The organism is Flavobacterium sufflavum, from assembly GCF_004016525.1.
Taxonomy (GTDB): domain Bacteria; phylum Bacteroidota; class Bacteroidia; order Flavobacteriales; family Flavobacteriaceae; genus Flavobacterium; species Flavobacterium sufflavum.
Genome location: NZ_SACJ01000005.1, coordinates 114,257 through 229,599, shown reverse-complemented (window position 1 = coordinate 229,599; position 115,343 = coordinate 114,257). Strand labels below are relative to the sequence as shown.

Annotated in this window: 111 protein-coding genes and 1 tRNA gene (2 of these 112 running past the window's edge); 14 read left to right on the top strand and 98 right to left on the bottom strand. The window is 33.7% G+C overall.

Annotation, left to right across the window (positions count from 1 at the left end):
* Positions 1 to 684: the 5' portion of an aspartyl protease family protein gene (locus EOD40_RS10755; protein WP_128195385.1), read on the bottom strand. The gene continues 648 nt to the left of window position 1, outside the view; 684 of the gene's 1,332 nt are visible here — the first part of the coding sequence; its start codon is at positions 682 to 684; the stop codon falls past the left edge of the window.
* 124 nt (positions 685 to 808) lie between these two features.
* Here EOD40_RS10755 and EOD40_RS10750 point away from each other — a divergent pair, with 124 nt between their 5' ends.
* The 5 genes from EOD40_RS10750 to lgt all read left to right on the top strand — a co-directional run bounded on the left by EOD40_RS10750 (position 809) and on the right by lgt (position 5,751).
* The gene (locus EOD40_RS10750) at positions 809 to 2,005 is read left to right on the top strand and encodes a pyridoxal phosphate-dependent aminotransferase (protein WP_128195383.1); all 1,197 of its coding nucleotides are present in this window, start codon (positions 809 to 811) and stop codon (positions 2,003 to 2,005) included.
* Positions 2,006 to 2,211: 206 nt separating this feature from the next.
* Complete coding sequence (gene folE, locus EOD40_RS10745) at positions 2,212 to 2,883, top strand: GTP cyclohydrolase I FolE (RefSeq protein WP_128195381.1); 672 nt, start codon at positions 2,212 to 2,214, stop codon at positions 2,881 to 2,883.
* An 89-nt stretch (positions 2,884 to 2,972) separates the two neighbouring features.
* Complete coding sequence (gene cysS / locus EOD40_RS10740) at positions 2,973 to 4,451, top strand: cysteine--tRNA ligase (RefSeq protein WP_128195380.1); 1,479 nt, start codon at positions 2,973 to 2,975, stop codon at positions 4,449 to 4,451.
* 64 nt (positions 4,452 to 4,515) lie between these two features.
* Positions 4,516 to 4,764, top strand: a complete 249-nt coding sequence (yidD, locus tag EOD40_RS10735) for a membrane protein insertion efficiency factor YidD (protein ID WP_128195378.1) — start codon at positions 4,516 to 4,518, stop codon at positions 4,762 to 4,764.
* Between the two features lie 60 nt (positions 4,765 to 4,824).
* Positions 4,825 to 5,751 carry a prolipoprotein diacylglyceryl transferase gene (gene lgt, locus EOD40_RS10730; protein WP_128195376.1) on the top strand — a complete coding sequence of 309 codons (927 nt, stop codon included), beginning with the start codon at positions 4,825 to 4,827 and terminating at the stop codon, positions 5,749 to 5,751.
* Positions 5,752 to 6,048: 297 nt separating this feature from the next.
* Here the strand turns inward: lgt and EOD40_RS10725 are convergent.
* From EOD40_RS10725 to idi, 6 genes are all read right to left on the bottom strand, one after another.
* A tRNA-Thr gene (locus EOD40_RS10725) sits at positions 6,049 to 6,122 on the bottom strand.
* Between the two features lie 79 nt (positions 6,123 to 6,201).
* Positions 6,202 to 6,468, bottom strand: a complete 267-nt coding sequence (locus EOD40_RS10720) for a hypothetical protein (RefSeq protein WP_128195374.1) — start codon at positions 6,466 to 6,468, stop codon at positions 6,202 to 6,204.
* 56 nt (positions 6,469 to 6,524) lie between these two features.
* Positions 6,525 to 7,493: a type I phosphomannose isomerase catalytic subunit gene (locus tag EOD40_RS10715; protein ID WP_128195372.1), complete on the bottom strand. Its 969-nt coding sequence runs from the start codon at positions 7,491 to 7,493 to the stop codon at positions 6,525 to 6,527.
* A 78-nt stretch (positions 7,494 to 7,571) separates the two neighbouring features.
* Positions 7,572 to 8,021, bottom strand: coding sequence for a peroxiredoxin (locus EOD40_RS10710; RefSeq protein ID WP_164905467.1), 450 nt, complete (start codon positions 8,019 to 8,021; stop codon positions 7,572 to 7,574).
* On the bottom strand, positions 8,021 to 8,431 hold the full coding sequence (locus tag EOD40_RS10705) for a 6-pyruvoyl trahydropterin synthase family protein (protein ID WP_128195368.1): 411 nt from the start codon (positions 8,429 to 8,431) through the stop codon (positions 8,021 to 8,023). Before EOD40_RS10705 ends, EOD40_RS10710 begins: the two co-directional genes overlap by 1 nt.
* Before the next feature lie 34 nt (positions 8,432 to 8,465).
* Positions 8,466 to 8,993 carry an isopentenyl-diphosphate Delta-isomerase gene (gene idi, locus EOD40_RS10700; RefSeq protein ID WP_128195366.1) on the bottom strand — a complete coding sequence of 176 codons (528 nt, stop codon included), beginning with the start codon at positions 8,991 to 8,993 and terminating at the stop codon, positions 8,466 to 8,468.
* A 291-nt stretch (positions 8,994 to 9,284) separates the two neighbouring features.
* Between idi and msrB the strand changes: the two genes are divergently transcribed.
* Positions 9,285 to 9,863 carry a peptide-methionine (R)-S-oxide reductase MsrB gene (gene msrB, locus EOD40_RS10695; RefSeq protein ID WP_128195364.1) on the top strand — a complete coding sequence of 193 codons (579 nt, stop codon included), beginning with the start codon at positions 9,285 to 9,287 and terminating at the stop codon, positions 9,861 to 9,863.
* Between the two features lie 4 nt (positions 9,864 to 9,867).
* Positions 9,868 to 10,485, top strand: a complete 618-nt coding sequence (msrA, locus tag EOD40_RS10690; RefSeq protein WP_128195362.1) for a peptide-methionine (S)-S-oxide reductase MsrA — start codon at positions 9,868 to 9,870, stop codon at positions 10,483 to 10,485.
* A 15-nt stretch (positions 10,486 to 10,500) separates the two neighbouring features.
* Here msrA and EOD40_RS10685 read toward each other — a convergent pair whose 3' ends face one another.
* Positions 10,501 to 12,081: an NAD(P)/FAD-dependent oxidoreductase gene (locus EOD40_RS10685; protein WP_128195360.1), complete on the bottom strand. Its 1,581-nt coding sequence runs from the start codon at positions 12,079 to 12,081 to the stop codon at positions 10,501 to 10,503.
* A 358-nt stretch (positions 12,082 to 12,439) separates the two neighbouring features.
* On the opposite strand from EOD40_RS10685, the gene EOD40_RS10680 reads away from it, so the two are divergent.
* A complete protein-coding gene (locus tag EOD40_RS10680) occupies positions 12,440 to 12,673 on the top strand; it encodes a hypothetical protein (RefSeq protein ID WP_128195358.1) in 234 nt (77 codons plus the stop codon).
* Positions 12,674 to 12,780: 107 nt separating this feature from the next.
* Here EOD40_RS10680 and EOD40_RS10675 read toward each other — a convergent pair whose 3' ends face one another.
* Positions 12,781 to 14,976 (bottom strand): ATP-dependent DNA helicase RecQ, encoded by a 2,196-nt coding sequence (locus EOD40_RS10675; protein ID WP_128195356.1) that lies wholly within the window; start codon positions 14,974 to 14,976, stop codon positions 12,781 to 12,783.
* A gap of 85 nt (positions 14,977 to 15,061) precedes the next feature.
* On the opposite strand from EOD40_RS10675, the gene EOD40_RS10670 reads away from it, so the two are divergent.
* From EOD40_RS10670 to lptB, 3 genes are all read left to right on the top strand, one after another.
* Entirely contained in the window at positions 15,062 to 16,027 is a 966-nt protein-coding gene (locus EOD40_RS10670) for a KpsF/GutQ family sugar-phosphate isomerase (RefSeq protein WP_164905466.1), read from the top strand.
* A complete protein-coding gene (gene tatC / locus EOD40_RS10665; protein ID WP_128195354.1) occupies positions 16,027 to 16,833 on the top strand; it encodes a twin-arginine translocase subunit TatC in 807 nt (268 codons plus the stop codon). The genes EOD40_RS10670 and tatC overlap by 1 nt, the downstream gene beginning before the upstream one ends.
* Before the next feature lie 90 nt (positions 16,834 to 16,923).
* On the top strand, positions 16,924 to 17,664 hold the full coding sequence (lptB, locus tag EOD40_RS10660; protein ID WP_128195352.1) for an LPS export ABC transporter ATP-binding protein: 741 nt from the start codon (positions 16,924 to 16,926) through the stop codon (positions 17,662 to 17,664).
* Positions 17,665 to 17,879: 215 nt separating this feature from the next.
* On the opposite strand, the gene EOD40_RS10650 is transcribed toward lptB, so the two are convergent.
* Both EOD40_RS10650 and EOD40_RS10645 read right to left on the bottom strand, forming a co-directional pair.
* Positions 17,880 to 18,740, bottom strand: coding sequence for a glycoside hydrolase family 25 protein (locus tag EOD40_RS10650; RefSeq protein ID WP_128195348.1), 861 nt, complete (start codon positions 18,738 to 18,740; stop codon positions 17,880 to 17,882).
* Entirely contained in the window at positions 18,724 to 19,446 is a 723-nt protein-coding gene (locus EOD40_RS10645) for a CDP-alcohol phosphatidyltransferase family protein (protein ID WP_128195346.1), read from the bottom strand. The genes EOD40_RS10650 and EOD40_RS10645 overlap by 17 nt, the downstream gene beginning before the upstream one ends.
* A 148-nt stretch (positions 19,447 to 19,594) precedes the next feature.
* Between EOD40_RS10645 and EOD40_RS10640 the strand changes: the two genes are divergently transcribed.
* Positions 19,595 to 20,764 carry a lipoprotein N-acyltransferase Lnb domain-containing protein gene (locus EOD40_RS10640; protein ID WP_231129609.1) on the top strand — a complete coding sequence of 390 codons (1,170 nt, stop codon included), beginning with the start codon at positions 19,595 to 19,597 and terminating at the stop codon, positions 20,762 to 20,764.
* A 4-nt stretch (positions 20,765 to 20,768) separates the two neighbouring features.
* Here EOD40_RS10640 and EOD40_RS10635 read toward each other — a convergent pair whose 3' ends face one another.
* The 37 genes from EOD40_RS10635 to EOD40_RS10455 form a co-directional block, all read right to left on the bottom strand.
* On the bottom strand, positions 20,769 to 22,163 hold the full coding sequence (locus EOD40_RS10635; protein WP_231129608.1) for an exopolysaccharide biosynthesis polyprenyl glycosylphosphotransferase: 1,395 nt from the start codon (positions 22,161 to 22,163) through the stop codon (positions 20,769 to 20,771).
* 143 nt (positions 22,164 to 22,306) lie between these two features.
* Positions 22,307 to 23,656 (bottom strand): O-antigen ligase family protein, encoded by a 1,350-nt coding sequence (locus EOD40_RS10630; RefSeq protein WP_128195344.1) that lies wholly within the window; start codon positions 23,654 to 23,656, stop codon positions 22,307 to 22,309.
* On the bottom strand, positions 23,649 to 24,734 hold the full coding sequence (locus EOD40_RS10625; RefSeq protein WP_128195342.1) for a glycosyltransferase family 4 protein: 1,086 nt from the start codon (positions 24,732 to 24,734) through the stop codon (positions 23,649 to 23,651). The genes EOD40_RS10630 and EOD40_RS10625 overlap by 8 nt, the downstream gene beginning before the upstream one ends.
* Entirely contained in the window at positions 24,731 to 25,852 is a 1,122-nt protein-coding gene (locus EOD40_RS10620; RefSeq protein ID WP_128195340.1) for a glycosyltransferase family 4 protein, read from the bottom strand. Before EOD40_RS10620 ends, EOD40_RS10625 begins: the two co-directional genes overlap by 4 nt.
* A 144-nt stretch (positions 25,853 to 25,996) precedes the next feature.
* The gene (locus tag EOD40_RS10615) at positions 25,997 to 27,157 is read right to left on the bottom strand and encodes a glycosyltransferase family 4 protein (RefSeq protein WP_128195338.1); all 1,161 of its coding nucleotides are present in this window, start codon (positions 27,155 to 27,157) and stop codon (positions 25,997 to 25,999) included.
* 11 nt (positions 27,158 to 27,168) lie between these two features.
* Positions 27,169 to 28,542: a CDP-glycerol glycerophosphotransferase family protein gene (locus EOD40_RS10610; RefSeq protein ID WP_128195336.1), complete on the bottom strand. Its 1,374-nt coding sequence runs from the start codon at positions 28,540 to 28,542 to the stop codon at positions 27,169 to 27,171.
* A 47-nt stretch (positions 28,543 to 28,589) separates the two neighbouring features.
* Positions 28,590 to 29,465, bottom strand: a complete 876-nt coding sequence (locus EOD40_RS10605; protein WP_128195334.1) for a hypothetical protein — start codon at positions 29,463 to 29,465, stop codon at positions 28,590 to 28,592.
* A 213-nt stretch (positions 29,466 to 29,678) separates the two neighbouring features.
* A complete protein-coding gene (locus EOD40_RS10600; protein WP_128195332.1) occupies positions 29,679 to 30,011 on the bottom strand; it encodes a GIY-YIG nuclease family protein in 333 nt (110 codons plus the stop codon).
* 390 nt (positions 30,012 to 30,401) lie between these two features.
* The gene (locus EOD40_RS10595; RefSeq protein ID WP_128195330.1) at positions 30,402 to 31,835 is read right to left on the bottom strand and encodes an MBOAT family O-acyltransferase; all 1,434 of its coding nucleotides are present in this window, start codon (positions 31,833 to 31,835) and stop codon (positions 30,402 to 30,404) included.
* Between the two features lie 477 nt (positions 31,836 to 32,312).
* Positions 32,313 to 34,079 (bottom strand): asparagine synthase (glutamine-hydrolyzing), encoded by a 1,767-nt coding sequence (gene asnB, locus EOD40_RS10590; protein WP_128195328.1) that lies wholly within the window; start codon positions 34,077 to 34,079, stop codon positions 32,313 to 32,315.
* Positions 34,079 to 34,777 (bottom strand): acylneuraminate cytidylyltransferase family protein, encoded by a 699-nt coding sequence (locus EOD40_RS10585; RefSeq protein ID WP_128195326.1) that lies wholly within the window; start codon positions 34,775 to 34,777, stop codon positions 34,079 to 34,081. Before EOD40_RS10585 ends, asnB begins: the two co-directional genes overlap by 1 nt.
* A gap of 1 nt (position 34,778) precedes the next feature.
* Positions 34,779 to 35,939, bottom strand: coding sequence for a UDP-N-acetylglucosamine 2-epimerase (neuC, locus tag EOD40_RS10580; protein ID WP_128195325.1), 1,161 nt, complete (start codon positions 35,937 to 35,939; stop codon positions 34,779 to 34,781).
* On the bottom strand, positions 35,936 to 36,940 hold the full coding sequence (locus EOD40_RS10575; RefSeq protein WP_128195323.1) for an N-acetylneuraminate synthase family protein: 1,005 nt from the start codon (positions 36,938 to 36,940) through the stop codon (positions 35,936 to 35,938). Before EOD40_RS10575 ends, neuC begins: the two co-directional genes overlap by 4 nt.
* Positions 36,941 to 37,111: 171 nt before the next feature.
* Entirely contained in the window at positions 37,112 to 38,170 is a 1,059-nt protein-coding gene (locus EOD40_RS10570) for an acyltransferase family protein (protein WP_128195321.1), read from the bottom strand.
* A complete protein-coding gene (locus EOD40_RS10565) occupies positions 38,167 to 39,276 on the bottom strand; it encodes a glycosyltransferase family 4 protein (RefSeq protein ID WP_128195319.1) in 1,110 nt (369 codons plus the stop codon). The genes EOD40_RS10570 and EOD40_RS10565 overlap by 4 nt, the downstream gene beginning before the upstream one ends.
* Before the next feature lie 37 nt (positions 39,277 to 39,313).
* Positions 39,314 to 40,318, bottom strand: coding sequence for a glycosyltransferase family 2 protein (locus EOD40_RS10560; RefSeq protein WP_128195317.1), 1,005 nt, complete (start codon positions 40,316 to 40,318; stop codon positions 39,314 to 39,316).
* An 82-nt stretch (positions 40,319 to 40,400) separates the two neighbouring features.
* Positions 40,401 to 41,303, bottom strand: coding sequence for a glycosyltransferase family 2 protein (locus tag EOD40_RS10555; RefSeq protein ID WP_128195315.1), 903 nt, complete (start codon positions 41,301 to 41,303; stop codon positions 40,401 to 40,403).
* Positions 41,288 to 42,079: a glycosyltransferase family 2 protein gene (locus EOD40_RS10550; protein WP_128195313.1), complete on the bottom strand. Its 792-nt coding sequence runs from the start codon at positions 42,077 to 42,079 to the stop codon at positions 41,288 to 41,290. Before EOD40_RS10550 ends, EOD40_RS10555 begins: the two co-directional genes overlap by 16 nt.
* Before the next feature lies 1 nt (position 42,080).
* On the bottom strand, positions 42,081 to 43,202 hold the full coding sequence (locus tag EOD40_RS10545; protein ID WP_128195311.1) for a GDP-L-fucose synthase family protein: 1,122 nt from the start codon (positions 43,200 to 43,202) through the stop codon (positions 42,081 to 42,083).
* Positions 43,203 to 43,206: 4 nt separating this feature from the next.
* Positions 43,207 to 44,319, bottom strand: coding sequence for a GDP-mannose 4,6-dehydratase (gene gmd, locus EOD40_RS10540; protein ID WP_128195309.1), 1,113 nt, complete (start codon positions 44,317 to 44,319; stop codon positions 43,207 to 43,209).
* Between the two features lie 28 nt (positions 44,320 to 44,347).
* A complete protein-coding gene (locus tag EOD40_RS10535; protein ID WP_128195307.1) occupies positions 44,348 to 45,328 on the bottom strand; it encodes a hypothetical protein in 981 nt (326 codons plus the stop codon).
* A complete protein-coding gene (locus tag EOD40_RS10530) occupies positions 45,329 to 46,561 on the bottom strand; it encodes a glycosyltransferase (protein WP_128195305.1) in 1,233 nt (410 codons plus the stop codon). It lies immediately after the preceding gene.
* The gene (locus tag EOD40_RS10525) at positions 46,558 to 47,319 is read right to left on the bottom strand and encodes a glycosyltransferase (RefSeq protein WP_128195303.1); all 762 of its coding nucleotides are present in this window, start codon (positions 47,317 to 47,319) and stop codon (positions 46,558 to 46,560) included. The genes EOD40_RS10530 and EOD40_RS10525 overlap by 4 nt, the downstream gene beginning before the upstream one ends.
* Before the next feature lie 3 nt (positions 47,320 to 47,322).
* Positions 47,323 to 48,150 carry a glycosyltransferase family 2 protein gene (locus tag EOD40_RS10520; protein ID WP_128195301.1) on the bottom strand — a complete coding sequence of 276 codons (828 nt, stop codon included), beginning with the start codon at positions 48,148 to 48,150 and terminating at the stop codon, positions 47,323 to 47,325.
* Between the two features lie 111 nt (positions 48,151 to 48,261).
* A complete protein-coding gene (locus tag EOD40_RS10515) occupies positions 48,262 to 49,530 on the bottom strand; it encodes a glycosyltransferase family protein (RefSeq protein ID WP_128195299.1) in 1,269 nt (422 codons plus the stop codon).
* A 7-nt stretch (positions 49,531 to 49,537) separates the two neighbouring features.
* Complete coding sequence (locus EOD40_RS10510) at positions 49,538 to 50,632, bottom strand: DegT/DnrJ/EryC1/StrS family aminotransferase (protein ID WP_196781433.1); 1,095 nt, start codon at positions 50,630 to 50,632, stop codon at positions 49,538 to 49,540.
* Positions 50,633 to 50,636: 4 nt separating this feature from the next.
* Positions 50,637 to 51,392, bottom strand: coding sequence for a class I SAM-dependent DNA methyltransferase (locus EOD40_RS10505; RefSeq protein WP_128195295.1), 756 nt, complete (start codon positions 51,390 to 51,392; stop codon positions 50,637 to 50,639).
* A gap of 2 nt (positions 51,393 to 51,394) precedes the next feature.
* A complete protein-coding gene (locus EOD40_RS10500) occupies positions 51,395 to 51,706 on the bottom strand; it encodes a cupin domain-containing protein (protein WP_196781432.1) in 312 nt (103 codons plus the stop codon).
* Between the two features lie 113 nt (positions 51,707 to 51,819).
* Positions 51,820 to 52,788, bottom strand: coding sequence for a glycosyltransferase (locus EOD40_RS10495; RefSeq protein ID WP_128195291.1), 969 nt, complete (start codon positions 52,786 to 52,788; stop codon positions 51,820 to 51,822).
* The gene (locus tag EOD40_RS10490) at positions 52,781 to 53,881 is read right to left on the bottom strand and encodes a glycosyltransferase (RefSeq protein WP_128195289.1); all 1,101 of its coding nucleotides are present in this window, start codon (positions 53,879 to 53,881) and stop codon (positions 52,781 to 52,783) included. Before EOD40_RS10490 ends, EOD40_RS10495 begins: the two co-directional genes overlap by 8 nt.
* A 5-nt stretch (positions 53,882 to 53,886) precedes the next feature.
* The gene (locus tag EOD40_RS10485) at positions 53,887 to 54,588 is read right to left on the bottom strand and encodes a class I SAM-dependent methyltransferase (RefSeq protein WP_128195287.1); all 702 of its coding nucleotides are present in this window, start codon (positions 54,586 to 54,588) and stop codon (positions 53,887 to 53,889) included.
* Positions 54,585 to 55,430: a glycosyltransferase family 2 protein gene (locus EOD40_RS10480; RefSeq protein ID WP_128195285.1), complete on the bottom strand. Its 846-nt coding sequence runs from the start codon at positions 55,428 to 55,430 to the stop codon at positions 54,585 to 54,587. The genes EOD40_RS10485 and EOD40_RS10480 overlap by 4 nt, the downstream gene beginning before the upstream one ends.
* 1 nt (position 55,431) lies before the next feature.
* Positions 55,432 to 56,079 (bottom strand): acetyltransferase, encoded by a 648-nt coding sequence (locus tag EOD40_RS10475; protein ID WP_128195283.1) that lies wholly within the window; start codon positions 56,077 to 56,079, stop codon positions 55,432 to 55,434.
* The gene (locus EOD40_RS10470) at positions 56,073 to 57,149 is read right to left on the bottom strand and encodes a DegT/DnrJ/EryC1/StrS family aminotransferase (protein WP_128195281.1); all 1,077 of its coding nucleotides are present in this window, start codon (positions 57,147 to 57,149) and stop codon (positions 56,073 to 56,075) included. The genes EOD40_RS10475 and EOD40_RS10470 overlap by 7 nt, the downstream gene beginning before the upstream one ends.
* 2 nt (positions 57,150 to 57,151) lie before the next feature.
* Complete coding sequence (locus tag EOD40_RS10465; RefSeq protein WP_128195279.1) at positions 57,152 to 58,450, bottom strand: ABC transporter ATP-binding protein; 1,299 nt, start codon at positions 58,448 to 58,450, stop codon at positions 57,152 to 57,154.
* 64 nt (positions 58,451 to 58,514) lie between these two features.
* Positions 58,515 to 58,889 carry a four helix bundle protein gene (locus EOD40_RS10460; RefSeq protein WP_128195277.1) on the bottom strand — a complete coding sequence of 125 codons (375 nt, stop codon included), beginning with the start codon at positions 58,887 to 58,889 and terminating at the stop codon, positions 58,515 to 58,517.
* Between the two features lie 54 nt (positions 58,890 to 58,943).
* Positions 58,944 to 59,813 (bottom strand): ABC transporter permease, encoded by an 870-nt coding sequence (locus EOD40_RS10455; protein ID WP_128195275.1) that lies wholly within the window; start codon positions 59,811 to 59,813, stop codon positions 58,944 to 58,946.
* Between the two features lie 295 nt (positions 59,814 to 60,108).
* Between EOD40_RS10455 and EOD40_RS10450 the strand changes: the two genes are divergently transcribed.
* Positions 60,109 to 60,849, top strand: coding sequence for a tyrosine-protein phosphatase (locus EOD40_RS10450; protein ID WP_128195273.1), 741 nt, complete (start codon positions 60,109 to 60,111; stop codon positions 60,847 to 60,849).
* Between the two features lie 353 nt (positions 60,850 to 61,202).
* Here the strand turns inward: EOD40_RS10450 and EOD40_RS10445 are convergent, their stop codons facing one another.
* The 37 genes from EOD40_RS10445 to recR form a co-directional block, all read right to left on the bottom strand.
* On the bottom strand, positions 61,203 to 63,170 hold the full coding sequence (locus tag EOD40_RS10445) for a polysaccharide biosynthesis protein (RefSeq protein WP_128195271.1): 1,968 nt from the start codon (positions 63,168 to 63,170) through the stop codon (positions 61,203 to 61,205).
* 163 nt (positions 63,171 to 63,333) lie between these two features.
* Positions 63,334 to 64,473, bottom strand: coding sequence for a DegT/DnrJ/EryC1/StrS family aminotransferase (locus tag EOD40_RS10440; RefSeq protein ID WP_128195269.1), 1,140 nt, complete (start codon positions 64,471 to 64,473; stop codon positions 63,334 to 63,336).
* Between the two features lie 461 nt (positions 64,474 to 64,934).
* Entirely contained in the window at positions 64,935 to 65,888 is a 954-nt protein-coding gene (locus EOD40_RS10435) for an MraY family glycosyltransferase (RefSeq protein WP_128195267.1), read from the bottom strand.
* 57 nt (positions 65,889 to 65,945) lie between these two features.
* Complete coding sequence (rfbA, locus tag EOD40_RS10430; RefSeq protein ID WP_128195265.1) at positions 65,946 to 66,818, bottom strand: glucose-1-phosphate thymidylyltransferase RfbA; 873 nt, start codon at positions 66,816 to 66,818, stop codon at positions 65,946 to 65,948.
* A 21-nt stretch (positions 66,819 to 66,839) separates the two neighbouring features.
* Entirely contained in the window at positions 66,840 to 67,238 is a 399-nt protein-coding gene (locus EOD40_RS10425; RefSeq protein ID WP_128195263.1) for a GxxExxY protein, read from the bottom strand.
* A 33-nt stretch (positions 67,239 to 67,271) separates the two neighbouring features.
* A complete protein-coding gene (gene rfbB, locus EOD40_RS10420; protein ID WP_128195261.1) occupies positions 67,272 to 68,321 on the bottom strand; it encodes a dTDP-glucose 4,6-dehydratase in 1,050 nt (349 codons plus the stop codon).
* Positions 68,322 to 68,352: 31 nt separating this feature from the next.
* The gene (locus tag EOD40_RS10415; protein WP_128195259.1) at positions 68,353 to 68,748 is read right to left on the bottom strand and encodes a GxxExxY protein; all 396 of its coding nucleotides are present in this window, start codon (positions 68,746 to 68,748) and stop codon (positions 68,353 to 68,355) included.
* 44 nt (positions 68,749 to 68,792) lie between these two features.
* Complete coding sequence (gene rfbD, locus EOD40_RS10410) at positions 68,793 to 69,656, bottom strand: dTDP-4-dehydrorhamnose reductase (protein ID WP_128195257.1); 864 nt, start codon at positions 69,654 to 69,656, stop codon at positions 68,793 to 68,795.
* Between the two features lie 262 nt (positions 69,657 to 69,918).
* Positions 69,919 to 70,677, bottom strand: coding sequence for a hypothetical protein (locus tag EOD40_RS10405; protein ID WP_128195255.1), 759 nt, complete (start codon positions 70,675 to 70,677; stop codon positions 69,919 to 69,921).
* 393 nt (positions 70,678 to 71,070) lie between these two features.
* The gene (gene rfbC, locus EOD40_RS10400) at positions 71,071 to 71,619 is read right to left on the bottom strand and encodes a dTDP-4-dehydrorhamnose 3,5-epimerase (protein ID WP_128195253.1); all 549 of its coding nucleotides are present in this window, start codon (positions 71,617 to 71,619) and stop codon (positions 71,071 to 71,073) included.
* A gap of 59 nt (positions 71,620 to 71,678) precedes the next feature.
* Complete coding sequence (gene fcl, locus EOD40_RS10395) at positions 71,679 to 72,611, bottom strand: GDP-L-fucose synthase (RefSeq protein ID WP_128195251.1); 933 nt, start codon at positions 72,609 to 72,611, stop codon at positions 71,679 to 71,681.
* Positions 72,612 to 72,835: 224 nt separating this feature from the next.
* A complete protein-coding gene (gene gmd / locus EOD40_RS10390; RefSeq protein WP_128195249.1) occupies positions 72,836 to 73,954 on the bottom strand; it encodes a GDP-mannose 4,6-dehydratase in 1,119 nt (372 codons plus the stop codon).
* Between the two features lie 76 nt (positions 73,955 to 74,030).
* Positions 74,031 to 74,927 carry an NAD-dependent epimerase/dehydratase family protein gene (locus EOD40_RS10385; RefSeq protein WP_128195247.1) on the bottom strand — a complete coding sequence of 299 codons (897 nt, stop codon included), beginning with the start codon at positions 74,925 to 74,927 and terminating at the stop codon, positions 74,031 to 74,033.
* A 2-nt stretch (positions 74,928 to 74,929) separates the two neighbouring features.
* Positions 74,930 to 75,718, bottom strand: a complete 789-nt coding sequence (locus tag EOD40_RS10380; RefSeq protein ID WP_128195245.1) for a glycosyltransferase family 2 protein — start codon at positions 75,716 to 75,718, stop codon at positions 74,930 to 74,932.
* Between the two features lie 47 nt (positions 75,719 to 75,765).
* Positions 75,766 to 76,809, bottom strand: coding sequence for a glycosyltransferase family 4 protein (locus EOD40_RS10375; protein WP_128195243.1), 1,044 nt, complete (start codon positions 76,807 to 76,809; stop codon positions 75,766 to 75,768).
* 128 nt (positions 76,810 to 76,937) lie between these two features.
* Positions 76,938 to 78,161: an oligosaccharide repeat unit polymerase gene (locus EOD40_RS10370; protein ID WP_128195241.1), complete on the bottom strand. Its 1,224-nt coding sequence runs from the start codon at positions 78,159 to 78,161 to the stop codon at positions 76,938 to 76,940.
* Positions 78,161 to 78,958, bottom strand: coding sequence for a glycosyltransferase (locus tag EOD40_RS10365; protein ID WP_128195239.1), 798 nt, complete (start codon positions 78,956 to 78,958; stop codon positions 78,161 to 78,163). Before EOD40_RS10365 ends, EOD40_RS10370 begins: the two co-directional genes overlap by 1 nt.
* Positions 78,958 to 79,800: a hypothetical protein gene (locus EOD40_RS10360; RefSeq protein ID WP_128195237.1), complete on the bottom strand. Its 843-nt coding sequence runs from the start codon at positions 79,798 to 79,800 to the stop codon at positions 78,958 to 78,960. The genes EOD40_RS10365 and EOD40_RS10360 overlap by 1 nt, the downstream gene beginning before the upstream one ends.
* On the bottom strand, positions 79,797 to 81,059 hold the full coding sequence (locus EOD40_RS10355) for an oligosaccharide flippase family protein (protein WP_128195235.1): 1,263 nt from the start codon (positions 81,057 to 81,059) through the stop codon (positions 79,797 to 79,799). Before EOD40_RS10355 ends, EOD40_RS10360 begins: the two co-directional genes overlap by 4 nt.
* Before the next feature lie 49 nt (positions 81,060 to 81,108).
* On the bottom strand, positions 81,109 to 81,933 hold the full coding sequence (locus EOD40_RS10350) for a glycosyltransferase (RefSeq protein ID WP_128195233.1): 825 nt from the start codon (positions 81,931 to 81,933) through the stop codon (positions 81,109 to 81,111).
* 13 nt (positions 81,934 to 81,946) lie between these two features.
* Complete coding sequence (gene rfbH / locus EOD40_RS10345) at positions 81,947 to 83,251, bottom strand: lipopolysaccharide biosynthesis protein RfbH (protein ID WP_128195231.1); 1,305 nt, start codon at positions 83,249 to 83,251, stop codon at positions 81,947 to 81,949.
* A gap of 53 nt (positions 83,252 to 83,304) precedes the next feature.
* Positions 83,305 to 85,023 carry a thiamine pyrophosphate-binding protein gene (locus tag EOD40_RS10340; protein WP_128195229.1) on the bottom strand — a complete coding sequence of 573 codons (1,719 nt, stop codon included), beginning with the start codon at positions 85,021 to 85,023 and terminating at the stop codon, positions 83,305 to 83,307.
* A gap of 1 nt (position 85,024) precedes the next feature.
* Positions 85,025 to 85,942, bottom strand: a complete 918-nt coding sequence (locus tag EOD40_RS10335; RefSeq protein ID WP_128195228.1) for an NAD-dependent epimerase/dehydratase family protein — start codon at positions 85,940 to 85,942, stop codon at positions 85,025 to 85,027.
* Positions 85,935 to 87,026, bottom strand: a complete 1,092-nt coding sequence (gene rfbG / locus EOD40_RS10330; RefSeq protein ID WP_128195226.1) for a CDP-glucose 4,6-dehydratase — start codon at positions 87,024 to 87,026, stop codon at positions 85,935 to 85,937. Before rfbG ends, EOD40_RS10335 begins: the two co-directional genes overlap by 8 nt.
* Entirely contained in the window at positions 87,020 to 87,796 is a 777-nt protein-coding gene (gene rfbF, locus EOD40_RS10325) for a glucose-1-phosphate cytidylyltransferase (protein ID WP_128195224.1), read from the bottom strand. The genes rfbG and rfbF overlap by 7 nt, the downstream gene beginning before the upstream one ends.
* A gap of 4 nt (positions 87,797 to 87,800) precedes the next feature.
* A complete protein-coding gene (locus EOD40_RS10320) occupies positions 87,801 to 88,835 on the bottom strand; it encodes a flavin reductase family protein (RefSeq protein ID WP_128195222.1) in 1,035 nt (344 codons plus the stop codon).
* A gap of 4 nt (positions 88,836 to 88,839) precedes the next feature.
* Entirely contained in the window at positions 88,840 to 89,898 is a 1,059-nt protein-coding gene (locus EOD40_RS10315) for a Wzz/FepE/Etk N-terminal domain-containing protein (protein ID WP_128195220.1), read from the bottom strand.
* A 144-nt stretch (positions 89,899 to 90,042) separates the two neighbouring features.
* Positions 90,043 to 92,427, bottom strand: coding sequence for an SLBB domain-containing protein (locus EOD40_RS10310; protein ID WP_449404214.1), 2,385 nt, complete (start codon positions 92,425 to 92,427; stop codon positions 90,043 to 90,045).
* A gap of 56 nt (positions 92,428 to 92,483) precedes the next feature.
* Positions 92,484 to 93,491, bottom strand: a complete 1,008-nt coding sequence (locus tag EOD40_RS10305; RefSeq protein ID WP_128195216.1) for a mannose-1-phosphate guanylyltransferase — start codon at positions 93,489 to 93,491, stop codon at positions 92,484 to 92,486.
* 25 nt (positions 93,492 to 93,516) lie between these two features.
* Positions 93,517 to 94,806 (bottom strand): nucleotide sugar dehydrogenase, encoded by a 1,290-nt coding sequence (locus EOD40_RS10300; RefSeq protein WP_128195214.1) that lies wholly within the window; start codon positions 94,804 to 94,806, stop codon positions 93,517 to 93,519.
* 855 nt (positions 94,807 to 95,661) lie between these two features.
* The gene (locus EOD40_RS10295) at positions 95,662 to 96,126 is read right to left on the bottom strand and encodes a UpxY family transcription antiterminator (RefSeq protein ID WP_128195212.1); all 465 of its coding nucleotides are present in this window, start codon (positions 96,124 to 96,126) and stop codon (positions 95,662 to 95,664) included.
* Positions 96,127 to 96,545: 419 nt separating this feature from the next.
* On the bottom strand, positions 96,546 to 97,937 hold the full coding sequence (locus EOD40_RS10290) for a UDP-glucose 6-dehydrogenase (protein ID WP_128195210.1): 1,392 nt from the start codon (positions 97,935 to 97,937) through the stop codon (positions 96,546 to 96,548).
* Positions 97,938 to 98,017: 80 nt separating this feature from the next.
* The gene (locus EOD40_RS10285; RefSeq protein WP_128195208.1) at positions 98,018 to 98,347 is read right to left on the bottom strand and encodes a four helix bundle protein; all 330 of its coding nucleotides are present in this window, start codon (positions 98,345 to 98,347) and stop codon (positions 98,018 to 98,020) included.
* A 131-nt stretch (positions 98,348 to 98,478) separates the two neighbouring features.
* Positions 98,479 to 99,462, bottom strand: coding sequence for an SDR family oxidoreductase (locus EOD40_RS10280; protein ID WP_128195206.1), 984 nt, complete (start codon positions 99,460 to 99,462; stop codon positions 98,479 to 98,481).
* Between the two features lie 392 nt (positions 99,463 to 99,854).
* Positions 99,855 to 102,302, bottom strand: coding sequence for a polysaccharide biosynthesis tyrosine autokinase (locus EOD40_RS10275; protein WP_128195204.1), 2,448 nt, complete (start codon positions 102,300 to 102,302; stop codon positions 99,855 to 99,857).
* Between the two features lie 16 nt (positions 102,303 to 102,318).
* On the bottom strand, positions 102,319 to 103,107 hold the full coding sequence (locus EOD40_RS10270) for a polysaccharide biosynthesis/export family protein (RefSeq protein ID WP_128195202.1): 789 nt from the start codon (positions 103,105 to 103,107) through the stop codon (positions 102,319 to 102,321).
* 69 nt (positions 103,108 to 103,176) lie between these two features.
* Complete coding sequence (gene recR / locus EOD40_RS10265; RefSeq protein ID WP_128195200.1) at positions 103,177 to 103,797, bottom strand: recombination mediator RecR; 621 nt, start codon at positions 103,795 to 103,797, stop codon at positions 103,177 to 103,179.
* Positions 103,798 to 104,449: 652 nt separating this feature from the next.
* On the opposite strand from recR, the gene EOD40_RS10260 reads away from it, so the two are divergent.
* A complete protein-coding gene (locus tag EOD40_RS10260; protein WP_128195198.1) occupies positions 104,450 to 105,958 on the top strand; it encodes a sodium:solute symporter in 1,509 nt (502 codons plus the stop codon).
* Positions 105,959 to 106,021: 63 nt separating this feature from the next.
* Here the strand turns inward: EOD40_RS10260 and EOD40_RS10255 are convergent, their stop codons facing one another.
* The 13 genes from EOD40_RS10255 to secY form a co-directional block, all read right to left on the bottom strand.
* Positions 106,022 to 106,387, bottom strand: a complete 366-nt coding sequence (locus EOD40_RS10255) for a CoA-binding protein (protein ID WP_128195196.1) — start codon at positions 106,385 to 106,387, stop codon at positions 106,022 to 106,024.
* Positions 106,388 to 106,464: 77 nt separating this feature from the next.
* Complete coding sequence (ctlX, locus tag EOD40_RS10250; protein WP_128195194.1) at positions 106,465 to 107,400, bottom strand: citrulline utilization hydrolase CtlX; 936 nt, start codon at positions 107,398 to 107,400, stop codon at positions 106,465 to 106,467.
* 88 nt (positions 107,401 to 107,488) lie between these two features.
* The gene (locus EOD40_RS10245) at positions 107,489 to 108,766 is read right to left on the bottom strand and encodes a citrate synthase (protein WP_128195192.1); all 1,278 of its coding nucleotides are present in this window, start codon (positions 108,764 to 108,766) and stop codon (positions 107,489 to 107,491) included.
* Between the two features lie 156 nt (positions 108,767 to 108,922).
* Positions 108,923 to 110,215: a phosphopyruvate hydratase gene (gene eno / locus EOD40_RS10240; RefSeq protein WP_066329339.1), complete on the bottom strand. Its 1,293-nt coding sequence runs from the start codon at positions 110,213 to 110,215 to the stop codon at positions 108,923 to 108,925.
* 218 nt (positions 110,216 to 110,433) lie between these two features.
* Positions 110,434 to 111,534, bottom strand: a complete 1,101-nt coding sequence (carA, locus tag EOD40_RS10235) for a glutamine-hydrolyzing carbamoyl-phosphate synthase small subunit (protein WP_128195190.1) — start codon at positions 111,532 to 111,534, stop codon at positions 110,434 to 110,436.
* A gap of 191 nt (positions 111,535 to 111,725) precedes the next feature.
* Entirely contained in the window at positions 111,726 to 112,220 is a 495-nt protein-coding gene (rplQ, locus tag EOD40_RS10230; RefSeq protein WP_128195188.1) for a 50S ribosomal protein L17, read from the bottom strand.
* A 62-nt stretch (positions 112,221 to 112,282) separates the two neighbouring features.
* On the bottom strand, positions 112,283 to 113,275 hold the full coding sequence (locus EOD40_RS10225; protein WP_071183834.1) for a DNA-directed RNA polymerase subunit alpha: 993 nt from the start codon (positions 113,273 to 113,275) through the stop codon (positions 112,283 to 112,285).
* Positions 113,276 to 113,296: 21 nt separating this feature from the next.
* Positions 113,297 to 113,902 (bottom strand): 30S ribosomal protein S4, encoded by a 606-nt coding sequence (gene rpsD / locus EOD40_RS10220; protein WP_128195186.1) that lies wholly within the window; start codon positions 113,900 to 113,902, stop codon positions 113,297 to 113,299.
* An 89-nt stretch (positions 113,903 to 113,991) separates the two neighbouring features.
* Positions 113,992 to 114,375, bottom strand: a complete 384-nt coding sequence (rpsK, locus tag EOD40_RS10215) for a 30S ribosomal protein S11 (protein WP_026714629.1) — start codon at positions 114,373 to 114,375, stop codon at positions 113,992 to 113,994.
* Between the two features lie 8 nt (positions 114,376 to 114,383).
* Entirely contained in the window at positions 114,384 to 114,758 is a 375-nt protein-coding gene (gene rpsM / locus EOD40_RS10210; RefSeq protein ID WP_128195184.1) for a 30S ribosomal protein S13, read from the bottom strand.
* Between the two features lie 2 nt (positions 114,759 to 114,760).
* Positions 114,761 to 114,877, bottom strand: a complete 117-nt coding sequence (gene ykgO, locus EOD40_RS10205; protein ID WP_002987490.1) for a type B 50S ribosomal protein L36 — start codon at positions 114,875 to 114,877, stop codon at positions 114,761 to 114,763.
* A gap of 11 nt (positions 114,878 to 114,888) precedes the next feature.
* Positions 114,889 to 115,104: a translation initiation factor IF-1 gene (gene infA, locus EOD40_RS10200; RefSeq protein ID WP_007136545.1), complete on the bottom strand. Its 216-nt coding sequence runs from the start codon at positions 115,102 to 115,104 to the stop codon at positions 114,889 to 114,891.
* A 4-nt stretch (positions 115,105 to 115,108) separates the two neighbouring features.
* Positions 115,109 to 115,343: the final stretch of a preprotein translocase subunit SecY gene (gene secY / locus EOD40_RS10195; protein WP_128195182.1), read on the bottom strand. It continues 1,112 nt past the right edge of the window; 235 of the gene's 1,347 nt are visible here — the last part of the coding sequence; its start codon lies off the right edge, out of view; the stop codon is at positions 115,109 to 115,111.

The following is a 115,343-nucleotide window of genomic DNA, read 5'->3' as shown; positions in this document are numbered from 1 at the left end:
AGGAACATTAATTTTATCCGAGAGCCTGTCAAAAAGCCAAACAGCATCACTATTTCCCGTATCAACAAGAAGCTTGGCCAAAACTTCTACAGTATCAACCTTTACCAACGCATTCACATACGGTTTCTGTCTTTCTACCAAAAGGGGAACTTTAGTGTATTCTTTCTGTATTTTTTTATGAAAATTAGAATTATGTTTATAAAAAACAACCTGTTTATTCCCATAATCAATCGACACCAAATGATTTATAAAGGCCGTATAACCAATAATCCCGTTTACTGTAATCCCAACAAAACTGGACAAATCAAAAGAAGGATCAGTAATTAAATACAACGAATGATTCCTGGACTGAAGCCCGCCTATAGTCAATACATTTCCAGATGACTTATAAGCATCCACTCCATCGTCTTCTCCTAAACCTCTAATTTTTATTTTTTCTACATGTTGCAAATTTATCTTTTCAGGATCCTGAAAACCAAACACAATAGTATCCTCGACACCTGAATCTAACAAAAACAGCAAACTCACACCATTAACTTCAACAGGAATAAAAACTAAATTGTTAATTGTTTTTGCAGCTACCCTAACCCTGTCACTCTTAGTTTTTACAAATTCAAATCCTTCTTGCGAAAGGACAGGAATCGCAAAACCAAATAGAAAAAAAAATAAGATTATTTTTTTCATGGACAGCAGTTTCCATAAAGTTAATAAAAATCCTGCATTTAAAATCATATAATTTCAAATAGTAAAATATTCGGTAGGCTAGTTCAAAAAAAAAATCGCAAATTTGTAGCAAATTTTTATTAACATGCCTGAGATTTCAATAAGAGGCCGAAGAATGCCTGAATCGCCAATTCGTAAATTGGCTCCATTTGCTGATATAGCTAACAAGAAAGGCCTAAAAGTATATCACTTAAACATAGGTCAACCCGATATAAAAAGTCCAGAGATAGCCATTCAAGCCATTAAGAATATCGATATGGACATTATTGAATATGGTCCATCGGCTGGTTATGAAAGTTACCGAAAAAAATTAGCCCAATTTTACACTAATCAAAATGTAAGGGTTGATTACACTGATATTATGATTACCACTGGTGGTTCTGAGGCATTATTGTTTGCATTAGGAAGCATTATGGATCCGGGAGATGAAATCATCATTCCCGAGCCTTTTTATGCTAATTACCATGCTTTTTCTGAAGAATCAAGTGCTACCGTAATCCCTGTAAATTCAAGTTTTGAAAGCGGTTTTACCTTGCCTTCTATTGAGGCTTTCGAAAAACTAATTACACCTAAAACTAAGGCAATATTAATTTGTAATCCAAGTAATCCAACTGGAAACTTATATTCTGAATCAGAAATTCAACAACTGGGCGAATTAGTTAAAAAACACGATTTGTTTTTAATTGCCGATGAAGTTTATCGCGAATTTATATATGACGAAAAAGACATCCATTATTCAGTAATGAATCTTATTGGCCTGGAACAAAATGTAATCATGATTGATTCAGTTTCCAAACGTTACAGTATGTGCGGTGCTCGAATTGGCTGTATGGTGACTAAAAACAAACAGGTTATTGCTGCGGCAATGAAATTTGCACAAGCGCGTTTATGCCCACCTACAATTGAGCAAATTGCCTGCGAAGCAGCTATTGATACTCCGCAAAGTTATTTTGACGAAGTTATCACAGAATACAAAGAGAGAAGAAACACTTTGATTTCTGAATTACATAAAATTGAAGGTGTAAAAGTTACTCCGCCTAAAGCCGCTTTCTATTGTATTGCCGAATTACCGGTAGACAACACCGAAACCTTTGCCCAATGGCTCTTGGAAAGCTATCAGTTAAATGGAGAAACCGTTATGGTTGCTCCGGCAGCAGGATTTTATTCGACTCCGGGAATGGGACTAAATCAGGTGCGTATTGCTTATGTACTTAATAAAGAAGACCTAACAAAAGCCGTTCATATTTTAAAAGATGCAATTGCAACTTACAACGCAAGGTAAATATAGAATCATCTTTTAAATCACAACAATTAAAGACAATAACTAAATTAGTTATTGTCTTTGTTTTTTAAACAAACTCACAAAACAAGATGAATTAACAGCCTAAAAAGAGCTGATTTTTTATCAAAAGCTATAGAAATTCTTTAGTTTATATTAATTATCTTTACAGCCTTAAAAATATACACCCACTATAATAGTAGTATTTAATGATACAAAACGAAGAACTGCACGACGAAATCGGAGACAATCATATTGGTTCAAGTGCAAAAAATCCTATGCGAGCTGATGCCTTTGCAATTTCGGATGATGAAAAAATTAGTAGAATAAAAAAAGACGTCGAAAATATCCTTCTAACTCTTGGAATGGATTTAACTGACGATAGCTTAAAAGGTACACCTAACCGTGTTGCCAAGATGTTTGTAAAGGAAATTTTTGGAGGATTAAATCCAAACAAAAAGCCAAAAGCTTCTACCTTTGAAAACAACTACAAATATGGTGAAATGTTAGTCGAAAAAAACATTATTGTTTATTCTACTTGCGAACACCATTTATTACCAATTATCGGTAGAGCTCACGTAGCCTACATCTCCAATGGTACTGTAATTGGTTTATCAAAAATGAATCGAATTGTTGAGTATTATTCTAAGAGACCTCAGGTACAAGAGCGCCTTACCATGCAAATTGTACAAGACTTACAACAAGCTTTAGGAACAGAAGATGTAGCTTGCGTAATAGACGCCAAGCACCTTTGCGTAAATTCAAGAGGAGTTAGCGATATCGAAAGCAGCACCGTAACATCTGAATTTGGAGGAAAATTCAAAGAAGAACAATGCAGAAGAGAATTTTTAGACTATATCAAATTAGAAACTAAATTCTAGACTTTTTATATTCAAAACCCCGCAATTCAAATCTTCGATAAAAAAATAAGCGAAGCAAACTGCTAAAAAAGCTCCCAAAAAATTAAAACATGTCAATTTACAATACTCAAACACTAAAAATATACAATTCACTCTCTGGAGAAAAAGAAACTTTTGTACCCATAAACGAAGGTAGCATTGGAATGTATGTTTGCGGACCAACAGTTTACAGTAATGTACATCTTGGAAACCTCAGAACTTTCATGTCATTTGACGTGATTTTTAGATATTTCATTCATTTGGGCTACAAAGTAAGATATGTTAGAAACATTACCGATGTAGGACACATCGTGGATGATGTTGATGAAGGAGAAGACAAAATTGCCAAAAAAGCACGCTTAGAACAATTAGAACCAATGGAAGTGGTACAGCGTTATACTGTAGATTTCCATGAAATCCTAAAAGCATTTAATTTTTTACCTCCAAGTATTGAACCTACAGCAACAGGGCATATTATTGAACAAATTGAAATTATCAAACAAATAATTGATTCCGGAATTGGTTACGAAGCCAATGGATCGGTTTATTTCGATGTGGTAAAATTCAACCAAAGCAATCATTACGGAAAACTAAGTGGCCGTAATATTGAAGACATGCTTGCCAACACCAGAGATCTTGATGGGCAATCTGACAAAAGAAACCCTCAGGATTTTGCGCTTTGGAAAAAAGCCGAGCCACAACACATCATGCGTTGGCCTTCACCATGGAGCGATGGCTTTCCTGGTTGGCATTTAGAATGTACAGCCATGAGCACCAAATATCTTGGCAACCACTTTGACATTCACGGAGGCGGAATGGATTTAAAATTCCCTCACCACGAATGCGAAATCGCTCAAAATGAAGCCTGCACAGGACAAACTCCCGTGAATTACTGGATGCACGCCAACATGCTTACCTTAAACGGTAAAAAAATGGCTAAATCTACCGGTAACAATATCTTACCTGGAGAGATTTTATCTGGAAAAAACACTATTCTTAGCAAAGCTTTCCCTGCATCAGTAGCCAGATTTTTCATGCTGCAAGCGCATTACAGAAGCATTCTTGACTTTTCTGACGAAGCCATTGTTGCAGCCGAAAAAGGATACAAAAGATTAATCGAAGCAATTGATTCGCTAAAACAAATAAACGTTAGTCCAAACAGCAGTTTAGATATAGCTGGTTGGAAACAAATTTGTTATGACGCGATGAACGACGATTTCAACACACCAATCTTAATTGCACAATTATTTGAAGGTGTTCGTTTTATTAATTTACTAAAAGAAAACAAAGAAACCATCAGTGCTGCTGACCTTGAAATACTTTCTAAAACAATACAAGCCTTTGCTTTTGATGTTCTGGGACTCGAAAATCAAAAAACAACAGACAACAGTAACGACAAATTAGAAGGCACTATAAACATGTTGATTGGCATGCGAAACAAGGCACGTGCCGATAAAGATTTTGCCATGTCAGACCACATCAGAGACCAATTGCTTGCTTTAGGAATTCAACTAAAAGACAGCAAAGAAGGAACAACTTTCAGCATTTAGTTTTGAGATTTTTATCGAAAATATTTTTTTATGAATCTCAAAACCATTCCATAAACCAATAAAAATGTTTTCAAAGATCATCATATTTCCGTTTGTATTACTGGTGCGTTTTTACCAATTGGTAATCTCACCGTTAATGCCAGCTACTTGCAGATACACACCTACCTGTTCTGCTTATATGATTGAAGCCTTAAAAACCCACGGTTTATTTTACGGAGGCTATTTAGGCATAAAAAGAATTCTTAGCTGCCATCCTTGGGGAAAAAGCGGCTACGACCCGGTACCTAAAAAGAAATGTAATCACAAACATTAACCTTTAATTAGTACTGGTTTTACTTTAAATATTTAATTTTACAACATAAAACAAGAATACATGACACAAGCTTTAAACATTGTATGGGATCCATCCGAAGGTATAGATTTAGGTTTTTTTGTAATTAGATATTACAGCTTAATGTTTGTAGTTGCTTTTGGATTAGGCTGGTACATTATGAAAAATATTTTCGAACGCGAAAATGAATCCGTAGAAAAACTAGACTCTTTATTTGTATGGACAGTTCTTGCTACATTAATTGGCGCCAGACTGGGACATGTGTTTTTTTATGATTGGGAATATTTCAGAAACCATTTATCCGAAATCATCTTACCTTTTAGATTCACACCTAAGTTTGAATTCACCGGTTATCAGGGATTAGCCAGCCATGGCGCTGCAATATCCATAATAATTGCAATGTACTTTTACAGCAAAAACATCCTGAAAAGACCTATACTTTGGATTTTAGACCGTGTAGTTATTGCCGTTGCCAGTGGCGCTATTTTTGTCAGATTGGGTAATTTTTTCAACTCTGAAATTGTTGGAAAAGAAACCAACTCTCCTTTTGGCATAAAATTCATTCACGATTATTACAGCAAAGCCGACGCTGTTAATGCTACACAAATTCCTAATCCCAAAGAAGCTTTTAATGCCATAGCAACAAATCCAAAATTTGCGAACCTACTGGCTCAGGTTCCCGTAAAACATCCGGCACAGCTATACGAAGCATTTTGTTACGTATTTGTCTTTGCAATCTTGTTTTTCCTGTATTGGAAAACCGAGGCCAGAAAAAAAGCAGGTTACTTATTTGGACTTTTCCTAGTACTTTTATTTTCAGTTCGAATGGTTGTAGAATCAGTAAAAGAAAGCCAGGGTGGATTTGAAAACGCTTTAGGATTACTTTCTACAGGACAATGGTTAAGTATTCCATTTATCCTGATTGGCTTCTATTTTATATTTACAGCCGAGAAGCCCATTAAAATATAATCCCTCTTTAACATATTAAAAATGCCGTCTACAAAACTTAGACGGCATTTTTTATTCTGTTAAATTCTAAATTTTAAAATCCCAAATTCCAATTATGTGGGATTCAAAAAACTCCATCACAAATCAACTTTTAGGATTAATCCCAATTCAGAGATATATAAAATATATAAATTCTTTCATTTCATCCCTCCACAACTTCTGAAACTGGATCATTGGGATTTGGAATTTCAAAAAAATTGGATTTTGTTTTTTCATAAAAACAAAAAACCACCTAACAAAAGTTAGATGGTTTATTTGAGCCGATAGAGGGACTCGAACCCACGACCTGCTGATTACAAATCAGCTGCTCTAGCCAGCTGAGCTACATCGGCGTCATTATTACGAGTGCAAATATACATCTGAATTTCGTTTTTCCAAAGGAAATCTGCACTTTTTTTCGTTTTTTACAGACTACAAATCGTTGATTTTAGCAACCAATTGATTAGCAGTTTGTTCTAATTCTACATTGATTTGCTTAAAGTGAGCTTTTTTATTCTCAACATTCTTAGCATTCACTTTTGCGATTAAATTATCAAAAGCAGCAATAGCCTCATCAATTAATTTATTCGTTTCCTCAGTAGGTTTTCCTGTTGTAGTAATTTCAAACAAGTAAATTGCTTCAATAATATCTCCTAAAACGTAGTTGATGTCTTTCTTTAAATTCTTAACGTTTGCCATTTTTATTTAATTTTAATTTGCGCTTGCAAAAATACACATAAACTTTCTATTAGCTACTATGAAATGTAAATTTCTAAAATAGAAGCTTTTCCATTCAAAACAAAAGAATCAATTGCCGCCGGAATCAATACCGTATCTCCTTTTTTATAATGGTATTTTTCTCCATTATAATCCAATTCAAAACTTCCCTCAACACACATATAAACAGTAAAAGTCTCTGCTGATTTTTCAATAGACACTTCCCCATCTAAAGGAACAAAATTGGTTGTAAAATAAGGACAGTCTACAACGGCATTAGACTGGTTAACTACTTTATCATATTGCTTATAAGTATCAACCTTGTCATAATTAATAGCATCCAAAGCCTGCTCAATATGCAATTCTCTTCCGTTCCCCTGAGCATCCACTCTGTCAAAATCATAAATGCGATACGTAATATCAGAGGTTTGCTGAATTTCAGCAACTACCAAGCCTGCTCCAATTGCATGAACCGTTCCTGTTTCCAGAAAAAACACATCTCCCGATTTTACCTTCACATCATCCAATATAGAAAGCAAGGTTTTATTCTTTAGATTTTCAACATACTCATTAGCATTCGATTTTTCTTTGAAACCAACTATGATACGGGCATCAGTATCAGCCTGCATAATGTACCACATTTCTGTTTTCCCAAATGAATTATGACGTTCTTTTGCCAAAGCATCATTAGGATGCACCTGAATAGACAAATCTTCGCGGGCATCTAAATATTTAAAAAGTAATGGAAATTGCTTTCCGAATTTCTCATAAACTGCCGTTCCTAAAATTTCGTTTGGAGCCTTATCGATAATCTCCATTAAAGAGCTTCCTTTCAACGCTCCATTAGCTACAACACTCACATCTCCTTCAACTGTAGACAATTCCCAACTTTCACCCGTTGTAGGTGATTCAACCGCCTTTCCTAAAACTGTTTTTAATTTTTCTCCACCCCAGATTCGCTCTTTTAAAATAGGCTCAAATTGTAATGGATATACGTTTTTTATCATTTTTTATATTTTTTTCTCGAAACAAAAGTAGTTATAGCAGCGTTTTTCAAACAAGCACTATCCCATCATTTATATAGATTATTTAGTCAATTTTTGAATCATTTTAGAAACATGCTTCATTCCTATCATACTATCAAACACCATTTGAATTACTCCATGTTCATCTATTAAATAAGTTACTCTTCCCGGCAATAAACCCAAAAAACTGGAAGGCACACCAAAAAGTTTTCGAATAGCCTTATCAGAATCAGACAATAAAACAAAAGGTAAGTTGTGTTTTTCAGCAAATGCCTGATGCGAAACAACATCATCCGAACTAATTCCGATAACCTCAACACCTAATTTTAAAAAATCGTCGTAGTTATCACGAAAACCACAGGCTTGAGCTGTACATTGAGGCGTATTATCTTTTGGGTAAAAATAAATAATTGCGGCTTTTTTACCAATTATGGATTCACTGTCAAAAAAATTCCCAACTGCATCTTTGGCGGTAAATTTTGAAACTACATCACCTACTTTCAAAGCCATTATTCTCCTTTGTAAGTTACAAAATTACGAGGCGTTTCATAAAGTACAACTTCCAAATCAAATTTAGACGCTATTCTCTTTCTCATTTTATTCCAAATAACTACTGCAATATTTTCGGCAGTTGGATTTAGATTTTCAAATTCGGCTACATCTAAATTTAAATTTTTATGATCAAATGCATCCTCAACCTCTTCTTTGATAATATCGGCCAAAATTTTAGCATCCATCACAAAACCAGTTTCCGGATCAATAGCACCGGTAACACTTACAATTAATTCATAATTATGCCCGTGAAAATTAGGATTATTGCACTTCCCAAAAACCGTATCATTTTGTTCAAAAGTCCAATCTTTGCGATACAACCTATGGGCTGCATTAAAATGTGCTTTCCTACTTATTGTTACTCTCATAGTGCAATTTTAAATTCAAAAATTAGCTTTTTTTTTAAAGCTTATGCGCTTCTAAATAATGATAAAATTCGTCAAAAATAATCTTAAACCATACCGTATAATTATCCGGAAAAGAATCAATATCTTCTTTTACAGCATCAATCCCCATCCATTTCCAGGACTCCACTTCTTCAGTATTAATTAAAGGATTTTCGTTGTAATACCCAATCATCACATGATCTAACTCATGTTCGGTTAAACCATTATCAAAAGGCGCTTTATAAATAAAATGAAACAATTCCTTCAATTCAGTTTGAAAACCCATTTCCTCCATCAACCTTCTATTTCCTGCCTGAAGATTTGTTTCGCCTTCACGCTGATGACTGCAACAGGTATTGGTCCACAACATTGGGGAATGGTATTTATGATGTGCCCGTTGTTGCAACATCAATTCATTCTTATCATTCAAAACAAAAACCGAAAAGGCACGGTGTAATACCGCTTTTTCATGAGCTTCAAGTTTAGGCATCAACCCTATTTGCTCATCATTTTCATTAACCAGTATTACGTTTTCTTCTATCATAACTTCTTATAGCTAGACAAAAATACAAAAAAGACAAGGAAACATTCCTACTTTAACGTTCTCTTTCCAATTAATAAATTAAAAAATAAAATCCGCGGTTTTCCCCCTTTCCTTACATTACATCAGTTCAAAAAACCAAACAACACATTTATCCGTAAATAAAATCATAAAACGACTTATAAATAGCTGTTAAATTACGAACTAAACAATATTAAATCCATAATTTGACTCTTATCTTTGTATAAGATTCATTAGTAAAAGCAACATACTCAATACCTAAAAAATTCACCAATGAAAACTAATTCTTTTATTAACTTACTCTTTTTATTGCCTTTATTCATCATTACCGCTTGCGGACAAAACAAACAATATAAAGAAATAGAAAAAATAACAAGCGACAATAAAATTAACAAACCCGGAAATCCATATTATTCGAATACAGATACCACAAAGCTAAATCTTAGCGATGCCGAATGGAAAAAAGTACTTCCTGAAGACGTTTATCTGGTAATGCGAAAAGCTGAAACCGAAACCGCTTTTACAGGAAAATATTGGAATACCGATGAAAAAGGAACCTATTATTGCGCCGCCTGTGGCAATCTATTATTCCGATCTACTGCCAAATTTTCAAGCAGTTGTGGCTGGCCAAGTTTTTTTGAACAAGACAATAAAAAAAGTGTCGTTTACCGAAACGACTTCTCATACAACATGGAACGCATAGAAGCACTTTGCGGAAGATGCGGCGGACACCTAGGACATCTTTTCGATGATGGCCCTCCTCCAACCGGAAAAAGATACTGTATGAACTCTATTGCTCTTGATTTTATTCCTGATAACAAACAATCACAAAATAATAGCACTCAAAAATAGCATTATGAAAAAATCATTCCTACTTATTCTATTTCTATCATTAAACATGACAGGACAAAATCCCTCAAAAAAAAGCAATACTAACCTTGAAACTATAACTCTTGGAGGCGGTTGCTATTGGTGTATTGAAGCCATTTTCGAAAATCTTGTTGGCGTAAAAACGGTAGTTTCCGGTTTTTCAGGAGGAAAAACAGCCAATCCAAGTTACGAAGCAGTTTGCTCCGGAAAAACAGGACATGCCGAAGTAGTACAAATCACTTTTGATAAAACCATTACCAATTTAGACGAAATACTGAAAGTCTTTTTCACCGTTCATGACCCAACTACCTTAAATCGTCAAGGTGCTGATGTAGGTACACAATACCGTTCGGTTATTTTTTACAGAAACGAAGAACAAAGAAAAATAGCTCAAGATATTATCAACGATTTGAATACGAATAAAGTTTACAGCAATCCAATAGTCACTAAAATAGAGCCGTTTAAAAACTTTTATGATGCCGAAGATTATCATCAGGATTATTACGAATACAATAAAAACAAGCCTTATTGCCGAATGGTAATCCAACCTAAATTAGAAAAGTTTGAAAAGGTTTTTAAAGACCGTTTGAAAAACAAAAAATAAATCTTAAACCTCGAATTAACTTACAATTCGAGGTTTTTTATTTAAAGCTTCGCCAATCATCAAAGCGCATTTTTCACCATCAATTGCAGCCGAAATAATTCCACCCGCATAACCTGCTCCTTCTCCACAAGGATACAAGCCTTTTATTTGCAAATGCTCTAATGTAATCCCGTCTCTGGGAATTCGCACCGGCGATGATGTTCTGGATTCAGGCGCGTGAAGAACGGCTTCGTTAGTCATATAACCACGCATGGATTTTCCAAACGCAGTAAAACCTTCACGCAATATTTGCGTTAAAAAGCCAGGAAAAACCTGCCCCAATTCCACCGAAGTAGTCCCCGGAACATAAGAGGTTTTAGGTATTTCTTTCGAAACTTTCGACTGTGTAAAATCAATCATTTTCTGAGCAGGAACTTTTTGGGTTTGCCCCGCCAAATGCCAGGCTTTTTGTTCGATGCTTTTTTGGAATTCCATTCCTGCCAAAGCTCCAAATTTTGCAAAAGCTTTGAAATCTTCTAATTTCAATTCGATCACAATCCCTGAATTCGCAGTAGCCTGATCTCTTTTAGAAGGAGACCAACCGTTAGTCACCACTTCTCCCGGACTGGTAGCACAAGGAGCAATCACACCTCCCGGACACATACAAAAAGAATACATTCCTCTTCCTCCCACCTGCTTTACAATACTGTAAGGTGCCGGCGGCAATAATTCACCACGATAATCACAGCTGTACTGAATGCTGTCAATTAATGATTGTGGATGTTCAGCTCTAACGCCTAAAGCAAAAGGTTTTGCCTCTATAAATATTTTTTTTCTATCCAACAATTCAAAAATATCTCTTGCCGAATGTCCTGTCGCCAAAATTAATTTATTAGCAAGAATTCGATCTCCATTTTGAGTTACAATTCCTTCAACTTCATTATTTTTAACCAAAATATCCATCACACGAGTTTCAAATAAAACCTGACCTCCGCATTCTTTAATTTTCTCGCGAATATCTTCGATAATCTTTGGCAATTTATTAGTCCCAATATGCGGATGTGCATCAACTAAAATATCAGGAGTTGCACCAAAAGCCACCAACAATTCTAAAATCCGATTCACATCGCCTCTTTTCTTAGAACGCGTATATAATTTCCCATCCGAATAGGTTCCAGCCCCACCTTCACCAAAACAATAATTAGAATCCTCATCAACAATATGATCCCGATTGATGGCTTTCAAATCACGACGACGACCACGAACGTCTTTTCCACGTTCGACAACTATTGGTTTCAGACCCAATTCTATCAACTGCAAAGCTGCAAAAAGTCCTGCTGGACCGGCTCCTACAACAATAACTTCCTGGGCATTTGCTACATTAGGGTAATCGGGAAGCTTCAATACATTTTCCTGAATAGTCTCTCCCTCTAAATAAATAAGCACTTTCAAATTGATTTTTATTGCTTTTTGACGCGCATCAATCGAACGTTTTAAAATACTAACATGCTGAATTTCTTCTGGAGCAACTTTTATCTGTTTAGACAAATAATCTTTAAGCAACAATTCGTTTGCAGCTATTTCTGGTGTTACCTGAAGTAAAAGTTCTTTGGGCATGGTATCTTATTTATGCTATTAGCTTTTCTTTTTATGAAATAAGCATGACCGTAAATTAGTTATAATTACCAACAGTAGGATGCGAATTACATATGTCCGATAAAAACAATAGATATCTACATATGAAAAGAAGCTGCAAAAATAATACTTTGAACCGAAATTAAATCAATTAGAAACTTTATCTAGTTCTAAATCTCATTTTGCCACATCGAGTACTTCGTCTTCGCTCGGTATAAACTAAAGTCGAGATGAAGCAAGAGTTCTCGACTTCGCTCGAACTGACAATACAACAAGTTCAAAGCACAAATTTAAGTATAGACTTTGTACCTTTGCTTCTTTAAAACTTTGCACCTATAAAATGTCTAGAAAAATAAAATTGATTTGGGATTTCCGTGGACCTGCTGCTGCAAAAACAGCTGAACATCACGAAATCCACCTAAAAGAATATATTGCTATTGAAAAACTTCCTTTAAATATAACCGGATTCGAAATACAAGGCGAAATGCAAGCCATTGCCTTTATGGTCGTTACCGATGAAAATATGATTCAGGTACGTGATGCTTTGAAACCACATCGAGGAGAGCTTTATTAGAATTCAGATTTCAGAAAGCAAAAGGCAAAAAAAAAAAAAAAGATTTCAGATTAATTGTTTATAACATTAATCTGAAATCTAAATTCTAAAGTCTGCATTCTAAAAATCTAGTTCGCTACTTCACTTATAAATTTGATTCGCATTAAACGCAATTCGTCAATATCATAATCGCCTTCAAATTCCTTTAAAGCTTCTTCTATTTTATCGGTTTTAGATTCCATAAAATAATCATGAATTTCTTCCTGCTGATCTTCATCGAGCATATCGTCAATCCAATATTTAATATTCAGCTTTGTTCCGGAATAAACAATTTGCTCCATCTCCTTAATCAAAGCATCCATTGTTAATCCTTTTGCCTTAGCAATATCATCTAATGACAATTTTCTATCAATATTTTGAATGATATACAATTTATTAGCCGAATTTGTTCCTGTAGATTTCACTACCAAATCATCAGGCCTGATGATATCATTATCCTCTACATATCTGTTGATTAAAGCAATAAATTCAGCACCATATTTCTTAGCCTTACCTTCTCCTACCCCGTGAATATTAATCAATTCAGCTTGAGAAATAGGATATTTCAAAGCCATATCTTCCAAAGATGGTTCCTGAAAAACCACAAAAGGAGGCACTCCTAATTTCTTAGCTACTTTTTTACGCAAATCACGCAACATTTCCATCAAAGCTTCATCGGCAGTACCTGAAGATTTTGCAGCAGTTACAATTGCCTCGTCTTCAGCATCACTGTATTCATGATCTTCAGACATCATAAACGAACTTGGATTAGCAATAAAATCCAATCCTTTTTGAGTGATTTTTACAATCCCGTAAGTTTCAATATCTTTTGATAAAAAACCTTCTACCAAAACCTGTCTCAACAATGCCATCCAATACTTTTCGTCATGAGCTACACCACAACCAAAAAAAGATTGCGAATCGGTACGATGAGCCTTAATAACAGCATTCACGCGTCCTATCAAGGTAAATACAATTTCTTTAGACTTATATAAATGTTTAGTATCACGAACAACTTCCAACAATTTAACAACTTCATTTTTAGCCTCAACTTTCGTTTTTGGATTTCTGACATTGTCATCCATATCGGCTCCTTCGCCTGTTTCGCTGTCGAATTCCTCACCAAAATAATGCAGTAAAAATTTTCTTCTGGACATCGAAGTTTCGGCATAAGCTACCACTTCCTGTAATAAAGCGAAGCCAATTTCCTGCTCAGCTACCGGTTTTCCAGACATGAATTTTTCTAATTTCTCCACATCCTTATAAGAGTAATACGCCAAACAATGCCCTTCGCCTCCATCACGTCCCGCGCGACCTGTTTCCTGATAATAACTTTCTAAGGATTTAGGGATATCGTGATGAATTACAAAACGCACATCGGGTTTGTCGATTCCCATCCCAAAAGCAATGGTTGCTACCACCACCTCCACATCTTCCATCAAAAACATATCCTGATGTTTGGCTCTGGTTTTAGCATCTAAACCGGCGTGATAAGGAACAGCACTAATTCCGTTTACCTTTAGCACATCGGCAATTGCCTCCACTTTTTTTCGGCTCAAACAATAAATCACACCTGATTTCCCTTTATGCTGTTTGATAAATCGAATAATATCAGACTCTACATTCTTAGTTTTTGTACGTACTTCGTAATACAAATTAGGTCTGTTGAACGAAGCCTTAAAAGTAACCGCATTAGACATCTCTAAATTTTTCAGAATATCTTCCTGTACTTTTGGAGTTGCTGTAGCAGTAAGTCCTATTACCGGAACATTGCCTAATTGTTTGATTATATTTTTTAGATTTCTATATTCCGGTCTAAAATCGTGTCCCCATTCTGAGATACAATGCGCTTCATCGATAGCAACAAAAGAAATGGTTACACTTTTTAAGAAATTGACATTTTCTTCTTTGGTTAATGATTCAGGAGCCACATATAACAACTTTGTCAAACCTGAAGTGATGTCTTTTTTAACCTGAGCGGTCTCAGTTTTAGTAAGTGAAGAATTTAAAACATGGGCAATGCCGTTTTCTGAAGACAAACTCCTTATAGCATCAACCTGATTTTTCATTAAAGCGATTAATGGAGAAACTACTACTGCAGTCCCTTCTTGAATTAAAGCAGGTAGCTGGTAACACAACGATTTCCCTCCACCAGTAGGCATTATAACAAATGTATTTTGCTTATTCATTAAGCTTGTAATCACCTGCTCTTGTAATCCCTTAAATTGACTAAAGCCAAAATATTTCTTTAATTCTTTATGGATATCAATTTCGTTTGAATTCATTCTTTATTATCTGGTATTTTGTATAAATTTGCATCACATAAAGATACAAATTTCTTTTACACACACAAATTTTAAACATTCTGTTTTGATATCCAAAGAAAATATATTGGCAATTGCCAAAAAGACCATATTATCTGAAAGTGAGGCAATTGTAAAACTTATTAATTACCTGGATGACAATTTTTCAAAAGCTGTAGAAATTATCTTTCAATCAAAAGGCCGATTAGTTGTTACCGGGATTGGAAAAAGTGCAATCATTGGTCAAAAAATGGTAGCCACCTTCAATTCAACAGGCACTCCTTCTATGTTTCTTCATGCTGCCGAAGCCATTCATGGCGATTTAGGGATGATACAAAAAGACGATGTCATTATTTGCATTTCTAAAAGCGGCAATAGTCCCGAAATTAAAGCACTCATCCCTCTCTTGAAAAGAGACGGAAATCCATTAATAGGAATTAGCGGAAACAGCAGTTCTTTTTTGGCTAAAGGTTCTGATTACGTATTGAACACCACAGTAGATGCCGAAGCCTGCCCTATTAACTTAGCACCAACCAACAGCACAACTGCCCAATTGGTAATGGGAGATGCGCTTGCTATCTGCTTAATGGAAATGCGCGATTTTAAAGCCGAAGATTTTGCCAAATACCATCCTGGAGGCGCTTTAGGAAAAAAACTTTTACTCAAAGTAAAAGACATGATTGAACACAGTCAGAAACCAACTGTAAGTCCGGACACCCCGGTAAAAAAAGTTATTTTCGAGATCTCCGAAAAAAGACTTGGTGTAACCGCAGTAGTAGAAAATAACCAAGTAATCGGAATCATTACCGATGGTGATATCCGTAGAATGTTAAATGACAGGGATACTTTTACTGATTTAACTGCCAAAGATATTATGACCCAAAACCCAAAATCTACTCAATCGAATACGATGGCAATTGACGCACTGCAAATACTGGAAAACCACTCCATTACCCAACTTATCGTAATCGACAATGGCGAATACAAAGGAGTTTTACACCTGCATGACATACTAAAAGAAGGAATCCTATAATGACAAAAAAAAACGTAAACGAAATGTCGTTTCTAGATCATCTTGAAGATTTAAGATGGTTATTAGTTCGTAGTACCATTGCCATAATTATAATGGCTATAATCACTTATTTTTTTAGTGATTTTTTATTTGACACCGTAATCTTTGGCCCTACCCGAGCCAGTTTTTTCACCTATGTCTATTTTTGCGAACTCTCACACAGCCTTGGTTTTGCCGACAGCATCTGTATCACCGAAATGCCTTTTATCATCCAAAACACCGAGATGGAAGGACAGGTTAATGTGTTTATATGGATTTGTATTCTCTTCGGATTCATTTTGAGCTTCCCTTATATTTTATGGGAAATCTGGAAGTTCATAAGCCCAGCACTTTATCAAAACGAAAAGAAAAATGCTAAAGTATTCATCTTCTTTTCTTCTCTATTGTTCTTTATCGGAGTTGTTTTTGGGTATTTTGTAGTCATCCCAATGTCAGTAAACTTCGTGGCAACTTTTACCGTCAGCTCAGTTGTTGTCAATCAATTTACACTGGACTCTTACATTGGTATGGTAAAAACCTCAATATTAGCTAGTGGTTTGTTTTTCGAATTACCCATAATTATCTATTTCCTGACTAAACTAGGACTTGTAACTCCTAATTTCCTGAGAAAATACCGCAAATACGCCATTGTAATTGTATTAATTATTGCAGCTATTGTTACCCCTCCCGATGTGGTGAGCCAAACCATTGTTGCTATACCGATGCTATTAATTTACGAAGCCAGCATCTTTATTTCTGTTTTAGTAGCTAAGAAAGAAAAAGAATAATTAATTGTTAATGTAGTAAGTGATTCGTTTGCTTATTCGTTAATTTGTCGAACAATCAAATTTTACCGATAGTTAAAAAACCAGTACACAATGATTTTAAGAGCTGATAATTTAATAAAAACATACAAAGGAAGAAGTGTTGTAAAAGGTATTTCGGTCGAAGTTAACCAAGGAGAAATCGTTGGTTTATTAGGTCCTAATGGAGCCGGAAAAACCACTTCTTTTTATATGATTGTAGGATTGGTAAAACCAAATGCAGGAAACATCTACCTTGACGATATTGATATTACCCATCACCCAATGTACAAGAGAGCCCAACAAGGTATTGGCTATCTGGCACAGGAAGCTTCGGTTTTTAGAAAATTGAGTATCGAGGATAATATTTTGAGCGTTTTGCAATTGACTAATCTTTCCAAAGAAGCTCAAATAGCTAAAATGGAAAGTTTGATTGCCGAGTTCAGCTTGGAACACATCCGTACCAACCGAGGTGATTTACTTTCAGGAGGAGAGCGTCGTAGAACTGAAATTGCACGCTGCCTTGCTACTGACCCTAAATTTATTTTACTTGACGAACCTTTTGCAGGAGTTGACCCTGTGGCCGTTGAGGATATTCAAAGAATTGTTGCCCAATTAAAAAACAAAAACATCGGAATCCTAATTACCGACCACAACGTTCAGGAAACTCTGGCTATTACCGACAAAACCTATCTAATGTTTGAAGGAGGAATTCTAAAAGCCGGTATCCCTGAAGAATTGGTTGAAGACGAAATGGTACGTAGAGTGTATTTGGGACAAAATTTCGAATTGAGAAAGAAGAAATTAGAGTTTTAAATAAAGTTAGAAAACAGAAATTAGAGGTTAGAATTTAGAATACAGAAAGCAGAAAGAAAAAAAACAGATTCCAGATTAGATGTTTAACATTCTTAATCTGAAATCTGAAATCTGAAATCTGAAATCTGAAATCTGAAATCTGAAATCTGAAATCTGAAATCTGAAATCTGAAATCTGAAATCTGAAATCTGAAATCTGAAATCTGAAATCTGAAACTACTCCTTTGTAATAAACTGTAATTGCTGTAAATCGCCATTAAAGATATTCACATCCACATTTCCTTTTATTCCTGAAACAGTCGCTTTTTCAGTAAATTGCCAAAACAGCCAATCTTCTTTCATTTTTTCCCGATAAAAATTATAATTTGCAATCCAAAAAAGATAATCGGAGAATTCCTCTTTCAAGAAATCATCATAATAGCGTTCTCCAGTATAGATTATCGGTTTTACTTTATAATGCTCTTCAACTGCAATCAACCAACGTTTGAGTCCAATTTTTAATCGTTCAATAGACTGATTTTCGGGTAGTTTTTCAATATCAAGAACAGGAGGCAAATCGCCTTTTTGCAAACGAACCGTTTTTATAAAAAGTTCAGCCTGCTCCAATGAATTTTCATTCGGACGATAGTAATGGTAAGCTCCTCGAATGATCTTATTTTCTTTGGCGTTGAGCCAATTTTCCTTGAATTTTTTATCTAATCGATCCTTTCCTACCGTTGCGCGTATAAAAACAAACGACAGCTTAAAATTGTCATCCATCGTTTCCACGGAATCCCATTCAATTTCTCCCTGATATTCAGAAACATCAATCCCTATTGCTTTATCGTCATTTTTTTCTAAAACCTGATAATTCCGTACATCTGAAATTTGTTTATCTCTAGTCTCTTTATCTAAAACCTTATTGGTTTTAAAACTGAAATAATAGGCTAAGCCATTTCTATAATGATACGCAATACCTAAAAAAAGTAGTGCACAAAAAACAATAACCGCAGTTTGAATTAGCTTTTTCCGGAATACGGAAGGCTTTTTTTTCGGTTTTCGGTAAGTGGTCCTGCGTCGATTATTTTGTTTTGCCATCTAAAGAAAACCTATTATTCACAACTGACAATAACACATAGGCAATAATCACCATTGGAACTCCTGCATATTGAAAAAACACTAATAACAAAAACGAAAGTGTCAAGAAAACAATTTGCAGCAAATTATCTTTGAAAGTAAATTTCTTGATTTTCAATGAAAAAAGAGGGATTTCGGCATTTAAAATATAAGCACTAAAAGCCGTAATAAGCAACAAAACCCACTGACTAGTCAACAACTCTAAAATGAATAAAGAATCAGAATACTTGAGTACTAAAGGCAAGCTCAGCATAAACAAAGAATTAGCAGGTGTTGGTAAACCAATAAAAGAATCAGATTGGCGGGTATCAATATTAAAAAATGCCAAACGATAACAAGAACCCATTGTAATTACAAAACCTAAAAAAGGAATATACGAACAGTTCGAAATATCATGCTGACTATTCAACAACAAATAATACATCACATAACCAGGAACTACTCCGCTAGTAACCATATCCGCTAATGAGTCCAATTGCAAACCTAATTCACCTGTAACTTTAAATAAACGGGCAAAAAAGCCATCAAAAAAGTCAAAGAAAATCCCTAAAAACACAAAGAAAAAAGCAATTTCAAAATCTTGATTACTTACAAAAACCATGGCAATACAACCACAAAAAAGATTCAGTAACGTAATGCTGTTTGGGATGTGTTTTTTAATATTCATTTTTCGATTTGATTTTAAGAATAGCTTCGCAAATTTAATATAATTAACGAATGAGAGCAGCTTTCTTAAACATCAATTTTCAACAGATTCTTTTATTGACAATTTATTTAAAACAAGAAATAAATAAGCTCGCTAAAAAATGATACTTTTGAAAAAAATAGCAAAGACAATTATTATGATGAATATTTTCACTTCAAAAAAAACAATATTCCTTTTATTTTTTCTTAGTTTTTTTAATGCTTTTTGGGCACAAAATATTCAATTATCCAAAGATGCTACAGTAAGCGTGATAACATGTGGTGTTGGAAATGAATCTTATTCCCTTTTTGGGCATACTGCTATTCGAATTAAAGACAATACCAATTTTGTGGATGCCGTTTATAATTATGGTGCCTTTGATTTTAATACGCCTAATTTTGTTCCAAAATTCGCTAAAGGAGATCTTCAATATTTTGCTGTAGTGAGTCCTTATACTGATTTTATCAATCAATATACTTATGAAAACCGTTCTGTAGACGAGCAGCAACTCAATATTCCTCTTGAATTAAAGCAGCAACTCTTCGAAAACCTGAATAACTCATTAGCTTCAGGAGACAGCCATTATACTTATAAATTTATTGACAAAAATTGTACTTCGATGGTGGTGGATATCATCAACAAAACATTAGGTGCTAGTGTAATTACTAAGAAAACCGATACTGAACTAAGCTACCGAAGCATACTATATCCTTATTTCGACAATCATTTTTACGAAAAATTAGGAACCAGTATTATTTTTGGTCCCAAGGTAGATGCTATGGGAACAAAACTATTTTTGCCCTTAGAGTTACAAAAAAGCTTAAAGCTGATTCAGTATAAAAATCAAGCTCTAGCCCCTAAGAACCAAACCATTTTACACTTTGAAGAATCCCATCCAGGTTCCTGGTGGAACAACATATATTCGTACTTAATTTCCCTGGCATTATTAGTAATCCTGAATAAAAAAGGAATTCATTATTTTTATTTTTCACTAATGGGAATACTGGGGTTGTTCTTCCTTTTTATAGGCTTTTATTCTGATCATTTGGAATTAGCCAACAATTACAATGTGCTTTTATTCAATCCTGCATTATTGATTCTGTGTTTTTTTTATGGCACAAAAAACAAGGCATGGATTTACAAATTATCAATATTCAATCTCTTCTGCCTTCTTATTTATTTGGTCATATTAATCAATAAAGCACACTTATTTATTGTATTGCCTTTGATAGTAACATCTGCATATTTCCTGATACAATTGGCTCTGAAAAACAAGAAAGCAATCCCAATCATTATTTAAAGTTTTATTGCCCTCTGTAAAACAAAATGGTTGTTATGGTTTTTAATGAAATATTGAAATCAAGGTAAATACTTCTGTGTTTGATATAATACAAGTCGTATTGTAATTTTATCAAACTCTCTTCGATAGATTCTCCATAGGAATAATTAACCTGTGCCCAACCTGTAAGTCCTGGTTTTATAACGTGTCTGGCCTCATAAAAAGGCATGATTCCGGCAATTTCTTTCACAAAAAAAGGTCTTTCCGGACGTGGCCCTATAACCGCCATTTCTCCCTTAAGAATATTTACAAATTGTGGAAACTCATCGATTCTGGTTTTTCTCATAAATCTTCCAAAAGCCGTAATTCTCTTATCGTTAATAGTAGTAAACACCGCTTTCTCCGATTCGGCATTTTCAATCATAGTTCGAAATTTCAAAATCTTAAAAAATTTACCATCTTTACCTACTCGCTCCTGGGTATAAAACAAACTCCCTTTATTTGCTATTGTATTCATTAAAAAAACAAAAGGAATCAATAGCAAGGTAATAAACAAACCAATAACTGAAACAATAAGCTCCAGTATCCTTACAATTGACAAATACAATCTATTTTGGTTGCTTCGACTAAATGGAAAAAAACGATAAAAATCCCGTTCCACATACTGTACCGGAATACGTTGCGTTTTTTCTTCATATACCTGTGAATATTCCCGAATCAGATTCCCTGATTCCAACAATTTCAATAATTGCTGATACAATTCAGTCGTGATACTATCTGATTTCTGAGTTGCAATTACAATTTCGGTAATGTATTTTTCTTTCACAAAAGCAACTAAATCAATAGGCTTAACACACTCCACATAAGATGAGCAACATTCTGTTTTCCCTTTTGACACACAATTACTCACATAAGCTATAATTTTATAGTGAGGATCTATATTTTCTAAACCAGAAATAAGCTCGTCTAACTGATCCTCATCACATACTAACATCGCATTTTGATGAAAGCGTTTGGAAGCCAGAAAACGCACATAAAACACCCTCCATGAAATCAATGAAAAGAAAACAACAAGTAAAAAAGTTAGAATCTGAAGACGATTCGATGGTAATTCCGGTGAATAAACTGGTGTTAAAAAATAGGCTAAAACTGTTGTTGTAACGGTGAGAATGGCACTTCTGGTAACTTGAAATTCATTACTTGCAACCTGAAGATTATAAAGCTCAAAAATAGTTCCAATGACTTTAAGATAAGCTATCAAAACAACCAAATGAACCAAATTCAAAACGGATGATTTTAAATAAGTCAGTTCAAAGACAAAGCCTACCCAATACAATGACAATACAATGCAAAAAACATCCACAAGATGCAGAATCATTTTCCTTTCGGAGATCTCAAAATGGATTTTATCTTTTGGCATTTCTTCTTTACTTATGTTGATAATATACTGTATAAAATACAATCACAGCCAAGATGGCAAACTATCTTTACTTAAAAAAAAATACTCTTTCAAAAGTCATAATTTCAGTTAAAATACTGCTTTTAACACAAATAAAAAACACTTTACACCATTTCTTTTTTTACTTTTTCAACCGGATTGAATTGTACATTCAACAAAGACAATGCATATACAAAAGCAGGAGCTGCTATTCGCATGGCGGCATGATTAATAGTCAATAACCAAAAAACATAAAAAGAGAAAAAATAAATATTTTGATAATTATTCAAAAAGAGAATAACCGGAGTAATCAAAAGAATTAACAAAATAAATAAACCAAACATTCCGTGTTCTGATAGTAACCTGGTAATTTCATTATGTGAAGCCACCTCTTGTCCCAACATTTGTTCCCGATAGGATTTCCCCATACCGATACCCACTCCTAAAACAGGATTCTCTTTAAAAAGTGTTAACTCCGTTCCCATTATTACTTCCCTACCACCCAAACGATCTTTTTTCTCTCGCCCTGTAGCATCCTGATTTGCATATCTTTTAGTTATTAATCCACTGGTTTGTACCACACTATAACTCCAAATACTCAAAGCCAAAATACCGCTAACAAAAACAATCCACTTTAACTTTCTTTTTCCCGAAGAATTACTAAATAAATAAGCTGCAATCAACATAAAAACAATCATTGCAAAACCTGTAATCACGCCGCCTCTGGAAAAGGTTACAATAGCCCGATAACTTGTTATCACAAAAAGAAAAACATTCAACGCCATCATCCTTCTTGACTTAGACATGAAAATTAATTGGCAGAAAAACACGAACATTCCCAATCCCAAAATGGTTGCCACCTGATTAGGTCCATAACCTCCAGAGGTAGCAAAATTAGATTGGGTACCCCTTACCACATCCCTAACACTTGGATTAAACAATAATAAATAAACTAAAACAGCAATAATGGGTAAGCCAAAAAGGATCACTACATTTTGTAACTGACTATACGCCAAACGCCTTCTGTAACAATATAAAGCACATAATCCCAAACATATGGGACCTGAAATATTAAAAGTAATCGCTTTTCGAACTTCTACATTAACATCCTGATTAGTCATAGTAATGAACACAGCAGGGATAAGCAATAAAAAATACAGCCAATACACAATACTACTTTTTGAAAAACCACTTAAAACAAAGCCTAGTAACATTAATAAAGAAACCACCACCTTGACATATTCATTATTCAAATTTCCTCCTGTCATTCTCAAAAACACTTCTGCACCAACCAGATAGGCTGAGACATATAAAACTTCATTATCCTTATTATTCTTTTTGATAATATAATAAAAACCAAAAACACTAATTAATAGCGCATAAATTTTAGACAAAAAAGGCATATAAAAAATAATAACCGCTATGCCAATATGAATTAGTACCAGATTGATATAATTGATTTCCGATTTACTCATTTATTATCGTTGTTCTTATCCAGTGAATGTATTTTTTTATAATTGAAGCTTCCGAAAAATGCTCCACAATAGTCTGATGGAGATTCTCTGCAAAACTTTCCTGAAGCAAAGGTTCTTCTATTAATTTAATTAGAGATTGACAAAACAAATCAGATTCATTGGAATCTACAATAAAACCATTCTTTCCGTGCTTTATTATCATAGGGATCTCACCAACCCGAGTGACCACAACAGCTTTTTTATACAATCCGTATTCCAAAAGTGCAACCGGAAATCCTTCTATCTGTGAAGTCAAAACAGCAATAGCTGTCTGAGCTAAAATTGTTGGAACGTCTTGTCTGGAACCGTAAACAAAGACATTATTTCCCAAATCAAATTTTAAAATCAAATTTTTAATTTGTTCTGAATAATCATCTTCAAAATCTTTTCCTACTAAATGAAATGTCCATTCTGGATAAGACAATTGCATTTTTTTTGCCACTTCCAACAATAAAAAATGATTCTTCTCTACCCTCAGGTTCGCCAAAGATACTATTCGTTTTCCTTCGATCCCTTTTAAAACAGTATTTCCCAAAACCTCATTGTCTTTAGAAGGAAAATTAGGCAAATAAACAACATTTTTAGAATTCATTTTTACCTCTGCCCAATTTTTCAAATTTTGATTGACTGCTATAATTCCATTAAAAAAAGGCAAGATCATCCTTAAAACCAATAATCTATTTTTTGACAATAACTCACTTCCTCCATAGTGAAGATGCCAAATCAATTTTACAGAAGGATTAATTATTTTCAATGAAAAGGCCAAAAAAAAGGAAGTACTATGCGCATGAATATGAGTGACCTTGTTTTTCAAAACAAAAGACCGCATTCTAAATAGTGCCCCAAAATCAACTGTACTTTTTTTATTCAAAAACAAATAGGAAACATTTGGATGAATGCAATGCAATAAAGCACCTTCTTTCCGGGTAGTCACCAAACCAGAGAATTCAATTTCATCAGCAAGTGCATTGGCATAATTCACTGCCATACGCTCCGATCCACCCACTTCTAAGGAATCTATTAACTGTACGACTCTCATGCTTGTAACAGTTTTTGAATTTCATTTTCAAAAAAATCTAAAGTATAGTTTCCTGACCAATCCATTGCGGCTTTACTTTTGCTTTCAAAATCCATTGGATTATTAATCAATTGATTAATTGCAGCCATGTCTTTCTCTAAATCCATTTCTAACAAAAGCCCTCTTTTACCCTGGTCTAACATAGCAGAAATGCAGGAAACGGCAGTTGCCAGAGGAACAGCTCCCCAAAACATACCCTCGGCAATGACTTTGGGCCAACCTTCACTTTTAGAAGGTAAAACTACAAAATGACTGTACTGATAGGCTTTTTTTAAGACTTCCTTATTTTGATTCCCGTGTAAAACAATATACTCTTCAAGATTATTTACTTCAATATAGTTTTCTAAAGATACTCTAAGCACTCCCTCTCCATAGATGTCCAAAACCACATTTTTGTTCGTTTGACGTAATTGTTCCAATAGTTGAATAGCATACAGAGGATTTTTTCCCTCCACCAGACTACCCACAAACATCAATTTTATTTTTGCATCTGGATTTATTGTTTTTTCCACAACTTCTTTCTCCTTTTCAGCGTAAGTAGCCGTAAAAAAAGATTTAATATTTCGAGATTGATTCGGCCATTCGCCATATACCAATACCTCCATGTTACGGGTCAAAAAAGTATTGGATAAAATCCATTTTTGTAAACGATAGCTCCACGGCTGTTTCGAATTTAAGTCCCAGTTTCCGGCATATTTTGCTGTTTTAGGCTTTGAAGGAAAAAAGAGCTGTACAATACAAGCCAGTAAACCCATATTCCCTGGACAACGCAAATGAATGTGATCGGATTGCTTCATGGCTAAAACTATTTCCAGAAGAATTTTAGGCAATTTAAAAATAGAGGAAATCGTGTTTTTTAAATTAGTAAAACTAAGATGTGAAACTTTTCGAAAATCAATGTTTTTATGTTTGTAAAAACTATCTATAGCTGTTGGTTTCGTGCTCTCTAATGGGGCAACAACAATTAACTCATCGACATATTTTAACCAAATGTTCATTTCCCGAACATAGGGAGCATAGCCATAGTATTGCTGCTGTTCTATAGTGTGGGCTACATGTGTAACAATTAAAAACTTCATCTACTCAAAATTTATCGGTAGTTTTTCGCTTCTACTAATTAAACAACCTTAGCAAATATACCTATAAAAACATTTGAAAAGCAAATCGTTACTTTTATAAAAATACTCACAAATTACACTTATTTAACGACTGAAGACAGATTTTTATTTTTCTATGTTTTGATGAATTACGTCCAAATAAAACTGAATATTCTTTTGAATCAGCATTTTAATGTCAAAAGCTTTCAAAACATACTTTACAGCATTCAATCCCATTTGCTTTGCTTCTGATTTATGTTCAAATACCCATATTATTTTTTCGGCAATATCCTTTGGATTATATGGATTACATAACAATCCCGTTTGTCCGTCTAGAATAATTTCAGATCCCGGTCCTTTGTTGGTAAAAACAACCGGTTTTTGCATTGCCATTGCTTCTGGCGCGACTAATCCCAAAGTCTCCATATGAGATGGGAAAACACAGACGGCTGCTTCAGCATATTTAGAGGGAAGAGTCGTTAAAGGAACAGCTCCATGAAAACAAATATCATTGGCTATTATCCCTAATGGTTTCAATTCTTTTTCTTTCAGCATTGCAATGTAAGAACTTCCATCCGGAAAAAACCAATCCCTGCCATATATTTCAAGAGTTGCATTAGGGAATTCTTTTTTTACAAACGGGAAAGCTTGTATTAATTGGCGTATGCCTTTTTTTTCACAAACCGTACCTACAAAAACGATTTTATTTTCTGATTCGTTTCCTATAATTGGTTTAAAAAAATCGGTATCAATAGGGTTGTTAATATATGCTAAAGGCTTGTTATGGTAACTTAAATATTTTTCCGTGTGATTTTTAACATAATGAGAAACTGCAATAAAAGCATCACTGTTTTTAAAAGACTTTTTTTCCTGAAATCCTTTCCATTGATTAATACCTCTATTTTCTGCTTCGGTAAAAAAATGATGCCCGCCATGCAATCGGATGATGTACTTGATATTCTTTATTTTCTTAATAAATGCCAAACCAAGTTCAGAAGACTCAATAATCTGTATCGAATCTTGCCTATGAATTTGGTCTATTTTATTATTGATTGCCTTGAAATTAAAATACCAAGCTAAACCTTTTACTGTACTTCTTTTTAACCGATAAATATTTACACCATCAACAATTTGGGTTTCATCGTTTGGAATATAATTAATTCCGATTACCGATACTTTTATTCCTTTATTTACCAATGCAGATGCCATCGTTTTCACAAAACTACCTATCCCTCCATGAGGGAATCCTTCTTTGGGATATTCACTTGTTAGAAAACAGATATGCATATTAAATTTAATTATATTTTTTGTCTAATATTACAGGACGCATTCTTATAATCAGCAATCACCGTTTCTTTCCATCGTAGCATTTCATTAGTATTGTACCCACTATTTGTTAGTTTTTCTACAAACTCTTCTTTATTATTGAGCCAAATTACAGCATCTTGACTCGGCATACTTTTAAAATGTTGAAATTGATAAATGGTTTTAACAGACCAATCCTTCTCTTTTTTGTTTTCTTGGTCGTAATTAATAAACATACAAGGTTTGTTTAATATCGCAAAATCAAAAGCCATTGTGGAACCTACATTAACCACCACATCAGAATAAAACACTGTACTGACCAATAATTTAACATCCTCTCTGGAAGGATAAACAGCACTCCATTCTTTGGAGGAATTACAATGCCATAAAGGTGCAACTTCTTTAATCAAATTACTATATTCCCTTACTACTGAATCGAATCTTCCTGAAAAATCTACAGGACATTTTCTAAACAAAATTTGATATTCATGCTGTAAATTCGCTTTAGTCAATTCGGCAGCAATATCTTTTAAATAACTGGGGTCATCAGGTGAGGTTTTGATATCATCACCCGAAAAACAAATGATTTTTTTATTTGGATCAAAATTATATTTTTCGAAAAAGAGTTTTTTCTCTATAATATTTGTTTGATCCCCATAAAACTCAAATTGAGGTGTTCCGGTAACATGAACCTGCTCTTGAAGAATTTCAGGATAATACAATGCCATTTCCGCTTTCATATACTCAGACCAAACCAAATAATTATCTGCACGCAATGCTAATCTTGCTTTATGCAGATTATCCCAAGAGTAGATTACGGTAGTTGTAGGGATTCCTAAATCTTTTGCAGCGGCAAAAACAGGAGCAGCTTTCAAGCCACGTTGATGAGAACAAAAAACGGCTTTAGGCTGCATTTCCTCTAAAATTACTTTCATCTCATCATAAAAAGAATTTTTACGAATCGCCTTCTGATAACGTTGTTCTAATTTTAGAATTGTAGAATACTTTTTAAAAAAAGGCGCTATTTTTTCAATGCCCTTATAAAACAAACTTTTTGAAAGTGTTTTTTGTTTCCAATTCCAATTAGTTAATACAATAGGATTAGAAGTCGACACAGCATTATAATACAATCTGGAAAGACATATTAATTCCCGTAAAAATTTTTCTTGTATTGATTCTTTGTATTCAGGAATAAGTATGTCATCAGATAAAGAAGTCTGCCCTTTTAATGTGGTTATAGTAGCCGGATCAAAATTATGAAATAATACTAAATCATCCTGAATCCCCTTAAAAACATCTGAATAAAGATAATTTCGAACACCAATCCCATCAGGAAACAGGAGGACTATTTTTTCTTTCTTTATCATAAAACTTTATTATTCTATTTTAAAAAATCATTCTATAATTTGCTTTATTATTCAGTAAAAAAATCGTTAATAATTCGAGCTGTAAAAATTCTGGCTCCAGCATTATTCATGTGACCACAAGATGAGAAAAATTTATCTTCCACCACTACATTTTCATAATTATGAATTTCCGGATAGGCTTTTTTCACTTTATCAAAATAGTCAATTCCTTTGGTGTTTTCACACATTGGAGTCATCACTGCAATAAAGTTAATTTTATTAGCTACGCAAATACTCTTGATTTCTTCGTAATATTTGTTCTTTAGTGGTTTTAAAGCTCTGATATTATTTTTCATATTCCCTTTTTTATTACCTAAAGCATGGTATCCTCCTTTATCCAAAACATTCGTGGGTTGCCTACTTAAGGTTTTATAAAATTCCCGAAATCCTATTAATCCATCAAAATTGACGTAACGATAAAAAGGAAGATAATATAAATAATTAAAATCGGCTTCATTTAAGAAATGCTTTTTAATGATTTCCGAATCATGAATATAAGGCAAAAATTTAGCTGCTACGGTTTCAGAACGTTTATCATTAGACAAATTCAAATCGGCTTCGAGAATTACTGTTTTTATTTTGTAGTTACGTTCTAACATTAATTTCAACATCAAATCTGCTTCGAACAAATGACCGCCACTCATTCCATAATTAAAAGTTTTTAGTCCTTTTTGCTCAAACATTTCAGTCACAAAATGATTATTGGCACGGGAAGACCCTAAAATCACCACATCATAATTTCTGGATTTGGAGTTATAAACGTATTCTATTTTATTCCGGTTATTGGATTGCAGGTATACGGAGGTATAACAGTAGTCTAATATTATAGCTAACACCACTATTATGATTATTGTTTTTATAGTAAATCCTAAAAATTGCTTCATTCTATTAATTAATCTTTTTTATTCATTTTTTACTTCAATCTCATCTCGACTACTCTCGAGGTCATATACATCATCACCCCCCCCATTGTCAAGTCGAGTGAAATTGAGACTTCATCTTATCTCTTGACTACGCTAGCCCCTCAACTCCGCTCGGGGTGACAAACGTTATCGTTCAACTTACGCTCATTGTCAGGTCGAGCGAAGTCGAGACCCTTACAAATCTTCCTCCCTCATTTTGTCTTTATATTTGCTATGAGTTTCATTCCTGCATTCCGACAACCTTTGCAATTCATCATAATTCTCATCTATCAAAGCTTGTTTCTTTAGCCTACTCCACTTTTTTATCTTTTTTTCAAAATCAATAGCTTGATTAGGCTCTGTAAATTCCTGACAAAAAACCAACTCAACTGGTCTCCTTTTATGAGTATAAGCATCAGGATATTTCCCTCCATTATGTTCTAAAACTCTTCTTTCGATATTAGAAGTGATTCCTACGTACAATGAATTATCGCTGCATTTTAAAATATAAACATAATAGAACTTCATAATCTAAAATTTATAATTAAAATTATTTCAATTATTCTGTATTTCAACTCAGATGCCTCTCGACTTCGCTCGAGGTGACAAACGTTATCGTTCAACTTACGATCATTGTCAGGTCGAGCGAAGTCGAGACCCTCTTCTTTTCTCTATCTCATCTCGACTAAACTCGCCTCTCGACTTCGCTCGAGGTGACAAACATTATCCCTCAACTTATCCGCTTTGTCATCCCAAGCCTTTTAGCTATCGCTCAAGACAGATTTAAGTTGAGACCTCATCTCTCCCCTCGACTACGCTCGGGGTGACAAACGTAATCAAACTATTTGTCTTGTCAGGCTGAATCTTTCGACTATAACTCAATACAGGCTAAAATCGAGGGACAAATACAAACAATAGCTAAAACTGAAAATAAATAAATTCTTTATAATCTGAATACGTACCTAATGCCATTATTGCAGCTAAACAAAAAGCTAGTTTAATACTTTGGTACTTTCCAGAAATTGGTTCCTCTTTAGTACGGTTGTTCCATTCGACAACGACAAACAACAACACCATGATTAACAGCTCGTAATTATACCTTTCATTGGCCAAATATTGTGACGTAAAATGTCCGTTTGTAACAATCTGTTTTAAATACGATACCGCGTCAGCAATGGTTTTAGCCCTAAAAAAAACCCAGGCTAAGCAGCTCAACGCAAATGTAAGCAAGATATTCCCTATTGCCTTTACCGATTCCCAATTCCTATCCAGTACTACGATATCTATATTGTTTCTATTGGATTTTCTTAAAAGTAATGGTAAAAAGTACAAGGCATTAATTCCGCCCCAAGCCACATAAGTCCAATTGGCTCCATGCCAAAAACCACTGACTAAAAAGATAATAAAGGTGTTCCTTATTTTTACCCACAATCCGCCTTTACTACCTCCAAGCGGAATATACAAATAATCGCGAAACCAGGAAGATAAGGAAATATGCCATCGACGCCAAAACTCGGCTATGTCTCTCGAAAAATAAGGATAGTTGAAGTTTCGCAATAAATCTAATCCAAACAATTTTGACATTCCCAAAGCCATATCCGAATAGCCTGAAAAATCACCATAGATTTGGAAAGCAAAATAAACCGCTCCTAAAATCAACGACAAGGAATTCATCGAATGATAATTATCAAAAATAGCATTAGCGTAGGTTGCACAAGTATCGGCAATGACTACTTTTTTAAGCAATCCCCAAATCATTTGATAGATTCCTTCTTTTGCTTTTTCTAAATCAAATTCACGTTTTACTTTTATCTCTGGCAATAAATGCGTGGCTCTTTCGATAGGTCCTGCCACCAAAAGCGGAAAATAACTCACAAACAAAGAATAATCGACAAAGTTGTATTCGGCTTTGATTCTTTTATAATAAATGTCAATTACATAGGACAGACCGTGAAAAGTGTAAAATGAAATTCCCACCGGCAAAACCACATCCAATAGAAAAGGAGAACTTTTTAAACCAAAACCCTGCATCAATTCAGCAAAAGAACTGGCAAAAAAGTTATAGTATTTAAACATTCCCAGAAATCCCAAATTGACTCCAATACTCAGCCAAAACCAAAACTTTCTACCGCTTTCTTTCTGGCTTTTTTCAATTCGAATACCCGTATAATAATCCAGAAAGGTCGAAAAAACCAATAAAAACAGGAATCGCCAATCCCAACAGGAATAGAAATAATAACTGGCAATAATCAATAGCGTATTTTGAGTGGTTTTGTTTTTATTAAACACAAACCAATACAAAACAAACACAATGGGTAAAAAAATCGCAAAAGCGAAGGAATTGAAAAACATATATTTTTGTTGTGAGTTGTCAGTTATGGGTTATCCTTCGATAAGCTCGGGATGGCTGCTCTTGTTGGTATAATAGTCTATCAAACAAATTGCTTTTAGTTAAAAAAATGCCTAAAACTAACGCATCTGATTATTATAGCTGCAAATATAGTTAGATATCTTTAAATTGTTTTGGATAATTGAGCTGCCAAATATTTATTTCCCTAATGTTTTTTACACCTATTCAATCTTCTTTCTTAAACATTTCATATATGTAAAATTTATTTTTTAGCGGTCAAACCTGTCTGCCGACAGGCAGGTATGTTATCGCCTTTTATTGGTCTCAGATTAGGGTTTAAAACCCTGCAATTTATTGCAGTACTTTAGTAATGCGAAAAAATCTAATCTTTGACTTTTAATATTGATAAACAGTTTTCAAAATTGAGAGACTTTCAGTCTCTCATCAAACAAACCTCTGCACTTTCAGTGCAGAGTGGTTTAGTTATTGGTTTTTGCTTGTGCAAACTTGTTGTTAATGGCGATTTCATATAAACTAATACACTGCCAAAGATGAAAACTAGATTGAATGTTGCCCTCGAAATAGCTTTTTAGTTCATTTTCTAAAGAGTCTTTATCAAACCAATTGGAATAAACTGAATTTTCCAATTCTGCAAAACATTGAGCTACCCATTCCTTCAAATCAGTTGCCAGCCATTCCCTTTGTGGTGTTTGCAGTGGTCTTTTAGGTGCAAAAACCAAATTATCTGCCAAATATTCTGAGGCTATTTCGCGTAAGATAAATTTAGAAATCCCTTCTTTTATTTTGAAATCCAAAGGCAGTGAAAATGCAAATTCCACCAAACGATAATCTAAAAAAGGCTCTCTCAATTCAGTTGAAAATGCCATCGAAATCCGATCATTAAATCGCAATGCCCGAGGAATTTTAGTATAAAATAAATCCCGATATTGTTTGTTTAACACCTCATCCTTAAAAGGTTTTGGGTATAAAGGTTTTTCAGCTTTAGCAAAAAAAGTATCTGAAAGCATCTTTGTTTTATACGGAGAATCCTGAACTCCTTGTATGGTTGCCTCATTATTCTGAGTGTAATAATCATATCCTGCCCATTGTTCATCCATTCCTTGTCCGTCTAAAAGAACTAGAACCTTATCTTTTCGGGCATGCTCAAATATTTTGGCATACGCCAAGGTTGGAATCCCTCCAAAAGGCTCATCTTGTTGCCATTGCATTTTTCTGATCAGAGTCGGAATCTCATCGGCTTGAAGAAGAACTTTTACCAAAGGATTATTAGTTTTGGCGATCATTTTTTCAACCCAGGGTAACTCGTCATAATCCGAATTGTTAGTGTAAAAAGTATAGGCGTTGATTGCTGATTGCAGATTACCGATTACCGATTTTTGATTTTTGTCATTCTCTTGTAAATTGACTAAAGCCAACAAAACGGAACTATCCAATCCACCACTGATATTGAATCCTACTGGAACGTCGGCTCGAAAACGTAATTTGATACTGTCTTTTAGCAGCCCAACATACTGTTCTTTGGCTTGTTCGAAAGTGATGTTTTTAGGTTGTTTGGCTACTTCTTCTTCAAAATAATACCATTTTTTTAAAAACAGATTTTTGCCATCATATTCCAAAAAATGTCCTCCCGGTAATTCAACAATGTCTGACCAAAAAGTTTCTTTGGGATTTCCATAAGAACCATAAGCAAAATAAGAAGCCCATACTTTCTCGCTAGGTTTCTTTGTAATTCCAGCAGCGTGCAAAGCTTTTATTTCTGACGAAAAATAAAAAGTATTATGGAATAAACTATAATAAAAAGGTTTAACTCCAAATCGATCTCTGGCTGCAAATAGTTTTTTCTCCTGATTGTCCCAAATGCTAAAGGCAAACATTCCGTTAAGTTTTTCCAAACAGGATTTTCCATAAATTATAAATGCAGCCAATAAAACCTCCGTATCCGATTCCGTTTTGAAATCATATTGGTCTTGCAAAGCCTCCTTTATTTCAATATAATTATAGATTTCTCCATTAAAAACCAAAACATAACGTCCTGAATCATCAATAAAAGGCTGATTCGATTTTGCAGACAAATCAATAATAGCCAATCGATTATGTCCTAAAGCAGCAAATCCTGTGTCAAAATATTTAGCCGTTGCATCAGGTCCCCGATGATGTTGACTGCTAAGCATTTCATCCAGTTGAGACTCTTTATAATCACCAATTATTCCAGCAATACCACACATTATTTCATTTTATTTTGAATCATTTCTTCGGCTTTTTCCCAATCTTGTAATGTGTCAATATTGACATAAAAATCAGGTTCCGATTCAATGAAGGCGGTACTTTTTCCGTACAAGGAATGTTCTTTTAAAAGGACTTTTGTCTTAGTAATATAAATGCTTCCATCTCTATGATAGGTCGTTGGAAGTTCCTGTCTTCGACTAATGATTTCAGTTTCGCCGGTAGCAATCTTTAAATTTCCTCCCTCATTCACTTCAAATGTCCAATGCGGATTGTATTCATGTGGTACTTTTTGAACAGAAACCAAAGAATCAGCATTCTTTTCTATAAATTTCTCAATAGCTTTATCCAAAAGCTCCAATGTTCTAAATGGGCTTGTCACTTGCAAAAGACAAACAGCATCGAAAAAAATATTTTGATTTTCATACCATTTTAAGGCGTGGATAATTACATCAATAGTTGGAGTATTATCTTGTGCCAATGCCATTGGTCTAACAAACGGTACTTTTATCCCCATACTTTTTGCTACTTCTATAATTTGTTCATCCTCGGTAGAGATAATAACTTCCGTCAAATGTTTCGATTGCAAGGCAATTTCAGAAGTATAAGCCAATAATGGTTTTCCATTTAATAACTTAATATTTTTACCCGGAATCCCCTTAGAGCCTCCACGAGCTGGAATTATAGCTAAAATGTTCATCTTAATACATGATAGTTTTGTGAAACTGCAAAGGCAATTCAGCGAGTAATTCTGCTATTTGTAGCCCAGCTTTTCCGTTTCCATAAATGGAAGATGAAATGGTTTTCCCTTTTTGTATGGAAGTGACAATCGCAGCTTCTATTTGTTCTTTCGAATAGTCTACATCGACACTATTTCCCCCACGGTCTCTTCTATTTTGACGCGAACCAATATTGATTACCGGAACTCCCAAGAAAGCACATTCCCGTATCCCTACACTCGAATTCCCTATCAGGCAATCGCTATGTTTCAACAATTGCAGGAAATCTTTTCCTTCCATATTCTTGAAAAAATGAACATTTGGTAACTGATGCTGCTCTCTAAAAGCACGAATTCCAGTTGATGTTCCATCTGCTCCAGCATCTACATTTGGCCAAAACCAAAGAGTAGGTTTGTTTAGTTTATAAATAACCTCAAGTGTAACTTCTATGTGTTTTCGAGAATCCCGGTATTCTGTGGTAACCGGATGTTGCATCACTACTAAATAGCCTTGAGACAAGTCAGGCTTTGCTCCCACACCACCATATTTTTCATACGGATCAAATGCTAGTGTTTTGCTTTCCGTTATCGCTGAAGCTAAATCGATAGAAGGACAACCTGTGTTAAAAACCATTGCCGGATCTTCTCCTAATTTGATGACTCTTTCTTTGGCGTTTTCCGAAGCAACAAAATGATAATCAGATAACTTTGTGATAGCATGACGTACTTTTTCATCAATATTTCCGGTTACTTCTCCTCCTTGTATGTGTGCCAAAGGAATATTCATATAAGAAGCCGCAATAGCCGTTGCCATTGTTTCAAATCGATCGGCAACAGTCACAACAATGTCTGGTTTTAGATTGTCAAAAACAGTCGATAATTCCAAAATACCTATTCCAGTGGTTTTTGCTGCTGCAGTTAAATTCTCGCCTTCCAACACATTAAACACCTTAGCAGCAATGGTAAAACCGTCTTTTTCAATATAATTAACGGCAGAGCCATATCGATCCAACAAAGCAGAGGCAGCAACAACCAGCTGTAACTGCAACCCTGGATGCTTTTGAATAGCGGCTAATACCGTTTTCACCCTACTGTAAGAAGGACGAGCTGTTATTACCACTACAATTTTTCTGACAGTATTCATTCCAGATCTTTTTCATTTAAAAATTCCCATTGCAACATATCCCGGGACAGTTTTTTACCAATTACGCTATTAAACCCTGAAGCCTCTATACCATAAGCTTTAGGTTTTTTTGCTTCCAAATCTTCAAAAGAAAGTATATGTCCCTTTGGTAAATCTTTGTTTACCGCCAATGATTTTTCAAATATACTTTTTAATGTTGAAAATTGCCGATTGTCATCCTTATTTATGGGATTTTGTATCGCAGTTTGAATGAACCTTACATCAGATACCAATTGGCTTACCTCATCAATTGTTAGGGAGGATTTTGAATCCGGACCAAACATTCTTCGGTCAAATACCACATGAAACTCCAATATTTCAGCACCTAAAGCAACGGCGGCAATACTAGTGGCAATTTTGGCAGAGTGATCCGAAAAACCTACTTTTACCTGATAACGTTCTTTCAACTCCTGAATTACATTAAAACCGAATTGCTCAGGTTGTGTAGGATAAGAAGTTGTACATTGTAAAATGGAGAAATCTACCTGACGCTTTTTTAAAAACTGAACTGTTAAATCCAGTTCCTCAAAACTGCTCATACCTGATGAAATGATTACATGCTTTTTAGTTTGTGCAATCTTTTCCAAAAGAAGGAAGTTGTTTACCTCACCGGAACCAACTTTATAATATTTACTCCCTATTTCTTCAAGCCAATCAACAGCCTTATTGCTAAAAGGAGAACAAATAAAATCCAATCCAACCGCATCACAATGGTTTTTAATTTCTCTCCATTGCTCCAATGTAAACTGCATCCTTTTCCAATAGTCATAGCGGGTTTTATCTTCATACGAAAATTTTATCCTGAAAGGTTCAAGAGAACTACTTTCAGCCTCGGCAATGTGCATTTGGAATTTTACTGCCTGAACACCGGTTTCTGCCAGGGCATCTATATAGGAATGTAAAATCCCTAAACTTCCTTCATGGGCCTGGCCTATTTCGGCAATAAGATAAGGTTTATGCATAAGACATAACTTTTAAAAAAATATTTTTATTTGGTTTTCAGAATATTTTAGTAGCAGTCAACTAAAATGAAGTATTTAAATTCAACCGATTATTTTAGATTATTATGATACTTCACAGGCAAGAATTATAACTATATCACCATAATTTTTACTCTTTTATAAAACTGAATTTCATGAAAGGACAACTATTTTTCTTTTAACTTTTATTTTATTCTGCATTGGTTTTTCAATATAAATATAAACTACTGACGAAACTACAAGCAATACAACAAGTCTACTAAAAAAGACAATAGCTGTATCATTAATCTGAAAATACTTATTAACAGTATAAGAACTAATCAAAGAATAAACCGGATGTTGTAAAATATAAATTCCAAAACTAATTTCTCCTAAAAACACAAGCGACTTTTTCTGAAATAGCTTAGTGATATAGCCGTTGTTTAAAGATAAGCAAATTATCAAAGGAACAAAAAGCACAGCGAGCAAGCCATTGTGAAAATTTAGCCCCAATGAAAATTTCAATGCTAAAATCACCAATCCTGCCAATATCAAAATAACAAGATCATAATTGCCTTTTTTCTCCTGTAAATGCTGAATAAAAAAAAGTCCCGCAAGATTTCCTATCAAAAATTCATTAAGATGCATTAACGGATTGTATTTTAAAACATCTTTCGTAATATCTAATTCACTACCTCCGTAAAATACAAATAGTAATTGAAAAAACACCTGACTTATAATCCAAAATAGAACAATAAGGAAAGAATTTTTTTTTAATGATTCCGTTTTGAAGAACTTATTAAACATCAGTGGAAAAATTGCGTAAAATAAGAACTCAACAGACAATGACCACCCTGGCGAATTAACAGATAATTCTTTACCCGGAATCCAGGATTGAATCATTAAAACATTTAAAAACAAACCCGACAAATCTAAATTTTTCGTACGTATTTGCAATACAAACATCACAAATAGTGCTAAAAAATATACCGGATAGATCCTTACAAACCTATTTCTAAAATAATCTTTAGCTACAACAATTGATTTATTTCCATAAGCAATTATCATCACAAAACCAGATAATATAAAAAAATAACTCACTCCAACATCGGCACCTTTAAATATATAAGCAATCCTATCATTATTAAATGGAAAACTTTTCCCTCCATAATGAAAAATAACAATTGAAATTGCAGCTAGGAATCTGGTAAATGTTAGCTGATCTATTTTCATAATTTAATTGTGCTATTTGCTAATCTAAATTTTGCCTTCTCAATAATTTGGTTCATTCCCTCATTCCATTTTTCTTTAGAATACAATGCTTCCGGGACTTCAGGAATTTCATATTTGTCTTCTAAAAAATCATTTATAGCCTTTTCCCATTCGGAAACAAAATGAGGATTTTCAATTAACTTTCCCAGTTTTCCATACTGTAAAACCTCGGGAACACCACCCAATGCAGAGGCAATACAATAATTTCCACAATGCAATGCTTCAATAAGGCTTAAGCCAAATCCCTCCTGACATAATGTTGGAAAAAGATAACAATCTGAAAGCTGATAATACTTTGGAAGATTATCGTTAGGTATTTTACCTAAAAACAACACACCATCCATTTCTTCTCTCGGATCACAGCCTATAACAAGCAATACAATATTATCATATCTGGTATAAACATTTTTCCAAACGTCTAAAATTAAATTTAATCCTTTTTTAGGTCTGTCGTTAGAACACCAAAGAAATACTTTTTTATCATCCAGATTAAGCTGCTTTTTTAATTTGATTTTTTCAAAATCAGCTATTTTTTTAAATTTCTCAGTATCAATACCATTAGGTAGAATTGAAAAATAATTTGGCAATACATTAATCTCTTTTTTGTGTAATGCATAGCTGTCATTAGTCAACAAAATCATCTCATCTATGATTTCATAAAAATCTAATCCCGAAGCTTGCTGAACATAAGGCGGGTATCCATGATAAAAAAACTGAATGTAGCATTTATTTAGAATCCCTTTTGATGAAAGATATTTTTCAAGAGGTTTTATCATTCCGTAATTGTCAATAATTTGAATGATGTATTTTTCATCAGGATTAATTAATTTATCAAGCGCCTGAAAATACTCTAGGTTTTTTCTCTTTAGGAGTTTGCTTCTGAGTTTAGAAATAAATGTAAAATTGACAAAACTATATTTTATTCCATCAAATAATTCTTCTGGTTTTGGACAAACTATATAATCAATTTTATGATCTTTCTTTAAATAATTTTTATACAATGTGGTCCAACTTCCAATTTTAGAATAGGGCAATGGCATTTGTGAAATCAAAACTACTTTTGGCATTTTTTATCTCTATTAGTTTTTTTTTGAAATTAACAGTTTACCCCATCTTATTGGCCTTATAGAATATCTTAAAAAGTTTAATCCATACCCTCTCCCAAAAACAAAACCACCAATAATAAGGCTGGTTAAAATTTTCTTTAGGCAATTGAAATGGCTTTTGATTATTTTGAATCTCTTGTTTGTTTTTCAAATTATCCTGCTGAACATCAAACATCCAATCCTCAACTGCATTCCCCATGTGATAGGCATAATTATTATAAGTGGCCAGACGCAATCCACCCGATCTGTTTATAGGTTCGTCTACATACTTAAACTCAGAATCAAGTCCTACAGGCACAAAACACGGAAAAGTTGGAACCGTTTTAAACAAAATTTCTCTTCTAATAGTTATCACCTGATGCCCGCTACCTACTATTGCTTTGATATCATTTTTTTCAATAACAGGCCACAATTTGTTTTTAGAGACTTCCGGTTTTCTATTTACACTTTGAAGACTTTTATTATTAGCATCAAAATTTTCAGGTATTGGTACCAGTTTAAATTTCACTTTGCGAAAAAAAATACTCTTAAAAACAGAACTTGTCCCATAGTTCAATGAATTTCTGGTAGCAATAGGAGAAACAGAACCTACGTTTTTAATTTTCATAAAAACATTTTCTACATTTTCCTGCCAGGCTGTTTTAAATAACACATCTACATCTGTCATCGTAATCAATGGTTCACGCACTCCTCTGGCAGCCCCAATAATAGCATCAATTTTCCCGATATTTTCATTATGATGAATAACACAATCTATATTTCCGTTCTTAAAATTAGCATCGATAAATTCACTTACTTCTAAACAAGATGCATTATTAACTACTGTTACCGCACATCGATCATTTTTTGTTACAATAATTGACTCTAAACACAATTTAAAAACTTCAAATATATTTTTATAATAGCCCTTGAAATCAGGTATATATACTACCACAATTATGCGATGATTCGTCTTCAATACAATTTTATTATCCTGCTTTTGAGGATTCATTCCTATTCTCATATCTCTTATCAATTATATTATCTCTGAACTTTGTTCTTACTCCTTTTAAAGTAAAAATCATTCCTTTAAAGCATATCTAAATTCAAAGAGATTCCTTTTTAAAAAACAAAACATAAATCAACAACTTTACATTGTTTTTTTTAAACAACCAATAAAAATCCAATAAAAATAATTTTTTACAGGTTTGGAATAAATGCACCTTAACCATTTTAATTTGCATTTTACACAAACTATTCAACAGATAAAAATACTGTTTTTTAGTAATCCTCTCAAAATTCAATTGTTCCAGTAAAACGCTTTTCAAATACAAAGGCAATTGAAGGTATTTTATAGTATTCCCAGAAATATTCTGAGGATGTCTTCTATAAAGTGCCAAAGGTTCATCCATATAAAAGAATTTAGCAACAAAAGAACAGCGTGTCCAATATTCAACATCCTCCCCAGCGGGAGGCATTATTTCATTAAACAAGCCTATTTCATCTATAACTTCTTTTCTAACCATTGGCGTAGGCATCATCAAAGTCCAACTCCCAATCATTCTTAAAGACACATCACCATGTTTTACATCCAAAGAACCAGGCCTTCCTACAATTTCATTAGTTTTTATTCCATTCTCATCTATAACTTCACAACAACTGTGAACCAATCCAAACTCAGAATTGTTATCTAAAATGGCCACTTGTTTTTCTAATTTGGTTGGTAACCACAAATCATCATCATCTACAAAAGCAATATACCTTCCTTTGGCTTCCTTCATCCCAACATTTCTTGGTTTTGCTGGACCTCCGCTATTCTCAATCTTAATATACCTAACTTTTTCAAACATCTGACACAAAAGCAAGTTATCATCATTTGGAGAGCCGTCGTCAACAACGATAATTTCAAAATTCTGAAAGCTTTGATTATTGACACTCTCCAGCGTCAATTTCAGGTAGTCGGTTCGTTTATATGTCGGAATAACAACACTTACTAACGGATTCGACATACTTTTTTCATTTTATTTACAATCCTTTTCATTATCCCCGATACAGTCTCTCTTTTTAGCTGATTGAGTTGCCTTTGTAAAAGGAGCATGTTTTTGTAATCTTCATAATAAACACCATAATTTATCTGAAACATCCTTTCATTTTCAAGCACTTGTTTTTCCGTATGCTGCGGATCATTACTCATCCCCAACAAATCAAAAATAGATAGAGAATAGGGAACATGCTTAAAAACAAATTGATTGCTTAAAAAGCACTTAATATAAAAATCCCTGTCGGAGACTATTTTATATCCTTCGTCATACAAGCCCATTTTATCAAAAATCTCGCGTTTAAATAAAGTACTCTGATGTGGCAGTGAGGTACGAACAAAAAACAAAGGTGTTAATCGATCGGGAAAGACCTTTCCTCCCTCTTCATACTTATAATCCCCGTAAATAATGTCGCCCTGAAAACACTCATGGTTGATAAAATCTTCCAAAGCAGTGCGACCATTTAAAACATCACCACCATTTAAAAAAAGTAGATATTCACCATTAGCTTTGCGAATCCCTTTGTTCATGGCGTTATAAATACCAGTATCACTTTCGCTAACGCAATAATCAATAGACAATCTGTTTTTTTCTATAATACTTAGACTGTCATCTTTCGAGCCTCCGTCAATCACTAAATATTCAAAATCTTTGAAACTTTGGGATATTACAGATTGTATTGTTTTTTCTAAACCTACAGCGTCATTATAATTAATCGTAATTATTGACAAAAATGGATTCTTCATTTTATTTATTTAAATACCATTGATACAATTTGACAATTCCCTCTTCAATCTCAACCTGATGCTTCCATCCCAAAGCGTTCAGTTTGCTTACATCTGTCAATTTACGCATCGTTCCATCAGGTTTTCGGCTATTAAACAAAAAACGTCCTTTGAAACCAATTTTATTTTTAATCAAATTCGCTAAATTCTGTATCGAAATATCACTTCCTGTACCAATATTAATATGGGTATTGCGGATTTCTGTTTCTCTCCCGACTTCGCTTGAGGTAACAACTGCATCGTTATTATAATTAATGCAGTCAGAGAAATTGCGATTTCCCATAAGGAACACACAAGCATCAGCCATATCTTCTGACCAAAGGAACTCCCGCATTGGTTTTCCAGAGCCCCAGATTTCAACATTTACTGAATCTTCTGCTTTCTCAATTCCAAAGGCTTTTAAAACTTCCAAGATAGTTATTTCTGAAGCATTCCCTGAAATCCCACTTATAGGTCTTTGATCCAAATCGAGCCGTATGGTTTCCCAATCGTTATTCTCTAAAGCTTTTCCCAAATGGATTTTTCTGATGAGTGCCGGTAAAACATGTGATTTTTCTAAATCGAAATTATCGTTTGGTCCGTATAAATTAGTAGGCATTACCGACATAAAATTGGTTCCGTACTGCAAATTATAACTCTCACACATTTTTATACCTGCTATTTTAGCAATGGCATAAGGTTCATTAGTATATTCTAAAACTCCAGTTAATAAAGACTCTTCTTTTAGAGGCTGATTTGCATTTTTAGGGTAAATACAGCTACTCCCTAAAAACAATAGTTTTTTTACCTGATGCAAATAACTCTGATGAATCACATTATTTTGAATCATCAGATTTTGGTACATAAAATCGGCTCTATACGAACTATTTGCAACTATTCCTCCCACTTTGGCCGCAGCCAGAAATACGTATTCCGGTTTTTCACTCTCAAAAAAGCCTGCTACTACTGAAGTATCTGTTAAATCCAGCTCTTGATGTGTTCGCAATAAAAGATTAGAATAGCCTTTATTTTGCAAATTTTTCACAATCGCACTTCCAACCAAACCATGGTGCCCAGCTACATAAATTTTAGCAGTCTTTTCCATTCCTTTATTCAAAATAATTATGAGTTGTAAACCCTCCCTCTTTTAAATAACACTCCTTTTGCATCAATTTTATATCACTTTGCATCATTTCAGCCACTAATTCTTTTAAATCGTATTCCAAAACCCAACCTAATTTATTTTTTGCTTTAGACGCATCCCCGATAAGCAAATCAACTTCTGTAGGGCGGAAATATTCAGTATCAACAGCAACAACTTCCTTAGCTATTTCTATTTGAAAACGAATATCATTACAAGATTTCACATAAGCCTTTTCATCCACTCCTTCTCCTGTGAACTCTAATTCAATTCCCACTTCATTAAATGCCATCTTTACAAATTCCCTTACAGCAGTGGTTCCGCCTGTAGCAATTACCCAATCTTCCGGCTCATCTGCCTGAAGAATCATCCACATCATTCGTACATAATCTTTGGCATGTCCCCAATCGCGTTTGGCATCCAAATTACCTATATACAATTTATCCTGAAGTCCCAACGCAATTCTGGCAGCAGCCCGGGTAATTTTGCGTGTTACAAAAGTTTCTCCCCGAATAGGAGATTCGTGATTGAATAATATACCATTACAGGCAAAAATCCCGTAGGCTTCCCTATAATTCACTGTCGTCCAGTAAGCATATAATTTAGCTACACCATAAGGGCTTCTTGGATAAAAAGGAATAGTTTCTGTTTGAGGTACTTGCTGTACTTTCCCATACAATTCAGATGTAGAAGCCTGATACACTCTTGTTTTATTTTCTAATCCAAGAAACCGTACCGCTTCCAAAATACGCAAAGCTCCGACACCATCAGTATTGGCTGTATACTCAGGGATTTCAAAAGACACATGTACATGACTCATAGCAGCCAGATTGTAAATTTCATCAGGCTGAATTTCTTTTATAAGACGAATCAGATTAGTGCTGTCAGTCATATCTCCATAATGCAAAAAGAAATTTCTGTTTTCAACATGAGGATCCTGATACAAATGATCTATTCTGTCAGTATTAAATTGTGACGAACGCCTTTTTAAACCGTGAACAATATACCCTTTTTTTAATAAAAACTCACTTAAATAAGCTCCATCCTGTCCTGTCACTCCTGTTATAAATGCTACTTTCATTTATTTTTAATTACCGATTAAATTCTATTTACCAATAACAACCATTTTCTACTTTATCAAAATTCTTTAGTTTTTCATTCGTATTAGGTCTAATCCAATTTTCATTAAAAAAATTAGACATATCATATTCAAGCTCCCAACGTTTTCCAATAATACCAAATAAAATTTGAGTGGCACCTCCTAAATGAATACTTTTTTTTCCCATTTTTTTAATAAAACTAGCCAATGGAAAACCATAAGCTCCACATCCAATTATAGCTATATCAAATTCAATTGCTTTAATTTCATTTTCCATAAATTCTAAAGCCCGAAACCAATCACTAAAATCAACATTCTCATGATTCCCCGCTAAAGACTGTATAGGCTTATACGTTTTTAGATTAAAATCAGGTAAAATGTTTTTATTTTTAAACAATAAATCCCTTTTAGAATATTGAACTTTTATGCTATCAACAAAAGGATGTATAATTAAAACTGTTTTTCCTTTTAAACTTAAACTCCAAGGATCTTCATGATAATAAGGCTCTAAATCTAATAAATTTACAGTTTTGACATGGGCTAACTCTTTATTGAAATTATTTTCCTTATCCAACCAAGACCCCAAAACATCTACATTTTTAATTTCATTGAGTATTAATTCAGAAAATTTTTCAAGATTTTCATTATTTGCTGGAAAAAAACCAGCATTATTCTGCATTTTACAAATCAAATCTTCTTGCCAATCAACCGAATCAATATCTCCTTTAATATATTTTATATATTTATTTAACGTTGAAGTTTTAATTATTTTATAGAAATCTAAACAATCTAACTCTACACTTCCAAATCTGGCAATCATACAAGGACTATCCGATTCGATATATTTCTTTATCAAATCTGAAGAATCCTGAGACATATATTGAGGTAGCTGTTGATTTAAAAAAAATCTTCTTTTTCTACCAATTATTTTCCCATAGACTCTCCTTAAAAACTGAAGTACTTTTATTACCACCCATTGATTGTATTTCATCTATCCAGAAATTGATTTATAAATTCTCATATAAGAACGTGCTTGATTTTCATAACTAAATTTTTCTTCTGCATACTTTCTGATGACTGACCTACTATAATCATTCCTTGTATCATAAAACTTTGCTATAGCATTTGCCAAAGACTGGGCTATCATTTCATCTGCCAAAATTCCTGTAAGGTTTTCAATTGTATGTTCTGCAATTCCTCCAGTATTAAATCCAATAATTGGAGTTCCACAAGCAAAAGCTTCCAACATCACATTTGGTAAATTATCTTCTCTACTTGGTAAGACAAAAACATCAGCCATACTATAACATTCAGCCATTTCAGAAGAAGAACTTATTTCCCCTAAAGATATCAATTTTACCGTATCAATAACAGGAATATCCCCTTTACCAATAGTCAAAACCGTTATCTCTATATCTTTCAGCTTCAACAATGCGTTCCTGAGTAAATCAAAACCTTTTCTGTAACTTTTAATACTATCGGCAGCGAAAAGAATAACAAATTCATTACCCCCAATATTTTTCTCTTTCCTTAGGGCTAATTTATCTTTTTGATTAAAGATTTCTAAATTGATGGAATTGGGAATGCATCTTCCTCCCCAATTAAAAAAAAACTCACTTTTTCGGGCTTCGTTCAGTAGCCATTGGGAAGGAGAAACTATTGTTCCATTTTTGACAGACTGAATTGCACTTTTTTTAATCTGCTTCATTTCTTTATCAAACTGACCTGCAATCTGATTATTTCTATCCTGGTCATTCATATAATGAAAAATCCCCTGAAAGGGATTCATATCGTGTAATGTCCAGACAATCGGTTTTGTAAAGTTTTTAAAAAAACTTGGAAAATCAATAAAATCTCCAACCCAATGCAGATTAATAATATCAGCTTCTTTAACCAAGGGATGTTCATGGAGTTTATAATTACCAAAAGGCAGGCTTACTATTTCGCATTCCAACATTTCTTCAATCTTTTGTAATCGAAAAATTACTTTTTGACACTGACTAGAAAAAAATAAACCCATCACTTTTAAATAAACCTTCTTTAACAGAGATGGCTTTCGATAAGTAAAAAAAGAATCATTTATTATTTGATTATTAAACCCAATAGTCAAATTAGAGCTTAAAAACCCCGATTGCACACCGTTTTCACATAATGCATCATGCAGCCTTTTTGCAGCAATACCTGCTCCTCCTTTTGCGGATTTCGTTATGTGCAAAACCTTCATAAGTATTGCTTTTTACTTACTATAATATGATATATTTTTCTGGAAAACTCCCTTGAATATCGCTTAAAGTAAGGAAATGAATAATTATAAAAAATATAATCAACTATGACTTCCTTTAAATTCTTAAGTAACAGCAACAGTCCCGCTTTATCTGATTTCCCCCAGGAATGATCCCATAAATGTACCGCATAGCTTTCAGGTTGAATAAAACCAGTATAATTCTCTAACCGATTTTCATACGGTAAAGGATAAAAATAAATGGAATCTAAATTTTTTTCGCCTTCAGCCAAAGTCTCTTTATTGATTAGGGGACTAAAAGTATGAGTGATGATAGGAGGAGAAAAAACATTGAATTCGGTCTGATTGTAAAAATCTATCATTTGCTTTAAAAAACGATGTTTGGCAACAGAACCGAATAGACCAAAAGCAACTCTACCCTGCACTTCTTCACCTATAAAAAATTTATATTGCAATAAAAAATCAATTGGCTTTAATAAAAGCATATCGGTATCTAAATAAACTCCTCCCTCTTCATACAATACTTTAGCACGAATATAATCGGCAACAAAAGCATATTTTTTTTTTCGCAAAGCATTCTTGTAAAAGGAGTTTTCAAATTGCTTCGTGTTCCTTTCATTCCATTCTTTAATTTCAAAATCTGGACAAAATGCCTTCCAAGAAGCTAAACAATCATGAAAAACTTGTGATTTATGATTATTTCCGAACCAACAGTAATGAATTATTTTAGGTATGCTCATACTTTAATTGATTATATCTTCCAATTTCTTTTTTGAAAACAAAAGAATATATATTCTAAAAATAACAGACATTGTCTTTTTTCCAAATGTTGTTTTTTCTATTTCTGACAACATTTTAAATCGGTTCATTTTTAGTTTTCTTAATTCAATATAATCTTTGTAAAAAATTGAGAACTCCGATTTCAAAACACTTTCTCTTTCTTTTCTTCTAAGAAAAGTACCTTCTGCTGTAGAACTTATACCGTCAAAATAAAATACCGTAAGTACTTCATGAACACTTTTATAAGAACATCCAGAAGCAACTGCATGAATAAAGAACTTCCAATCGGCTACTATCTTAAGGTTTTCATCATATAATCCAATCTTATCAAACAGACTACGTTTTATAAATACAGATTGATGCGCAAATGTCTCCTCAAAAAGAAAAGAAAACAACAATTCATCAGGATGTTTATGGATAAAATCATGACCTAGTCCCAACATATGAATATCAAAAGCAATCAAATCTCTTTCTCTAATATGATGCTGAATTTTATACAAGATATCAGAATCATAGAAATGGTCTCCACTATTCAAAAACAACAAATAATCTCCAGTTGCCATTTGAATCCCTTTATTCAATGCGTTATAAATACCATTATCTTTTTCGCTAACCCATTTATCAATAGATGACTCATGTTTTTTTATTACTGAAACACTATCATCAGTAGAATCGCCATCAACAACTATATATTCCATATCAGAATAGCGTTGTGATATAACGCTTTCAACCGTTCTTTGAAGACCGGATGCATTATTATAATTGATGGTAATTATTGATAACTTAAGCATTTATTTTTTTATAATAGTTTTTAAGTATACTTTTCTATTCGATATATAATTCTTCGTTTCATAAACAAACCTAGGAGGGTTTATTTTTTCCAATCTGCTAACTAAGCAACATCAAATTAACTCATTTAAAGCATCTAAATAGATATCAATATTCAACTTTTTTTCAAATGCCATTCTCGCATTGTTACTGTAATATTGATAATTTGAATTAATTCTCTCTATTGCCAAAGGAATTTCAATTGGACTATTAACTATTACACCCAAGTCGTATTCGGCAACTATTTTTTCTAAACCTTCTAATCTTGAAGCTATTATTGGCAAACCATATTTTATGTACTGGTATAATTTACCCGAAGCAGCGCCAATTGAACTAAAATTCTCATCTCCATTATCCGTATCATATATAACTAAACCTATTTGAGCCGAATTAAAGATAGTATGCAACTCTGAAAACAATACCGGATCTAATGATAAACAAAGATTATCTTTACCTACAATTCTAACTTTTTCTATATATAATTGACGGATTGTATCATTTTGAATTCTATTGTGAAAAATGATTTTTGTTTTATTTTTAAAATTATAGTTCCCTATAACTTGTGCAATTTCATGGCTACATACCTCATCGCAAATCATGCCTGCTGATAAGACTATGATAGTTTCAGGATCTAAATTAAACTTTTTATAGAAAAAATCACTTTTTTGTATTTTTTCATTTTCTGAATTCATTCTAGCTGAATTCGGTAATAATAAAAAATTATCTCCTACTACATGATTAATTCTTTTATAAATCGACCATCTAAAGTTGTCTTGTATAAGAGTAAGCAAAACCTTTTCCTTCAGATAATATCTTTCATTTTTCTTAATCACTTTATTCAACCATTCTTTATCACTCTTTAATTCATACAATAACTCCAAGGAAAGATTTATTATTTTTCCCGATCTCATTTTACTTTTTTTATGTGCAAAAAGCCCCAGAGTATCTACACAAAATATAAAATCAAGATATTTTTCTTGTCTCTTCCTTATTTGTTTTGAATAGTTTAAAATATCTAAATATGATTTTAATTGTTCTGAATTAAATAAAATTTGATTAAATCTGTCTACCGAAATCCAATGACTGTTTTTAATTTTTCTAAGAATCCTTATAACAGTATCGATAATTTTTTTTTTCAAAAAATCACCTTTTGATGAAATCCTATAAACCGTGACCCTCTCTTTATGGAAAGTTTCAATTATTGATAAATCAAATTCGTCATCATCCCTCAGATAAACAAAAACATGATGATCTTTCTCTGAAAAATATTCAATCAGTGATATTAATGTCGGTGCAATTCCTAACCATCCATCCCAAAATATTAATCCAATTTTTTTTGACATTAATCTCCTAAATTATTACAGATATAACCTTAGCAATTTCTTCATTTCTCAATCCCAACCCACTAGGTATATAAAATCCGTTTCGGGCTAACTTTTCAGCTACGGGGTAATTTTCATTTTCAAACAATCCCATTTTTATAAAAACAGGTTGCTCATGCATACACCAAAAAAAAGGACGTGTGCCTATTTTAGCATCATTAAGTCTTTTGACCATAGCTTCTTGTTGCACTTCAGTTTCAGCAACCAAACCAAACACCCAATATATATTTTCAGAGGAAGATGTTCTCTCTAAAGGAAGCTGAAATCCTTTTAAATCTTTCAACCCTTCTCTATACAATTTACCAATTTCTCGTTTCCTTTGTATGTGATAATCCATTTTTTCCAATTGAGCAACTCCCAAAGCTGCCTGAAGATTAGTCATTCTGTAATTCCAACCTATTTCATGATGAATAAATCGTCTGCCTTGCTGCTCAAAAGCTAAGTTCCTCAACTTTTTACATTTTTCGGCAATACTGTCGTCATTACAAACTATCATTCCGCCTTCTCCTGTTGTGATATGCTTGTTGGGATAAAAACTAAAAATACTAATATCTCCAAAACTTCCACACATTTGCCCTTTGTATGTTTGCCCATGCATTTCGGCAGCATCCTCAATCAATTTTAAATTATACTTTTTGCATAATTCCAAGATAGGATCCATATCAACTGGCAATCCGTAAATATGAACCACTAAAATTGCTTTAGTCTCTTTCGTTATTTTTGCTTCAATCTGATCAACATCCATATTCCATGTTATTGGATCACTGTCAACCAATACCGGAGTTGCTCCTGCTGTAACCACAGATTGTACTGGAGAAATAATAGTAAATGTTGGCATAATCACCTCATCCCCCTTACCCAAACCCAGTGCCTTCACTGCAATATCCAAGGCCGCCGAACCATTAGAAACGGCTATTCCGTGCTTTCGATTAACATATTGAGCAAATTCCGTTTCAAACTTAGTGACAAAAGATCCTTCTGATGATATCCACCCAGTTTCAATACATTCGGTTACATATTTTAATTCATTTCCGGATAAGAGAGGTGTATTAACAGCTATCATAATCTTAATTCAATTTCTTTTTAAATAGGACACATATAGCCCATGTTTTTTCTGAAGGCATCTCCTGTGTAAGAAACTCTTCAGTTTTCACTAATTCAAAACCTGTGATTTTTGCCAAAAGTTCTAGTTCCGGAATTGAAAAATGACGCATCGGATGCACCTCTTTGATTATATCAAGTTGATTGGTCACTTTATCTTTAATCAGAACTTCGAAATTAACGTTTACAATATTTTTAGAAACATCACAGACCGATTCAGCAATTCTAACAATTGAAATACGATTATCTTCTAATCTTTTTATTCTGGTTTCCGGTTTTTGACTATACACCGCAGGCGTAAACCAAACATCAAATAAAAATAAACCGCCCGGTTTTAAATGGTCATAAACTGATTTCAAACAGTTAATTAAAGATTTATTGTCCGTGAGATAACTCATCACATGAAACAACGAAATTGCGGCGTCGAAAGTTTGATTTAACTTAAAATGTGTCACATCGGCTTTAATTGGGCTAAAATTAGGAATGTTTTTAGACTTTGCTTCATCAACCATCGTTTCACTTCGATCCAAACCGGTTATCTTCATTCCATTTGCAACTAAAAAAGTGGCATGATTACCACTACCGCACCCCAATTCCAAAACAGTCAACAACTCAGAATTGATTGATTTCAGAGAATTATATACATAATCTGCTTCAGCTTTATACTTTTTATCCTGATAAAGCAAATCGTAATACTGACTGTACTGTTTAAAATTATCCATAATTATTTTAATAGTATTTGTTCCTCTTTTACAGTATCAAAGCGCACTTTATCCCGTTCTCCACAATAAGGACCTTGTTTTACTTCTATGATTTCGGAGGCTTCCAACATTTTAAAACCATGACCTCCGTCCGACAGTAAAATTACGTCACCCTTTTCAACTATTGTACTTTGGACATAATTTTGTTCATTATCATAAAAATCAACTCTCACTTTTCCGCTTTTTATATAAAGCACTTCTTGGGTAAGATGCACCTCACGAGGAACTATATTGTGGCGATGTGGAGGAATAATATAATCCTTTGGTCTATTCATATATCCCAATTGTTGCGAATCATTATCATCCGTAAAAAATTCGATGCCTTCTTTGTTATAACTCGAACGAATTATAATGGCTAACTGTATGTAATTATGCTTAATATTTTCAATCATTTAAATATTTTTCTCCAAAGAACAAAAACAATAGGAGGTATAAATAACTTGACTATTTTTTTTATTCTTTCTTTTTTATACTTTCTTTTTTCTTTACCAAAATAATTTCCTTTACCTGAATATCCTAATTTAAATGCCTTGATTACCAAATCTATTTCATTAACATCGATTGTATTAAAATTAGGCTTTTTAATTGAAATTGGGGGGATAATATTTAAATTAGCATGGGTTGCTTCTTCTGATTCAATATGATTAGTCATAGATGGATTTGGATAAAGTGTTAACCAACCATTTAAAACACAAACAGCTTGCCAACGAATAGCCCATGAATCGACCTTTCCTTCTTTTTGTTGCTCAAGCATTTCTGTAAAATTGTATGAACCATAAGCATTAAATATATTTTTTTTTGATTCATTATTTTCTAATTTCTCCTTAAGTTCATCAACATTGGAATTAAAAAATCTCCATCTATCTTTCCATGTAGCCCATCCCAAACAATCTGGTAAAGGAACAAAAAAATAATTCGGATATTTTTTCCCACATGCAAAAAAATTACAAGACCCAATTTGTCCCACAGACAAATTAGTCTCATAACGATCTAACGCATCGTTCATATAGGATAAGAAAAATTTTGACAAAATTAAATCATCCTCTAAAACAATAACTTTTCCATAACTATTTACAACTTGAGTTACTCCATCTATAATAGAATTGGCTAAGCCTTTGTTTTTATTTTGATAAGTAATAATTACTTTCTTAAATCTATTTTCATTTTTACATATATCTCTTACTTTATTTATCTTAAATAAACCATCTGCATCAACATTTTCTTTAGTCCCATCACAGAAAATATATAATATACTATCTTTTGCTTCTAAATTTTCAGCAAGAGAATTCAGAATTTGCTGGGTATGTAAAGGACGATTATATGTAAAGAGAACTATTGGGGCTAATATTTTACTCATTCAAAACAACTCTTAATTTATTAATATAGTCATCCATGGTAAATTCTTTCTTTATCCGTTCTCTCCCATTGTCTCCCATCTTTTTTGCCAACTCCTTATTACTAATTATTTTAATCATGGCATCCTTCATAGCAAAGATATCTGTCTCCTGCACTAAAAAACCAGTTTCTTCATCAATCACAACATCAGGTATTCCTGCATGAAAAGTAGAAATAACAGGCAATCCGGCTGCCTGTGCTTCAAGAATAGCTACAGGGGTTCCCTCACTGTCTCCATTATCAGCGACCACAGAATGTTGCACAAATGCAATAGCACTTTCCATATGTCTAATAGTTTCCTCGGGTTTGATTACTCCAAGAAAAGTCACATTCTTCTCAATTCCCCATGCTTTAACCATGTTTTTACATGTATTTAAAAGCTCACCACTTCCTGCCATTTTCAATTTAGCCTTAGGGATTTCTTTAAGAAGTTCATTAAATGCCATAAGAGTTAAATATGGTGCTTTCTTATCTACAAACCTTCCGATGGCAAAAAAGGTATTAGATTCAAAAATCGGGTTATTATCAAAAAATAAATTGTTCGGTCCATAGGTAATCAATGCTATTTTATTTTCCGGACAACCCAAAGAAATTAATTTTGATTTCATTGTCTGAGAAACTGCAATAATTTTATGTGCTTGCTTGAACATTTTTTGATATCCTTGTGCATAATGATTTAAGGTATCATTATCACTAGCATCAAATCCATGAAAATGGACAACCAAAGGAATTTTTGCCTTATTACATACATCTAACAAATGTACTCCTGCTGGTCCATACTGAGCCAAAACAACATCAATTTTATTTTTTTTCAAAAGCGAAACATAATCAGGAACATGACTAAATATTTTTTTTTTAAAAAACAACCTAAATAATTCATTAAGTTTTGCTTTATACTTATTTTTTATTTGCTTATTATTCTCATAATAGATAGGTAACCAACCACCATACAAAACTAACTTTGCTGGCAAAAAATCAATTTGGGTTTTAATAAAAGTCTCTGAATATGCATTTTTATTAATCGTTGCAATTGCAATATTTTTATTCACATTCATAAAAATTATTTTTTTGCGATACCATATAATCCAGTTATCATTTGCCCTTCGACAAATTTTACCTGAGTATTTTTATCCATTTTTATTAAAAACTTAATAACGGGCTTCAAAAACAATGACAACCAATATCGTTTTCTATTTGTCATTGGACTTCTTCTCACCCACAAACCTAACATTTGAGCCATTGACGCATGCCAACCACCAGTAGCTTTTATCTCAATTTCTCTAAATCCAGAATCCTCTAAATGCCGCTTTAATGAAAATGGAGTATATCTATATTCGTCATGGGGCACTTCATGTAAATTCCATAAAAAAGGAACTGTAAAGAAAAAAACCCCCTTGGGTTTTAAAACTCGAAAAACTTCTTTTAACGTAACTTTAGGGTCAGGACAATGTTCTAAAACCTCTGTCCCAAACGCACATTCAAAACAATTGTCTTCAAAAGGCATGATTTGTCCATCCCAAGCAAAATCAGGTTTGATCTTTTTATCGTATTCTAAAGCTCCTTCTATATCTAGCCCAACATATTTATCAACTTTACTATTTTCTAAAATATAATTTTCATAAGGCATCTTTCCACAACCTATATCCAATAAACTACCTTTGAATTGAGGTAGCGTATCTTTTATGGCATTAAAAATATAAGTACGAATATAGTATCTATCTAAATTTTCAATAGTAAATTCTATTTTAGTAAAATCTTTCAAAAGTATTTATTGTTTAATTTTGATTTAATTTTTTTCATTATTTTTTTAAAACAAGAAATTTTAACCGAACCAAATCTTTTTTTCCTTTCTTTAATTGCTTTATCAATTATATAAATTGATGCTTTATCTGAATAAAATTCTTTAAATATTTCTTGTGTCTGAACCCCTTTCAAACATTTTATTTTATTATCTAAACTACTCCAAACGCCATTTTCATGTATTCTATATACACTCATATAATCAGGCAATATATAAGCCTTACTATTTTTAACAGCAATTAATTGTAAAGCCCAATCTCCCGCAGTAATTGTACCAAAAAAATCAGGTAAATCCTTTATAACTGACTTCCTAATAAGTAATGTACTAGTATTTAAAAAGTTTTCGAATATTAACTCCTTAAAGCTAAAACTCTTTACTTCTAAAGGCAATTTATTAATTACACCCTCACAATTTGTAGATGACTTATGACCACAATAAGCATACTCTGAATTAGTCTCCAAAAAATCTACCTGTTTTCGTAATTTCAAAGAATCTATCCAGTAATCATCTCCGTCGCAAAGGGCGATGTACTTGCCTTCGCACTGTTGTAAAGCATAAATAAAATTAGGCATCATTCCTATATTTTTTTCATGTTTTACATACTTAATCCAAGTACTCTTAAGATGACTTTCAATTAAAGTTTGAATAATTTCATCTGTAGAATCAGGTGATGCATCATTAGCAATGATTAATTCAATACAAAAATCACATTCCTGCATGAGTACACCTTCTATGGCTTCACGTATATAATTTTCGTGGCCATAAGTTATCATTACTACACTAACTAAAGGTTTATGATTCATCTTAAAATTCTAAAGGGATTAATTCTTTTTTAATAACAGCCGGTACTCCTACTATCAAACTATTATCTGGTACATCTTTAGTAACGACAGAACCAGCACCTACAATAACATTTTTTCCGATTTTCACTTTTGGTAAAACTGTCACGTTAGTCCCCAATACAGAATAATCACCAATTATACAATTTCCTGAAACATGTACTCCTGGCGACATCTCTACAAAATTCCCTATTAGACTATCGTGTCCTACAGTGCAATTTAAATTAATTAATGTTCCTTTTCTAATAACAATATCAGATGTAATTACTGTTCCTGTCATAATATTACACCCATCTTCAATAGTGTTCCCAAAATTTCCGATTCGTGCTAATGGACTTATTGTACTTAAAAACACACCTCCTATTGCCTCAAACTTATCTAATAACGTCCTTCTTAAAACTGGATTTCCAATTCCTATTGTAAAACGATTATCGTAAGCTTTAAAATAATTTGCTGCCTGTTCAAGATTTCTTAAAACAGGAAATCGTCCAAATAATTTTTCTGGTATATCTGTATTCACATCATCATAAAACACCAAATTTTCTAAATCGTTTAATTGATGTACTACTTCTAAAACTTCTTTCGCAAATCCTTTGGCTCCTACAATTAACATATACTTGTATTTATTATTTGAGAAATTTTTTTCAATTCTTCTTCTGATAAATCTACGTACAAAGGCAAACACATTATCCTTGATGCAATACTTTCTGAAATAGGCATTGGAACACTGGAAACATAATGAAGTGTATTCAGTGCAGGATAAAAATACCGTCTCGGCATGATTTTGTATTCTTTTAACTGTTGTAATACCTTAAGTAATTGCACTTCGGTTTCAAAAATAACAGGATAATAACTATAATTCCAATGTGTGTTTTCTCTTATTTTTAAAGCCTTCAGCTTTGAAAAATCAAGATACCCATTATAATAATTGATTACTTTTTTTCTACCTGCAATTATAGTCTCCATATAAGGCAAAACTGCCAATCCCATAGCCGCTTGCAATTCAGACATTTTAGCATTAATTCCTAGACCATGAAAAGCCAAAGGCCCGTTATGCCCGAAATTATGACTGTAAAACAATTGATGTCGTAAATTAGTATCATTTGTAAACATTGCTCCGCCTTCGCCTGTATGAAAAAGCTTGGTAGCATGAAAACTACAGGTACTTACATCTCCATAATCAAAAATAGATTGCTCTTTATATTTTACTCCAAAACAATGTGCCGCATCATAAATCACTTTTAAATTATATTTTTGTGCAATATTTTCTATAGCCTCAACATGGCAAGGATTTCCAAAAACATGTGTCGCCAAAATAGCCGTCGTTTTATCAGTAATCGCTGCTTCAATTTTAGTTTCATCAATCGTCAAATACTCAGGATGAATGTCTACAAAAACAGGTGTGCTATTTTGCCAAACAATTGCCGCTGTACCCGCTACATAACTAAAAGGTGTCGTTATAATTTCTCCATTATTACCCAATAATTTCAAGGCAATCTGCAATGGAATAGTTCCATTGGTAGTAATGATAATATTAGAAACGGTTAAATATTGTTTTAACTTTTCTTCCAGTTCCAATACCAATTCCCCTCTATTCGTAAGCCATTGATTATCCCAAGCCCTTTTTATTTGCTTGTTATACTCTTCTATCGGTGGAAAAAAAGTTTTGGTTACGTTAATCATAATTAATTTTTTAAAGACCACTCAAACTGTGGTTTTATGGATCCTGGCTCTCTGCCCATATAGACACCTAAATCCCTCTTTCCATCAACAACGGTAAAGGTGATAATATCACTTTCTGAAAATACAAAACTTTTTTTATCTTCAACAACAAAAAGTGACAAGCTAAAATTACCCGGCTGAAAAAAATGTTTTGGAAATTTACAGCTAATCAAATTTTCCCCTTTTTTTAAAATCACAGAATCATCAAATGAATGGTGGAATGAAAACATAGCTTCTCCCAATTCATTATACAGATGATAGGTTAAGTGATATCTATGTGCATCCTCACTTTTAAAAGTTATATCTGTGACAAGATCAATAACAGTATCTTCCGCTATAACTCTATTTTCATTTTCACCTTTTAAGCTTATTTCATTAAGTCTAAAAATCTCTTTATCAAATTCATTGTCAAATTTTTTACTACTTAATGAACCTACATTTGATCCACTCAAATAGTAACTTACTGCATTTTCAATCCCCCCCTCAAAAACCACCTTCCCATGCTCCAAAACTATTCCCCTTGTACACAAGCTCTTCACCGCTGCCATATTATGGCTCACAAACAACACTGTCCTTCCTTCACCTTTAGAAATATCCTGCATCTTGCCAATGGCTTTTTTTTGAAACTCGGCATCTCCCACGGCCAACACCTCATCAATTACTAAAATTTCAGGTTCCAGGAAGGCGGCTACCGCAAAAGCGAGACGAACTGTCATTCCAGAACTATATCTCTTTACTGGTGTATCAATGTAACGTTCACAACCCGAGAAATCAATAATTTCATCAAGTTTAGCGGTAATTTCTTTTTTGGTCATTCCCAGAATGGCGCCGTTAAGATACACATTTTCACGTCCCGTTAATTCGCCATTAAAACCGGTTCCTACTTCCAGTAACGATGCAATACGTCCACGTGACTTGATGGTTCCCGTAGTAGGAGCGGTCACCTTAGAAAGTATTTTTAGCAAGGTAGATTTTCCGGCTCCGTTTTTACCGATAATTCCCAAGACCTCTCCACGCTCTACCTCAAAATTAATATCCTGCAAAGCCCATACATAATCACTTTCGCCTTTAGTAGTACGGTCATTAGTTTCTCCAATCTTCAAATATGGATCTTCTTTCCCACGAATGCGATGCCACCATCGATTTAAGTCGTGAGTCAGCGTACCTGTCCCTACTACCCCCAGTCGGTATTGTTTAGAAATATTTTCGGCTTTTAGAATAATATCTCTGTTGTGAGTTGTGAGTTGTGGGTTGTGGGACATACTTTATATTATTTTTTGTGAGTTGTGAGTTGTGAGACTAATAAAAACTCACAACTCATAGTTTCTACTTCCAATTCTTTTCAACGTAACTGATAAAATTAAAAATCTTACCTCCTAAATGTTCATAATATTGAATAAAAGGTTCAAAATCACCTTTCAATTCACTATATAATTGTGGGATTTTAAAAATATGATTGATTGTTTCTAAACAACTGGCATGTGAAAAAACTAAAAACCGAATAAAATCTGCTTTATATTTTCTTCTACCATATCCTTCAACAATATTAGAAACCACACTATCAGATGAACGTCTGAGTTGGCTACCCAATTCATACAATTCGTATTTAGGTAATTTTAAAGTCTGTGGATGTAATGCTAAGAACAGGTTCATACCATTATTGTAAATATCTAAATCTTTATAGCTTTTAAAATCACTCATTTTTTTATGTTTTGAGTTATGGGTTGTAAGACTTCTAAGAACTCACAACTGTTTCTACACCGTATCAATAAAATTTTTCTCTGTTCGATTAAAAATAAGCAATCCTATAAAGAACAACAAAATGATTAACACAAAAGTATAAGCCAAACCTGGAATTGAAATCTGACCAATATCTAATAATAAATATCGGGCGGTTTCAATTATATAAGCCAAAGGATTGTAATGAATCAACCAGGCGTATTTAGGCATTTTTTCAGAAATCAGTGCCATAGGATACACCACCGCAGAAAGATACATCAATAATTGAACTCCAAATCCAATTAAATAGCTAAAATCACGGTATTTAGTCACCAATGACGAAATAATCATCCCTAAACCCAAGCCTAAAATCCCCATCATAACTACTAAAAAAGGGAAGAATAGCACCAAAGGATTGAGACTTATGGCCGCTCCGCTACAATAAAAATAAAGATAAAAAGCAATGAAAATAAAAAACTGGATTCCAAACTTCAACAAATTGGAAATCACCACCGAGAGCGGCACAATCAGCCTTGGAAAATATACTTTCCCAAAAATGCCTGCATTAGACGCAAAAGTATTAGAAGTTCCGTTGAGACAGGCTGTGAAATAGTTCCACACTGTGATTCCGGCCAGATTAAACAAAAAAGGCGGCACAGTTCCGGTTTCGATACCCGCCACAGTATTAAAGATAATGGTAAAAGTAATCGAAGTAAACAAAGGCTGAATCAAATACCAAAGTGGTCCCAAAACCGTTTGTTTGTATACTGTTACCACGTCCCGTTTCACAAATAGCAACAACAAATCACGGTACTGCCAGACTTCTTTGAGATTAAACGAGAAAAATCTGTTCTTGGGTGTGATTTCAAACAACCAATCCTCTTCATATTTATCTGTTTGTTCCATTTTATACTACAAGCCTTTATCGAATTATATGGTTAAATATACTACCCTATCATTAGTCTAACCAAATATAACCGACCAGCAACATAAAAATATGGTCAAAAAAGCTTTTACTATAGTAAAATTCTACTTTATTAAACGTTGTCTGTTGTGAGTTATGGGTTGTGAGTTGTGAGTTGTGCCTCTCGACTCCGCTCGAGTTGACAAACTCGACTGCGTTCTGTATTCTAAATTCTGCTGACTGTCACTTCTAACTTCCCTCCTCCAACTTCTAACTTCTTTTTCCTATATTTACAATATGCTTACACTTTTCAAATCCAAACCGCTTCTTAAGGATCTTATCCCCAATAATCACGTTGATATCCATTCTCATCTTCTGCCAGGAATTGATGATGGGGCAAAAACTTTTGAAGATTCTTTGCGTTTAACTCAGGCGTTACAAAAAATCGGAATAACGCAAATAATTACTACCCCACATATTATTCAGTATGTTTGGGAGAATACCGATGAGCAAATTATCGCAAATAAGAACAATACGATACTCGAACTGAGAAAAAACAATATCGATATGCCTTTTCAGGCTGCGGCAGAATATTTAATGGATGATCAGTTTGTCAGTTTGTTTCAATCACATGATTTATTGACTCTGAAGGATAATTATGTGCTAGTAGAAATGTCATATATCAACGCTCCTATCCAACTGTACTCGATATTATTTGACTTACAAATAGCAGGTTACATTCCCGTTTTGGCACATCCGGAACGTTATTTATTTTATCATAAAAATTTTAATGAATACGGGAAGCTCAAAAAAGCGGGCTGTTTATTTCAACTCAACTTGCTGGCTGTAGTAGGTTATTATGGGGAGAATATTGCTAAAATAGCAGAACAACTACTAAAAAAAGGAATGTATGATTATGTAGGCTCTGATGTGCATCACGATAATCACATTAAAGCCTTTGATCAAAAAGTAAAAATAAAAGATTTGAGTCCGCTGAAAGAAGTTATTGCGAATAATCAGTTTTTTAAATTGAATTAAAAAAATCAGCCACGAATACTCGAATTATTTTTTAAAATCTTTGTGGTTATACTTTTGCGACTTATGCGGTTAATTTTTCACCATATAAGTCATATAAGTTTTTTATTAACTTTGAAAATAGTTTACTTAAAAGTACATATAAGTCTAAAACTAAATTATTTTAAATCTCTTATATGGTTTTAAAATATATAAAAGACTTTGTGAAATGCTTTGTAAATTTTGTGGTTAAATATTTCCGCCGCAATCCCGATAGCTATCGGGACGTAAATTATTTTTTAAAATCTTTATCGACAAAACTTAGTAAACTTCGCGAAAAGCTTTGTGGACTTTGTGGTTAAAAAACACTTAGCAACTTATTTATCCAGTACCTCATAAGTTGAATTCATACTCTTGAACTCAGGAACAATCTTCTTCATTTTAGCTACAATAGCGTCTTTTTTATGAAAATTAGAAATGGTAATAAGTTCTTCTATTTCATCGTGCAGAATTTCAAATTCTTCCTGAATTTCTTCGGCAATCATAATTTTATGATGGTGGGTCGGAATTGTTTTTGAAGTATCATTCAACAGTTCTTCATACAACTTTTCACCTGGTCGCAAACCTACAATCTTTATTTTAATATCTTCATCGGGAATGAAACCGGCAAGTTTAATCATTTTTCGAGCCAGATCGATAATCTTAACTGGTTTCCCCATATCAAAGATGTAGATTTCTCCTCCTTTACCCATAGCACCTGCCTCTAAAACCAACTGGCAAGCCTCAGGAATGGTCATGAAATATCTGATAATTTCAGGATGGGTGATTGTTATAGGGCCTCCAGCAGCAATTTGTTTGGTAAACAAAGGCACTACTGAACCATTAGAACCTAAAACATTACCGAATCGCGTGGTAATAAACTTAGTACTCTTAGCATTTCTGTCAGCATTGGATTTTAACTGTAAAGACTGTACGTATTTCTCAGCAATACGCTTACTGGCTCCCATTACATTACTAGGATTTACGGCTTTATCAGTAGAAACCATAACAAAACTCTTTACTTTGAATAGGCATGCCAAATCAGCTATATTTTTAGTTCCTTCAACATTAGTCAGAATGGCTTGTGAAGGATTGGCTTCCATTAAAGGCACATGCTTATAAGCTGCGGCATGATAAACCACTTCCGGCTGATAATGACTAAAAACAATACTCATAGCATCTTTATTCCTAATATCGGCTACTACTGTTACAATATCAACAGGAGTATCCAAATTGTTTAACTCCAAACACAAATTATGTAAAGGAGTTTCAGCTTGGTCTACTGCAACAATTTTTTTAGGTTTAAAAAGTATTACCTGTCTGACTATTTCACTACCTATAGATCCTGCAGCTCCGGTAATTAAAACAGTTTTGTCTTTTAGCTGTTTCGAAATTGCTTTACCATCTAAAACAATAGGTTTTCTATCCAATAAATCTTCAATTTGGATACTTTTTACTTTTTGAGAAATCTCTTTTTGATTTTCCCAATCGGTAATTAAAGGAACAATATATACCTTGTAATTGAATTCTAAACATTGTTCAACAATAACCAATCGCTCTTCCTTTGATAAACTTTTATCGGCAATAATCACACCCTCGGCACCTATAGAACGCATCAGGGTAGGAAGCTTTTTTTTCTGGATTAGAATAGGTAAATCCATCATTCTCTTAGATGAATTCTGACTGTTCTTATCTACAAATCCGACAATTTTGAATCGGGTAGGCACTTCTAATTTTAAAGCCTTTGCTACCGAAAGTGCATTGGCATCTGTTCCATAAATAATCGTCCTAGGCAATTTGACATCATTCCTTTCCGAAAAAAAATGTTCAAAAACTTGTTTGATTACTACACGATACATGAACAAACCGCAAAAAGAAAGCACCATATTAATAAAAAGTGCTGTGTTCAGATAAATTTTGTATCCATAAAACAATTGAAAAACAAAATTTAAAGTAACAAAAAAGACTAAGACTGAAATTTGGGAAAACAATAACTTTATGGCATCGGTATAAGAAGAATGCCTGATGATTCCTGCGTAAGTTCTAAAAACCCAAAAGGAGAAAACATTCATCCCTATCAAAAAACAGACATAAGGTATTTTGTTCTCAAAACTGATATAATGTAAACCTACACCGTTAATAATCAATTTTGTAAACAAAAAACTGGCTATGAGTACGATTAAATCAATACCCACAACAATCCATCTTGGCAGATAACTTAAATTACGTATATTAAGTATTAAATTTTCTCTTGAAAAAAAGTCAGGATCTACAAAGCCTGCACCAGAATTTTTAGTCTTACTCAAAACCTATATTTTTTTTTAAAGATTACTCCTGTTATCAAAAAGCAAAAATAATATATAATAAATTAATAAAACAGAATAAACCCATTCTATTTTACAAACAGAAAAAAAGCGAAATAATTAGCTAAAGCATTCTCATCCTGTCATCAAAAAAAATGCTTTATGTTTATTGTTTAAATAATTCTAAAACAACCGTTTTAATTCGCATTCGGTCATCGTTGGTTAAATTCGATCCGGATGGTAAACAAAGCCCCTTTTTGAAAAGAGATTCTGCAACAGTACTGCCATAATAAGGATAAGAAGAAAAAACAGGCTGTAAGTGCATGGGTTTCCACAAAGGCCGCGATTCAATATTAGCTTCTTTAAAGGCAAGTCTCAAGGTTTCACCACTAATACCATTGGTGATTTTAGAATCAATTAGAATGGTACTCAGCCAATAATTGGCAAAATAATCGTCATTAGGCACAATAAAAACGTCAACTCCATCAATAGCTGCGAATAATTCCACATAAAATTCGTGCATGCTCCTTCTTAAATCGATACGGGAATCTAAAACTTCCATCTGTCCCCTACCAATACCGGCACAGATATTACTCATTCTGTAATTATAGCCAAGTTCACTATGTTGGTAGTAAGGAGCGTCATCTTTAGCTTGTGTAGCCAAAAACAGTGCCCTGTCTTTTAATAATTTCGAAGAAGTAATCAATGCCCCACCTCCGGAAGTCGTAATGATTTTACTTCCATTAAAAGAAAAAATAGCTATATCACCAAAAGCACCACACTTTTGACCTTTATAACTACTCCCTAAGGCTTCTGCACTGTCTTCTAAAATGGGAATTTCATATTTACCAGCAACGGTTCTTATCGCTTCTATTTTATAAGGAACACCATATAGATGCACCGCTATAATAGCTTTTGGTTTTTTACCTTTAGCTATTCTATCCACAATAGCTTCCTCAAGGGCAATAGGGCACAGATTCCAGCTTTCCGCTTCACTGTCAACAAAGACAGGAATTGCTCCCTGATACAGAATAGGATTTGCCGAAGCAGCAAAAGTCATACTCTGACAAATTACCTCATCTCCTGCCTGAACCCCTAAAAGTACCAATCCCAAATGAAGGGCTGCCGTACCGGAATTTAAAAGAACCACATGACGGGAACCTAAATAAGCCTCTAAATCCTGTTCGAATGCATCAATATTAGCTCCCACCGGAGCAATCCAATTGGTATCAAATGCCTCTTGAATGTACTTCAGTTCACTGTCTCCCATATGGGGAGGAGAAAGCCATATTTTATTCTCAGACATCTTATAAAAATAAAAAACACTAGAGGAAAAACAACTAAAATTGAGAAAACCACGAGGTATCTAGAACTGTCAGTTCAGAACATCATTTTAAAAAAAGCTCTATAAAACGACGTTTTTATACATCCTATAAATCAAATTGTTATTATTTACAAGAATCAAAACTGTCCTTAACTTCCGCAGTCGAGTGTCAAATGTTTGAAGAATACGTAAAAAGAAAAGCTGTTTGAGCGTAGCGAGTTCTTTTCTTTTAGTATTCGAAAACTAATTTGACCGACGAGAAAGTTCAGACTTGATTTTTTTGTTTCTTTTTTGATCAAGCAAAAAAGAAAATTGGTAAGTCTAATTTTTCACTTTTGATAAAAAAAGTCATTGATATCAATACAATATAACTTTTAGTAAGCTAAAGCTTAACCCTTCCTTAATTTATCAAGTGATTGAATCCCTACTGTCCTAAAACAGCATTAAGAATTCCCCAAAACCATTTTTCGAACAACAAACTGCCGAACTAACATATAAATAAACGTCAGAAAAAACAAAATACCCACAGCAAACAATAGGCTTAAATTCCCTTGGCTATCCATATAAATAACAACTGTATTTATCAGTAATTGAAGCACTGCATAAATACAGGAAACTAAAATATGAGAATACCCCATTTCATTAGCCAGATATTGATACAGATGTGAACGGTGTGGCTGGAATATATTTTCTTTCTTTTTGATTCGGTTGAAAATAGTAATAACTGCATCAATTCCATAAACCGAAAAGAAAAGAATATACCCCAATTGTCCGGAATAGATAATCGTTTTAATCATAAAATACCCCAATAAAAGTGCCATACTGATACTTCCAACATCCCCGGCAAAGGTCTTAGCCTTTTTGCGAACGTTAAAGATACCAAAAACAATACAGGATAAGCCCATCGTAATAAGTAATGGTAATTGCGACTGATGCACAGCTAAAAAAGAAAAACTGATTATGGCCGTTAGAGCATATAAAACCGTTATGCCATTAATCCCATCCATAAAATTAAATGCATTTACCCAACCTATTAGGAATACAAATAGAATAGGAACTAACCATAATGGCTCTACAAATAGGTTTAAATCATAAAAAACTAAACCAACAGCCACAATATGTGAGCCAAAACGAGGTAATTGCGACAATGGCTTGATGTCATCAATAAAACTAACCACGGCCACCAAAATCACAGCCAAAGTTATTTCCCAAGAAACATATCCCATAAAAAATGCTATACTTAAAGCTATCGGAAAGATAATTCCACCACCACGTAAGGTAATCGAAGTATGCGAAGATCTGGAATTAGGTTTATCTATAATATTGTATCGATCTGCAATTTTGAAATAAAGGAGTTCAATAACTAAAAATAATACAAACAATATAAGGTATTGCATAATATGAAAATAATGAATGGTGTCTTGTTATATTAACTAAACACTGATGATTGACAACTAATAACTCTTATGCTTTAACAAACCCAACAGATACTCACCATAGCCTGATTTTTTCAAAGGTTCGGCTAAGCCTTTAAGTTGTTTGTCGGTGATAAATCCTTGTCTCCAGGCTATTTCTTCGATACAGCCTACTTTCAGCCCCTGACGCTCTTCAATAACCTGTACAAATTGACCTGCTTGCATTAAACTGTTAAAAGTACCTGTATCCAACCAGGCGGTACCGCGGCTTAAAATACCCACTTTTAACTTTTCTTTTTCTAAATAGACTTTATTTACATCGGTGATTTCATATTCTCCTCTTGCACTAGGTTGAATATTTTTAGCTATTTCTACCACCGAATTGTCATAAAAATATAAACCCGGTACTGCGTAATTTGATTTAGGTTTCAATGGTTTTTCTTCAATCGAAAGTGCCTTGTGATTCTCATCAAATTCTACCACCCCATAACGCTCCGGATCCGAAACATGATAAGCAAAAACTACTCCTCCTTCAGGATTAGTATTCGACTGTAACAATTCATGCATATTTGCTCCAAAGAAAATATTATCTCCTAAAACCAGGGCTACGCTATCGTCTCCAATGAATTCTTCGCCAATAACAAAAGCCTGTGCCAATCCGTTGGGTATCGCCTGCTCTGCATAACTGAATTGACAACCTATATTAGAACCATCACCCAATAATTTTTTGAAATTAGGCAAATCATGAGGGGTAGAGATAATTAAAATCTCATGGATTCCCGCCATCATCAAAGTAGATAACGGATAATAAATCATTGGCTTATCATACACCGGCATCATTTGTTTACTCATTGCCAATGTTAAGGGGTGCAAACGGGTACCGGATCCACCGGCTAGTATAATTCCTTTCATTTTTTTTGCAAATTTTACGAATTAATTCGAATTTTTCAAATTAATTAATCTTTTATAAGTTAATGAGGGCATGCCAAAATTAATCGACATTCCTAATTCCATATTGGTACATTTTAAATAATTATGCAACTGTCCATAAAATGCATCCGGAATATGGGTCACCGCTTTTATTTCTAAAATAATAGTATCATAACAAATAAAATCTGCTCGATAATACTTATTCAATTTCTCATTATCATAATATAATTCTAATTTTTGTTGCCTTTTAAAAGGAATATTTTGGATTAGAAATTCTTTCTCCAACGCTTCCTCATAAACAGCTTCCAGAAATCCAGCACCTAATGAACGATGAACTTTCATACAGGCTCCAATAATTCTAAAACTTTCTTCCTTAAAAAGTATTTTACTATCAGAATCCATTCGTACAATTCGTATTAATTTGCGTAATTCGTATTAATTCGAATATTGTCTCTCGTAATAGGAAGCATAAGCCCCGGATGTCACATTATTCAACCAAGTTTGATTCTCCAGATACCAATTGATGGTTCTTTCTAATCCTTGTTCGAAAGTAACCGAAGGTTTCCACCCTAACTCTTTGTTTATTTTATTGGCATCAATCGCATAACGCAAATCATGTCCTGGACGGTCTTTAACATAGGAAATCAATTGTACTGAAGTTCCTTCAGCTCTTCCCAATTTCTCATCCATTATTTTGCAAAGCAATTTTACCAAATCAATATTCTGCCATTCGTTAAAACCGCCAATATTATAAGTATCATGGTTTTTACCTTCGTGAAAAACCAAATCAATCGCTACCGCATGATCTTCTACAAAAAGCCAGTCACGGGTGTATTTCCCATCACCATAAACGGGTAAAGGCTTATTATTGATAATATTATTAATAAACAACGGTATCAATTTTTCAGGAAAATGAAACGGTCCGTAATTATTCGAACAGTTAGTCAATACATACGGCAAACCATAAGTTTCCCCGTACGCACGAACAAAATGATCGGAACTGGCTTTCGATGCCGAATAAGGTGAATTAGGGTCGTAAGCTGTAGTTTCTGTAAACAAGCCTTCAGCCCCCAGACTTCCATATACCTCATCAGTACTGATATGATAAAAACGTTTCCCTTCGTAATTCCCTTGCCAGATTGCCTTAGCAGCATTTAGTAAATTTACAGTCCCAATAACATTTGTTTTCACAAAGGCTAATGGATCAGTTATCGAACGATCCACATGCGATTCGGCAGCTAAATGCAATACACCATCAAATTGATATTCTGCAAATAATGCATCCAAAAAAACAGCATCAACAATATCTCCCTTGATAAAAGTATAATTAGGTTCATTTTCAATATCGGCTATATTTTCCAGATTCCCTGCATAAGTAAGGGCATCCAGATTAAAAATTTGATATTCCGGATACTGATTTACAAAACGTCTCACAACATGAGAACCGATAAACCCGGCACCACCGGTAATTAGTATTTTTTTCATCTATTTTAAATTTTTCGAATTAATACGAATTTCACGAATTAATTGAATTAATTACTCTTTTATAAGTTAATGAAGCTGTGCCAAAATTAATCAACATCCCTAATTCCATATTAGTACATTTTAAATAATTTTTCAACTGTGCATAAAATGTATCTGGAATATGGTTCACAGCTTTTATTTCTAAAACAATACTATCATAACAGACAAAATCTGCTCTATAGTACTTATTCAATTTCTGATTATCATAATATAATTCTAATTTCAGCTGTCTTTTAAAAGGAATATTTTGGATTAAAAATTCTTTCTCCAACGCTTCCTCATAAACAGCCTCCAAGAATCCTGCCCCCAATGAACGATGTACTTTCATACAGGCTCCAATAATTTTAAAACTTTCTTCCTTAAAAAGTATTTTAGTACTGGAATCCATTCGTACAATTCGTTTAAATTCGTTTAAATTCGTTTAAATTCGAATTAATTCGTAATCATTAGTAACTCCATACACCTTCTCAAACTCTCCTTATACTCCGGCACCGCGACCCCAAAAATAGTTTTAATCTTAGTTTTATCCAATAAAGAATACTGCGGACGTTTGGCCGGTGTAGGATAAGCCGAAGAAGGAATTCCACTGATGTTGCAATCAAACTGACCGATTTCCTGAATTGCCAACGCAAATTGGCACCAACTGATTTCACCTTCATTGGAGAAATTATAAATTCCTGCTTGCCAGGTATTGTGTGTCAATATTGTCATAATGGCTTGTGCCAAATCAGCTGCGTATGTTGGGCTTCCTATTTGGTCATTTACCACATTCAAACTATCGCGTTCCTGCATTAAGCGTGACATGGTTTTTACAAAATTATTCCCAAAACTGGAATACACCCAGGAAGTTCTGATAATAATGGCGTTAGGATTTTCGCGTAAACAGGCTTGTTCCCCCGCTAATTTGGTCACCCCATAAACATTAATCGGATTAGGCTGTGCGGTTTCGGTCAAGGCTGTCGATGCTGTACCATCAAACACATAATCCGTCGAAACATGAATCAATTGACAATCGTTCGCATGACTCCATTTGGCCAATACCGCTACCGACTGATGATTCAATATATCGGACAATTCAAACTCCGATTCGGCCTTATCAACCGCAGTATGTGCGGCACAATTGATAATGATTCGGGGATTGATGTTTGATAATTCTATTTCCAAATTTTCCAAATCGCACAAATCCAATTCCTGATAATCTGTAAAAACCCATTCAAATTGGGTATAAACTTTTGATAAAAGCCTTAATTCAGACCCAAGCTGTCCATTCCCACCTGTAATTAGTATTTTTTTCATTTTTTTTATTTTCTCTATCAAAACGACTACATTCTTTTTTGTTTTCCCCTCCCTAAAGGGAGCAAAAAAGAATCAGAACATTTGTATTCCTACTTATAACTCAATTCAAAGTTTGACTATCTACAATTCGCAACCCACAACAATTTTTGTCACCTCGAGCGTGTCATCCCGAGCGAAGTCGAGGGACGAGGGACGAGGGACGAACAGTCTTAGGCAAAACCCACAACTCACAACTCATAACCGACAACTGACAACCGAGTCTTCAATTAAAAAGCTGAGCCGCAAGCAAAGTGGTCGTATTAAATCTTCTCGGTAAAACCTTCAATGTATTGAAAACCCTGTTACTAAATTTAATGTGAATAAAAGCAAGCCATAAATCTTTACTTTCTGGCGAAGTTAGCTCAAAAACCAACTTACAAACACCTGTCTTCTTTTCCAATACAATTTCGTTACTGTAAACCGTTTCATAAGTATCATTTACACAATCCCAATTAGCCATGGCGATTTGAAAATGTACCTGACTGGCTTCCACAGGCCAATCGATATCTTGCAATGGATTAATAGTTTTAATACTAATCGCTCTCTTTTCCCAGTTAAAAGAAATTTTCTTTTTTAAAACTTTGGTAAGTGGTCTGCCTTTGTTCCCTTCAAAACCGGTCAAAAACTCCAAAGCTGCTGCCGACTGCAATCCCGTATGCAATTGTCTTTGTCCGCGCTCGTGCTCCTTATCCTCTTTAATAATAGCGTGCAACAATTGATTGGTTCTTCCGGCTATCGAACCATCTTTAGCATCATCATAAAACGCTTTAACAACCTGCCGGAAAACACGCCCTTTTTTAGCACAAAGACCAAAATCTTTGCTATGCAGCTTCATCGGAGTAAAAACAGGATTTTCTTCGAAGCTCTTTTTAGTATTGCCCGTTTTTCCTTTTTCCCGAACTATATTCCCGTCAGGGGTAATATAAAAATTCAAATCATCAAGTGTACCAACAATCTGAACAGGTCCAAATGCTTTTGCCATATCTTTTCTTTTAAAAGTAAGAATTATATTCATTACTTTAAACCGAATTTTCAATACAATTTAATGCGTTTAGACACATTTTAACGCATTTTTATAAAACTGTCATCTCGAGCTGTCACCCTGAGCTTGTCGAAGGGCGAGAGACACATCTCATCCCTATAGTCCCGATAGCTATCGGGATCGGAACTCACAACATGTATTATCTATGTCACCTCGAGCGAAGTCGAGAGGCTCACCCAATAACTCATCCAGATTGCTATCGGAACTCATAACTAACAACTCACAACCGACAACCGACAACTGACAACCCATATAATGCTAATTCTCGATTTAGATTAGATAAATTCGTGACAATTCGTGTTAATTCGTGTTAATTCGTTTTTAATTCGCATTTTAAAACTCCCAATCAATATCCTTAAAACCCGGCAACACCAAATCTTTCTCCGATACAATTACCTCAGCTGGATCTAATTGCCAATCAATCGCCAAGGTAGGATCATCATACCGAATTCCTCTTTCGCTTTCCTTGTGATACAACTGATCTACTTTGTATAGAACAGAAGCTGTTTCACTCAAAACCGAAAATCCATGTGCAAAACCGTGTGGTACCATCAATTGTTTTTTATTCTCAGCACTCAACACCACACTAACATGTTGTCCATAAGTGGGTGAATTTTTACGCAAATCTACAGCCACATCCAGAATTTCTCCTTCTAAAACACGAACTAATTTCGCTTGAGCAAAAGGATTAATCTGTAAATGCAAGCCGCGAATCACCCCTCTTTTGGAGAAAGACTGATTGTCTTGTATGAATTTATAATTAATACCATTTTCATGGAATTTTGCCTGATTGTAGGCTTCAAAAAAATACCCACGCGAATCCTCAAATACGGTGGGGTTGATGATTACCAAATCTTCTATTGCTGTTTTTTCAATAGTCATGTTGATTATATATTTTCAATATTTATAATTTATTCAATTCGAAAACGAATATTAAATAGCTATTCCCAAGCTGTATCTTTTATTTCGTCGTACACTTTCCGGATTCCTTCTTCTAAAGTTATCTTAGCTTTCCAGCCTAAACCACTTAATTTTGAAACATCCATTAGTTTACGTGGCGTACCATCAGGTTTTGTTGTATCTGTCAGGATATCGCCTTCAAAACCAACTATTTTTTTCACAAGCTGAGCCAATTCCAATATTGAAATATCTTCACCAATACCGATATTAACCAGACCTGAATCACTATAATTTTTCATTAAAAACAAACAGGCAGCAGCTAAATCATCAGCATGTAAAAACTCTCTTTTAGGACTTCCTGTTCCCCAAATCGTTACCGATGCATCTCCATTACGCTTTGCTGTAATAAATTTTCTAAGCATCGCAGGAAGTACATGAGAGTTTTTTAAATCGTAATTATCATTAGGACCGTATAAATTGGTTGGCATAACTGAAATAAAATCACACCCAAACTGCTCTCTATAGCCATCACACATTTTGATACCCGCAATTTTAGCAATAGCATAAGGTTCATTAGTTGGCTCCAAAAGCCCAGTCAACAAATACTCTTCTTTTAATGGCTGCGGTGCCATTTTAGGATAAATACAGGAAGAACCCAGAAACATCAATTTCTTCACGCCATTAACATGGGACTGATGGATTACGTTATTTTGAATCATCAGGTTCTCATATATAAAATCACCTCTGTAAGTATTGTTTGCAACAATTCCTCCTACTTTTGCTGCTGCTAAAAAAACGTAATCCGGTTTTTCTTGTTCAAAAAAATTAGCTACAGCCTGTTGATTTCTTAAATCTAACTCCGAAGAAGTTTTTAATATAAAATTAGTATATCCTTCCGCTTTAAGTTGGCGTAAAATAGCAGACCCCACCATTCCACGGTGGCCTGCTATGTATATTTTATCTTGTTTATTCATTTTTTATAATAAAAATCTATATCAAACTAAAATTTTAGAATAGGAATTGAACGTCATATAAGATTAGAGTCGCAAAAATTAAGCAACATAAATCTCATAACTGACAACCCCATCTGTCACCTCGAGCATGTCATCCAGAGCGCAGTCTAGTTTGTCACCTCGAGCGTAGTCGAGAGGCACAACTCATCCCGATAGCTATCGGGACTCATAACCGACTAGTAAAATTAATATTTAATAGCCGATCTAACTTCTTTTAACATCTTTTCCCTTTGAACATATACCAAATCAGACGCCATCATCTCTTCTACCAATCCTTTTAAATCATATTTAGGCACCCATCCCAATTGGGTTTTCGATTTGGTAGGGTCTCCGATAAGTAAATCTACTTCCGTTGGACGGAAATATTGGGGATCAACAGCAATTACTTGTTTACCGATTTCCAATTGATAATCCGGATTAGAACAAGAAGCAACATAGCCTTTTTCATTAACCCCTTCTCCTCTAAATTCGATTTCGATACCTACTTCTGCAAACGACATACTAACAAAATCACGCACATAAGTAGTTTCTCCCATAGCAATCACATAATCTTCTGCTAGATCTTGTTGTAAAATACGCCACATTGCTTCTACATAATCTTTAGCATGCCCCCAGTCACGTTGTGCATCCAAATTACCCAAATACAGACAATCTTGCACTCCTAAGGCTATGGCAGCAGTAGCCATAGTAATTTTACGGGTCACAAAAGTTTCTCCTCGACGAGGCGATTCGTGATTAAAAAGAATTCCGTTACAGGCAAACATATTATAAGCTTCTCTATAATTTTTGGTGATCCAGAAACCATAAATTTTAGCCGCTCCATAAGGTGAACGTGGATAAAAAGGAGAATGCTCATCGTACAATCCTTTTTCGTTTTTATTCTCAGCCAAACCACCATACAACTCCGAAGTAGAAGCCTGATAAATACGGCATTTCTTTTCCAAACCTAAAATACGCACCGCCTCCAAAATACGAAGGGTACCAATACCGTCAACATTAGCCACATATTCAGGAGAATCAAAAGACACCTTTACATGACTCATGGCTCCTAAATTATATATTTCATCCGGTTGCACCTCTTGAATAATTCTAATAATATTAGTAGAGTCTGTTAAATCACCATAGTGTAGCTTAAAATTCACATGATCTTGATGTAAATCCTGATATAAATGATCGATTCTTTGGGTATTAAAAGAAGATGCTCTTCTTTTAACTCCATGAACCATATATCCTTTTTCTAATAATAATTCTGCCAGGTACGAACCATCTTGTCCTGTAATTCCTGTGATAAGGGCTGTTTTCATATTATTTTTTATCCTTAAAATATTTTTATTTATAGTCCTAAACTATTCCAAAAAAAAAAATAGTTTAAAACTTATTTTACAAATTATTATTTTTCAAATATTCCAAAACCGATTGTGGTTTCCACCCCAACAATTCTCTCGCTTTAGAATCATCAAAAGTCAAATCGGAAGTAATTTTTTTAAGTTTCATTGAATTGATTGGTGCTTTATTACCTATCAAATCACCTGCATATCCCATTAACTTTGCAATCACTAATGGTATATTAAAAGGTCTTTTCTTATTTTTCTGTTTTGCAATGGCAACACTTAATTCATTAAAATCAGGATGAACTCCATCAGTTAAATTGTAGATTCCTCCAACAGCTGCCACTTTAGGAATAAAAGCAGCAACATCTTCTGCCAATACCATACTTTTTCTCGCTTTACCATCATCAATATTAAAATAATATCCTTTCTCAATAGCCTTTAGCATAGCTCCTAAATTCCCGGGAGGATTTTTACCTACTAAAAGAGGCAATCTTAAAATAGTACAAACTACATTGTGTTTTTTACACCATTCCTGCACAAGAATTTCTGCTTCTATTTTACTTAAACCATAAGGATCTATTGCAGCCAATGCAAATTTCTCATCTATATCGCTTCCATATTCCTGACCATAAACCGAAACTGAACTTATAAAAACGAATTGTTTAGGAATTCCACTAAACTCTAGGCCTTTTAACAAATTTGACGTTCCTATTACATTAATATCGTAAAATTCCTGTTTCTCAACATCTGTTTTTGGAACACTATGTGCTTTTCCTGCAGAGTGAATAACAAAATCAAATGTTTCATTAAAATTAGGAATTGCTTTAGCTAAAGAACATTGATAATTACCACTCCTTCGATTTAATTCAAAAACTTTTTCATCCTTAAAACCATTTTTTAGAAGACCTCCTAAAAAACCACTACTACCTGTAATAAGAACACTCATATTTAATAAAAACTTTTTAACCAACCCCATTTATTAAAATAGATAATTGCACTTTCAACAGTTATCCATTTAAATTTTAATTTCTTATGAGTAAGTTTTGCAAAATGATGATATACATGAGCTTCAGGGTAATATGCTGTTCTGGAAACTTCTAAAAAACGTCTTGTCAAATCGGCATCTTCTAAATACATAAAAATTCTATCATCAAAAAAACCTACTTGTTTTAAAACTTCAGTTCTTAAAAACATAAAACAGCCTGATAAATAGGGTATATCGTATATAATCTTATTATAATCCTGATTTTTATACTCATATTCATCCATCCTCTTTTGAAAAGTCTTTTTAAAAAATGAAGGCATAAAACCTCTGGCGAATAAATCAAAAAAAGTAGGATTGGTTTTGCATAAATACTGAAACTCTCCGTTTGGATAAGTAACCTTAGGCATTATATGCCCAACATTTAAGTTAGAATCCATAAAGTCACAAAGTTTTTCTAAAATTCCTTTTTCAAAATAAATATCAGGATTTAAAACCAAATGATAATCAGAGCCCAATTCAAAAGCTTTATTAATTGCTATATTATGTGAAGCTCCAAAACCAGGATTCACAGGATTATGAATATATTCAATTCTCGAATCGCTAACAAGATTTTTTAATTCATCAGTAGGTGAATTGTCTACTAAAAACAATTTAACATTCAAATCTGTATCAAGAAAAGAATGTATTGCTTCATGCAACATTTTTTGATCATTTTTGTATAAAACAATACATGATGTTATTTTAATATTCATTTATTCAATTTTTAGAGCAAATAATTCCATAAAATTAACTATTATAATTATTTTACAATTTGCGAATAAAATTTCAAATAGTTCTCTCCCATTTTTTCTCCACTAAAATTATTCTTTGCTTTTAGTAAAGCATTATTAGATTTCATAATTTTTGTTTCTAAAGATTCAGTGATTGCGTAATCTAAAGATTTAATATCTTCTAAGGTAAAAAAAGTGGCTTCGTCTTCAGTAAAAATTTCACGAAATACTTCAATATCGGAACAGACTATTGCAGTTCTAGTAAGAGCAGCTTCAACCATTGCTAAACCAAAACCTTCACTTCTTGATGGCATAATGTAGACATCAAATAGGTGAACATAGTTGTAAGGTCGTTTCAGATAAGGAAGAAAAATAATTTGTTCAAGCACATTTAGTTCTTGAGCAAGATTTTTCAATTTTTCAATCTCCTTTCCTTCGCCGATAAAAACCAAGGCAAGATCATTTCTTTTATTTAAAAGTCTAACAACCTGATCTATACCTTTTCTTTTATTAATTGCTGCATATGAACCAATAATTTTAAAATTTCTCTTTTTAAGTTTATTAATTTTTTCTACAAATTGTTGATCTAAAAATAATTCATCTAATTCAATATCTACTCCATTATAGATTCTATAAAGATTTTTAAACTTGTTATTATATAAAAATTTTAATTTATTTGAAATAACTACAACTGCATCATGTTTCTTCATCATGTTCAACCATATTGGAGTGAAAATCATTGAAAATAATTTATTGTAACCATATTTAAAATCTTCAGCAATATCAGCATGTATCGTACTAACAGTTTTTGCTTTCAAAATCTTTGATCTCCATTTTTTAATATATCGATCTGGACGAAATCCATGTGTATGAATTATATCATACTGATCAAAATTTATAGGGACATTCATATCTATTTTTTGCGTAGTACAAGGAAATTCTAGTACTAAATCATCATCAAAATAGTAAACATCAATTTTTTCAACTTTTTGAACTATGTTTTTTATAATGGTGTGTGCAACAATTACAGGCCCCTTATTTATGAGTGATGGCAAGATATATGCTATTTTCATTTATATGTTAATCTTAAATAATAAAATCGTAAAATTTATTTATGTTAAAAAGAAAGTAAAATTTATTAATTAATTTCTAATTTTCATTAATTCAATCAAAATTTTAGAAATCAAAAAATAACTATAACTTACAAACTAGTACTACTTTTTGATGAAATCTCAAAAAAAGCTTTTAGTAGAAGGAAAATTAATAAGCAATAAAAACAATTTAGCAGTGGATATGTAATTGAAAGGTTTAAACCATATCTAAAAAACATAAAAAGACCACTTATGTAGAAATATAAATAAAAGAAACTAAATAACTCTGATTTTTTATATAACTCTAAATATAAACGTAAACTTAATGACAACATTAAAGGATATAAAGCAAAAAGGAAATTATTACCAAAATATAATATAAATTGTGACACCCATGAGCTACCAAACCCCATATCAGTAAACCCATATAATGCTTCTTTTGAGTTATCGATAATATTAACTGCTGTTTTATCGGGATCAATAATTAGATACTTAATTCCAAATGGCAAAAATTCAGATAAAACATTTGCAACCCCATCAAAAACTGTCAATTTATTAGATGCACTTAGAGCAATCTCTATTGACTGCTGTGTATTAAAAGATTCACCAAACAAAAAAATGGTAGAATCAAGAAAATTTAGATCAGCTCCTTGCCCCAACAGTCTAAGCATTGAATATAATCCAAAAAAAACACAACACAATATTAAACCTTTTCTAGAAAAGAATTTATTTTTAATATGTAAGTAACCTATTAAAAAAATACTAAAAAAAGCAAATGGCCAAACCCTTCCCATAGAAATAAATTCAATAGAAACAATCGGAACCATAAATAATAGATAAATTAATTTCTTTCCAATAAAAACTAAATACGTTACAAAAATACTTAACAGTAAAAAGACTAGCTTTAATTTATATTTATCAGCTATAACAGCGGACAAAGCAAACAAATCAACCCTTCCAGCAATAGATCTTGATTTAATCAGCATTTCAAAAAAAGCTGGAAGCGTGATAATGAATAATAAAATCGTTATTGTCCTTATAATAATAATAGGAACTTGAACTTTCAAATTACCTTCGACAATGTTTTTTGGAGATTTCGGAACGGTAGCCAATAAAATGAAAAAACCTAGTATTTGAAAAATTGCAAGATTTGTTTGAACAGGAGTTTCAAGATGCAACCAAAAAAAAATTGGTTCTTCTAATTTAATGGAAATCAAAACATATATGGATGGTAGAACTGAATATACAAAATAAAAAAAAATAGTTAAATATTTTGCAGAATTAAATAATAAAGCGGCATTTGAAGATTTTATGGCTTTCTTTATTTCAGTCATTATTTCTTTTTTAAAACTATAAAATTTATAAGTTTAGTGCCATATTTTTTTCCTAATAAAAACATTATACATAATATAATGATTCTTTTTATAAAATGAGAATCAATTATGATATAAGGCTCAAGCTTTAAATCACGTCTTAACTTGTAAGTTTCATGAATAACCCTACTTACTAATTTTGGGTTCGTACTAATTCCACCGAGGGCATGAACTACACCAATAAATGGATAAAAAACCGGGTCTCCAAATTTCAAGGAACGTAAAATATAATGATGATCTCCCACTATTTTGAATTTGTCATCGAAATAACCAACCAATTCCAAAAGGCTTTTGTGATGAAAACAACCAGGATGCCTTATTGTCATAACAGAATTTATTTTTTTTTTCGCTATATCCCAATCATCTCCCACGACACTTATAAAATCACCGTTATCACTTATAATTTTATTTTTACCATAAAAGATTTTTGTATTTTTACTAGCATTCAGAAAATAATTATTCATTTTGAATAAAAAATCACTATCTTCAAAATAATCATCAGAACCAAGGAATATAAACCAATCTCCATTAATTTTTTTTAGACAATCGTTCCAAGCATCATATACACCATTATCACGACTACTTTTTAAATAATAAAATTTTTCAGCATTATTATTAAGTATTTCATTTGTATTATCAGTACTTCCACCATCTTTTATTAAAATTTCATAGGAAGTGAAATTTTGCTTATAAATAGAATCCAAACATCTTTGTAGAGTGGCACCAGAGTTGTACGTTGCAATTATTATCGATATCATTAATTTTTAATTTTTTTTGCTATTCTCTCACACTTTACCTTTACATAAAAAAAAGAGTCGTTAATTAAACAGTACAAATAGGCTAAAATTGAAGTGAAATTTATTTTTTTTAAAAGAAACTCATACGATAGTTTTCTCTGATTAAGTATCTTAACATCATCTTTTCTTTTTACAGCAGAATAAATTGAGTGTGGTAAAACATCAATATCTGTTATTTTGGATCTTAGACAACAATTCAAAACCGTCTGATCATGTCTAAAAACTTCACAATCACGAACTATAAATTCAGAGGTAGCTGCCCTATTTCGTTCAGCGAACGAATAACCAAGACACATTCCTTTTAGAGCAGACTCATACGACATGTTAATTACTTTCGATAAATTTTCATTATTTCTATCAAAACCAATATTTCCGGCTGCAATTACAGTATAGTCCTGACTATCATCTATTTTAAAGTAGTTAAAATATTCAGCAGGAGCAATTTGTAACAATGACTGTCCTTGATCAACAAAAAAATATCCTTTTTCCCTAATCATTTCAAAGATTATGTCAATATCACAAAGAACTGTGTTTCCAGCATCAAGATGCAAGAAAAACCTTTCTTTTGATTCTTGATAAATATAAGCCTTCCATGTATAACAGTCTCGCCAAAATTCGCAAAAACTTGGAACTTTTATGACTTTGACTTTAAAGCATCTTAAAAAAAATCTTTCGATTTTTTTTAATCCAATATCCCAAACAATAAAATCAATTGGTTTTTTTGCATTAAATCTTACAGAAAGTATTAGATTTAAAGTTCTTGAAAAAAAATAACTACTCGAAGTCGTATTTAAAATATTCATAGCAGCTTTTTTAAATTAAAAGTTTGTGATAAAGCTGCTAATTGTAAAAAGAAAATAGGTTTGCCATTTTTTGAAAAAAAGTAAAGAACGAAATTAGTAATGAACGAAGTAATTATTGCAGAATAACAGGCTCCCAAAACACCATATTTGGGAATTAATATAAAGTTTAAAACCACATTAAACAGTAACCCAATAATACTTCTAAATGTTGGTATCCAATACAGCTTTTCGACGATAATCCATTGCCCGGCAACCATACCAATACAATTAAAAATCATTGCAAAAGAATACAGAACCATATAGATACTTGTTCCCTTAAATTTATCTCCAAATATTAGCGTTAAAATTATTTCAGAAAAAAAATATAGAAAAACAGACCATAAAACAGCCAAACGAAAAACAAATAAAGTATACTGTTTAATTTTATCTTCAAACGAGACAGAATCATTTATTTTTAAATTTAGAAGCAATCCTAATTTGCTTGAAAGCAATGCAGAAACAGGTATTAGTATGATAGACGAAATTTGTATTGATGCCATATATTTACCTAATTCAGACATGCCTAAATATTCAGATAAAATAAACTGATCTGCTTTAGTATATAAGATAACAATAATGGCATTTAACCATAAGGGAATGAAATTAAAAACCCACTTATTGAAAATTTTTTTTGATATTATAAAATTTTCTTTTTTTATAGTAAAGCTTTTATAAACAAAATAAAATAAAATGATTACAAGAAAAAATTGTTCAACAACATCAATATAAAACTTTGGGATTACATCTGAAAAATAATAAATTAAAAATATTTTTAGTAAAAAAAAAGGGACACAAATTAAAAATGTAAGCTTCAAAAAAAATGAGGTATTTCCCCGTGAAATAAAATACTGTTCATTTGCATTAAATAAGAAAAACAATAAGAACCAACAAATTATACAAAAAATTTCGTTTGTAATATTTTGAAAATAAAACTGTCTACAAATGAATAGAATTAAAATTGATAATATTAAGAAAAATATCCTAGCATAAAATGAATAAATAATATTTCTGGTAAGAGTATTTTTTAACGAAAAATCTCTAAAAATTAAAATATCTGATCCCCCAGTTATAAATGTAGAAAATACCAGAACGACACTTGTGATTAATGAATATTTACCCAGACTTTCAGGCCCCAAAAATCTCCCTATAAAGATAGAAAGAAAAAAAAGCATCCCTAATTTAAAAAATCTATCAACAAGATTAAAAATAGTTTGTTTCAAGTAAAATTTATTTTAATGTTTTTGAATTAAACGCAAATTCTAAAACAAATTAAGATTTATTAGTGCTTTTCCAATCGTTCAAAATAACACTTCGAATTCGCATATACTCATTCGAAGAGTTACCTTGTGATTTTTCCCATTTGTAGACATATGCCATCATGTAATAAGACAAATAAGCAAACATCAACATAATTCCATTCTTGCCCATCAAAAAAGTTTTTCGAATAAAAATAATCTTAACAAATTCTTTCAAAACAGTAATAGCAGATTTGTTCAAACTAACTTCGTTATTATTTGCCTCGCCTCTCCAATATCTGATATGTCTTTCCATCATAATATCTACAGTCTCATGAGTGAGATGATACATACTAAATTCGTCACTGTTTTTCAAATTAAAACAATTTCCAATAAATTGAGCGGCATTATGAACTCCCGTTTTATCAATAATAATTGATGACTTTTTTACAATTTTCGGGCTAAGTTCTGAATACCAAGGAGATCTTTTAGATTCTAAACCGAGAATATACCTTCTGAATGGAATATTAATAATGTCATAATTAAAATCTTTCTTATCTATAAGTTCTGTTATCTTTTCAACTAACTTCGGGTGAATTACATCACTTGCAGTAAAGAGTATAGTCCATTCACAACTACAATTATCAAGAAAAACATTCCACTCAGAAGAATCATATGCTAAAGAATTGTTCATAAAAAAGACTTTAACTTTTTTTCCAAAACTCTTTGCTATCTCTACAGTTCTATCACTACTATTTTTATCTACCAAAATAATTTCATCACACCAAATCAACGATTCTAAAGTATCTTTTATACGTTTTTCTTCATTATAAACTGGTAAAAATGCAGATATAGCCATTTTATAATTGTTATTAAGAGTTTAGATAATTTCTAATTATACTTGCTATATAATCATAATGCGTCTCATTCAACCCTGGCCATACGCCCAACCAAAACGATTGATTCATTATAGTGTCTGTATTAGTCAAATCTCCAACTACACGATGTTCTATATTAGCATAAGCAGGCTGTCTTAACAGATTCCCTCCAAATAACAAACGGGTTCCAATTTTATTTTTCTCTAAATGCTGAACTAACATATGACGATCGTTTGCATCCCCCTCGCGAAGTGTTAATAGAAATCCAAACCAAGAAGGTTCTGAATTTGGAGTTGGTTCCGGAAGAATAAATACTTCTTCAAATTCTTTCATACGCTCGTACAAAGCGGCATAATTTTCTCTTCTACGTTGAACGAAGTAATCAATTTTTTTGATTTGGGCCACCCCAAAAGCGGCTTGCATATCGGTAACTTTTAGATTAAATCCAATATGAGAATAGGTATATTTGTGATCATAACCGTAAGGCAATGTTCCTAACTGCTGTCCAAAACGGCAACCACAGGTATCATCTTTACCTGGTTCACAATAACAATCACGTCCCCAATCACGGAAACTTTCGGCTAATTTGGCCAAAACAGGGTTATTAATCACAACCGCTCCTCCTTCACCCATCGTAATATGGTGTGCCGGATAGAATGAGAAAGTAGAAATATCACCGAAAGTTCCGGTTTTTTGTCCCTTATAGGTTGCTCCCAATGAATCGCAATCATCTTCCACTACCCATAAATTATATTTTTTAGCCACACGCATCACCTCGTCCAAATCAAATGGATTCCCCAATGAATGTGCAATCATAATTGCTTTTGTTTTAGGACTTACTGCTGCCTCAATCATATCTGCTTTCACATTATGCGTTGCAATATCCACATCAATAAAAACAGGAATCGCTCCAAATTGAATCGCTGGGTTGATCGTAGTAGGAAAACCAGCCGCAACAGTAATTACCTCATCCCCCGGTTTAATAGCTCTCTCTCCTAATTTTGGAGATGTCAAAGCATAAAATGCTACCAAATTGGCTGATGAGCCTGAATTCACCAACAAGGCTTTTGTAGCGCCAAAATAAGCTGCAAAATCGGTTTCAAAGGTATTGGCAAAACGACCAGCCGTCAACCAACCGTCTAAAGCCGCATCAACACCCAATAAAATATCTTCTTCGTCTAATACTTTTCCTGTCACAGGAATATAATTTTCACCAGGAACAATTATTTGGGTCGTTTTCTTCTTTGCTATTTCTCTCAGACTGTTTTCAAGAGAAAGATCTTGTATGTTTTTTAACATATTAAATTATTATGATTATTTTATTCTTTATATATCTCAGTTATATTAAGCCATTAGGTTCCTTCCATTTCTATTGGCTTAGCAAAAGGCTCCATTTCTGTTATTGGTCGTCCGAAAGCGATTTTGGGATAGGTATTGGTGTGTGGATCTATCATTACCTGCAATAATTGAGGTTTATTTTCATTATCCCCTTCCCACAACCAATTCACAGCATCCTTAATTTCATCCGTTGCAACAATTGTCTTTGAATCAATTCCATAAGCAACAGCTACCTTTTCAAAATCAGGCGCATCATAACCCCAATAGGTTGATTGATAACGTGACTCAAAATAACTATCCTGAAACTGGCGAATCATCCCTAAATTTCTGTTATTCATCACGATAATTTTAACAGGCAGTTTGTTTCTGACAATTGTTTGCAATTCTTGAATATTAATTTGCATACAGCCATCTCCTATAACGGTCACTACAGGTTTTTTCTCAAAAGCAAAACAAGCTCCTATAGCCGCAGGCAAAGCAAACCCCATTGCTCCCATACCTCCAGAAGTTAAGAACAATTGAGAATTACTCAATTCGACTGATTGAGCAGTCCACATTTGATGACTACCTACATCTGCCAAATATGCTTTTGCTTTGATAGCGTTATTCGAAAGCAAATGAATAAACTCATTTGGATTTATGCCCTTGGTCTTTAACTCTTTTGTGTCGGGCCAAGTATTTTTTAATTCCTCAATTTGATTCAACCACGGTTTTGGCAAAGCAAATTTACTATCTGAGGCAACTTGGTGAAACTTGGAAAAAAAAGATTTTAAATCGTTATTTATGGCAATACAACCTGTAACTCGATTGTTAATTTCACCCTTTTCACAGTCTATGTGATAAATTTTTCTGTTTTCGATAAATTTTGTGTCCGCTCCGGTTTGACGGATATCCAGTCTGCTTCCCAAAACGATAAGTAAATCACATTCCCCAAAAGCAATATTGGCCCATCGATTTCCGTAGCTCCCTATAAAGCCCACACGTTGCGGATTGGCATATTCCATAGTATCCAGACCCAAAAGTGTCGTTATGACAGGAATTTTTGTTTCATGCACAAATAATTCAAAATTCTGTTGACTATTGGAGGCTTTAATTCCCCTTCCTGCCAATATCAGCGGCTTTTTGGCCTGCTGAATATCATTAATCATATTTTGAATTACTACAGGACTAATTTCCTCCTCTTGCCCACTTTGTAATTCAATTTTTGTGTCTTCTATCTGAAAACGCTGAATATCCATAGGAACATCTATAAGAACTGGACCTGGTCTTCCTTCCAAAGCAATTTCAAATGCCTTTTCAAAAATTTGAGGTATCTCATTCCCGTCTAAAATTTGAAAACAAGCTTTCGTAATAGGTTTTGCCATCGAAATAATATCCGTTTCCTGAAAACCCAATTGTCTTATTGCCCTGTCTCCCTTTAATTCATGACGGTTTACCTGACCCGTAATAAAAATAGCAGGCACTGAATCGAAATAACAGCTACCAATTCCTGTTAGCAGATTTGTAGCTCCAGGACCTGATGTTGCCAAAGCTACCCCAGGAAGCCCCGTTACCCTTGCAAAACCTTCAGCTGCAAAAGCAGCTCCCTGTTCATGATGCATAGAAACAACATTTATTTTTGTTCTCTGATTAAATGAATCCAATAAATGCGTAATCATCCCTCCAGATAATTCAAAAACACTGGTAATACCTTTTTTCTCCAAAAATTCAACTATAAAATCTGATGCTTTCATCTTATGAATTAGTTTTTATGTAATATTCTAAAGTATTAACTAAAGCCTTTCTAAAATCTGTAGGGGTTATTTTCCCAATTTGAGAAAAAAGTTTTCCACTATCTCCTTCCATATGCATTGATTGATTTTCTCTATATGGCAAAGCCCCAAAATTCAAAACAAAATTTGGGTTCACGTAATCCCTGATTTCTTCTATCAATGACTTAATAGTTCTTGATTCGTTCGAGGAAATATTATAAATACCAGATTGAATTGAATTTGTTATCACGTAATTCATGATAACCGCAAAATCCTTTACATACAAATAAGCATATTTTTGTTCACCTTTGGTGAAATCCATTTGCTTTTCAACTTTCATTGTACGAATCAAAGACGGTATAAGCCAATTACTGTTTTCCTTTTCTCCAAAAAAAGAAAATAATCGCAACCAAATCCAGTTTATATTATTGGTCAAACAGAATGTTTTCACTAATTCAAGACAGGCCAACTTTACACCAGCATAGGCATTTAATGCGTTTGAGGGGTAATCCTCATTGATTTTACCGTTAAAACTTCCATACTCTGCTTGCGAACCTAAAAATATAAATTTACGAACCCCTGCATTTTTAGAAATCTGCAACAAAGACAATAGGAAAAAAATATTTTTGGACTGTTCGCTCCAATTATCCCTTAAATCAGATTCTACACCAATCCATGCTCCATGGATAACAGTATCAAAACTTATCGATGATAATTCCTTCACATATAATCCCTCTTCATCAATGTCAATCCACTGAACTGCATCTTCAAATCCTTTACATCTCCATGTATCCGAATTCTTTCGTTTCAATCCTATTACAGTTATATTAGAAGCAATCAAATTCTCAGCAATATGAGAACCTAAAAAACCTGTAATACCTGTTATCAAAACTTTATTCATTCAAAAAAGTTTTGATTTGCTCTATTGTAAAATCAATAATGTTATTTTTATTCGAATTAAACTCGCTATACCAATCCATAGTCATAAAAACGGCTTGTTGGGCATTCATTTTAGGCTGCCATTTTAATTCTGTAATTGCTTTACTTATATCCAATTTCAACAAACCTGCTTCGTGTGGCTGTCCTTCAACACTTTCAACTTTGTATTCACCTTTTCCCCAACTAGCAATAGCCAATTTGAGCATCTCCTCAACAGGAAGGGCATCCGACAAATGTGGACCCAAATTATAGGCTTGACTAAATCTTATGGGATCAGTAGCTAAATTAGCTCCTAACAGTAAATAACCAATCACTGGTTCCAAAACGTGTTGCCAAGGCCTTACAGAATTTGGATTTCTAATCACAACCGGTTTTTCAACAGCAAATGCTTTAGCTATATCAGGAATTAATCTATCTTTAGACCAATCGCCCCCGCCTATTACGTTACCCGCTCTTGCCACTGCAATCCCTTTTTGGTGCTGGCTATAATTTTTAATATTGAAAAATGAATTCCGGTAGGAATCAATTACCAATTCCGTACAAGCCTTACTGGCACTATAGGGATCATACCCTCCTAATCGATCATTCTCGCGATAAGGATACAACCATTCATTGTTATGGTAAACCTTGTCCGTTGTAATCAAAACAACTGAACAAGATTTGTTAAGAAGACGCACGGCATCTAATACATTTGCTGTACCTATCGCATTGACCTCAAAAGTTTCAGCGGGTATTTCATAAGACAATCGTACCAAAGGCTGTGCAGCCAAATGAAAAACAAAATCCGGTTGAAAATCAACAACTTCTTTTTGTAAACGCTGTTTGTCCCGTAAATCAGCAATAACAGAATCACATATTTGCTGTCCATCAATCAAATAAAACAAGTCATTTTCTGTTTGTGGTTTCAATGCATAGCCCTTTACATCTGCTCCTAACATTGACAACGTTTTCAGCATCCAGGCACCTTTAAAACCGGTATGCCCGGTTAAAAATACTTTTTTACCACCATACGTTTTTTGTAACTTTTGAAATAATGATGTTACCATGTCTTCCATTTTGCGTTTCCAGAATTCCACATTGCTTCTAACTCATGTCTATCTCTTAATGCGTCCATACATTTCCAAAATCCATTATGCCTGTAAGCCGCCAATTGATTATCTTCTGCCAGAGCTGCCAAAGGTCCTTTTTCCCATTGTACATCTTCGACATCATAATCTAAATACTTGAATATCTCTGGCTCTAATACAAAAAAACCACCATTTATCCACATTCCATCACCCATGGGTTTTTCTTCAAAATGCCCCACTTCACCAGATTCATTGATATCTAAATTTCCAAAACGTCCTGGTATCTGTACACTAGTCAAAGTCGCTAATCTACCATGGAATTTATGAAATTTAAATAGTTCTGTTAAATCTATATCAGCCACACCATCTCCATAAGTCAACATAAAAGTCTCATCCTTAACATATTTTTGAATACGTTTCAAACGTCCTGCCGTATTAGTATACAATCCGGTATCAATTAAGGTTACTTTGAAAGATTCTGTTTCTGAATAATGAACATTAATATTATTATTGGCCAATTCAATGGTTACATCCGAATTATGCAAATAATAATTGTAGAAATATTCTTTGATGAAAGTAGCTTTGTAACCCAAACAAATGATGAACTCATTATAACCATGTTGTTCATACATTTTTAAAATATGCCACAAAATAGGCTTACCTCCTATTTCAACCATAGGCTTAGGTCGAGCTTCTGTTTCTTCCATAAGGCGAGTACCAAAACCACCCGCAAAAATAACTACTTTCATAAGTTTATAATTTTATATGTATGTCTTCTGTTAAAGGATAAGAACAACATAGTAAAGTTTCATCCTCTGACAAATCTATTCTTTCTGGAATCCCAATCATTTTCACGGCACCACTTCGAACAGTAGCTTTACAACTATCGCAGTTTCCAATCATACAGGAATAGGGCAACTCAATGTCAGCATCAAGAGCCACTTCTAAAATATTCTTCCCTTTTTCAATTTCAAGAATATATTGTCTATTATCGAATTCTAATTGAATACTACGATCTTCTATACCTTTAAAATCTTCCGGATTTTTAGTTAACTCAAAATCTTCAACTAAAACACAATCATCCTCTACTTGATAATTCTTAAGAGATTTTTTAATATTTAATTTTAAATCAGAAGGACCACAAATATAATGAAGACTTTCTTTTATAATATTAGAATTATAAGATTCCAAAACCATATCCGGTTGAATTCGACCATATAAACTATCTATATTCTCTTCATTTAACTCTTGACGAGTATGAAAATGAGTAATCTCAAATCGATCAGAATGATGAGCTTGTAGCTCGTGCAAAGCATTCCAAAAAATAGAACTGGCGGCAGTATGATTGCCGTACACTAAATGTACCTTAGTATCCTTAAACGTTTCTTCATTTAAAATAAATTTTAACAAAGAATACAAGGGAGTCACTCCACTACCTACGCCCCAAAGAAAAACCTGCTTGAAGTATTGATCTAAAGGGTAGATAAAATCCCCCATTGGTTTTAGTACTTCAATAACATCACCTACCTGTACTAAATCATTAATATAATTAGAAACAATCCCTCCCGGAACTCTTTTAACAGTTACTTCTAAATAGCTATCAATACCGAAACAAGACGAAAAAGAATAAGGACGGACATAACGTCTGCCATTTATCCTAAAAATCAAACTGATATATTGTCCCGCTAGATATTTTATCTTTTTTAATCCGGGTTGTTTAAAACACAGCGTAACAGTATTTTCTGTTTCTTTACGGATTTCAACAACTTTTAAACTATAGGTTTGCATAAACTTAAGATAAAATTTCTTTAAAAATACGTCTTCCGATCAAACCTAAAACCGTAAGAAAACCAGCCAAAACTCCACCAAACAAAATCCCTTTAGCTTTTCCAAACTTCTCTTTAGGTAATGGTAATATTGGTCTATCAATCACCTGAATCAATGGAGTTTCCTTACGCAAAGTTACTTTAGCTAATTCCGACTGTTTTACTAATTCAGTCAGTATCGCTGTATTCGCCTGTACATCTACCTGCCTGCGGGCAGAGGGAGCACGACGGACATTCATAGCCGGATTTAATCCAAAAGTATTATCATTGGCTACCGCCACTCCCGTAATTGCTCCGTTGAGTTCGCGACGAATAGAATCGGTCTGACGTTCTAAAATCAGCATGTTTTCGCGGGATTTCTTGCTTTTGGTATCAATATAAAAATCAGACACTTCCTTAGCCAGGGCTTCACAGAAATATTTAGAAAACAATTCATTTTCAGAAGCGACATCAATATTGATAATTGCAATTTTTTTATCCTTTTGGGCGACAGACAAAGCTGACTTCGATAAATCATCATAAATAACACCTAAAATACTATCCTGAACTCTGTTAAAATTCTTTCTTTTAGCCTTTGGTAAAAACTGAATAGCTGCAAATTTAGGCTTATCATTCCATTTTTCTCTCCATTCATTATTTTGGATGTACATCTCTGCCAAAGAAATACTCTTTCCGTCTACGACAACAGGACTTAACAAAGTTTTTTCCACCATAGAGCGGGATTTAAACAATTCAGTCAAATTGGAACCGGAAAACATACTTCCTCCGCCTCCTCCAAGATCAATCCCAAAAGAACTGGCCAGACCTAATGCCCCACCTAATCCGCCACCTTTTTCATCTTCTAACGCAAAAGATAAAGTCGCCGTATAAATTGGTTTCTTAATAAAAGAATAGCTCAAACCAAGGACTGCTCCAACTATTCCAGCCAACACAATAATCTTCCATTGCGAAAGCAAGTAATCAAACCATTCCTTCGCTTTTTCCAATAATTCCTTTAAGGATATTTCGTCGTTTTGCTCGTTCATTTTTTTATTTTTATGTTATGTGTTGTGGGTTATGGGTTGTCAGTTTTCTGTCTTGGATTCGTTTAGAACGACCTCTAACAACATACGACTAAAAACACTTAACTCAACACTCACAACAGACAACTGACAACTGATGACTCTATTCTATTTAAAAGCTGTTATAATCAGTAATGCCAAACTGGAAATCACACTTCCAAAACCTACCCATTCCCCGGCACTTAATTTCTTTCGCTCCGGTTTTTCAGGCACCACAATCTGAGAACCCGGCATTACCTTAGGATAGGAACGGATAAACAGGAAAGAACCTGCTACATCAGCTTTTCCATTCGGATAAATAATATAGGCTTTTTTCTTCCAGCCTTTGGCATCTACCCCACCTACAGCATTCAGATAGTAATTAAATCCTTTACCGCTGTTATACGGAATCTCAGAATTCAACAATACATTACCGGCCACTTTTACACCTTCTGTAAACGTAGCTACTTCAATTTCATCTCCAGGAAATAAGGTCACATTGCTGCTGTTCTTAGGATTTTTAGTAATGGATTTCCAATCAACCGGTATTGTTGCGTATTTTAAATCTTCCTTTAGTTTTTTTGTCAACTTGTCCTGAATGCTGTCCTTTTTTCCCAGATTCAAATTCACATTTTCCAAAGCCTCAATTTGTGCACCTTGAATCGGTCGTTTAATTTTAACCCCGTTGATATTAGCCAGAGAAGTCAAACCACCCGCACGCTGAATCAAATCATACACCTTGTCTCTTTTAGTAACCAAAACATATTTTCCTGCATAAGGTACCGCTCCAGTAACTGTTACCATTTCCGGTTTTTCATAAACTGCCATTCTACGAATATTAACCACATCAAAAGGCTCCAAAGCAAAATTTTTGACTTGTTCGTTATTGTCTGCAGTAATTTCAAGATTAAATAACTGGGCTTTATCCTGGTTTTTATCATTTATTTCGTCCGATTGAATCATTCTGGCTATTTCTACTCTTTTGGAAGCAGAGCCTGTTAATCCGCCAGCCTGAATCAATAAATCATTCAAAGTTAAATTTTGTTGATAATCATAATTCCCAGGTTTTTTAATTTCACCGTCAATCGTAACCTTATACTCTTCCTTGAAATCCAAAACCGAATACACGGTCACCACATCTTCTTTGTGCAATACAATATTGGCTTCGGCATCATTTTTCAAAGCTTTTTCCAGATTAACATTAACGATTTCAGTGGTCAAATCGGCTTTCAATCTGATAATGCGTGCTCTTTTAGTATAAGCGTCTTCTTTTAAGCCATCGGCTTTGGAAACCAAATCCGAAATTCGCATCCCTTCATAATAAGAATAGGTATTGGGTCTGAACACAGCACCGTCAATTTTAATTCGGTTTTCAAAACGGTTCAATATTTTGGACACACGGAATACATCTCCCGAAAGAGGCTTATAACTAGCGTATTCTGAAGTATAAATATCTTTTACTTTAAATTCCTTCGCTGTTTTTTGCATCACATTTACTGAAGCAGTATAAGCCAACTCATTAAAGCCAGACGCAAAGGATAATAAATCAGCAAAAGTTTCTCCTTTTTTCATTTCAAAAATACCCGGGCGCTTAACCTCTCCTTCCACAGAAACTCTTTGAGTGTAAGCAGGGATTCGAATCACATCATTATCCTTCAAGCCCACATTATCCGATTGGTCCCCTTTCACAAGAAAACGGTATAAATCAATCGTTCTGTAGACCTTATTGTTACGCAACAACTCAATGTTTCTATAACTGCCATTTTTAGCAGGTCCTCCTCCTAAAAACAAGGCATTATAGACCGTAGCCAATGAAGAAACCGAATAATTCCCCGGCTGCTTACTACCTATCAAGGTTACTTTAATGGTACGAATACGACTCAAACTAATACCCACCTGCGATTGCCCCGATCTAACGGTGCTGTACACCCCGGCAATGGCATTGCGTATCTTTTGCGTAGCCGCCTCGATCGTCATTCCCGAAACAGCAATCTGCCCCACGTATTGGATACTTATTTTTCCTTCCACACTTACAGGTATAGAAGCGTTAAACTCCTGTACTCCATACACACTGATTTGTAATTCATCTCCAGGCCCTAATACATAATTTACCGGAGTAGCCAATTTTAAATCGGGCTCAAAATTCAAAGTAGGATTATCAAACAATTCGGATCCAAAAACCAAAGCATTCTCGGTATCTTTTACTTTCGTATTGCTGATTTTTTCTTGTTTTCTTTCACTTCCTTCAGCTAAACTCTTCGCATTTGAAGTCCCTCCATTCCCTTGCTGATTAACCAATCGGCTACGCAATTTGGCAAATTCAGTTACAGACATTCCTTTAGCCAAAGCCATCGGCTCTGCCTGATCTATAGTCATATTATTGCTTTGCAACTGTGACTTTATTTTCAACAAATCACTCTCTGTTAAATTATCTACTTTCAGTGTACTTAAATCACTAGCTTTTAATAAATCCTGTGCGAATACCTCATAAGATTGAAACATTGCAAACAGCATTAAAAGGACTGTAATTACTTTTCTCATAAATTTATTATTGATCTGTTTTTATTGTTTTAATGTAACAGTACCGATTTTTCTTTTTCTAAATCATTGTAAACATATTTCACATCCTGAGAATGACTTTTCTTCAAAATCAAATTGGCATCCGGAGTAAATACAAAAATAGTATTACGTAAACCTACAAAAGCGGTAAAAACATCCGTACCAATAACCATATTTCCTTTAGCATCTACCGGGTGACCTTTGGTCGCGAAATAATCATATACAGATTCAAAAGACCCCAAATCAGACCAGATAAACTCAGAAGGCACTACCTTAATTTTTTTACTGCGCTCCATCACAGCATAATCCACACTAATAGAAGGGATTGCTAAAGATAACTCTAAATCTAAATTCCCATTATCATTATTTTCCCAGGCTAATTTGGCTTTTTCATATACTTCGGGCTGGAAGTTTTTCAGTTCCTCTAAGAAGACACTCGCTTTAAAACAAAACATTCCGCTGTTCCAAAGAAAATTCCCCTTCGTTAAAAAATTGATGGCAGTAAACTCATTCGGTTTTTCACGAAAGGAAATTACTTTATCACCTAGTCGTTCAATATAACCATAACCTGTTTCGGGCTTAGTGGGCTGAATCCCAAAAGTAACTATTGCACCATTAGAAGCCTTTTCAATACCCTGCTTAATTGCTTCTTCGTATTTCTCCATATCGTCAATAATATGATCGGAAGGAGTAACGATTAAAATATCGTCTGCCTGGGCAGCGAAGGCGGCAAAAGCAATTGCCGCTGCAGTATTTCGGGGAGTAGCCTCCACTATATTAATATAAGGCGCCTGAGATTTGTCCATCACTTTGTGACTAAGGTGACAATTATCTCGGTTCCCAACTACAACAATTTTATCCGCTATACCTCTGTTACGCTCTACAGTTAATTCGAATAAAGATTTCCCTTCAAATATTTCTAAATATTGCTTAGGTTGGCTTTTACGGGACAAAGGCCATAATCGGCTTCCTATTCCTCCTGTTAAAATCACATGTGTTATTGAATTCTTTTTTGTCATAATAATAATTGGGGCTTTATTTTATTTAAAGTCTGCCATCAAAATCTTGCTCTAAAACTCCTTTTACATCGTAGATGATACTGGTTGTATTTTGAAGCCTTGACAAATCCATTGTTAAAAACGGACTATGCGCTACTCCTAATACAATGGCATCAAATTTTTCTTGTGGTATCTGATTTGTTGTGGTTAACTGGTATTCTTTTGCTACTTCAGCCGGGTTAGCTAATGGATCATAAATAGTTATAGAAATTCCATACTCTTTCAATGCCTTAATCACATCAACAATTTTAGTATTGCGCACGTCAGGACAGTTTTCTTTAAAAGTAATCCCCAGCATTAAAAGCCTAGCTCCATTAACCGAAATTCCTTTTTTTATCATCAATTTGACTACCTGAGCTGCAACATATTCCCCCATACTGTCATTCAAACGACGTCCAGCCAATATGATTTCAGGATGATAACCTAATTCCTGTGCTTTTTGCGCTAAATAGTAAGGATCTACTCCAATACAATGTCCTCCAACCAGTCCCGGTTTGAATGGCAAAAAATTCCATTTGGTTCCAGCAGCTGCTAAAACCGCCTGGGTATCGATATCCATCAAATTGAATATTTTAGCCAATTCGTTTACAAAAGCAATATTAATGTCACGTTGGGAATTTTCAATTACTTTGGCTGCTTCCGCTACTTTTATAGAAGGTGCCAAATGCGTTCCAGCCGTAATTACCGATTGGTATAAGGCATCTACTTTTTGTCCAATTTCCGGAGTAGAACCAGCGGTTACTTTTAAGATTTTATCGACAGTATGTTCTTTATCTCCTGGATTGATTCTTTCAGGAGAATAACCCGCAAAGAAATCGACATTAAATTGCAATCCTGATATTCTCTCTAAAACCGGTACACACTCATCTTCTGTTACCCCCGGATAAACAGTCGATTCATAAACTACAATATCTCCTTTTTTCAAAACCTTGCCCACTGTTTCACTCGCTTTGTATAAAGGAGTCAAATCAGGGCGATTGTTTTTATCAACTGGTGTAGGAACAGTAACGATATAATAATTACAATCGGCTATATCTTCTAATTGATTACTACAGTATAAACCATTTTGATTTTTAATTTCATTTTTTGAAACTAAAACCGATTTTAAAGCTTCGGTTTCTACTTCAAAAGTACTATCGACTCCGCTGCCTAATTCTTCTATTCGTTTTTGATTGATATCAAATCCAACAACAGCATACTTTGTAGCAAATAGTCTTGCTAATGGCAAGCCTACATACCCAAGACCTATAACTGCTATTTTAGAATTAGAATCCATTAATTTACTCTTATTTTACCCGTTAAATGAAAATTATACATCTGTCCGGAATATATTTTTTAGCCTAAAATTATATAAAATGACCTTTGTTTTGTATTCGATTGTGTCCTTAGCTTTCGCAGTCGAGTGTCAAATGTTTGAAGAATGCGCAAAAAGAAAAGCTGTTTGAGCGTAGCGAGTTCTTTTCTTTTTGCGCATTCGAAAACTAATTTGACCGACGAGGAAGCGCAAGACTTGAAATCGAAGATTCATGAATACCAAAAAACAATAAGAACGCATGAATATTTTTTTGTTTCTTTTTTGATCAAGCCAAATCGAAGATTCAGCGAACACCACTTATAATAAAAGTTAAGTGAGCTAAAAAAGAAAATTAGAAACCATAATTTCACATTTGATAAAAACGTCATGATAGTGTGTGTTACGTAATAAAACAAAATATATTAAGCTTTTATTTTACTTCGCTATTAAGAAGTAGCTACCAACGCTTCGCGGTTCCAACCCACATAAAACGGGAGGAAAATCATCATTATTTTTTGTGCGCAAATATAACTACAATAAGCCGAATTTCCATTATGTATTTAACAGATAAACGATTCAAACAAGCCATTCAACGACAAAAACACCTTAAACAGCTATAAATCAACAGAAAGAATTATTTTATTAAAGAAATATTATTTAAAAATATCACCTAATTCAGTGACACAAAAAAAGGATAAAAGCAAAGTTTAATCCTACTTATTTAACATACACATAACATTAAAACTTTATTTTTATTCAACACATCTAAAAAAAATGCGTCTTAGTTTTCTATTGCAACAGAAAACTAAGACGCATTGAAAAAACTAAAAAAGTGTATCATTTAAGTTGCACCTTCAAAACACATCCCATAGACTCCAACACCAAAACATAATGGGTCTTGTTCACTTCCTGAACTACTGCTTCCTGCGATTTAAAAGGTCCAGACTCCAAAACAACCTTATCCCCTACCTGTAAAGAAACAACTGAAACCTCATATTGATCAGGAACACTAAGCCATTTTTTTATCGTATTAATTTCTTCATCACGCACAATTGCAGGTTTTCCTAGCCAAAAAAGATAACGCACCACACCTGCAGACTGAAAAACCGAATTCCTGTCTTTTTCCGCTAAGCGAACAAAAATATAGGAATTAAAAAGAGGCACTTCTACCTTCTTTTTCCTATCCGACCATTGACGTACTTGAGTCACTATAGGACAATAACACTCAATTCCTTTTTCGGTTAATTGCTCTGCTACTTTTTTTTCCCACTTCGGTTTTGTATAAACTACATACCAATTCATCTCTATTTTTTTTCTGAAAAATTAATATTTGTCATCCCGAGCGAAGTCGAGGGACAAACTTCTATACCACTAATGTTCTTGACTCCTCTACCAATAACGTTTTTTATTTAAACAGGGCTTCAACTTCGCTCAGCCTGACAAAGCAAATGTTATTTCATATTCCTTTTTAGAATAAATTCAGCCTCGAACTGACACTGGATTAATACACAATGCTATGAGAACCGTTTTTAATCAAATTTCCCTTGTTCTGTCATCCCGAGTGAAGTCGAGGGACAGACTATATTTATTAACGTTCTCTCCCGAAGTAACGGAACACTCGAACTGACGTTTTTTATAATTTCACCCAACGGGGTATATTATTTTTGAATTGACAACAGAAAACCCATCCCGATAGCTATCGGGACTCACAACTGACAACTCTAAGACCCAATCGCCTGATAAACGAATCCTATTTTTTCCAAATCAGATCCATTTAATATGTTTCTTCCATCAAATACAAAGGCTGGTTTTTGCATAGAATCGTAGATTTTTTGCCAGTCGTAATTAACAAACTCATCCCACTCAGTAAGTATTGCTACCGCATGAGCATTGAAACAGGCTTCATAAGGATTTTCGAAAGACAAAACACTATTTACATTTTCATCAGCTGCTCTTGACTGTAAATAATCCAAATCGGCTAAGACTTTTTTTCTGGATACTTTAGGATCATAAACAGCAATTTTAGCATTCTCACTTATTAAGTCATCAGCTACATATATAGCCGCCGATTCTCTGGTATCGTTAGTATCTTTTTTGAAAGCCCAACCTAAGAATGCAATCTTTTTATCGGAAACAGTATTATAAAGGGTTTTTACAATATTATTTGAAAAACGTCTTTTTTGATGATCATTCATAATAATCACCTGTTCCCAATAATCCGCTACCTCGTTTAAGCCATATGATTTTGCGATATAAACCAAATTCAATATATCCTTTTGAAAACAAGAACCTCCAAAACCTACAGAAGCTTTTAAGAATTTTGGCCCAATTCTGCTATCCATTCCAATAGCTCTCGCTACCTCATTCACATCGGCACCCGTTTTTTCACAAAGCTCAGACATTGCATTTATCGACGAAATTCTTTGTGCCAAAAAAGCATTTGCCGTCAATTTTGATAATTCGGAAGACCATACGTTAGTTGTCAGAATTCTATCTTCAGAAACCCAATTAGCATAAACATCAACCAATGCCTGAATGGCTTTTTGCCCTTCTTCGGTAGTATCACCACCTATCAAAATTCGGTCTGGATTTAGCAAATCCTGAACTGCTGTTCCTTCGGCCAAAAACTCAGGATTTGAAAGGATTTGAAACTTCACCCCATTACCTGTATTATCTAAAATACTCTTAATTGCCTCCGCTGTTCTAACCGGCAAAGTCGATTTTTCTACTACTATTTTATTCTCTTTTGCAACCTTGGCAATCTGTCGGGCACACAACTCAATGAATTTTAAATCGGCTGCCATTCCTTTTCCTTTTCCATAGGTTTTGGTTGGTGTATTTACCGAAATAAAAATCATTTGCGCCTCATCTATTGCTTTTTCAACATCAGTAGAAAAAAACAAATTTCTCCCTCTGGCTTCTTTTACAATATCCGAAAGCCCCGGCTCATAAATTGGAATATTATTCACATCCTCATCATTCCAGGCTGCAATTCTTTCTTCGTTTAAATCCACTACAGTTACTTGTATCTGCGGACATTTTTGTGCAATAATTGCCATTGTAGGACCTCCAACATAGCCCGCTCCAATGCAACAAATCTTTGTAATTCCCATTTATTATTTTTCTGTTATCTGTTATCGGTTGTCAGTGATTGGTTGTCAAACAACTAACAACACACAACTCACAACCCTTTTTATATTTTCCAATGTTCCTCTACATACTTCAGAAAAGAAAAGATTTTAGCTCCAAAAGCATCATACTTTTCGTGGAGTATTTTCATTTCATCCGCCAAGTTTGGATACAAATTGACTATTTTTTCAATATGATTAAGAGTTTCTAAATTACTCGCATGGGAATAAACCAAAAACTTAATAAAATCATTTTTATACCTTCTACGTCCGTAACCTTCCACAATATTTGTCACAACAGAATCCGAAGATCTTCTAATCTGACTCCCTAATTCATACAACTCATATTTGGGTAATTGCAATGACAAAGCATGGGTTTTATAAAACAACTCCATCCCAATTAAATATCTAAATCTTTATAACTCTTCATCTATTTTAAGTTTAATGATAATTACATTGATTTTTCAAACTAAGAGCTCAAAACCGACAACTCACAACTCACAACCAAGAACTGACAACCACAACGCTATTTTAAATTATCCCAATACCAATCAACCGCAATCTTAAGTCCTTCCTGTAAAGAATATTTCGGATTATAATCTAGTAAGTTTTTTGCCTTGTCGATACTTGCTAATGAATGCGGAATATCCCCTGCTCTATTGGGTCCATAAACAACTGTTACATTTGCAATTTCAGCATCGTAAACACTCAAATATTCTTTTAAATAGCCAACCAAATCATTCAAGCTATTCCTATCTCCGTAAGCCGTATTATAAACTGTATTCACAGCCTCAATTTTATCCGTCGAAATTGCCAATTCATTCATTTGAATCACATTATCGATATAAGTAAAATCACGTGAATAATTCCCATCACCATTGATGGTAATACTTTCGTGATTCATCAACTGCATCACAAATTTAGGAATCACTGCCGCATAAGCGCCATTAGGATCTTGTTTTCTTCCAAAAACATTAAAATAACGCAGACCTATGGTTTCTATCCCGTAAGTTTTACTAAAAATCTCAGCATACAATTCGTTTACATATTTGGTAATTGCATAAGGAGAAAGCGGTTTTCCAATAATTTCCTCAACCTTTGGCAAACCTACCGAATCCCCATAAGTTGAAGAACTGGCAGCATACACAAAGCGTTTTACTTTGGCCTCTGTAGCAGCCTGCAACATATTCAGAAATCCTGAAACATTAACATCATTTGTAGTAACAGGATCCTTAATAGAACGCGGAACCGACCCCAAAGCCGCCTGATGCAAAACATAATCAACTCCTTTTACGGCATTTTTACAATCTTCTAAATTTCGAATATCACCTTCAATCAAAAGAAAATTAGGATTATCTATAAAACCCTTCAAATTATGGCGGTGACCCGTGGCAAAATTATCCAAACAAATTACTTTATTTCCTTTTGACAAAAAATATTCGCAAAGATTAGAACCAATAAAACCAGCTCCTCCAGTTATTAAAATGCTATATTTTGTTATTTCTCTCATTTATCTATTTAAAATTTGCTATTGAGCGTGTTTAATTTTTTTTCAAAAAATCATTGGTAAAATTATCAAAAAGTAAGTTCGATGAGTAATTTTATTCAACTTTAAACAAAAACGTGATTCTTCCCTAACTCCAACTGTCCTTAACTTCCGCAGTCGAGTGTCAAATGTTTGAAGAATGCTTAAAAAGAAAAGCTGTTTGAGTCCCGAAAGCTTTCGGGACGAGTTCTTTTCTTTTAGCATTCGAAAACTAATTTGACCGACGAGGAAGAGCAAGACTTGAAATCGAAGATTCATGAATACCAAAAAACAATAAGAACGCATGAATATTTTTTTGTTTCTTTTTTGATCAAGCAAAAAAGAAAATTCCTTTTCCATACAATTCTAAACACCCCCTACGCTTTTCTAATCTTTTTAAGTATTTTTTGGATTAATCCTTTTGGTTTTTCCTCTTCGTGATAACCACTTGAATAATCTCCGTAGCCATATCCGTATCCATAAGCCGAACCATATTTAGCCTTATTTTCAAAACTATTCAAAATAATACTAACATTAGTCATCTCTCCTCTTTTAACCCTATTGTTCAACAAAGGAACCATCTCCTTCTTGGTCACATTCTGCCTAACAATATACAAAGTAACATCGGCATATTGTCCCAACTCTAAGGAATCGGAAACCAAACCAACCGGAGGCGTGTCTAAAATAATATAATCATACTCTTTTTTCAATTCTCCTATCAAATCTGCCATTGCTTCTCCAATAATTAACTCCGATGGATTAGGCGGAATTGGCCCCGAAAGAATGACATCCAGATAAGGTATCTTAGTTGTATTGATTATTTCTTTCAGTCCTTTTTGCTTAATTAAATAATTCACAACACCAACTTCATTAGACAGGTCAAATTCTTCAGCTAATTTTGGTTTTCTCAAATCCAAACCTACAATAACCGTTTTCTTTTCGCTTAAAGCAAAAACAGTAGCAATATTTATCGAACAAAAGGTCTTTCCTTCACCACTTATAGAAGAGGTTATCATAAGTGTTTTTGCACCTTCCACATGTTGCTTTTTATACAAAAACTGTAAAGAAGAACGAATAGCCCTAAAAGATTCCGATAAGGCAGACTTAGGCTTATCAAAAACTGCCAATTCACCCTTATCTTTATACACACCCACAACGCCTATTAAAGGAATTTGGGTTTGCTTACTAACATCTTCTACATTTTGAACCGAATTATTAATAAAAAAGACAACAAATATAACAAGCAACGGAATAAAGATTCCCAGAAAAAGTGCCAATACATAATTTACCGATGTTTTAGGCCCTATCAAACCTCCCCCGACATCCTTGGCTGGATCAATAAAATGAATATCGGATAAATTTGCTGCTTTTACAATATCGGCCTCGCTTCTTTTCTGAAGAAATGTACTGTATATATTATCGCTTAAATCGTATTTTCTCTTTATTTTAACCAACTCCTGTTGATCATCAGGTAACTTCTTAATATTCCCTTCAGCCTGATTAATTTTACTATTAACCAATCCTAAATCAAATTGCAACGATGATTTTGCAGAAGCAATATTTTCCAATAAAACATTCTTAACCGCTTCCATTTGATTGTCAAAATCCCTAAATATCTTATCGCTTTTTACAGCATAAGCCATTTCCGAACGTTGTGTAGAAAGTGCTATAAGTTTAGAAATATTAGCTACAATATTTGGATCATCAATCCCAGCAACTGATGGTGCCGGAAGTCTGGAATAATCGACACTATTTTTCAAATAAGCTTTAAGCGAATTGTAATAGGTAATTTTTCGGGCAATCGCATCTTTTTCAACATCATATTGAAGAATTTTATCCGAAAACTTGGCTCCGCCGTCTTCAATATTAAAAACATCTTTTCCTTTCTTGAAAGACTTCAATTCTTCTCCAGCTGTTTTTAATTGCGATTCCATAGCAACAAGTGTACTGTCGATAAAAGCAATTGTATTGGTTGCAAACTGATTTTTGCTATCCAATTGTCTTTTGATAAGCATATTGACAGTCGCATTAAGATATTCAACCATTCTGGCCTTATTAGTTCCCTGCAATCTTAATGTTAATATAGATGCTCCTTTATCATCAACTTCTACACTAATACCTTTGTAACGCGATACTGTTCCATTGAAATCATTAAAGCGAACAAAGTATTCTTTACCTTTATAAAACCCCGGATTATCTTTTATTTGTAATTTCCAATGCAGAAACGGCAACGAAACCTGTTCTCCAACTTTATATTTTTTAACAAAATCCCCGGCAGCAACAGCGGTAGTACTATATGAATTATCAGAATAGGTAATTAAGGAAGCGGAATTACCTTCAAACGGGATTTTTATCTGATATTCTGATTCGCTTAAGAATGTAATATTAATCAATCCTCCTGACAGCTGCCCCTTGTTTTTATCAATATTCACATAAAAAGGAACAGCTCCGTAAGCATCCACCATATTATACTTTTCCTGTACCAAATAATCGATGTAATACTGTAATTTGTCAACTACTAATTCGTTATGAGACCGGGATTGTAAGGTGGTTAAAATGGTTTGCATTTGATCTGAAACCCCTCCCCAATTGAATGTCAAACTCGTATTAGAAGTAAACAATGGATTATTTTCTTCTTTAACCGAAATTAAAGTCCCCATTTCGTAAATTTTCTCTTTACGAATATTCACCTGATAGGCAATAGTAAAAGCGATAATCAAACTTATCAAAAACCATTTCCAATAGCTCAATATTTTTATAAGCAATCCTTTGAAGTCAAAGCTTACCTGATTTTCAAAAATGGAAAAGTCTTTTATATCTAACATTTTTTAGAAATGTATTTTATCTTTTTAATAATAAAAAAACAGTCGTTGCTAACGATATTAACGTCAATACCGTACCTAAGGATTCTATACCCGTTTTTCCTGTTCCCCAGGTTTTTTGCTTGAGTGGTTTTACATAAATATAATCATTAGGCTGCAAATAGAAATAAGGAGAATTCACCACATTAGCATCCGTAAGATCGATATTGTGTGTTTCATTCCCTGTGGGTGTTTTACGGATAATGGTCACTTCCTTTCTATTTCCTAAAAGGGTTATATCACCCGAATTAGCAATAGCTTCCATAATATTCACATGCTCCTGAAACAAAGTTTTAGTTCCTGTACTTCCTACTTCTCCATTTATCGTATAACGAAATCCAGCCAACTTTACTATCACAAAAATATTAGCTTCTTTCTTGAAATACTCGGCTAACAATTGTTTTTCGATACGTTGCCTTACCTCGTCAAGAGTATAACCTATCACATTCAATTCTCCTAAAATAGGCATTCGGATATTCCCATGATCGTCAACGGTAAAACCACTAAAATACAAAGATGCTTCAGATTTACCTGATTCCCCACTATTTGTAGTACTAAAAATCTCAACTAATTTAGGATCATTTGCTTTAATGCTAATACTCAAAACATCATTGGTTTGCAAACGATAAGGTTTAGACGCAACTGCCGAAATAGAAGTTTCAACATTGGTTTCGTTTTTATTTTGCAAATAAACCAAATCTCTTGTCGAAATACAGGAGGAAAACAGCACACTAATACTTAGTAATAAACCAAATAGATACTTACCCATTTTATTATTTTAGATAACAAATATAGCTTTTCATTTATTATATTAAAAGCCTCGTTATTATTAAACCGATTAATTATTTTTAATTGCCTTTTCAAAAGGCAAACGTTGCAAAATGCTTCGTCCTAAAGTCACTTCGTCAGCATATTCTAATTCGTCTCCCACAGCAATCCCTCTGGCAATAGTGGAAATTATAATATCCGAATCAGAAATTTGCTTATAAATATAAAAATTAGTGGTATCTCCTTCCATCGTAGAACTCAATGCAAAAATAATCTCAATCAATTTTCCTGACTTCACCTTTTCTACTAAACTGGCAATCTTTAATTGGCTTGGCCCAACTCCGTCAATTGGCGAAATTTTACCTCCCAAAACATGATACACTCCCTTAAACTGTCCTGTATTTTCAATTGCCATCACATCGCGAATGTCTTCAACAACACATACTACTTGGTGATTCCTGTTTTTATTACTGCATATTTCACAAATTGCGGTATCCGAAATATTATGACAGCTTTCACAAAACTTAATATCCTCACGCATATTGACTAACGCCTGAGTTAAAAAACCAGTTTGTTCCTTAGGCTGTTTTAACAAATGCAACACTAATCGCAAAGCCGTTCTTTTTCCAATTCCAGGCAATTGCGAAATTTCATTTACTGCTTTTTCTAATAATTTTGAAGAAAATTCCATAGTTGCAAATGTAACAATTTGTTTATTGAAATAATTGACCAATTAGAAATATAAAAAGTCTAATTGTTTTTGTCACATCGAGCGCAGTCGAGATGCAATATTGGTTCTCGACTGCGCTCGAACTGACAATAAGACCAATTTATATTTCTAAATGCCTTTTAAAATCCGGATACTTAATCGTTGAGTAAAATTATTAAAAACGTCAATTCGAGATCTAATTTTTTACAAAAAGCAATACGAAATAACATTTATGTCACATCCGATTATGTCCTTAGCTTCCGCAGTCGAGTGTCAAATGTTTGAAGAATACGTAAAAAGAAAAGCTGTTTGAGCGTAGCGAGTTTCTTTTCTTTTAGTATTCGAAAACTAATTTGACCGACGAGGAAGCGCAAGACTTGATTTTTTTGTTTCTTTTTTGATCAAGCAAAAAAGAAAATTAATAAATCTAATTTTTCTCTTTTAATAAAAACGTCAATGGTAGTTTCTTTTGCGTAATGAAATGAAACAAAAAATGTCCCAATAGCTATCGGGACGAGAACCATTTTTTACACAACGGGTTGCCTTTTAAAAACTAGATATTTTTCAAATTGACATTTCACACCAAGGTTGGTTGCTTAAAAAATTGTATTTTGGCTATTATAAATTCCAGAAAATGACTCCAGCTACAATACTAACACTCATTGTTATTTACTTCGGAATTCTGTTTGCAATAGCACATTTCACAAGTAAAAACAACAATGGAAATGATGCTTTTTTTAAGGCAAATAAAAATTCCAAATGGTATTTAGTTGCTTTTGGAATGATTGGAACCGCCTTATCAGGAGTCACTTTTATTTCTGTTCCGGGAGAAGTAGGTTCTCCCAACGGAGAGCAATTCAAATATTTTCAATTTGTCTTAGGTAATGCCATTGGTTTTATAATCGTTGCCAAAATACTATTGCCATTATATTATCGAATGAACCTCACATCGATTTACAGCTATATCGAACAGCGACTTGGTTTCTACTCCTACAAAACAGCAGCCTCTATTTTTTTAATTAGCCGAACTATTGGTTCTTCTTTTAGACTGTATCTCGTAGTCATCGTGCTGCAACGTTTTGTATTTGATTATTACCAAATTCCTTTTGCTGTTACTGTTATAATTTCATTGGCTCTAATCTTTGCTTATACCTATCGCGGCGGTTTAAAAACAATTATTATCACAGACACCTTGCAGACTTTTTTCTTAGTAAACTCCGTTTTCTTAACCATTTATTTTATTTGCCAAAGTCTGAATCTGAATGTATTTCAAGCATTTGAAGCCGTAAAAAACAGCAATTATTCAAAAACTTTTTTCTTTGATGATTTTCTATCAAATAAATTCCACTTTGTAAAACAAATTCTCGGAGGAATATTTGTCACCATCTCCATGGTAGGCCTGGACCAGGACCTAATGCAAAAAAACCTGAGTTGTACCAACATTGGCGAAGCCCAAAAAAACATGTTTACCTTCACCGGAATTTTTGTCATTATCAATCTTTTCTTTTTAAGTGTTGGTGCCTTGCTTTATATTTATGCTACAAAAAACGGCATTGAAATCCCGAAAGACCTAATAACTGGAAAACCCAGAACCGATTTACTTTTTCCTGAAATCGCTTTTCATCATCTGAGCATTGTTCCTTCGGTGATTTTTTTATTAGGATTAACAGCCGCCACTTTCGCCACAACCGATTCGGCATTAACAGCACTTACCACTTCTTTTTGCGTCGATTTTTTAGGAATGAATAAAACCGAAAATCTGGACAAACCTAATATTATAAGGACAAGACATTTTACGCATCTTGGATTTTCTTTCCTGATGTTTCTTGTAATCGTATTTTTTAATTCCATCAACGATAGTTCGGTAGTTGGAATGATTTTCAGAGTCGCCTCTTATACCTATGGACCACTATTGGGGTTGTATTGCTTTGGACTATTTTTAAAATCAAAAACAGTAAAAGACCGTTATGTTCCTTTTATCTGCATAGCTTCGCCCGCACTAACTTATTTCATCAGCGAACATTCAAAGGATTTTTTAATGGGATATACTTTTGACAACGAATTAATCATCATCAACGGATTAATTACTTTTCTAGGTTTATTATTGATTAGTAAAGGCTCCAAAGAAAGAATTAGTTTTTAGCTTAAAACTAAAAAAGCCATCTTCTTAACGAAAACGGCCTTAGTATTTTTACAAATAAAATAATTAATATTGATTTGTCACCAATAAAGTCAAGGTACAAGCCACATCAACTTTTATATTATTCAATTCTAAAAGTTGATATAACTCAGGATTTTCGGTTCCTGGATTAAAAACAACACGTTTAGGCTGTGCTTCGACTATATAATTATAATAATTGCGTTGATTTCGGGGATTTAAATACAAAGTGACGGTATCTATATTTTTCAAAGGAATGGTTTTAGTCCTGATTTTAACTCCCGCCACTTCACCTGCGTGTTGACCAATCGCTAAAACAGAATGCCCTTTTTCTACAAGCTTTTCAATTGTTTTAAATACTGGTCTATAAGTATGTGTAGAAGCTCCAAGAACCAAAGTTTTTTTATTTTTCATTTCGTATTATTTTTCACAAAAGTAACAAAACACAGGCAATATCATTCTACTAAAACCAAACTAACTTATTAAACCAGTTAATCTCTTGGCAAGAAAATTTCAGCAATCATACATCTGGCACTTCCACCCCCACAAGTTTCAATAGTTTGCAGATTAGCACTCAAAATACTTGCATGTTTTTCCAGCTGATTTTTTTGAGCCGCATTCAACGACTCAACAGCAGCGCTGCTCATCACAACATATCTCTTATCATCAGTTCCCGAAAGCTCCAGCACATTTCCGGCAAAATGCTCCACTTGTTTCTCACTAATCAAAATGATCTCTTTTCCACTGGCTCTTAGATTATCCAAAACCATTTTTCGCTCTTGTTTATCAGTAATCATATCGGCGCAAATTATTGCAAAATGCTCCCCGACACTCATCATTACATTCGTATGATAAACTAATTGTTGTTTTCCATCAACCGTATGAAAAGCCTCAAAAATAACCGGGGCATAATCAAAATCCTCACAGAACTCAATGAAAAGCTCCTCATTAGCTCTTGGAGATAAAGCACAATAAGCTATTGAATTTGACCTGTCTAAAACCAAACTCCCTGTTCCCTCAAGAAAAACACCATCTTCCTCCGCCGAAGTAAAATCGACAACATTTTCAATCACAAAACCTTTTTCTTCCAGAATATCTAGAATATCTTCCCGACGTTCAGCCCTACGATTCTCGGCAAACATTGGATACAAAACCACATCGCCATTATCGTGAAATGAAATCCAATTATTTGGAAAAACACTGTCAGGAGTATCTGTTTCTGGGTTATCATCTACCACAACAACATTAATTCCCACGTTTTGAAGCTGGATTACCAAAGCATCAAATTCCTGTTGCGCTTTAGCATTTACTGCCGCCGGCAGCATTCCGCTTAATTCTTTTTGAAAATAATTATTGGCTGTCGTTTGCTCATTCATTCGAAAAGCTAGCGGACGAATCATCAAAACTGAATTTGTTACTTGTTTCATTTAATTCAAAACTTTTATTTGTTGCTTACGCCAAAGATAAAAAAAAGCCTCACTTTTCAGTGAAGCTTTTGCTTTGATATAATTTATATTACACCGGTTTTTTAAATTCTCTCAATGGAGATCCTGTGTAAACCTGTCTTGGTCTTCCAATAGGTTCTTTGTTTTCACGCATTTCTTTCCATTGCGCAATCCAACCTGGTAATCTTCCGATAGCAAACATTACTGTAAACATATCAGTAGGAATTCCCAACGCTCTGTAGATGATTCCTGAATAGAAATCTACGTTTGGATATAAATTTCTAGCTTTGAAGTATTCATCTTCTAAAGCTGCTGCTTCTAATTTTTTAGCGATTTCTAAAATTGGATCATCAACTCCTAAAGTTCCTAAAACTTCATTAGCCGCTTTTTTAATAATTTTAGCACGCGGGTCGAAGTTTTTGTAAACTCTGTGTCCGAATCCCATTAATCTAAATGGATCGTTTTTATCTTTTGCTTTAGCCAAATACTTTTCAGTATCTCCACCGTTTTGGTGAATTTCTTCTAACATTTCAAGAACTGCCTGGTTAGCACCTCCGTGTAAAGGTCCCCATAAAGCAGAAACTCCAGCAGAAATAGAAGCAAACAAACCTGCGTGAGAAGAACCTACCATTCTTACTGTAGAAGTAGAACAGTTTTGCTCGTGATCAGCGTGAAGAATAAATAATTTATCAAGAGCTTCAGTTACAACAGGACTTAATTTATAAGGCTCAGTTGGTAACTCAAACATTAATCTCATAAAGTTTTCCACATATCCTTTAGTATTATCATAATAATTCAAAGGATAACCCATGCTTTTTCTGTAAGTCCATGTTGCAATAACCAAGAATTTACCCATAGTTTTACAAACTGCCTGGTACAATTCTTTTTCATTCTCAACATTAACTGATTTTGGATTAAAAGCTGTCAATGCACTTGTCAAAGCTGCTAAAACACCCATTGGATGTGCAGTTTTTGGAAAGCCATCAATGATACCTTTCATCTCCTCATTTACTAAGGTATGTTTTCTAATATCTGTTTCAAATTGTTCTAATTGAGCAGCTGTTGGCAATTCACCAAAAATTAAAAGATAAGAAACTTCTAAAAAGTTAGCCTGGTCAGCTAAATCTTCAATTGCGTATCCTCTGTAACGTAAAATCCCTAATTCTCCATCTAAGAAAGTAATTCCACTAGTGCAAGAACCTGAATTTTTATAACCTGGATCAATTGTAATTGCTCCTGTTAAATCTCTTAATTTGTTAATATTGATCGCTTCTTCGTTTTCACTTCCTACAAAAATAGGAAACTCATACTTCTTACCATCAATTTCTAATATTGCTGTTTTTGACATAATAATTTGAAATAAATCTTTACACTTAATAATTTACCAAATCTAAGGATAATAACCTTAATTAAAAAGGGAAAAAAGTAGTGATATTGTTAAATTTGAAAAAAAAAGCCATTCATTTAATATGAATGGCTTTGAAAAACGACTAAATCGTCATTCTTATTTTATTTTGAAAGCTTTTAATCCAGGGAAATAAGCAGTGTTTCCTAATTCCTCTTCGATTCTAAGTAATTGGTTGTACTTAGCCATACGGTCAGAACGTGAAGCCGAACCTGTTTTAATTTGACCACAGTTTAAAGCTACTGCTAAATCAGCAATTGTATTATCTTCAGTCTCTCCTGAACGGTGAGACATTACTGAAGTATAACCTGCATTTTTAGCCATGTTAACTGCTGCAATAGTTTCAGTTAAAGTACCAATTTGGTTTACTTTGATAAGGATTGAGTTAGCAATACCTTTTTCAATACCAGTTGACAAACGTTGAACATTAGTTACAAACAAATCGTCTCCTACTAATTGAACTTTATCTCCAATTTTTTCAGTCAATAATTTCCAACCTTCCCAGTCATTCTCATCCATACCGTCTTCGATAGAGATAATTGGGTATTTAGTTGTTAATTCAGCTAAGTATTCAGCTTGTTCAGCAGAAGTTCTTACTTTTCCAGTTTCTCCTTCAAATTTAGTGTAGTCGTATTTACCATCTACATAAAACTCAGCAGAAGCACAGTCTAAAGCAATCATAATTTCGTCACCAAAAGAATAACCTGCTTTTTCAACTGCCAATTTGATAGTATCTAAAGCATCTTCAGTACCACCAGCCAAGTTTGGAGCAAAACCTCCTTCATCACCTACAGCTGTAGAAAGACCTCTATCGTGTAATACTTTTTTCAAGTTATGGAAAATCTCCGTACCCATTTGCATAGAGTGAGAGAAAGAAGTTGCTTTTACCGGGAAAATCATGAATTCCTGGAAAGCAATCGGAGCATCAGAGTGAGAACCACCGTTGATGATATTCATCATTGGAACAGGTAATGTATTTGCAGAAACTCCACCTACATATCTGTATAAAGGCAATCCTAATTCAGCAGCAGCAGCTTTAGCTACAGCCAAAGAAACTCCTAAAATAGCATTAGCTCCTAATTTAGATTTATTTGGAGTACCATCTAAATCAATCATCATTTGATCGATAAGATTTTGTTCGAAAACAGAAGTACCTACAAGTTCTTCAGCAATAACAGTATTAACATTGTTCACTGCATTTAAAACTCCTTTTCCTAAAAAGGCTTTTCCTCCATCACGTAATTCTACAGCCTCATGCTCTCCAGTTGAAGCTCCAGATGGAACTGCTGCCCTACCTAAAACACCGTTTTCTGTAATTACATCCACCTCTACAGTAGGATTACCTCTTGAATCTAGAATTTGTCTTGCATGAATTTTGATAATAATACTCATATTACTTAGTTTTTAAATTTTCGAATACAAATATATTCTAAGTTTTTCAAACAAAGGACTATTTTTTTTAATCGTTATCAACGAAAACGTTATAAATTCATTTTTTAAACATAATTTAAAATAAAATTTACAAATTAAAGTCAGAACCGAAATTTACAGCAAAAAAAACAGGCTAAACATAAAAATGCTTAGCCTGTTTAATATCTTAAAAAAGAAAATTACTTCTTTAAATTCTCAATAAATTGATCAAATAAATAAGAAGAATCATGTGGTCCCGGACTTGCTTCTGGATGGTATTGAACAGAAAAACAATTTTTATTTTTCATTCTCATACCAGCTACAGTTCCATCATTCAAATGAAGATGTGTAATTTCCATTTCAGGATTAGCTTCTAACTCTTCTCTGTTTACTGCAAAACCGTGATTTTGAGAAGTAATTTCACCTTTTCCTGAAATCAAATTAGTAACAGGATGATTAATTCCACGGTGACCATTAAACATTTTATAGGTTGAAATTCCATTTGCCAAACCAATCACCTGGTGTCCTAAACAGATTCCGAACAAAGGTTTATTGTTTGCCAAAATTTCTTTCGCAACTTGAATAGCACTATCCAATGGTTCCGGATCCCCAGGTCCATTTGAAAGGAAAAATCCATCAGGATTGAAAGAAGCTAAATCTCCATAAGATGAATCATAAGGAAAAACCTTAATATAGCAATCTCTCTTAGCCAGATTACGAAGAATGTTAGTTTTAATTCCTAAATCTAAAGCCGAAACTTTATACTTAGCATTTTCATCACCATAAAAATACGGCTCTTTAGTTGAGACTTTAGAGGCCAATTCCAAACCTTTCATATCAGGAACATTAGCCAAAGCAGCTTTTAACTCTTCAATAGGAGTATCATCTGTACAAATTACAGAGTTCATCGCCCCATTTTCTCTAATATAACTTACTAAAGCACGAGTATCAACATCAGAGATACAGATTAAATTATGTTTTGTAAAATAATCTTCTAAACTCCCTGCAGCATCTACTCTTGAATAGTTAAAACTGAAATTTTTACAAACCAAACCAGCAATTTTAATTCCGTTTGATTCTACTTCATTTTCATTAACGCCATAATTTCCAATGTGAGCATTAGTCGCCACCATGATTTGTCCAAAATAAGACGGATCAGTGAAAATTTCCTGATAACCAGTCATTCCTGTATTAAAACAAACTTCACCAAAAGTGGTTCCGCTGATTCCGATAGATTTTCCGTGGAATATAGTTCCGTCACTTAATAAAAGAACGGCGCTTTTTCTTGTTGTGTATTTCATTTGTTGTTAAATATGGTGCAAATTTAATTTATTAAAGCAGTGAAAGCAACAATTTTAAAAATTATTTTAAAATTGAAATCAGACTTATAACTGACTGCTAACTCCAACTCTAGGTTATAAAAAAATCAAAAAAAAAGGATAAACTAAAAAAATAGTTTATCCTTGATTTTATCGAATGATTATTTTCATAATTATTCAGCAGCTTCAGCAGTAGTATCAGTTTCTGCAGCAGGAGCTTCAGCAACTGGAGCCTCTTCTGTTTTCTTAGCTTTACCACCACGACGGCTTTTTGCTTTTTTAACTTCTTTTTTACCTCCGTTGTAAAGTTCGTTAAAATCTACTAATTCGATCATTGCCATATCAGCATTATCTCCTAAACGATTTCCAACTTTAATGATACGAGTGTATCCACCTGGACGGTCACCAACTTTAGCAGCTACATCTCTGAACAAATCAGTTACAGCATATTTGCTACGTAAGTTAGCAAAAACGATACGACGATTGTGAGTCGTATCATTTTTAGATTTTGTTATAAGCGGTTCAACAAATTGTTTAAGCGCTTTTGCTTTAGCAACAGTAGTGTTAATACGTTTGTGCTCAATAAGAGAACAAGCCATATTAGCTAACATAGATTTTCTATGCGCAGTCTGTCTGCTTAAGTGATTGAATTTTTTTCCGTGTCTCATGACCAATTTATTTTAACTTCATCTTGCTACAATCCACTATGGAGAGCAAAATATGAAGTAAATTATTCTTTATCTAGTTTGTATTTTGCTAAATCCATTCCGAAAGTCAAATTCTTAACAGCTACAAGTTCATCTAGCTCAGTTAAAGATTTTTTACCGAAATTACGGAATTTCATTAGGTCATTTTTATTGAACGATACTAAATCACCAAGTGTATCAACTTCAGCCGCTTTCAAACAATTTAAGGCTCTCACAGACAAATCCATATCAACAAGCTTAGTTTTAAGCAATTGTCTCATGTGCAATGATTCCTCATCATAAGATTCTGTTTGTGCAATTTCATCAGCCTCAAGTGTAATTCTTTCGTCAGAGAACAACATGAAATGGTGAATTAGAACTTTAGCAGCTTCTGTCAACGCATCTTTTGGATTAATAGAACCATCAGTTTTAATTTCAAAAACTAATTTTTCATAATCTGTTTTTTGCTCAACACGGAAGTTTTCAATAGCATATTTTACATTTTTTACCGGAGTAAAGATTGAATCTGTAAATATGGTTCCAATTGCAGCATTCTGTTTTTTGTTCTCTTCAGCAGGAACATATCCTCTACCTTTTTCGATTGTTAAATCAAGGTTTAATTTGATTTTAGAATCTAAATTACAAATAACCAGTTCTGGGTTCAAAACTTGGAAACCTGAAATAAATTTTTGAAAATCACCAGCTGTTAACTGATCTTTACCTGAAACAGAAATAGAAACTGATTCGTTATCGATATCTTCAATTTGACGTTTAAAACGTACTTGTTTTAGATTAAGGATAATTTCGGTAACATCTTCAACAACTCCTGAAATAGTAGAAAACTCATGATCTACACCTTCTATGCGAACAGATGTAATTGCATAACCTTCCAATGCTGAAAGCAAAACTCTTCTAAGTGCATTACCAACAGTCAATCCATAACCAGGTTCCAAAGGTCTAAATTCGAATTTACCTTCAAAATCGGTTGAATCGATCATGATAACTTTATCGGGCTTTTGAAAATTAAATATTGCCATAAATTTCGACTAAGTCAATTATTATTTGTTGTACAACTCTACGATTAATTGTTCTTTAATGTTTTCTGGAATTTGAATTCTAGCAGGTACAGCTACGAAAGTACCTTCTTTAACGTCATTGTTCCAAGTAATCCATTCATAAACTTGACTTGAATTAGATAAAGAACGTTCGATAGCCTCTAAAGATTTAGATTTTTCACGAACAGCAACTTTATCACCAGGTTTAAGGTGATAAGAAGGAATGTTTACAACTTCACCATTAACTGTAATGTGTCTGTGAGAAACTAATTGTCTAGCACCTCTTCTAGAAGGAGCAACGCCCATTCTGAATACTACGTTATCCAATCTTGCCTCACATAATTGTAAAAGAACTTCACCAGTAACACCTTTAGTAGCTGATGCTTTTTTAAATAAACCTCTGAATTGTTTTTCTAAAATTCCATAAGAATATTTAGCTTTTTGCTTTTCCATTAACTGGATAGCATATTCAGATTTTTTACCTCTTTTTTTAGCCATCCCGTGTTGTCCAGGAGGGTAGTTTCTTTTTTCGAAAGATTTGTCATCTCCGAAGATTGCTTCGCCAAATTTACGAGCAATTCTAGTTTTAGGACCAGTATATCTTGCCATTTCAATGAATTAATTAAGGTAGAGATTATGAATTCAGGTCATATCCTTCGATAATCGTGATTCTACCTAGTTATACTTAAATTTAATTATTAAACTCTACGTCTCTTTGGAGGACGACATCCGTTGTGTGGCATTGGAGTAACGTCGATAATTTCAGTTACTTCGATTCCACCGTTATGAATAGAACGGATAGCAGACTCACGTCCGTTTCCTGGTCCTTTTACATAAACCTTAACTTTTTTCAATCCAGCTTCAAGAGCTACTTTACTACAATCTTCTGCGGCCATTTGAGCTGCGTATGGAGTGTTCTTTTTAGAACCTCTAAAACCCATTTTACCAGCTGAAGACCAAGAAATAACTTCACCTTTTTTGTTAGTCAAAGAAATGATGATGTTATTGAAGGTAGCAGAAATATGAGCTTCTCCCGTTGATTCAACGATAACTTTACGTTTTTTTGTAGTTGCTTTAGCCATATTACTTATTATTTAGTTGCTTTTTTCTTGTTAGCAACAGTTTTTCTTTTACCTTTTCTAGTTCTAGAGTTGTTTTTAGTTCTTTGTCCTCTTAATGGAAGACCAGTTCTATGACGGATACCTCTGTAACATCCAATATCCATTAAACGTTTGATGTTTAAAGATACTTCTGAACGCAATTCCCCTTCAATTTTGAAAGCTGATACTGCCTCACGGATTGCTCCAATCTCGTCATCATTCCAATCTTGAACTTTTTTATCTTGGCTAACTTGAGCTTTCTCTAAAATCTCAATAGCTCTACTTTTTCCTAATCCGAAGATATAGGTAAGTGCAATAACACCTCTCTTGTTTTTTGGGATATCTACCCCTGCTATTCTTGCCATAATTATCCTTGTCTTTGTTTAAATCTAGGATTCTTTTTGTTTATTACGTATAATCTTCCTTTTCTACGTACGATAATGCACTCGGCACTTCTCTTTTTTACTGATGCTCTTACTTTCATTGTGAATATCTTTAATATCTATAAGTAATTCTTGCTTTAGACAAATCGTAAGGACTCATTTCCAATTTCACTTTATCACCAGGTAATAATTTGATATAATGCATACGCATCTTTCCTGAAATATGAGCAATTACAATATGTCCATTCTCTAATTCTACACGGAACATTGCATTAGATAATGCTTCAATGATTGATCCGTCTTGTTCTATTGCTGATTGTTTTGCCATAAAATTAAGCTACTGCCTTTCTGTTTTTTCCGCTTTTCATTAAACCATCATAATGTTTATTCAACAAGTATGAGTTGATTTGCTGAATTGTGTCAATTGCAACACCTACCATAATAATTAATGAGGTACCTCCAAAAAACATTGCCCAAGATTGTTGAACATCCATAAGACTTACAACTATGGCTGGGAACACAGCTATTAGAGCAAGAAATAAAGACCCTGGAAAAGTTATCAAAGAC

Coding starts and splice junctions, on each gene's coding strand:
- EOD40_RS10750 (WP_128195383.1), top strand. CDS start 809: ATGCCTGAGATTTCAATAAGAGGCCGAAGAATGCCTGAATCGCCAATT.
- folE (WP_128195381.1), top strand. CDS start 2,212: ATGATACAAAACGAAGAACTGCACGACGAAATCGGAGACAATCATATT.
- cysS (WP_128195380.1), top strand. CDS start 2,973: ATGTCAATTTACAATACTCAAACACTAAAAATATACAATTCACTCTCT.
- yidD (WP_128195378.1), top strand. CDS start 4,516: ATGTTTTCAAAGATCATCATATTTCCGTTTGTATTACTGGTGCGTTTT.
- lgt (WP_128195376.1), top strand. CDS start 4,825: ATGACACAAGCTTTAAACATTGTATGGGATCCATCCGAAGGTATAGAT.
- EOD40_RS10720 (WP_128195374.1), bottom strand. CDS start 6,468: ATGGCAAACGTTAAGAATTTAAAGAAAGACATCAACTACGTTTTAGGA.
- EOD40_RS10715 (WP_128195372.1), bottom strand. CDS start 7,493: ATGATAAAAAACGTATATCCATTACAATTTGAGCCTATTTTAAAAGAG.
- EOD40_RS10710 (WP_164905467.1), bottom strand. CDS start 8,021: ATGGCTTTGAAAGTAGGTGATGTAGTTTCAAAATTTACCGCCAAAGAT.
- EOD40_RS10705 (WP_128195368.1), bottom strand. CDS start 8,431: ATGAGAGTAACAATAAGTAGGAAAGCACATTTTAATGCAGCCCATAGG.
- idi (WP_128195366.1), bottom strand. CDS start 8,993: ATGATAGAAGAAAACGTAATACTGGTTAATGAAAATGATGAGCAAATA.
- msrB (WP_128195364.1), top strand. CDS start 9,285: ATGAAAACTAATTCTTTTATTAACTTACTCTTTTTATTGCCTTTATTC.
- msrA (WP_128195362.1), top strand. CDS start 9,868: ATGAAAAAATCATTCCTACTTATTCTATTTCTATCATTAAACATGACA.
- EOD40_RS10685 (WP_128195360.1), bottom strand. CDS start 12,081: ATGCCCAAAGAACTTTTACTTCAGGTAACACCAGAAATAGCTGCAAAC.
- EOD40_RS10680 (WP_128195358.1), top strand. CDS start 12,440: ATGTCTAGAAAAATAAAATTGATTTGGGATTTCCGTGGACCTGCTGCT.
- EOD40_RS10675 (WP_128195356.1), bottom strand. CDS start 14,976: ATGAATTCAAACGAAATTGATATCCATAAAGAATTAAAGAAATATTTT.
- tatC (WP_128195354.1), top strand. CDS start 16,027: ATGACAAAAAAAAACGTAAACGAAATGTCGTTTCTAGATCATCTTGAA.
- lptB (WP_128195352.1), top strand. CDS start 16,924: ATGATTTTAAGAGCTGATAATTTAATAAAAACATACAAAGGAAGAAGT.
- EOD40_RS10650 (WP_128195348.1), bottom strand. CDS start 18,740: ATGGCAAAACAAAATAATCGACGCAGGACCACTTACCGAAAACCGAAA.
- EOD40_RS10645 (WP_128195346.1), bottom strand. CDS start 19,446: ATGAATATTAAAAAACACATCCCAAACAGCATTACGTTACTGAATCTT.
- EOD40_RS10635 (WP_231129608.1), bottom strand. CDS start 22,163: ATGCCAAAAGATAAAATCCATTTTGAGATCTCCGAAAGGAAAATGATT.
- EOD40_RS10630 (WP_128195344.1), bottom strand. CDS start 23,656: ATGAGTAAATCGGAAATCAATTATATCAATCTGGTACTAATTCATATT.
- EOD40_RS10625 (WP_128195342.1), bottom strand. CDS start 24,734: ATGAGAGTCGTACAGTTAATAGATTCCTTAGAAGTGGGTGGATCGGAG.
- EOD40_RS10620 (WP_128195340.1), bottom strand. CDS start 25,852: ATGAAGTTTTTAATTGTTACACATGTAGCCCACACTATAGAACAGCAG.
- EOD40_RS10615 (WP_128195338.1), bottom strand. CDS start 27,157: ATGCATATCTGTTTTCTAACAAGTGAATATCCCAAAGAAGGATTCCCT.
- EOD40_RS10610 (WP_128195336.1), bottom strand. CDS start 28,542: ATGATAAAGAAAGAAAAAATAGTCCTCCTGTTTCCTGATGGGATTGGT.
- EOD40_RS10605 (WP_128195334.1), bottom strand. CDS start 29,465: ATGAAGCAATTTTTAGGATTTACTATAAAAACAATAATCATAATAGTG.
- EOD40_RS10600 (WP_128195332.1), bottom strand. CDS start 30,011: ATGAAGTTCTATTATGTTTATATTTTAAAATGCAGCGATAATTCATTG.
- EOD40_RS10595 (WP_128195330.1), bottom strand. CDS start 31,835: ATGTTTTTCAATTCCTTCGCTTTTGCGATTTTTTTACCCATTGTGTTT.
- asnB (WP_128195328.1), bottom strand. CDS start 34,079: ATGTGTGGTATTGCTGGAATAATTGGTGATTATAAAGAGTCTCAACTG.
- EOD40_RS10585 (WP_128195326.1), bottom strand. CDS start 34,777: ATGAACATTTTAGCTATAATTCCAGCTCGTGGAGGCTCTAAGGGGATT.
- neuC (WP_128195325.1), bottom strand. CDS start 35,939: ATGAATACTGTCAGAAAAATTGTAGTGGTAATAACAGCTCGTCCTTCT.
- EOD40_RS10575 (WP_128195323.1), bottom strand. CDS start 36,940: ATGCATAAACCTTATCTTATTGCCGAAATAGGCCAGGCCCATGAAGGA.
- EOD40_RS10570 (WP_128195321.1), bottom strand. CDS start 38,170: ATGAAAATAGATCAGCTAACATTTACCAGATTCCTAGCTGCAATTTCA.
- EOD40_RS10565 (WP_128195319.1), bottom strand. CDS start 39,276: ATGCCAAAAGTAGTTTTGATTTCACAAATGCCATTGCCCTATTCTAAA.
- EOD40_RS10560 (WP_128195317.1), bottom strand. CDS start 40,318: ATGAGAATAGGAATGAATCCTCAAAAGCAGGATAATAAAATTGTATTG.
- EOD40_RS10555 (WP_128195315.1), bottom strand. CDS start 41,303: ATGTCGAATCCGTTAGTAAGTGTTGTTATTCCGACATATAAACGAACC.
- EOD40_RS10550 (WP_128195313.1), bottom strand. CDS start 42,079: ATGAAGAATCCATTTTTGTCAATAATTACGATTAATTATAATGACGCT.
- EOD40_RS10545 (WP_128195311.1), bottom strand. CDS start 43,202: ATGGAAAAGACTGCTAAAATTTATGTAGCTGGGCACCATGGTTTGGTT.
- gmd (WP_128195309.1), bottom strand. CDS start 44,319: ATGAAAGTAGCATTTATAACAGGAGTGACAGGACAGGATGGAGCTTAT.
- EOD40_RS10535 (WP_128195307.1), bottom strand. CDS start 45,328: ATGAAATACAATCAATGGGTGGTAATAAAAGTACTTCAGTTTTTAAGG.
- EOD40_RS10530 (WP_128195305.1), bottom strand. CDS start 46,561: ATGAAGGTTTTGCACATAACGAAATCCGCAAAAGGAGGAGCAGGTATT.
- EOD40_RS10525 (WP_128195303.1), bottom strand. CDS start 47,319: ATGAGCATACCTAAAATAATTCATTACTGTTGGTTCGGAAATAATCAT.
- EOD40_RS10520 (WP_128195301.1), bottom strand. CDS start 48,150: ATGCTTAAGTTATCAATAATTACCATCAATTATAATAATGCATCCGGT.
- EOD40_RS10515 (WP_128195299.1), bottom strand. CDS start 49,530: ATGTCAAAAAAAATTGGATTAATATTTTGGGATGGATGGTTAGGAATT.
- EOD40_RS10510 (WP_196781433.1), bottom strand. CDS start 50,632: ATGATAGCTGTTAATACACCTCTCTTATCCGGAAATGAATTAAAATAT.
- EOD40_RS10505 (WP_128195295.1), bottom strand. CDS start 51,392: ATGGATAATTTTAAACAGTACAGTCAGTATTACGATTTGCTTTATCAG.
- EOD40_RS10500 (WP_196781432.1), bottom strand. CDS start 51,706: ATGAATAGACCAAAGGATTATATTATTCCTCCACATCGCCACAATATA.
- EOD40_RS10495 (WP_128195291.1), bottom strand. CDS start 52,788: ATGAGTAAAATATTAGCCCCAATAGTTCTCTTTACATATAATCGTCCT.
- EOD40_RS10490 (WP_128195289.1), bottom strand. CDS start 53,881: ATGAATGTGAATAAAAATATTGCAATTGCAACGATTAATAAAAATGCA.
- EOD40_RS10480 (WP_128195285.1), bottom strand. CDS start 55,430: ATGAATCATAAACCTTTAGTTAGTGTAGTAATGATAACTTATGGCCAC.
- EOD40_RS10475 (WP_128195283.1), bottom strand. CDS start 56,079: ATGTTAATTGTAGGAGCCAAAGGATTTGCGAAAGAAGTTTTAGAAGTA.
- EOD40_RS10470 (WP_128195281.1), bottom strand. CDS start 57,149: ATGATTAACGTAACCAAAACTTTTTTTCCACCGATAGAAGAGTATAAC.
- EOD40_RS10465 (WP_128195279.1), bottom strand. CDS start 58,450: ATGTCCCACAACCCACAACTCACAACTCACAACAGAGATATTATTCTA.
- EOD40_RS10460 (WP_128195277.1), bottom strand. CDS start 58,889: ATGAGTGATTTTAAAAGCTATAAAGATTTAGATATTTACAATAATGGT.
- EOD40_RS10455 (WP_128195275.1), bottom strand. CDS start 59,813: ATGGAACAAACAGATAAATATGAAGAGGATTGGTTGTTTGAAATCACA.
- EOD40_RS10450 (WP_128195273.1), top strand. CDS start 60,109: ATGCTTACACTTTTCAAATCCAAACCGCTTCTTAAGGATCTTATCCCC.
- EOD40_RS10440 (WP_128195269.1), bottom strand. CDS start 64,473: ATGTCTGAGAATAAAATATGGCTTTCTCCTCCCCATATGGGAGACAGT.
- EOD40_RS10435 (WP_128195267.1), bottom strand. CDS start 65,888: ATGCAATACCTTATATTGTTTGTATTATTTTTAGTTATTGAACTCCTT.
- rfbA (WP_128195265.1), bottom strand. CDS start 66,818: ATGAAAGGAATTATACTAGCCGGTGGATCCGGTACCCGTTTGCACCCC.
- EOD40_RS10425 (WP_128195263.1), bottom strand. CDS start 67,238: ATGGATTCTGATAGTAAAATACTTTTTAAGGAAGAAAGTTTTAGAATT.
- rfbB (WP_128195261.1), bottom strand. CDS start 68,321: ATGAAAAAAATACTAATTACCGGTGGTGCCGGGTTTATCGGTTCTCAT.
- EOD40_RS10415 (WP_128195259.1), bottom strand. CDS start 68,748: ATGGATTCCAGTACTAAAATACTTTTTAAGGAAGAAAGTTTTAAAATT.
- rfbD (WP_128195257.1), bottom strand. CDS start 69,656: ATGAAAAAAATACTAATTACAGGTGGGAATGGACAGCTTGGGTCTGAA.
- EOD40_RS10405 (WP_128195255.1), bottom strand. CDS start 70,677: ATGGCAAAAGCATTTGGACCTGTTCAGATTGTTGGTACACTTGATGAT.
- rfbC (WP_128195253.1), bottom strand. CDS start 71,619: ATGACTATTGAAAAAACAGCAATAGAAGATTTGGTAATCATCAACCCC.
- fcl (WP_128195251.1), bottom strand. CDS start 72,611: ATGAATAAACAAGATAAAATATACATAGCAGGCCACCGTGGAATGGTG.
- gmd (WP_128195249.1), bottom strand. CDS start 73,954: ATGAAAACAGCCCTTATCACAGGAATTACAGGACAAGATGGTTCGTAC.
- EOD40_RS10385 (WP_128195247.1), bottom strand. CDS start 74,927: ATGAGTGTTCTTATTACAGGTAGTAGTGGTTTTTTAGGAGGTCTTCTA.
- EOD40_RS10380 (WP_128195245.1), bottom strand. CDS start 75,718: ATGAATATTAAAATAACATCATGTATTGTTTTATACAAAAATGATCAA.
- EOD40_RS10375 (WP_128195243.1), bottom strand. CDS start 76,809: ATGAAAATAGCATATATCTTGCCATCACTCATAAATAAGGGGCCTGTA.
- EOD40_RS10370 (WP_128195241.1), bottom strand. CDS start 78,161: ATGACTGAAATAAAGAAAGCCATAAAATCTTCAAATGCCGCTTTATTA.
- EOD40_RS10365 (WP_128195239.1), bottom strand. CDS start 78,958: ATGATATCGATAATAATTGCAACGTACAACTCTGGTGCCACTCTACAA.
- EOD40_RS10360 (WP_128195237.1), bottom strand. CDS start 79,800: ATGAATATTTTAAATACGACTTCGAGTAGTTATTTTTTTTCAAGAACT.
- EOD40_RS10350 (WP_128195233.1), bottom strand. CDS start 81,933: ATGGCTATATCTGCATTTTTACCAGTTTATAATGAAGAAAAACGTATA.
- rfbH (WP_128195231.1), bottom strand. CDS start 83,251: ATGTTAAAAAACATACAAGATCTTTCTCTTGAAAACAGTCTGAGAGAA.
- EOD40_RS10340 (WP_128195229.1), bottom strand. CDS start 85,023: ATGAAAGCATCAGATTTTATAGTTGAATTTTTGGAGAAAAAAGGTATT.
- EOD40_RS10335 (WP_128195228.1), bottom strand. CDS start 85,942: ATGAATAAAGTTTTGATAACAGGTATTACAGGTTTTTTAGGTTCTCAT.
- rfbG (WP_128195226.1), bottom strand. CDS start 87,026: ATGGTAACATCATTATTTCAAAAGTTACAAAAAACGTATGGTGGTAAA.
- rfbF (WP_128195224.1), bottom strand. CDS start 87,796: ATGAAAGTAGTTATTTTTGCGGGTGGTTTTGGTACTCGCCTTATGGAA.
- EOD40_RS10320 (WP_128195222.1), bottom strand. CDS start 88,835: ATGCAAACCTATAGTTTAAAAGTTGTTGAAATCCGTAAAGAAACAGAA.
- EOD40_RS10315 (WP_128195220.1), bottom strand. CDS start 89,898: ATGAACGAGCAAAACGACGAAATATCCTTAAAGGAATTATTGGAAAAA.
- EOD40_RS10310 (WP_449404214.1), bottom strand. CDS start 92,427: ATGCTGTTTGCAATGTTTCAATCTTATGAGGTATTCGCACAGGATTTA.
- EOD40_RS10305 (WP_128195216.1), bottom strand. CDS start 93,491: ATGACAAAAAAGAATTCAATAACACATGTGATTTTAACAGGAGGAATA.
- EOD40_RS10300 (WP_128195214.1), bottom strand. CDS start 94,806: ATGGATTCTAATTCTAAAATAGCAGTTATAGGTCTTGGGTATGTAGGC.
- EOD40_RS10295 (WP_128195212.1), bottom strand. CDS start 96,126: ATGAATTGGTATGTAGTTTATACAAAACCGAAGTGGGAAAAAAAAGTA.
- EOD40_RS10290 (WP_128195210.1), bottom strand. CDS start 97,937: ATGGGAATTACAAAGATTTGTTGCATTGGAGCGGGCTATGTTGGAGGT.
- EOD40_RS10285 (WP_128195208.1), bottom strand. CDS start 98,347: ATGGAGTTGTTTTATAAAACCCATGCTTTGTCATTGCAATTACCCAAA.
- EOD40_RS10280 (WP_128195206.1), bottom strand. CDS start 99,462: ATGAGAGAAATAACAAAATATAGCATTTTAATAACTGGAGGAGCTGGT.
- EOD40_RS10275 (WP_128195204.1), bottom strand. CDS start 102,302: ATGTTAGATATAAAAGACTTTTCCATTTTTGAAAATCAGGTAAGCTTT.
- EOD40_RS10270 (WP_128195202.1), bottom strand. CDS start 103,107: ATGGGTAAGTATCTATTTGGTTTATTACTAAGTATTAGTGTGCTGTTT.
- recR (WP_128195200.1), bottom strand. CDS start 103,797: ATGGAATTTTCTTCAAAATTATTAGAAAAAGCAGTAAATGAAATTTCG.
- EOD40_RS10260 (WP_128195198.1), top strand. CDS start 104,450: ATGACTCCAGCTACAATACTAACACTCATTGTTATTTACTTCGGAATT.
- EOD40_RS10255 (WP_128195196.1), bottom strand. CDS start 106,387: ATGAAAAATAAAAAAACTTTGGTTCTTGGAGCTTCTACACATACTTAT.
- ctlX (WP_128195194.1), bottom strand. CDS start 107,400: ATGAAACAAGTAACAAATTCAGTTTTGATGATTCGTCCGCTAGCTTTT.
- EOD40_RS10245 (WP_128195192.1), bottom strand. CDS start 108,766: ATGTCAAAAACAGCAATATTAGAAATTGATGGTAAGAAGTATGAGTTT.
- eno (WP_066329339.1), bottom strand. CDS start 110,215: ATGAGTATTATTATCAAAATTCATGCAAGACAAATTCTAGATTCAAGA.
- carA (WP_128195190.1), bottom strand. CDS start 111,534: ATGAAATACACAACAAGAAAAAGCGCCGTTCTTTTATTAAGTGACGGA.
- rplQ (WP_128195188.1), bottom strand. CDS start 112,220: ATGAGACACGGAAAAAAATTCAATCACTTAAGCAGACAGACTGCGCAT.
- EOD40_RS10225 (WP_071183834.1), bottom strand. CDS start 113,275: ATGGCAATATTTAATTTTCAAAAGCCCGATAAAGTTATCATGATCGAT.
- rpsD (WP_128195186.1), bottom strand. CDS start 113,902: ATGGCAAGATATACTGGTCCTAAAACTAGAATTGCTCGTAAATTTGGC.
- rpsK (WP_026714629.1), bottom strand. CDS start 114,375: ATGGCTAAAGCAACTACAAAAAAACGTAAAGTTATCGTTGAATCAACG.
- rpsM (WP_128195184.1), bottom strand. CDS start 114,758: ATGGCAAGAATAGCAGGGGTAGATATCCCAAAAAACAAGAGAGGTGTT.
- ykgO (WP_002987490.1), bottom strand. CDS start 114,877: ATGAAAGTAAGAGCATCAGTAAAAAAGAGAAGTGCCGAGTGCATTATC.
- infA (WP_007136545.1), bottom strand. CDS start 115,104: ATGGCAAAACAATCAGCAATAGAACAAGACGGATCAATCATTGAAGCA.